Raw genomic sequence first — 115,343 nt, 5'->3', positions numbered from 1 at the left:
TCTCGCGCGACACCGACCGTGCCGGCGGCACCGAGGGCGGCATGAGCACGGGCACCGTGCTGCGCGTCCGCGCCGGCATGAAGCCCATCGCGACCGTTCCGCGGGCCCTGGCCACCGTCGACGTCACGAGCGGCGAAGAGAGCAAGGCCCACCACCAACGATCCGACGTCTGTGCGGTCCCCGCGGCGGGCGTCGTCGCCGAATCGATGGTCGCCCTCGTGCTGGCGAACTCGGTCCTCGAGAAGTTCGGTGGCGACTCGCTCGGCGAGACGGCCCGCAACCTCCGGGGCTACCTCGAGGCCATCCCCGAGAACCTGCGGACTCAGCCGGCGTCCGCCGACGCGTGACGAACGCTGGTCCGGTCGTCCTGATCGGGCCGATGGGGGCAGGCAAGACGAGCATCGGCAAGAAGCTCTCGCGTCGCCTCGGCGTCCCCTTCGTCGACAGCGACCGCCTCGTCGTCCAGAGGCACGGGCCGATCGCCGAGTTGTTCGAGCACCACGGTGAGGCGCACTTCCGCTCGCTCGAACACGCGGCCGTCGCCGACGCGCTGGCCGGTGACGGCGTGGTGTCGCTGGGCGGGGGAGCCGTGCTCGACCACCGCACCCGCGCCTCCTTGTCCGGTCTGCCGGTCGTGCTGCTGACGGTGACGGCCGAGGCCGTCGAGTCACGACTGGCCGGCGGTTCACGGCCCTTGCTGCAGCGTGGCGGCATCGACGCCTGGCGCGCCATCGCCGACGAACGCGACCCCGTGTACCGGTCGCTCGCCTCCGTCGTGTTCGACACGTCCCACCGCCCCGTCTCGACCGTCGTGGACGACATCGAGACCTGGCTCGACTCCGAGAGAGGCACCGCATGACCGACGCCGACGGCACCACCGACACCACGACCATCCACGTGGCGGGAGACGCCCCCTACGACGTCCTCGTCGGGCGAGGTCTGACCGACCGGCTGCCCGGCGTGCTGCACCCCCAGACCAAGAAGGTGCTGATCGTGCACGCCCCGACGCTCGGCCGGAAGGCCGGTGAGGTGCGAGACGCCTTGGTCGCGGCGGGCTACGAGGCCCTCATCGCCGAGGTCCCCGACGCCGAGGACGCCAAGCGCATCGAGGTCGCCGCGTTCTGCTGGCAGGTGCTCGGGCAGGCGGACTTCACCCGCACGGACGCCGTGATCGGCCTCGGTGGCGGCGCCATCACCGACCTCGCCGGCTTCGTCGCCGGCACCTGGCTGCGCGGCGTGCCGCTGATCCAGATGCCGACGAGCGTGCTCGGGCTGGTCGACGCCAGCGTCGGGGGCAAGACCGGCGTCAACACGGCAGAGGGCAAGAACCTCGTCGGCGTCTTCCACCCGCCCGTGGCGGTGCTCGCCGACCTCGACCACCTCGACACGCTGTCGAAGAACGAGATTTTGGCCGGATTCGCCGAGGTCGTCAAGGTCGGGTTCATCGCCGAGCCCGAGATCCTCGACATCGTCGAGGCCGACGTCGACCGCGCGACCGACCCGACCACACCCGAGTTCCGCCGGGTCGTCGAGCTCGCGATCGGCGTGAAGGCGCGCGTGGTGGGCGAGGACCTCACCGAGCAGGGCCTGCGCGAGATCCTCAACTACGGGCACACGCTGGGTCACGCCGTCGAGCACGCCGAGCGCTACCAGTGGCGTCACGGTGCCGCGGTGTCGGTCGGCATGGTCTTCGCCGCCGAGCTCGCCCGCCTCACCGGCCGCCTGTCCGACGAGGCGGTCGACCGCCACCGGCGCATCCTCGAATCGCTGACGCTGCCCGTGTCGTACCCCCTCGGCCGGTGGAACACCCTGCTGGCGACGATGCAACGCGACAAGAAGGCCCGGGCCGGCCTGCTGCGGTTCATCGTCCTCGACGAGATCGGACGCCCCTCGGTGCTGCAGGGGCCCGACCAGAGCCTGCTGTTCGCGGCCTACCAAGAGATCGGTTCGTAGCCTCTCGGCCCGTCAGGGCGTCCGCTACACTCGACGGTGGCCGATTCCGGCCGACCTCCCACCACCCCGAACGGATCATCCGCGCATGGCGACTACCAACGACATCAAGAACGGTGCCGTCCTCAACCTCGACGGCCAACTCTGGAACGTCATCGAGTTCCAGCACGTCAAGCCGGGCAAGGGTGGCGCGTTCGTCCGCACCAAGATGAAGAACGTCATGTCGGGCAAGGTCGTCGACAAGACCTTCAACGCCGGCACCAAGATCGACTTCGCCAACGTCGACCGCCGCGAGTACACGTACCTCTACGCCGAGGCCGACGGCTACGTGTTCATGGACACCAGCGACTACGACCAGATCAACGTGCCCGCCACGATCGTCGGCGACGCGAAGAACTTCATGCTCGAGAACCAGAACGTCCAGATGGCCCTGCACGACGGCGACCCCCTCTACATCGAGCTGCCCGCCTCGGTCATCCTCGAGGTCACCTACACCGAGCCGGGTCTCCAGGGCGATCGCTCGACCGGCGGCACCAAGCCCGCCACCGTCGAGACCGGCTACGAGATCCAGGTCCCGCTCTTCCTCGAGACGGGCACCAAGGTCAAGGTCGACACGCGCGACGGCGGCTACCTCGGCCGCGTCAACGACTAGTCGGTGAGCGCACGCACCAAGGCGCGCAAACGCGCCCTCGACGTCCTGTACGTCGCCGACATCCGCCAGATCAGCATGACCGACGCCCTCGTCGCCGAGACCCAGCGGGCCCTCGACCAGCCCGAGCGCGGCTCGAGTTGGGGTTACGCCCGAGACATCGTCCAGGGCGTCATCGACCACCGCGACGAGATCGACGAACTGATCGAGACGTACTCGCAGGGCTGGACCCTCGCGCGGATGCCGACCCTCGACCGGGGCATCATCCGCATCGGCATCTGGGAGCTCCGCCACAACGACGAGATCCCTGACGCCGTGGCGATCAGCGAGGCCGTCGACCTGGCCCAGACGCTCAGCACCGACGATTCGGCCTCGTTCGTCAACGGCCTGCTCGGCCGCATCGCGACCGGCGGCTGACCACGGCCGGCCGGTCCGCCGCTCGTCGACGAACCGGTAGGCTCGAGCCATCCACACCGACATCCTTTAAATTCCGTCCCGAGAGGCGGGGAAGGAGGTCCGATTGAGCACCCGCACCGTGCTGAGTCAGGCTGACATCGCGCGTGCCCTCACGCGCATCTCGCACGAGATCCTCGAGTCCAACAAGGGCGCCGACGACCTGGTCGTCCTGGGCATCCCGACGCGGGGCGTGGTCCTGGCCGACCGCCTCGCCGAGACCCTCTCGAGCATCTCGGGCAGTCCCGTGCCCGTCGGCTCGGTCGACGTCACGATGTACCGAGACGACCTCCGCCGCCAGCCCACGCGCTCGCCCCGACCCACCTCGGTGCCCTCCGGCGGCATCGACGGCAAGACCGTCGTCCTCGTCGACGACGTCCTCTACTCGGGTCGCACCATCCGGGCCGCCCTCGACGCCCTGAGCTCGATCGGTCGCCCTCGCGCCGTGCGTCTCGCCGTCCTGGTCGACCGCGGCCACCGCGAGCTGCCGATCCGCGCCGACTTCGTGGGCAAGAACCTGCCGACCTCGACGGTCGAGCGCATCTTCGTGCGCCTGCACGGCGTCGACGCCGACGAACTCGTCGCCATCGACGACGGCGCCGGCGCAGGAGGCGCGGGTGCCGACCCGGCGCCCGTCACCACCCCGGGGGCGAACCGATGAGGCACCTGCTCAGCACCGCCGACCTCTCGCGCGACGACGCGATCCGCGTGCTCGACGTGGCAGAGGACATGGCCGACGTCGCCACCCGCGAGGTGCGCAAGCTCCCGACCCTCCGCGGCATCACGGTCGTGAACCTCTTCTACGAGGACAGCACCCGCACCCGCATCTCGTTCGAGGCGGCCGCGAAGCGACTCAGCGCCGACGTCATCAACTTCGCCGCGAAGGGCTCGAGCGTCTCGAAGGGCGAGTCCCTGAAAGACACGGCCCAGACCCTCGCGGCCATGGGGGCCGACGGGATCGTGATCCGACACCCGTCGAGCGGTGCTCCCCGGGTGCTCGCCGACAGCGGCTGGGTCGACGCCGGCATCGTCAACGCCGGCGACGGGACGCACGAGCACCCCACCCAGGCCCTGCTCGACGCGTTCACCATCCGCCGACGCGTGCACGGGGCCGGCAGCCGGGGTCGCGACCTCGACGGCGTCGAGGTCATGATCGTCGGTGACATCCTGCACTCGCGGGTCGCCCGCTCGAACGCGTGGTTGCTGAGGACGCTCGGTGCGCACGTGACCGTGGTCGCGCCTCCCACGCTCGTCCCGGTCGACGTCAGCAGGTTCGGCGTCGCCGTCCGCTACGACCTCGACGCGGCCCTCGTCGAGATCCGGCCCGACGTCGTCATGATGCTGCGCATCCAACAGGAGCGCATGAACGACGCGTTCTTCCCGAACCCGCGCGAGTACGCCCGGTCGTGGGGGCTCGGGGCGGCACGGTTCCGGTCGTTGCCCGAGACGACCCTCGTCATGCACCCCGGCCCGATGAACCGCGGCCTCGAGATCAGCGACGAGGCCGCCGACTCGCCGCGGTCGACCGTCCGCGAGCAGGTCACGAACGGCGTCGCCGTCCGCATGGCCGTGCTCTACCTCACCCTCGCCGGCGACCGAGAGGACGCATCGTGACCACCACCCACCTCATCCGGGGCGCCGAGACCGTCGACGGGACCTCGACCGACGTCGTCGTCCGTGACGGCGTCGTCGTCGAACTCGGCTCCGGCCTCAGCGCCGTCGGCGCGACGGTCACCGACGCCGACGGCCTGCTGCTGCTGCCCGGCCTCGTCGACCTCCACACCCACCTGCGCGAGCCCGGGGGTGAGGGCAGCGAGACCGTGCTGACCGGCTCGCGGGCGGCCGCGGCCGGCGGCTACACGGCCGTCAACGCCATGGCCAACTCCTCACCCGTCGCCGACACGGCGGGAGTGGTCGAGCAGGTGCAGGCGCTGGGGGAGCGCGCCGGCTTCGTCACCGTCCGCCCCATCGGCGCCGTCAGCCAGGGGCTGAAGGGCACGCACCTCTCCGAGATCGGCGCGATGGCCCGCTCGCGCGCCGCCGTCCGGGTGTTCTCCGACGACGGTTCGTGCGTGGCCGATCCGCTCCTCATGCGCCGGGCCCTCGAGTACATCAAGGGGTTCGGGGGAGTCCTCGCCCAGCACGCCCAAGAACCGAGGCTCACCGAGGGCGCCCAGATGAACGAGGGTGCGCTGTCGGCCGAGCTGGGCCTCGGCGGCTGGCCCGCGGTCGCCGAAGAGGCGATCATCGCCCGCGACGTGCTGCTCGCCGACCACGTCGGTGCACGCCTGCACGTCTGCCACGTGTCGACGGCCGGCAGCGTCGAGGTGATCCGGTGGGCGAAGTCGCGCGGCATCGAGGTCACCGCCGAGGTCACGCCGCACCACCTCCTGCTCACCGAAGACCTCGTCTCGGGCTACGACTCGCGCTACAAGGTGAACCCGCCGCTCCGCCGTGCCGAAGACGTCGAGGCCCTCCGCGGCGCACTCGCCGACGGCACGATCGACATCGTGGCCACCGACCACGCTCCGCACACGTCCGAGGCCAAGTGCTGCGAATGGGATGCCGCTGCCAACGGCATGGTCGGTCTCGAGTCGGCCCTGTCGGTCGTGCACCACACCATGGTCGAGACGGGGGCGATCGGCTGGACCGACGTGGCCCGGGTGATGTCGATCGCACCGGCCGCCATCGGCCAGGTCGCCGGGCACGGGCGTCCCCTCGCCGTGGGCGAGCCCGCCGAGCTCACGCTCTACGATCGTGGGGTGACCCGCACGTTCTCCACCGAGCACCTCGCGGGCAAGAGCCGCAACTCGCCCTACCTCGGGCGCGTGCTGCCCGGGCAGGTGCGGGCCACCTTCCACCAGGGCTACGCGACCGTGGTCGACGGCAGCGTCGTCGACGACGACGTGGTCGCGCACGCGGCCCGACGGGTCGACAGCGCGGCGGCCCTCGCCGCCGCCGAGGGGGCGACCGCCCGGTGAGCCAGTGGATCATCGCCGCGCTCATCCTCGTCGGCGTCGGGCTGTTGATCGCACTGATGGCCCGGGCGTGGCGGGCGCGCGGTCGCCGCCAGTCCGACATCCCGGCCCCCGACCGGGCGCCCGACGACCTGTCCGACCCCTCCGTCGCGGTCGACGCCTTCTACGTCGCGACCTCGCGGGGCGGCGACCCGCTCGACCGCGTGGTCGTGCACGGTCTCGGCTTCCGCGGCCGTGCCATCGTGTCCGTCCACGCCGAGGGCGTCCGCCTCGAGATCGCGGGCGAACCGGCCGTGCTGATCCGCGCCTCCTCGTTGCGAGGCGTCGACCGCGCCACCTGGACGATCGACCGCGTCGTCGAGCGCGACGGCCTGGTGCTCGTCGGCTGGCGCCTCGGCGACGTCGACCTCGACACCTACCTGCGCATCCCCGACGACCCCGCGCCGGTCGTCGACGCGATCCGCCCCCTCGTCCCCACGGCCCCCGGGGCCGGCACCACCAAGGAGAAGACCATTGACTGACGCCTCCACCACCGACAGGGCCGTGCTGGTCCTCGCCGACGGCACCCGGTACGTCGGGCGCGCCTACGGCGCCGTCGGACGCACCCTCGGCGAGGTCGTCTTCGCGACCGGCATGACCGGCTACCAAGAGACGCTCACCGACCCCTCGTACGCCGGCCAGATCGTCGTCATGACGGCGCCGCACATCGGCAACACCGGTGTGAACGACACCGATCCCGAGTCGCGCCGCATCTGGGTCGCCGGCTACGTCGTGCGCGACGCCAGCCGCGTGGTCTCGAACCACCGGGCACAGGGCAGCCTTGACGACCAGCTCGTCACCGACGGCATCGTGGGCATCCGTGGCATCGACACGCGGGCCGTGACCCGGCGCCTGCGCGACGTCGGTTCGATGAAGGGCGGCGTGTTCAGTGGCGCCGACGCCGAGCTCGACCCCGCCGAGCAGCTCGCCCTCGTCACCGAAGGTGCCGACATGAGGGGCCTCAACCTCTCGAGCCAGGTGTCGACGGTCGAGCCGTACGTGCTGCCGGCCGAGGGCGACCGCGTCGGCTCGGTGGCCGTGCTCGACCTGGGCGTGAAGACCTCGACCCTGCGCTACCTGGCGCAGCGCGGCTTCCAGGTGCACGTGCTGCCGCAGTCGACCACCCTCGACGAGTTGCGCGCCCTCGCCCCCGACGCCCTCTTCTACTCGAACGGCCCCGGCGACCCGGCCGCGAGCGACTCGCAGGTCGAGCTGCTGCAGGGTGCCCTGCGCGACGGCCTGCCGTACTTCGGCATCTGCTTCGGCAACCAGTTGTTCGGCCGCGCCCTCGGGTTCGGCACCTACAAGCTGCCGTTCGGCCACCGCGGCATCAACCAGCCGGTGCTCGACAAGACCACGAACAAGGTCGAGATCACCAGCCAGAACCACGGCTTCGCCGTCGACGCGCCGATCGAGGGCGTGCTCGAGTCGCCGGCCGGCTTCGGCCGCGTCGAGGTCAGCCACTACAGCCTCAACGACCAGGTGGTCGAGGGCCTGCGAGCCCTCGACATCCCCGCGTTCTCGGTGCAGTACCACCCCGAGGCCGCCGCCGGTCCCCACGACAGCAACCACCTCTTCGACCGCTTCCGCGAGGCGGTCGCCGCCCGGAAGTCCGGCCGGGCCGTCGACTTCGGCTCCGACATCGAAAGCAGCAACTGATGCCCAAGCGCGCTGACATCAACTCCGTCCTCGTGATCGGCTCCGGGCCGATCGTCATCGGTCAGGCGGCCGAGTTCGACTACTCGGGCACCCAGGCCTGCCGCGTCCTCCGCGAAGAGGGGGTGCGCGTGATCCTCGTGAACCCCAACCCGGCGACGATCATGACCGACCCCGACTTCGCCGACGCCACCTACATCGAGCCCATCACGTCCGAGGTGCTCGAGGCGATCATCGTCAAGGAGCGTCCCGACGCGATCCTGCCGACCCTCGGCGGGCAGACGGCCCTCAACGCCGCCATCGCCCTCGACGAGGAAGGCATCCTCGCCAAGCACGGCGTCGAGCTGATCGGCGCCAAGGTCGAGGCCATCCAGAAGGGCGAGGACCGCCAGCTGTTCAAGAAGCTCGTCCTCGAGTCGGGTGCCGACGTCGCCAAGTCGTACATCGCCACGACCGTCGACCAGGCCGTCGAGTACGCCGAGGACCTCGGCTACCCCCTCGTCATCCGCCCCTCGTTCACCATGGGTGGGCTGGGCTCCGGCTTCGCCTACACCCGCGACGAACTCGTGCGCATGGTCACCGACGGCCTGCACCAGAGCCCGACGACCGAGGTGCTGCTCGAGGAGAGCATCCTCGGCTGGAAGGAGTACGAGCTCGAGATGATGCGCGACACGGCCGACAACACGGTCGTCGTCTGCTCGATCGAGAACGTCGACCCGGTCGGCGTGCACACCGGCGACTCGATCACCGTGGCCCCGGCCTTGACGCTGACCGACCGCGAGTACCAGAACCTGCGCGACATCAGCATCGACATCATCCGTCGCGTGGGCGTCGACACCGGCGGCTGCAACATCCAGTTCGCGGTCGACCCCGCCGACGGTCGCGTGATCGTCATCGAGATGAACCCCCGCGTCTCGCGTTCGAGCGCCCTGGCGTCCAAGGCCACGGGGTTCCCGATCGCGAAGATCGCCGCGAAGCTGGCCCTCGGGTACCGTCTCGACGAGATCCCGAACGACATCACGAAGGTGACCCCCGCCTCCTTCGAGCCCACGCTCGACTACGTCGTGGTCAAGGTGCCCCGCTTCGCGTTCGAGAAGTTTCCGGCCGCCGACACGACGCTCACGACGACCATGAAGAGCGTCGGCGAGGCCATGGCCCTCGGCCGCAACTTCACGCAGGCGCTGCAGAAGGCGCTGCGCTCGCTCGAGAAGCGCGGCTCGAGCTTCCACTGGCAGGGCGAGCCCGGCGACCAGGAGGCGCTGCTCGCGTTGGCCGCGACGCCCACCGACGGTCGCATCGTCACCGTCCAGCAGGCCCTCCGGGCCGGCGCGACCGCCGAACAGGTCTTCGACGCGACGAAGATCGACCCCTGGTTCATCGACCAGGTGGTCTTGATCAACGAGGTCGCCGAGCAGGTCGCCACGGCCGCCGAGCTGGACGCGGACACCCTCGTGCTGGCGAAGGACCACGGCTTCAGCGACGACCAGATCGGCCAGTTGCGCGGGCTCTCCGAACAGCAGGTGCGCGACCACCGTCACGCGCTCGACGTGCGTCCCGTCTTCAAGACCGTCGACACCTGCGCGGGGGAGTTCCCCGCCCTGACCCCGTACCACTACTCGAGCTACGACACCGAGACCGAGGTCGTCGCGAGCGACCGGCGCAAGGTGATCATCCTCGGCTCGGGCCCCAACCGGATCGGCCAGGGAGTCGAGTTCGACTACTCGTGCGTGCACGCCAGCTTCGCGCTGAGCGACGCAGGGTTCGAGACGATCATGATCAACTGCAACCCCGAGACCGTCTCGACCGACTACGACACGAGCGACCGGCTGTACTTCGAGCCGTTGACGCTCGAGGACGTCCTCGAGGTCGTCCACGCCGAGAGCGCCGGGGGCGAACTCGTCGGCGTCGTCGTGCAGCTCGGCGGCCAGACGGCCCTCGGCCTGTCGAAGGGGCTCGAGGCCGCGGGCGTGCCCATCCTCGGCACGACGCCGGAGGCCATCGACTCCGCCGAAGAGCGCGGGCTGTTCCAGGGCATCCTCGACGCGGCCGGCCTGCTCGCCCCGCGCAACGGCACGGCCACCGACTACGACAGCGCGGTCGCCGTGGCCGAAGAGATCGGCTACCCGGTGCTGGTGCGTCCGTCGTACGTCCTCGGCGGCCGCGGCATGGAGATCGTCTACGACAGCCCCTCGCTGGCGGACTACTTCGAGCGGGTCGCGGACCAGGCCATCATCGGCCCCGACGCCCCCCTGCTCGTGGACCGCTTCCTGGACGACGCCGTCGAGATCGACGTCGACGCGCTCTACGACGGCACCGAGCTCTACGTCGGCGGCATCATGGAGCACATCGAGGAGGCCGGCATCCACTCGGGCGACTCGAGTTGCACCCTCCCGCCCGTCACCCTCGGCAAGGGCGAGATCGACCGCGTCCGCGAGGCCACGCTCGCGATCGCGAAGGGCATCGGCGTGTCCGGCCTGCTCAACGTGCAGTTCGCGATCGCCGCCGGCGTGCTCTACGTCATCGAGGCCAACCCCCGGGCCAGCCGGACGGTTCCCTTCGTCTCGAAGGCCCTGGGCATCCCGCTGGCCAAGGCCGCCTCGCTCGTCATGGTCGGTCGCAGCGTCCGTGAGCTCGTCGACAGCGGCCTGCTGCCCGCCCAGGACGGCTCCGACGTGCCGCTCGACTCGCCGATCTCGGTGAAGGAGGCCGTGCTGCCCTTCAAGCGGTTCCGAACGAAAGAGGGGCAGGTCGTCGACAGCGTCCTCAGCCCCGAGATGCGCTCCACGGGTGAGGTCATGGGCATCGACCGCGACTTCCCGCGGGCCTTCGCCAAGAGCCAGACCGCCGCGTACGGCGGCCTGCCCACGTCGGGCACCGTCTTCGTGAGCGTGGCCGACCGCGACAAGCGCGCGATCGTCCTGCCGGTGCTGCGCCTCCAGCAGCTCGGGTTCCGCATCCTGGCGACCGAGGGGACCGCCACGGTCCTCGTCCGCAACGGCATCCACGCCGACACCGTCGAGAAGTTCAGCGCCGGGGGCCACTCGGTCGTCGACCTGATCAACGCCGACGAGGTCGACATCGTGATCAACACCCCGAGCGGGTCGTCCGCCCGGGCGGACGGCTACGAGATCCGCGCGGCGACCGTCGCGGCCGACAAGGCGCTCTTCACCACCATCGCGCAGCTCGGTGCCGCCGTGGCGTCGATCGAGGCCGTCCAGAGCGACCTCGAGGTGACGAGCCTGCAGGACTACGGTCTCGCCCGGGCGGCACGACGGTGAGCTCGTCGTTCGGCGACCGGCTCGCGGCGGCCTTCGCCGCGACCGGTCCGCTGTGCGTCGGCATCGACCCGCACCCCTACCTGCTCGAGCAATGGGGGCTTCCCGCCGGTGCGGCGGGCGTGCGCGAGTTCGGCCTGCGGGTCGTCGACGGCGTCGCCGGATCGGCGTCGATCGTCAAGCCGCAGGTGGCGTTCTTCGAACGGTGGGGCTCCGCGGGCTTCGCGGCACTCGAGGACGTCCTCGCCGCGGGACGCGATCGTGGCCTCCTGCAGATCGGCGACGCCAAGCGCGGTGACATCGGCACGACCATGGACGCCTACGGCGAGGCGTGGTTCGACCGGTCGTCGCCCTTGCGGGTGGACGCGCTCACCGTGTCGCCCTACCTGGGCTTCGGCTCCATGGCCGGGTTGGTGGGCCGCGCACGCGCCGCCGACGCCGGCGTCTTCGTCCTGGCCGCGACGTCGAACGTCGAGGCGCTGACCACGCAGACGGCCGTCCGCACCGACGACCACGGCGCGGAGGGCACCGTCGCGAGCGGTATCGTCGACGACGTGCTCCTTGACAACCAGACGGCGGGCGACGCCCCGTTCGGCAGCGTCGGCCTCGTGCTCGGCGCCACCGTCGACCTCGACGACTACGGCATCGACGCCGCCCGGCTGACGACGACGCCCGTCCTCGCCCCGGGGTTCGGGCACCAGGGAGCCTCGTACGCCGACCTGCCCCGCCTGTTCGGTGCCGCGGCGGGGGCCGTGCTCGTCTCCGCCTCGCGGGCACTCCTCTCGGCGGGTCCCGCCGGGTTCGCCGAAGCCGTCCGTCGCGACGCCGACCAGGTGCGCTCGTGCCTCGCCTGACGCCCCCGCCGGTCGACCGGGCCGCCGCGGCCCGGGCCGCCGTGGCCGCTCGGCGCGGGCGTGCGACCGTCAAGAACGCCGTCGCCTCCCGCAGCCGGAGCGCCCTCGACGTCGCCGAGACGGCCTGGGCGGGCGAGCCCACGAGCCCCGAGGGCTCGCTGCGGGTCCGCGAGCTGCTCACGAGCATCCCGGGCATCGGACCCACCCGGGTCGCCCGCATCATGACCGAGCTCGGCATCGCCGAATCGAAGCGCGTCGGTGGGCTCGGCGTCCGCCAACGGCGCATCCTCGGGGACTGGCTGGCCGCCCGCGAGGCCAAGGGGCGCCTCCGGTCCCGGCTCGTCGTGCTCGCCGGCCCCACAGCCGTGGGCAAGGGCACGGTCTCGACCTACATCCGCGAGAACTACCCGGACGTGCACCTCAGCGTCTCCGCCACGACGCGCGCCCCGCGACCGGGCGAGGTGGACGGCGTCCACTACTACTTCGTCGACGACGCCGAGTTCGACCGGATGATCCGCGACCGCGAGCTGCTCGAGTACGCGACCGTCCACAACTCGTACCGCTACGGCACCCCACGGCCCCCTCTGGACGCCGCCCTGACCGAGGGCCGCAGCGTCCTGCTCGAGATCGACCTGCAGGGCGCCCGGCTCGTCCGCGCCGCGATGCCCGAGGCGGTGCTGGTCTTCCTGCTGCCCCCGACCTGGGACGAGCTCGTCCGTCGCCTCATCGGTCGAGGCACCGAGGACGCCTCCGAGCAGCAGCGCCGTCTCGAGACCGCGAAGGTCGAGCTGGCCGCCCAGGACGAGTTCGACGCGCGTGTCGTGAACCACGACGTGGCCGAAGCGGCCCGCGAGGTCGTAGAATTGATGACTGCGCCCGAACCGGGCCGCACCCGCGCGTGACCCGCGCCCCGATCTCGGTGCCCACGCTCGTCCCGAGCGGTGCCGGCACCCACCCCCATCGACACGAGGAGCAACCAATGGCCGACAAGAACCAGGGCATCATCGATCCCCCCATCGACGAGCTGCTGTCGAAGGTCGAGTCGAAGTACGCGCTCGTCATCTTCGCCTCGAAGCGCGCCCGCCAGATCAACGACTACTACGCCGACCTGCACGAGGGCAGCCTGTTCGACAACGTCGGCCCCCTGGTCGACAGCTCGATCGACGACAAGCCGCTCTCGGTCGCCATGCACGAGATCAACGAAGACAAGCTCGAGGTGAAGCCGCTCGCCGCTCCCGCCGAGTAGCGCGACGACACGACCAGCGCCGTGACGGTGGTCGGTCCTATCATCTGACGAGGCCCCCGGGAGTCCATCCCGCGGGGCCTCATCGCGTCCGCACCCCCGCACGACACCCAGAGGAACACCGTGACCCTGACCGACACGACGACCGACCCCGCCACGACCGCACCGACCTCACTGCGACTGTTCACGTCCGAGTCGGTCACCGAGGGCCACCCCGACAAGATCTGCGACCAGATCTCGGACGGCATCCTCGACGCGTTGCTCGCCGTCGACCCCGCCAGTCGGGTCGCGGTCGAGACGATGGTCACCACGGGGCTGGTGCACGTCGCCGGCGAGGTCACCACCAAGGGTTACGTCGACATCCCCACGATCGTGCGCGACCTCATCGTGGGCATCGGCTACGACTCGTCGGCCGTCAGCTTCGACGGTCGCACCTGCGGCGTCGAGGTCTCCATCGGGTCGCAGTCTCCCGACATCGCCCAGGGCGTCGACACGGCCCTCGAGGCGCGCGGCGGTGACGACGACCTGCTGAACCGTCAGGGTGCCGGCGACCAGGGCATCATGTTCGGTTACGCCACCAACGAGACGCCCCAGTTCATGCCCCTCCCGGTCTGGCTCGCCCACCGGTTGGCCGAACGTCTCGCGGCCGTGCGCAAGTCGGGCACCCTCGACTACCTCCGGCCCGACGGCAAGACCCAGGTCACGGTGGGCTACGACGGCGTCGTCCCGAAGACCGTCGACACCGTCGTGCTGTCCACGCAGCACTCGCCCGCCGTCTCGAGCGAACAGCTCGAGTCCGACGTCGTCGAGCACGTCATCCGGCCCGTCCTCGACGAGGCGGGCCTGTCGTCGGCCGACACCCGGTTCATCATCAACCCGACGGGTCGCTTCGAGATCGGCGGCCCGCAGGGCGACGCCGGCCTCACCGGTCGCAAGATCATCGTCGACACCTACGGCGGGGCGAGCCGGCACGGCGGCGGGGCCTTCTCGGGCAAGGACCCCTCGAAGGTCGACCGCTCGGCCGCCTACGCCATGCGGTGGGTCGCGAAGAACGCCGTCGCCGCCGGCCTCGCCGACCGACTCGAACTGCAGGTGGCCTACGCGATCGGCCGCGCGGCCCCCGTCGGCCTGTACGTCGAGACCTTCGGCACCGGCCACGTGGGCGACGACGTCATCACGGCCGCCATCCGCTCGGTCTTCGACCTCCGCCCGGCCGCGATCATCCGCGACCTCGACCTGCTGCGGCCGATCTACGCCGCCACGTCGACCTACGGCCACTTCGGTCGCGACCTGCCCGACTTCACCTGGGAGGCGCTCGACCGCGTCGACGCCCTCCGGGCCGCCGCCGGGCTCTGACCGTGCCGGCGGTCGCCGACACGCCGCCCGTCGAGGGCGGCCCGCGCGTCGTCCGGGTGATGGTCGAGTCGCCCCTGCCGCAGCTCGACCGGTTGTTCGACTACGCCGTCCCCGAGCGGCTCCGTGAGCAGGTGTCGCCGGGCATCCGCGTCAGGGTGCCGCTCCGCTCGGCGGGTCGCATCGCCGACGGGTTCGTGGTCGAGGTCGCCTCGTCCTCCGAACACGCCGGCGACCTGAGCGAGATCGACGACGTCGTGTCGACCGTCTCGGTCCTGGCGCCCGAGGTGTGGCGACTCGCACGGGCCGTGGCCGACCGGGCCGGCGGTTCCGCCAGCGACGTGGTCCGACTGGCCGTGCCGCCCCGGCAGGTCCGGGTCGAGAAGGCCCACCTCGCCGCCACGGCGACGCCCCCCGAGCTGTCGACGGCGACGCCCCGACCGGCGCGGGCGCCCACCCCCTCCGCCGACGAGGCCGAGGGCGAGGTCGAGGCCGAGGCCGAGGGCGAGACCGAGACCGATGCGTCACCGGGGGTCGTCGGCTACCGGTCGACCGACCTGGTCGGTCTCGTCAGGGCCCGTGGCCGGGCCGCGGTCGACGCCGTGCCCCTGCTCGTCGAGCTGCCGGACGGCTCGTGGGTCGGGCACTGGGCCCTGACCGCGGCACAGCTCGCCGCCGTCGCACTCGACGCGGGCGACAACGCCATCGTCGCCGTCCCCGACTACCGCGACGAAGAGCACGTCCTGCAGGCCCTCGCCGCCGTCCTCCCGCCCGACCGCATCGTCCGCCTCGACTCCCGGCAGTCCAACGCCGACCGGTACCGGGCGCTGCTCCGTGCTCGAGGCCACGAGCCCGTCGTCGTGGTCGGCAACCGGTCGGTGCTGCTCGCGCCCTCGGCGCGCCTCGGGGTCGTGGTGGTGTTCGACGACGGCGACCCGTCGTTCGGCGAGCCGCTGGCGCCCTACGTGCACGCCCGCGACACGGCGCTCCTGCGGCAGGACCAGCAAGACACCGCACTGGTGTTCCTCGGTCACTCGCGAAGCACCGACGTGCAGCGCCTGGTCGAGATCGGGTTCCTCGCCGAGGTGCGCCCCGATCCGCGTTACCAGCCCCGAGTCGTGCCCACCGTCCGTCAGGCGGCGTCCGACGGTTTCGCCGCGCAGGCCCGCATCCCCTCGTCCGCGTACGCCGAGGCGAGGGCCGCCGTCGAGCACGGGCCGGTCCTCATCCAGGTCGCCTCGCCGGGCTACTCGCCGCGCCTCGCCTGCGTGGACTGCGGCGACACGGCCCGTTGCCTGCGGTGCAACGGCCCCCTCCAGCAGCGCGAGCGCGGGGCCACCCCCGCCTGTGCCTGGTGCGGCGCGTTAGCCGTCTCGTGGCACTGCCGCACCTGCGAGGGCACGCGCATGCGCGCCGTCGGGACCGGCGCCTCCCGCACGGCGGACGAGCTCGGCAAGGCGTTCCCCGGGGTGCGGATCATCGTCTCCGACGGCGCCCGGGCCCTGACCCACGTCGACGACGCCCCGGCCATCGTGGTCGCCACGCGGGGCGCCGAGCCGGTCGCACCGGGTGGCTACCGCGCCGTCCTGCTGCTCGACGGTGAACGCATGCTCGCCCGTGAGAGCCTCCGCGTCGCCGAGGACTGCCTGCGCTGGTGGGCCAACGCGACGGCCCTGGCCGCCCGTCGCGCGCCGGTCGTCCTGGTCGGCGTGGGTGGGGCCATCGCCTCGGCCCTCGCCACCTGGGAGCTCGCGCGCTTCGTCTCGGCCGAGCTCGCCGACCGTCGGATCCTGCGGTTCCCGCCCGCCGTCCGGGTGGCGACCGTGACCGGCACCGTCGAGACCGTCGCCCGGGCCCTCGACGACCTGCCCGACGAGGTCCGGGCCGAGACCCTCGGCCCCGTCGACGTCGAGGCCACGGGCGTCCGGGCCATCGTCCGCTTCGACTACTCCCGGGGCCACGACGTGGCCCTCGCCCTCCGGTCGCAGGTGATTCGTGCGGCGACCGACCGCCGCAAGGCCCTCGGTCAGAAGCGCACGAGAGCCGTCCCTACACTCAGAGTGCGGTTCGACGACGTCGAGCCGTTCGCCGACTGACCCGCCAGGAACCCCATGCGCCTCGTCTTCGCCGGCAGCCCGTCCGCTGCCGTGCCCTCGCTCACCGCCCTCGCCGCGGGCCCCCACGAGATCGTCGCGGTGCTGACCCGCGACGACACCCCGCAGGGCCGCCGACGCGTCCTCACGCCCACCCCCGTCGCCCTCGAGGCGGACCGCCTGGGCCTGCCCGTCGTCAAGGCGCGTCGTCTCACCCCCGAGGTCACGGCCGAGCTGACCGCCCTCGAACCCGACCTCGGCGTCGTGGTGGCCTACGGGGCCCTGTTGCGCGAACCCCTGCTCGGCATGCCCCGGCTCGGCTGGATCAACCTGCACTTCTCGTTGCTGCCGGCCTGGCGAGGCGCCGCCCCCGTGCAGCGGTCGCTCATGGCGGGCGACACCGTGACCGGGGCGGCGGTGTTCCGGCTCGTCCCCGAACTCGACGCCGGTGACCTCTACGGCACGCTCACGCGGCCGCTCGACGGCACCGAGACCGCCGGCGAGCTGCTCGACGAGCTCGCGCACTCGGGCGCCGACCTGCTCGGCGGGGTGGTCGACCGCCTCGCCGACGGCACGGCCCGGGCGACCCCGCAGTCCGGCGACGTCACCCTCGCCCCGAAGCTAACCCTCGCCGACGGCGACCTCGACGCCACGAGACCCGCCGCCGAGCTGATCGACCGCTTCCGCGGGGTGACCCCAGAACCCGGCGCCCGCGTCGACCTCGACGGCACGAGCCTCAAGGTCACGGAGGCGCGGGTCACGCCCGCGGACGAGGCACCCCTCGAGGCCGGTCGCCTCGAGTCCCGGGGCCGCCGTCTGCTGCTGGGCACCGCCTCCTCACCCGTCGAGCTCGTCCGCGTCCAGCCCGCCGGCAAGAAAGGGATGTCGGCGGCCGACTGGTGGCGTGGCCTGCCCGACACGGCGGACCGCCGTGTGACCCTCCCCGCCGCGCCCGGTACGACCGACATCGACACCGACACGAAGAGCACCTCATGAGCCGAGTCCAGCCCGCCCGCCAGGTCGCCCTCGACGTCCTGCGGGCCGTCGAGCACGACGACGCGTACGCCAACCTGTTGTTGCCGCAGCGCATCGTCCGGGCACGCCTCGGGGCGCAGGACGCGGGGTTGGCGACCGAGCTCACGTACGGCACCTTGCGCCTCCGGGGCTATTACGACCGCGTGATCGCCCTGGCCGCACGTCGGGCCACCGACGCCATCGACCCCGCCCTCCTCGACGTCCTGCGACTCGGCACGCACCAGCTGCTCTCGACGCGCGTGGCAGTCCACGCGGCCGTCGACGAGAGCGTCGAGCTCGCCCGCCAGGTGGGCAGCCGTTCGGGCACGGGCTTCGTCAACGGCGTCCTCCGGACCATCTCGCGATCGACGGCCGACGAGTGGCGCGAGCGCGTGCTGGCCGGCACGACCGGTGACGACGACCGTCTCGCGGCCGAGTGGTCGCACCCCGCATGGGTGGTGAGGGCCTTCCGCCGGTCCCTCGCCGCCGAGGGGCGCGAGAGCGAGCTCGTCGACCTGCTCTCGGCCGACAACGACGCCCCCAAGGTGAGCCTCGTGGCCCTGCCGGGGCTCGCCGAGGCGTCCGAGCTCGGGGCGCCGAGCGGACGCCTGTCGCCGCTCGCGGCGACGAGCGGCGGGGGAGACCCCGCCCAGCTGGCGGCGGTCCGAGAGGGCCGCGCCCGGGTGCAAGACGAAGGGTCGCAACTCGCCGCGCTGCTGCTCAGTCGCCACCGGCCCGCCGAGCCGGGCGAGCGCTGGCTCGACATGTGCGCCGGCCCCGGCGGCAAGGCCGCCCTGCTCGGTGCCGAGGCCGCCCGCGCCGGTGCCCACCTCGTGGCCAACGAACTCGTCCCCGCCCGGGCGGGTCTCGTCCGGCAGGCCCTCGAGGCGGTCCCCGGCGACGTCGAGGTGCTCGAGGGCGACGCCACGCGGTTCGGCGTCGAACGGCCCGGCGGGTTCGACCGCATCCTGCTCGACGCCCCGTGCACCGGCCTGGGGGCCCTGCGGCGGCGACCGGAGGCCCGGTGGCGCAAGCAGCCGGCCGACGTCGGTCAGCTCACGGCCCTGCAGTCGCGACTGTTCGCCAGCGCACTCGACGCGCTCGCCCCGGGGGGAGTCCTCGCCTACGTCACCTGCTCGCCGCACACCGCCGAGACGCGCGGCGTGGTCGAGACGGGCCTGCGCGGCCGCGAGGACGACCTGACGCTGCTCGACGCGACGGCCGGGGTCGAGCGCATCACCGGTCGAGGGGTCGACCTGGCGTCGGCACCGTTCGTGCAGCTCTGGCCCCACCGGCACGGCACGGACGCCATGTTCGTCGCCCTGATCGAGCGTCGCGCCGGACGCTAGGCTCGTCCCGTGTCGATCCGCATCAGCCCCAGCATCCTCTCGGCCGACTTCGCGAACCTCGAGCGCGACCTCCAGCGCATCGCCGACGCCGACCTGGTCCACGTCGACGTCATGGACGGCCACTTCGTCCCCAACCTGACCCTCGGCCTGCCGGTCGTGCAGCGCCTGGGCGAGGTCAGCCCCGTGCCGCTCGACCTGCACCTGATGATCGACGACGCCGACCGCTGGGCGCCGCGGTACGCCGAGACGGGTGCGTTCACGGTGACGTTCTCGGCCGAGGCCGCGGTCGACCCCGTCGCGACGGCCCGCGCGATCCGCAGCAACGGGGCCCGCGCCTCCGTCGCCGTCAAGCCGGGCACCGACCTCGAGCCCTACCTGCAGACGCTCGACGCGTACGACATGATCCTCGTCATGACCGTCGAGCCCGGTTTCGGCGGGCAGTCCTTCATGCCCGAGACGATGGCCAAGCTCTCCCGTGCGCGCGACGCCGTCCGCGCCTCGGGCCTCGACGTGTGGCTCGAGGTCGACGGCGGCATCACCACCGAGACGATCGTCACGGCGGTCGAGAACGGTGCCGACACGGTCGTGGCGGGGTCGGCGGTCTACGGCGGGTCGCCCGCCGAGAACATCGCTGCACTCCGGGCCGCCGCCGCGACGGTAGCCTTGACGTCGTGAAATCCTTCGACGACCTGTACTCCGAGCTCAGCGACAAGGCCCGCGACCGGCCCGAGGGTTCGGGCACCGTGGCCGAGCTCGACGCCGGCGTGCACCAGATCGGCAAGAAGATCGTCGAAGAGGCCGCCGAGGTCTGGATGGCCGCCGAGTACGAGGGCGACGTCGCGACCGCCGAAGAGATCTCCCAGCTGCTCTACCACCTGCAGGTCATGATGATCGCCAAGGGCATCACCCCGGCCGACGTCTACCGACATCTCTGAGCCGGCCTCCGTCACCCCCGTTCGTCCCGCCGCCCGCGCGGCCCCCCAGCAGACAGAGAACCTCATGCTCCGCGTCGCAGTGCCCAACAAGGGCTCGCTCAGCGAGACCGCCTCCGCCATGCTCGCCGAGGCGGGCTACACCGGTCGCCGAGACCCCAAGACCCTCCACGTCGAAGACCCCCGCAACGGCGTCGAGTTCTTCTACCTCCGCCCCCGCGACATCGCGACCTACGTCGGCTCGGGCGCGCTCGACGTCGGCATCACGGGCCGCGACCTGCTGCTCGACTCGCACTCGCCCGCCCACGAGGTCGCCCCCCTCGACTTCGGCGGCTCGACCTTCCGCTTCGCCGGCCCTCCCGGACGCTTCGCCGACCTCCGTCAGCTGCAGGGCACGCGGGTCGCGACCAGCTACGCCGGGCTCGTCGGCACGTTCCTCGAGGGCCACGGCGTCACCGCGACGCTGGTGCCCCTCGACGGCGCCGTCGAGAGCGCCGTGCAGCTGGGCGTCGCCGACGCCGTGGCCGACGTCGTGTCGACCGGCGCCACCCTGCGGGCCGCGGGGCTCGAGATCTTCGGTCCGGTCATCCTCGAGTCGACGGCCGTGCTCATCTCGTCCGACGCCGACGTCGACGGCCTCTCGGTGCTGCACCGGCGCCTCCAGGGCGTCCTCGTCGCCCGCCAGTACGTGCTGATGGACTACGACGTGCCCGTCGACAAGCTCGACGCCGCCACGGCCGTCGCGGGCGGCATGGAGTCCCCGACCGTCTCGCCGTTGCACGACCGCGACTGGGCCGCCGTCCGCGTCATGGTGCCGCGGGCCGACACGAACCAGGTGATGGACGCCCTCTACGACCTCGGCGCCCGGGCCATCCTCGTCAGCCCGATCCACGCCGCGAGGCTCTAGCCGTGCCCGCCACCGGTGCCGCCGCCGACGCGACCCTCGCCGTCCGGGTGATCCCGTGCCTCGACGTGGCGGCCGGCCGCGTGGTCAAGGGCGTCAACTTCCTCGACCTGCGCGACGCGGGCGACCCGGTCGAGCTGGCCCGCACCTACTACGAGCAGGGCGCCGACGAGATCACCTTCCTCGACGTGACGGCCACGGTCGACGAGCGATCGACCACCTACGACGTCGTCCGCGCGACGGCCGAGCAGGTGTTCATCCCCCTGACCGTGGGCGGAGGGGTGCGCACGACCGACGACGTCGCCCGCCTGCAGGCGGCCGGGGCCGACAAGATCGGCGTCAACAGCGCCGCGATCGCGCGACCCGACCTCATCGGCGAGATCGCCGACCGCTTCGGCGCCCAGGCCGTCGTGCTCTCGCTCGACGTGAAGCGCTCGGCCGGCACCGCGTCCGGCTTCGCCGTCACGACGCACGGCGGTCGCACCGAGACCTCCCTCGACGCGCTCGACTGGGCCCGCGAGGCCATCGAGCGCGGCGCCGGCGAGCTGCTGGTCAACTCGATCGACGCCGACGGCACCAAACAGGGCTTCGACCTCGAACTCGTCCGGGCGATGCGAGAGCTCAGCCGCGTGCCGGTCGTCGCGTCCGGAGGCGCGGGTCGGCTCGAGCACTTCGCCCCCGCCATCGAGGCGGGCGCCGACGCGGTGCTCGCCGCCTCGGTCTTCCACAACGGCGAGCTGACGGTCGGCCAGGTCAAGGACGAACTGGCCCGGTCGGGGGCCGTGGTCCGCTGAGCCGGGCCGACGTCCCCGCTCGACCACGTCACGGCACCGAACCACGCACCGCACCGCACCGCACCGCACCGCACCGAGGAGCACACCATGACCGACCAGCTGACGCGCGAGACGGTCGAGCCCGTCGTCGCCAGGGCCCGGTTCGACGCGTCGGGCCTGCTGCCCGCGATCATCCAGCAAGAGGGCACGAAAGACGTCCTCATGATGGGCTGGATGGACGCCGAGGCACTGCGACGCACGCTGACCGAGGGGCGGGTCACGTTCTGGTCGCGTTCCCGGCAGGAGTACTGGCGGAAGGGCGACACGTCCGGCCACGCACAGTTCGTCCGGGCCGCTGCCCTCGACTGCGACGACGACGTGCTGCTCGTCACGGTCGAGCAGATCGGCGCGGCCTGCCACACCGGTGCCCACTCGTGCTTCGAGGTCGACCCGCTCGAGCCGACCACCGCCTCCTCGTCCCCGTCGTCCGGCACCACCGACCCGACCGGAGGCCCTCGTGCCTGACGCACCGATCCGCTCCTCGACGACCCGCGCGCAGTTCGACGAACGGCTGGCCGGGCACCGGGTCGTCCCGGTCGTCCGAGACCTCTTCGCCGACGGCGAGACGCCGGTCGGCGTGTACCGCAAGCTCGCCGACGGACGCCCGGGCAGCTTCCTGCTCGAGTCGGCGGCCCAGGGCGGCATCTGGTCCCGGTGGTCGTTCGTGGGCGTCTCGTCGTTCGGCGTCCTGACGACCGACGACGGCGAGGCCCGGTGGATCGACTACGGCATCGACCGCGACCGGGCCCTCGGCGACGCGTCCGGTCGTCCCCTCGAGGTGCTCTCGGCGCTGCACCAGCGCTGGGCGACCCCGCGCATCGACGGCATGCCTCCCCTCACCGGTGGCCTGGTCGGCTTCATCGGCTGGGAGGCCGTCCGCGAGCTCGAGCACCTGCCCGACGTGCCCCCGGCCGAGTTCGCCGTCCCGTCGCAGGCGCTCAGCTTCGTGTCCGAGCTCGTGGCCATCGACCACCGGACGGGTGCCGTCCTGCTCGTCGCGACAGCCCTCAACGACGGCACCGACGAGCCCGACGTGCTGTGGGCCGACGCGCAGTCGCGGCTCGACGACCTCCAGTCCCGGCTGGCCGCGCCGAGCGAGGCGTTCCTCGCCGACGTCGACCTGACCATCGAGGCGACTCCCACCCGGCGGACCACCGACGACGAGTACTCGCACGCGATCGAGCGGTCGAAACGGTACATCCACGACGGCGACGTGTTCCAGGTCGTCGTCTCGCAGCGTTTCGACCACGAGGTGACGGCCGAACCGCTCGACGTCTACCGCGTGCTGCGGACGCTGAACCCGAGCCCGTACATGTACCTGGTGACGCTCGACGACGTCGAGGGGCGGCCGTACACGATCGTCGGCTCGTCGCCCGAGGCCCTCGTCAAGGTCGACGGACGCCGGGCCTACACGCACCCCATCGCCGGCTCGAAGCCCCGCGGGGCCACGCCCGACGAAGACCAGCACCTCGCCGACGAGCTCGCCTCCGACGAGAAAGAACGAGCCGAGCACCTGATGCTCGTCGACCTCGCCCGCAACGACCTGCTCAAGGTCTGCACCCCGGGCACCGTCGAGGTGACCGAGTTCATGCAGGTCGAACGCTTCAGCCACATCATGCACCTGGTCTCGAGCGTCGAGGGCGACCTCGCGCCCGGACGGGACGCCATCGACGCCTTCCGGGCCACCTTCCCCGCGGGCACCCTGTCGGGTGCGCCCAAGCCCCGGGCGCTCGAGATCATCGACGAGCTCGAGCCCGCCCAACGCGGCGTCTACGGGGGAGTCGTGGGCTACTTCGACTTCGCGGGCTCCGCCGACGTCGCCATCGCCATCCGCACGGTCCTGTTGCAGGACGGCGTCGCCCGGGTGCAGGCAGGCGCCGGACTCGTCGCCGACAGCGACCCCGTCGCCGAGAACCAGGAGGCGCGCAACAAGGCCGCGGCCCCGCTGCGTGCCGTCGCGGTCGCCAACGCCATGTCGAGGCTGCGCTGATGACCGCGCGCCGTCTGAAGCTGGCGACGATCCTGCTGGGCATCGTGCTGGCCGGGCTCGCCCTGTTGTCGTGGACGCAGGACTGGTTCCACGTCGTCGTCGCCTCACCCCAGGGCGGAGACCTGCCCCTCGACGTCGCGGGCGACGTGGCCGGTGCCCCGTTGTCGGCCCTGGCACTGGCCAGCCTCGCCCTGTTCGGCGCCCTCACCATCGCCGGTCGGGTGTTCCGCGTCGTGCTGGGCCTGCTGCAGGTGGCCCTGGGCGCGAGCGTGGTCGTGACGACGGCGACCGCCGTGGCCGACCCCGTGCGCGCCTCCGGCAGTGCGGTGACCACCGCGACGGGCGTCGACGGCACCGACTCGATCCGGGCCATCGTCTCGTCGGTCGAACCCACGGCCTGGCCCTGGCTCGGACTCGTGGCCGGCGTGCTGGCCGCACTGCTCGGGCTCGCCACCGTCGTGCTGTCGGGCGCGTGGCCCGAGGCGACGCGAAAGTACTCGGCGACCCGGCTCGTCGCGGCCGACCCCACGGCCGACCCCGCCGCCGCCTGGGACTCCCTGTCCGAGGGGGACGACCCGACCGACGACGAGCCCCGTTCCCACCAGGGCGGGTCGGGTCCGACCGCCGAGGGCGGCACCCGGTAGACTCGGCCCTCGTACCGACCTGATCCAAGGAGCACTGTGAGCACGAACACGACGAGCACCCCCTCCGGTGGCGACGCGCCCCTGAAGAACGCCCCGGCGAAGGTCGACTCCGGCTCGAAGGGCCACGACGCCGAGTCCGCCGACGACCTCGGTCACGGCAACTCGCCCGCGGCGTGGGCCGCCGTGGTCATCATGCTGGTCGGCTTCGCCATCGGCACCCTCGCGTTCTTCCTCGACGTCCCCTGGATCGTCTGGGCCTCGGCCGGCCTGGTCGTCGTGGGCCTGCTGGTCGGTCTCGTGCTCAAGCGTGCCGGCTACGGCGTCGGCGGTCACCGCTACGTGCCGAAGGCCCACAACTAGGTGCTCGACGACCTGTACGCGGGTGCCGTGGCCGACGCCGAGGCACGCCGCGAAGCCCTCCCGTTCGCCGCCGTCGAGGCGGCTGCCCTGTCGCGCCCGGCCGCGCTCGACGCTCGAGCCGCGCTCAGTCCGGCCGACCGGGTCAAGGTCATCGCCGAAGTCAAGCGGGCGAGTCCCTCGCGGGGCCACCTCTCGGCGATCGCCGACCCGGCCTCGCTCGCGGTCTCGTACGCCACCGGCGGGGCGAGCGCGATCAGCGTCCTCACCGAGGGTCGCAAGTTCAAGGGGTCGCTCGCCGACCTCGAGGCCGTGCGGGCCGCCGTCGACGTGCCCGTCCTCCGCAAGGACTTCATCGCCGACCCGTACCAGGTCTTCGAGGCCCGGGCGGCCGGAGCCGACCTCGTGCTGCTGATCGTCGCCGGGCTCGAACAACACGTGCTCGTCGAACTGCACGACCTGGTGCGACAACTCGGCATGACCGCCCTGATCGAGACCCACTCGGCCGACGAGGTCTCCCGCGGTCTCGACGCCGGTGCCACGGTCCTCGGCGTCAACGCCCGCGACCTGACGACCTTCGAGCTCGACCCCGACCTGTTCGGGCGACTGGCCGGGTCGATCCCGTCCGGTGTCACGCGCGTCGCCGAGTCGGCCGTGCTGTCTCCCGACGACGTCGCCCACTACCGGCGCGCCGGAGCCGACGTCGTGCTCGTGGGCGAGGCCCTCGTCACGCACGGCGACCCCGCCGACGCCATCACACGCTTCCTGGAGGTCTGACCATGGCACTACGCGACGAGACGGGCCCCTACTTCGGCTCGTTCGGAGGGCGCTTCGTGCCCGAATCCCTCGTGGCCGCCCTCGACGAGCTCGACGCCGCCTACAAGGCCGCGGCCGTCGACCCCGAGTTCGCCGCCGAGCTGTCCGCCCTGCACGCGACGTACACGGGCCGCCCCTCGATCATCACCGAGGTGCCGCGCTTCGCGCAGCACGCCGGTGGGGCTCGCATCATCCTCAAGCGTGAAGACCTGAACCACACGGGGTCCCACAAGATCAACAACGTGCTGGGTCAGGCCCTCCTGGCCCGCAAGCTCGGCAAGACGCGACTGATCGCCGAGACGGGCGCCGGCCAGCACGGCGTCGCCACGGCCACCGCGGCGGCCCTGTTCGGCATGGAGTGCGTCGTCTACATGGGCCAGGTCGACACCGAGCGTCAGGCTCTCAACGTCGCCCGCATGCGCCTGCTCGGCGCCGAGGTCGTCTCGGTCACGACCGGGTCGCGCACGCTCAAGGACGCGATCAACGACGCGATGCGCGACTGGGTGGCGAGCGTCGACACGACCCACTACGTCCTCGGCACCGTCGCCGGCCCGCACCCCTTCCCGGCCATGGTGCGCGACTTCCACAAGATCATCGGCGAAGAGGCCCGTCAGCAGGTCCTCGACCTGACGGGTTCGCTGCCCGACGCCGTCACCGCGTGCGTCGGCGGCGGGTCGAACGCCATGGGCATCTTCCACGCGTTCCTCGACGACCCCTCGGTGCGGCTCTTCGGCTTCGAGGCCGGCGGTGACGGGGTCGAGACGGGCCGCCACGCGGCCTCGATCACCCTGGGGCGCATCGGCAACCTGCAGGGCACCCGCTCGTACCTCATGCAGGACGAAGACGGTCAGACCCTCGAGAGCCACTCGATCTCGGCCGGGCTCGACTACCCGAGCGTCGGCCCCGAGCACGCGTGGTTGGCCGAGACGCACCGGGCCGAGTACCAGCCCGTGACCGACGACGAGGCGATGCAGGCGTTCCGCCTGCTCTCGCAGACCGAGGGCATCATGCCGGCGATCGAGTCGGCGCACGCCCTGGCCGGCACGATCAAGCTCGGCCGAGAGCACCCCGACTGGACGATCCTGGTCTCGCTCAGCGGCCGTGGCGACAAAGACGTCTCGACCGCCAGCCGGTACTTCGGCGTCCTCGACGAGAAAGCCCAGCAGCTGTGACGACCGACACCCCCACCGGCACCAGCAAGGTCGGCGCGGCGATCGCCGCACGACGTCAGGCCGGCACGGGGGCCGTCGTCGGCTACCTGCCGGTCGGGTTCCCCGACCTCGACACCAGCATCGACGCCGCCGTGGCGATGGCCGAGAACGGCATCGACGTCATCGAGCTGGGCATCCCGTACTCCGACCCGGTCATGGACGGCCCGGTCATCCAGGCCGCCACCCAACGCTCGCTCGCCGAGGGCTTCCGCGTCCGCGACGTCTTCACGGCCATCCGCGAGATCACGGCCAGGGTCGACGCTCCCGTCATCCCGATGACCTACTGGAACCCGGTCGCCCAGTACGGCGTCCAGCGCTTCGCCGACGACCTCGCGGCGGCGGGCGGCGCCGGTCTCATCACCCCCGACCTGATCCCCGACGAGGCCGGTGAGTGGACGGCCGCGGCCGTGGCGGCCGACCTCGACCGGGTGTTCCTGGCCGCTCCCTCGTCGAGCGAGTCGCGCCTCCGGCAGGCCGTCGCGAGCAGCCGCGGCTTCGTCTACACCGTCTCGACGATGGGCATCACCGGGGCCCGCACCGACGTCGACGCGGCGGCGAGCACCCTCGTCGCGCGCCTGCGCGAGGTGGGCGTCGAGAACGCCTGCGTCGGGCTCGGCATCTCGACCGCACAGCAGGTGCGCGAGGTCCTCGAGTACGCCGACGGCGCCATCATCGGCTCGGCCTTCGTCCGCGCCCTGGCCGACGGTGGGGTGGAGCGCCTCGCCGAGGTGTCCGCCGACCTGTCCTCGGGCGCGGCTCCGTCCGCCTCCTGACCCCTCGGGCGCGAGGGCACTCGCGCTAGAGTCGTCACCCGTCGGGTGACCGACGTCCCGAACCCCTCCGAAAGGCACACCGACCGTGTTCGTTCCCCTGAGCATCCCGAGCCCGTCGGCCGCGTGGCAGTACTTCGACGTCACCGCCTGGTTGAACTCGACCTTCGGGGCCTCGCTGCCCGGCTCGCTGCGCATCCACGCCTACGCCATCTGCATCCTCGTCGGCATCGTGGCCGCCGTCCTCATCACGAACCACCGCCTGAACCGACGCGGTGCCGAGAAGGGCATCGTCATCGACGTGGCCATCTGGGCCGTCGTCTTCGGCATCGCCGGGGGTCGGTTCTTCCACGTCGTGACGCACCCGGGGGACTACTTCGCCGGGCAGGAGTGGTGGCGGGCCTTCGCCGTCTGGGAAGGCGGCCTCGCCATCTACGGCGCCCTGCTGCTCGGAGCGGTCGGCGTCTGGCTCGGCTGCCGGTTCACCGGCCTCAGGTTCACGGTGTTCGCCGACGCCCTGGCCCCCGGCCTCCTCGTCGCCCAGGCCTTCGGGCGGCTCGGCAACTGGTTCAACCACGAGTTGTTCGGCATGCCCACCGACCTGCCCTGGGGGCTCGAGATCGAGTCGACGAACGCCGCCTACCCGACCGGCCTGCCCGAGGGCACGCTGTTCCACCCCACGTTCCTCTACGAGATCGTCTGGATGCTCGCCGGGGTCGCACTCCTGCTGCTGATCGAGAAGAAGACCTCCATGCAGTGGGGCAAGTCGCTCGCGTTCTACCTCGTCTGGTACGGCATCGGTCGCGCCTGGTTCGAGTCGATCCGCACGGACCCCAGCCTGCTCTTCTTCGGCATCCGCACGAACGTGTGGATGAGCTTCTTCGCGATCGTCCTGGGGGTGGTGATCTTCGTGATCGCCTCGCGGCGTCACACGGGGACCGTGCCCGGGCCGTACGTGCCCGGACGCGCTCCGAGCGACCGAGCCTCTGCTGTAGACTCCGATGACACGTACACGGAGAACGACGAACCCGAGTTGGTCACCGTCGGCGCATCGGACGACAACACCGATCGCTCACCGCGTCCCTAGGTCGTCCACTCCACGACGACCGCGGGCCCGGCGCCCCACCGTCGTGGCGCCTGATCCCCTCCACCCCATCCCGGTGTGAGCGATCCGCCCGCGACACGGTTCTGTCCACGCACCCGCGCCTCGTAAGATCGAGCGCAGTCGTCGTCTCGCGTCGACGTGCACGCCCACGGTCGCCACGAGCCGACCCATCCCGCCGCGTCGGGGCCGACCACAGACCCCGGCCCCGTCGAGCACCCCGGGCCGACGACGTCCCGCCCCCTGTCGGATCTCTTCGTGAGGACGGATTCCATGGCTCTCACGCCAGCACACCAGCAGTTCAGCACGGTCCCCGAGGCCAGCGGCCTCTACGACCCGCGCAACGAGAAGGACGCCTGTGGCCTCGCCATGGTGGCGACCCTGCGCGGAACCCCTGGCCACGACATCGTCGACACCGCCCTCCGGGCCCTCCGCAACCTCGAGCACCGCGGGGCCGTCGGCTCCGACGCCGGCACCGGCGACGGCGCGGGCATCCTCTGCCAGGTGCCCGACGAGTTCTTCCGGCACGAGGTCGACTTCGACCTGCCGCCCGCCGGCCAGTACGCCGTGGGCATCGCCTACCTGCCCCTCGACGACCAGGAGCGCGCCGAGCTGAAGACCGGTATCGAGCGCATCGCCGACCTGGAGCACCTCGACGTCCTCGGCTGGCGCGAGGTCCCCGTGCGACCGGAAGAGCTCGGCACGCTCGCCCGGAACGCCATGCCGGCCTTCGAGCAGCTCTTCGTCGCCAGCCGCAACCACGACGCCGACGGCGTCCCGCTCGCCGGCGTCGCTCTCGACCGCCAGGCCTTCCGGCTGCGGAAGCGTGCCGAGCGCAAGCTCTCCGCCTACTTCACGTCGCTGGGCAGCCGGACCATGGTCTACAAGGGCATGGTCACCACCCTGCAGCTCGAGCCGTTCTACCCCGACCTGAGCGACGAGCGCTTCGCGTCGAAGCTCGCCATCGTGCACTCCCGCTACTCGACGAACACGTTCCCGTCGTGGCCGCTCGCGCAGCCGTTCCGAATGATCGCGCACAACGGCGAGATCAACACGGTCCGCGGCAACCGCAACTGGATGCGCGCCCGCCAGTCGCAGCTCGAGAGCGAGCTGATCGGCGACCTCAAGCCCATCCTGCCGATCGTCAGCCCCGGGGCGAGCGACTCGGCCTCGTTCGACGAGGTCGTCGAGCTGCTGAGCCTCACCGGCCGGTCGCTTCCGCACGCCGTCATGATGATGGTGCCCGAGGCGTGGGAGAACCAGGTCGACATCGACCCGACCCTGCGCGACTTCTACGAGTACCACTCGATGCTCATGGAGGCGTGGGACGGTCCCGCCGCCATCACCTTCACGGACGGGACGCACGTCGGTGCGACCCTCGACCGCAACGGCCTGCGCCCCGGTCGCTACCTCGTGACCGACGACGGCCTCGTCGTCCTCGCGAGCGAGATCGGCGTCATCGACGTCGACCCCGCCAAGGTGGTCCGCAAGGGTCGACTGCGTCCGGGCAAGATGTTCCTGGTCGACACCGAGGCCGGCCGCATCATCGAGGACGACGAGATCAAGCGCGACCTCGCGACGGCAGCGCCCTACGGGGAGTGGCTCGCCGAGGGACGCATCCACCTGTCCGAACTGCCCGAGCGCGAGCACATCGTCCACACGCCGGCGTCGGTCACGCGTCGTCAGCGCACCTTCGGCTACACCGAAGAAGAGGTCCGCATCCTGCTGACCCCCATGGCCAAGGCGGGAGCGGAGCCCCTCGGTGCCATGGGAAGCGACACGCCGATCGCCGTCCTGTCCGAGCGCCCGCGCCTCCTGTTCGACTACTTCACGCAACAGTTCGCCCAGGTGACGAACCCCCCGCTCGACTCGATCCGCGAGTCGGTCGTCACGTCGCTCAAGCTGGGTCTCGGCCCCGAGCGCAACCTGTTGTCGGCCACGCCCGAGCACGCCCGCCAGGTGATCCTCGACTTCCCGGTCATCGACAACGACGAGCTCGCCAAGATCCAGCACATCGACCCGAGCCCCGGGTCGCGGGTGACGTCGACCATCCGCGGGCTCTACCGCGCCGACAAGGGCCCGCGGGCCCTCGAGAAGCGCATCTCGGCCATGTGCAACGAGGTGGACGACGCCATCGAGGCGGGGGCCGAGTTCATCGTCCTCTCCGACCGCGACTCGAACGCCGACTTCGCGCCGGTGCCCTCGCTGCTCATGATCGCGGCGGTCCACCACCACCTCATCCGCACCGAGAACCGCATGAAGGTCGGCCTGATCGTCGAGGCGGGCGACGTCCGCGAGGTGCACCACGTGGCCACGCTGATCGGCTACGGCGCATCCGCGGTCAACCCGTACCTGGCGATGGAGACCTGCGAGAACCTCGTCCGAGCCGGCATGATCACCGGGCTGAGCCCCGAGGACGCCGTGCACAACCTGATCAAGGCTCTCGGCAAGGGCGTGCTGAAGATCATGTCGAAGATGGGCATCTCGACGGTGTCGAGCTACGCCGCCGCCCAGGCCTTCGAGGCCGTCGGCCTGAGCCAGGAGTTCGTCGACACCTACTTCACGGGCACCTCGTCGATGCTCGGCGGCGTCGGCATCGACGTGATCGCGGCCGAGAACAAGCAGCGCCACACCAGCGCCTACCCCAGCGACGGCTCGGTCATCGCCCACGAGCGTCTCGCGACGGGCGGCGAGTACCAGTGGCGCCGTGAGGGCCCCCGGCACCTCTTCAACCCCGACACGGTGTTCCGGCTGCAGCACGCGACGCGGACGCGTCGCTACGACATCTTCCGCGAGTACACGAAGCTCGTCGACGACCAGGCCGAGCAGCTGATGACGCTCCGCGGGTTGTTCCGCCTGAAGCACGGGGCGCGACCCGCCGTGCCGCTCGACGAGGTCGAGCCGATCGCGTCGATCGTCAAGCGCTTCTCGACGGGTGCGATGAGCTACGGCTCGATCTCGCAGGAGGCGCACGAGACCCTGGCCATCGCCATGAACCGGCTGGGCGGCAAGTCGAACACCGGCGAGGGCGGCGAGGACGTCGACCGCCTGCTCGACCCCGAACGCCGCAGCGCCGTGAAGCAGGTCGCCTCGGGCCGGTTCGGCGTCACGAGCATGTACCTGACCCACGCCACCGACATCCAGCTCAAGATGGCCCAGGGCGCCAAGCCCGGCGAGGGCGGACAGCTGCCGCCGACCAAGGTCTACCCCTGGGTGGCGCGGACGCGCCACGCGACCGCGGGCGTGGGCCTCATCTCGCCGCCGCCGCACCACGACATCTACTCGATCGAGGACCTCAAGCAGCTCATCTTCGACGTGAAGCGCGCCAACCCCGCGGCCCGCGTCCACGTCAAGCTCGTGAGCCAGTCCGGCATCGGCGCGGTCGCCGCCGGAGTCACCAAGGCGCTGGCCGACGTCGTCCTGGTCTCCGGCCACGACGGGGGGACGGGCGCGAGCCCGCTGAACTCGCTGAAGCACGCCGGCACGCCCTGGGAGATCGGCCTGGCCGAGACGCAGCAGACGCTGATGCTGAACGGCATGCGCGACCGGGTGGTCGTGCAGGTCGACGGTCAGATGAAGACCGGACGCGACGTGCTCATCGCCGCCCTCTTGGGTGGAGAAGAGTTCGGCTTCGCGACGGCTCCGCTGATCGTCGAGGGCTGCATCATGATGCGCGTGTGCCACCTCGACACGTGCCCCGTCGGCGTCGCGACGCAGAACCCCGAGCTCCGGGCGCGCTTCTCGGGCAAGCCCGAGTTCGTCGTGAACTTCTTCGAGTTCCTCGCCCAAGAGGTCCGCGAGTACCTCGCCGCCCTCGGCTTCCGCAGCCTCGACGAGGCCATCGGCCGGACCGACGTGCTCGACGTCGACCGGGCCGTCGACCACTGGAAGGCCTCGGGTCTCGACCTCGCCCCCGTGCTGGTCGGCCCGTCCTTCGCGGACGACGAGCCCCGCCGCAACCTCACGACGCAGGACCACGGCCTCGAGGACCACTTCGACGTCCAGCTCATCGAACGCAGCGCCGACGTGCTCGAGAACGGCGGCCACGTCGAGATCACGCTCCCCATCCGCAACACCGAACGGGCCGTCGGCACGATGCTCGGTCACCAGGTGACCCTGCGTCACGGTGAGCACGGCCTGCCGGACGGCAGCATCGAGGTGAACCTCACGGGGTCGGCCGGGCAGTCCCTCGGCGCCTTCCTCCCCGCCGGCATCACGCTCCGGCTCGAGGGCGACAGCAACGACTACGTGGGCAAGGGACTCTCGGGCGGCAACGTCGTCGTGCGACCGCCCCGGGGCAGCGGCTTCGCGGCCGAGGAGAACGTCATCGCCGGCAACGTCATCGGCTACGGCGCCACGCAGGGCAGCATGTTCCTGCGCGGCATCGTGGGCGAGAGGTTCCTGGTCCGCAACTCGGGTGCCAGTGCCGTCGCCGAGGGCGTGGGCGACCACGCACTCGAGTACATGACCGGCGGTCTCGCGGTCATCCTCGGCGACACCGGCCGCAACCTCGGTGCGGGCATGTCGGGCGGGACGGCCTACGTGCACCGGCTGAAGCCCGAACGGGTCAACGCCGAAGCCCTGGCCTCGGGCGAGCTCGAACTGCACCCCCTCGGCAGTGCCGACGTCGAGATCCTGACCGACCTGCTGCAGCGGCACCTCGCCGAGACCGGGTCGCCCGTCGCCCGGCGGATGCTCGACGACCTCGACGCCACGGTGGCCGAGTTCGTCAAGGTGCTGCCGCGCGACTACGCCGCCGTCCTCGCCACCCGGCAGACGGCCGTCGACGAGGGTCTCGACCCCGATGGCGACGAAGCATGGAAGAGAATCCTGGAGGTGACCGGTGGCTGACCCCAAAGGCTTCCTGAAGACGCAGTCCCGCGAGCTGCCCAAGCGCCGACCCGTGTCGGTCCGGCTCATGGACTGGAAAGAGGTCTACGAGCAGCAGGAGAGCGGCGAGCTCCGACGCCAGGCCGGTCGCTGCATGGACTGCGGCGTGCCGTTCTGCCATCAGGGGTGCCCCCTCGGCAACCTGATCCCGGAGTGGAACGACCTCATGTGGCGCGGCGAGGGCCGTCAGGCCATCGAGCGACTGCACGCGACCAACAACTTCCCGGAGTTCACGGGGCGTCTCTGCCCCGCACCGTGCGAGTCGTCCTGCGTGCTGGGAATCAACCAGCCCCCGGTGACCATCAAGCAGGTCGAGGTGTCGATCATCGACCAGGCCTTCGCCAACGGCTGGGTCACCCCGCACCCGCCCGAACGGCTGACGGGCAAGACCGTCGCCGTCGTCGGGTCCGGGCCGGCCGGCCTCGCGGCCGCCCAACAGCTCACCCGCGCCGGTCACACCGTCGCGGTCTACGAGCGCGAGGACCGCATCGGCGGCCTGCTGCGCTACGGCATCCCCGACTTCAAGATGGAGAAGAAGCAGCTCGAGCAGCGCATCGCCCAGATGCAGGCCGAGGGGACCCGCTTCCGCGCCCGCGTCGAGATCGGGCGCGACATCGCGTGGGACGACCTGCGGGCGCGGTACGACGCCGTGGTCGTGGCGACGGGCGCCACGGTGCCCCGTGACCTGCCCATCCCGGGACGCGACCTCTCGGGCATCCACTTCGCCATGGACTACCTGGTGCAGCAGAACAAGGCCGGCGCCGGCGACACGGTGTCCGACCAGATCACGGCGGAGGGCAAGCACGTGGTCGTCCTGGGCGGTGGCGACACCGGAGCCGACTGCATCGGCACCGCGCACCGTCAGGGGGCCCTCTCGGTCACGAACCTCGCCATCGGGCAGCAGCCGCCGGACGAGCGGCCCGACGCCCAGCCCTGGCCGATGTTCCCCACCCTGTTCGAGGTGTCGAGCGCCCACGAAGAGGGCGGTGAGCGGGTGTACCTCGCCTCGACGGTCGAGTTCCTGACGAACGAGGTCGGCGAGGTGCGGGCGATCCGCGTCGCCGAGACCGAGTACGTCGACGGCCGCCGCGTGCCCAAGGCAGGCACCGAGCGCGAGGTCCCCGCCGACCTGGTGCTCCTCGCCCTCGGCTTCACCGGCCCCGAGCGGGAGACCATCGAAGAGCAGCTTCGGCTCACCTTCGACGGTCGCGGTTCCCTCGAACGAGGTGCGACCTACGAGACCGGCGAGCCCGGCGTGTTCGTCACGGGCGACGCCGGCCGCGGCCAGTCGCTCATCGTCTGGGCCATCGCCGAGGGCCGTGCGACGGCCTCGGCGGTCGACGCGTACCTCGAGGGCGAGACCGTGCTGCCCTTCCCGGTGAAGCCCACCGATCGGTCGCTCTCGGTCTGATCCGGCCTTCCGACGGGAATAGGGTGGACGTCGGGTCTGCAGTCGTCCCACCACCATTCCCCCCACACGAACGGAACACATGAGACGCGCAAAGATCGTCGCCACCCTCGGGCCGGCGACGTCGAGCTACGACGACATCCGGGCGATCATCGACGCCGGCGTCGACGTCGCCCGCATGAACCTCAGCCACGGCAGCTACGACGTCCACGAGGGCGTCTACGCCAACGTCCGTCAGGCCTCGGCCGACTCCGGCCGCGCCGTCGCGGTCCTCGTCGACCTCCAGGGTCCGAAGATCCGGCTCGGCAAGTTCGCCGACGGTCCGCACGACCTCGAGGTCGGCGACGTGTTCAAGATCACGACCGACGAGATCCTCGGTTCGAGAGAGATCTGTGGCACGACCTTCAAGGGCCTGCCGAACGACGTCGCCCCGGGCGACCCGCTGCTGATCGACGACGGCCGCGTCAAGCTCCGCGTCCTCGAGACCGACGGAACCGTCGTCACGACCGAGGTCGTCGTGGCGGGCACCGTCTCGAACAACAAGGGCATCAACCTGCCCGGCGTCGCGGTCAACGTGCCCGCGCTCTCCGACAAGGACGAGGCCGACCTGCGCTGGGGTCTCCGGCTGGGTGCCGACCTGATCGCCCTCTCGTTCGTGCGAGACGCCGACGACGTCGTGCGCGTCCACGAGATCATGGCCGAAGAGGGCCGCAAGGTCCCGGTCTACGCGAAGATCGAGAAACCCCAGGCGGTCGACAACCTCGAGGCCATCATCGACGCGTTCGACGGCATCATGGTGGCTCGCGGCGACCTCGGCGTCGAGCTGCCCCTCGAGGCCGTCCCCATCGTCCAGAAGCACGCCGTCGAGCTCTCACGTCGCATGGCCAAGCCCGTCATCGTGGCGACCCAGATGCTCGAGTCCATGATCTCGAGCCCCATCCCCACACGGGCCGAGACCTCCGACGTCGCGAACGCCGTGCTCGACGGCACCGACGCCGTCATGCTGTCGGGCGAGACGAGCGTCGGCGAGTACCCCGTCATCACGGTGCAGACGATGGCCCGCATCGTCGCCTCGACCGAAGAGCACGGCCTCGAGCGCATCCCCCCGCTGGGCACCCGCCCCCGCACCCAGGGCGGCGCCATCACGCTGGCCGCGGCCGACGTGGCCGACTTCGTCCAGGCGAAGTTCCTCTGTGTGTTCACGGAGTCCGGCGACTCGGTGCGCCGCATGTCGCGCCTGCGTCACTCCATCCCGATCCTGGCCTTCACCCCCAACGAGGCCATCCGTCGGCGCATGGCCATCAGCTGGGGCGTGCAGTCGTACCTGGTCGAGACCGTCACGCACACCGATGCCATGTTCGCCCAGGTGGACGACGTCCTCCTCGGCAACGACCTGGCCGAGTCCGGCGACAAGGTCATCGTGATCGCCGGTTCCCCTCCCGGAATCGCGGGGTCGACGAACGACCTGCGGGTCCACCGCGTCGGCGACGCGCACGGCGAGGCCGCCCCGGCCTACGCCGCGCAGCCCTGACGCACCACTGCGCATCCCGCGAAGCCGGGGCGACCCTCGCGGGTCGTCCCGGCTTCGTCGTGTCGACGGGGCGTACGCTCACGCCATGTCCGTGGACGCCCGTCATCCCTCGTGCTTCGAGTTCGAGGCCCGTCTCTACGTCGTGCCGTCCTGGAGCGGTCACGGCGTGGCCGAGACGCGGCGGAGCCTCGGCCCCGAGGCCGAGACGACGACCCGAGGAGGCGCGGGTTCCGCCCGGTGGGCGGGTCTCGGTGCCCTGGTGGGCGGGTCGTTCCTCGGGGGAGTCGCCGCGACGGTGTGGCGGGTCGACAGCCTCTGGGCGCTGCTGCTGATCTTCGTGCTCGGCGCGGGCGTCGGCGCGGTGCTCGCCGTCGGCACCCGGACGATCTTCCGCGACGGCGACGCCCCGGGTGACGCCATCGTGCACCACCCGTGGTCGAGCGAACCGCTGCCGAGGGTCGAGGTGCCCTGGGACGTGGCCCGCGCGGCCCCCGAGGACTCCACCGGTGACGAGCTCGTCCTCTGGTCGACCCTCACCAGTCGGTACCGCGAAGCCCGGGAGGCCTTGGTCGCCGGTGGGGGAGACGACGACCGGTTCACCGATCCGCGCGAGGCGGGAGCGCGGATCGCCGAGTGGGAGTCGGCGTACCGCACGGCGAGCCGGGACTACGAACCGGTGGCGCGCCTCCTCGGCTTTCCGCTTCCGTGAACGCGGGAGGCGCGTGCGGGAGACCGCGACGCCTCGAGGCCTCTGGAGACGGAGAAAGCCCCGACCCGCGTGAGCGGGACGGGGCTTTCGGTTCAGTGGCGGGCGGACCCGCCGACTGACGGCGTCACGAGGACGCCACCGAGTCAGATGACGCGGATGTTCTCGGCCTGGAGGCCCTTGTTGCCCTGAGCCGTGTCGAACTCGACCTTCTGGTTCTCTTCCAGGTTGCGGTAGCCGTCGCCGGCGATCGCGGAGAAGTGCGCGAAGACGTCAGTGGTTCCGTCGTCGGGGGTGATGAAGCCGAAGCCCTTTTCGGAGTTGAACCACTTAACGGTGCCTGTTGCCATTTTTCTTGTTCCTTCAATCAGAGTTGTCGATCTCGATTTCGAGATCGCTCGTCGCGGTGCCTTTTTGTCCGCTCCCTCTGAGAACGACGCCACCGTCGGAACCCCTCTCGGTGAGAGGAGGCCTTCGGCACGTCGCGAGATCCAAATGCGTAACACAACAACCAGTCACGCCAGCCTAGTGCACGGATGCTCACGGGCACACCCTCTGAGCAGAACTCGTGTCGGCGTGTTGCGGTGTGGCCCGTCGGAACCAGCAACGACAGAGGAGGGCCGGACCACCGACGCACGAGGAAAGGGGAGAAACGTCTCGTGGGCTCGATTCTCGGCGGTGCTGGTGCCGGATGTGGGACTCGAACCCACACGCCCTCACGGACAGAGCATTTTGAGTGCTCCGCGTCTGCCATTCCGCCAATCCGGCGCACAACAACCAGGTCGACAATACCGTAGGCTCATCGTCGTGAGTGACCAGGAAGCAACCCCAGCAGCACCCCGTCGCGTCGTCGTGGCCGAAGATGAGTCCCTCATCCGCCTCGACATCGTCGAGATCCTCCGCGACAACGGTTTCGAGGTGGTGGGCGAGGCCGGTGACGGCGAGACCGCCGTCGCCCTCGCCACCGAGCTGCGTCCCGACCTCGTCATCATGGACGTCAAGATGCCGCAGCTCGACGGCATCTCCGCGGCCGAGCGGCTGTCGAAGGCGCACATCGCGCCCGTCGTGCTACTGACCGCCTTCAGTCAGAAAGAACTGGTCGAGCGGGCGAGCGAGGCGGGGGCCTTGGCCTACGTCGTCAAGCCTTTCACCCCGAACGACCTGTTGCCCGCGATCGAGATCGCCCTCTCGCGGTACGCGCAGATCATCACCCTCGAGGCCGAGGTGGCCGACCTCGTCGAGCGCTTCGAGACCCGCAAGCTGGTGGACCGCGCCAAGGGCCTGCTGAACGAGAAGATGGGGCTGACAGAACCCGAGGCCTTCCGCTGGATCCAGAAGGCGTCGATGGACCGCCGTCTGACGATGCACGACGTGGCCCAGGCCATCATCGAGCAGCTCAGCGCCAAGAAGTAGCACCCCGACGCGAGAAGGCCCGCCCCGACCATCGGGGCGGGCCTTCTCTCGTGGTCAGCCCTCGTCGCGGGCGTCGGTCAAGAAGTTCGTGATGCGCACGGTCGACAGCAGGCGGCCGCGGTCGTCGGTCATGACGACCTGGTGGGTCGTCAGGGTCGAGCCGAGGTGCAGGGCGGTGCAGGTGCCCGTGACCCACCCCGAGGCGGCGGACCGGCTGTGGCTCGCGTTGAGCTCGATGCCCATGGCGACGCGTCCGGCGCCGGCGTGGACGTTCGCGGCGACCGACCCGAGGGTCTCGGCCAGGACGACGTGCGCCCCGCCGTGCAGGATGCCCACCGGCTGCGTGTTGCCCTCGACGGGCATGCGCCCCACCGCGCGCTCGGCACTCATCTCGTCGATGACGATGCCCATCTTCTCGGCCAGGGCGCCGACGCCACGACGGCGGAACAACTCGACGGCGGCCTCGCTCAGGGACGCGTCCGACGAGACGGTCCTCTCGGCGTCGTTCGGGACGGCGGACGGACGGCTCATGGATCTCCGGGGGTGCGACCGGGGCGCCCGGCGACGGTGTCGGGGGTGCCCGCTAGGCTGACGTGGTGACGGACGACACGAAGCCTACCCTCCTGGTCATCGACGGCCATTCCCTCGCTTTCCGGGCTTTCTACGCCCTGCCGGTCGACAGTTTCGTCAACCGCGAAGGCCAGCACACCAACGCCATCCACGGCTTCATCTCGATGCTGCTCAGCCTGCTCAAGGCCGAGAAGCCGACGCACCTCGCCGTCGCCTTCGACATCTCGCGGTTCTCGTTCCGCACCCGCGAGTACCCCGAGTACAAGGGCACCCGGTCCGAGACGCCGGCCGAGTTCGTCGGGCAGATCCCGCTGCTGCAAGAGGCCCTCCACGCCATGGGCATCACCACGATCACGAAAGAGGACTTCGAGGCCGACGACATCCTCGCGACCCTCGCCACGCGCGGTCGAGAAGAAGGCTTCCGCGTGCTGGTCGTCTCGGGCGACCGCGACGCCATCCAGATGGTCAACGACGACGTGACGCTGCTCTACCCCTCGGCCCGGGGCGTCAGCGAGCTCACCCGGTACGACCGCGACAAGGTCTTCGAGCGTTACGGCATCGAGCCTCACCAGTACCCCGAGGTCGCCGCCCTCGTCGGCGAGACGAGCGACAACCTGATCGGCATCGACAAGGTCGGCGAGAAGACCGCGGTCAAGTGGATCAACCTCTACGGCGGCCTCGACGAGATCATCGCGCGGGCCGACGAGATCAAGGGCGTCGTCGGTCAGAAGCTCCGCGAACAGAAAGACAACGCCGTCCGCAACCGGCGCCTGAACCGGCTCGTCACCGACGTCGAGCTGCCCGTCGGCCCCGGCGACCTCGAACGCCGGGGCATCGACGAGGACGCCGTCCGCGAGCTCTTCGACAAGTTGCAGTTCCGCACGCTCCTCGAACGGGTCCTCGCGCTCTCCGAGGTCGCCGACCAGACGGCCGGGGGCACGTCGGAGGCGCCGGTGACGGCCGCCCCGGCCGGCCTGCCGGTCGTCCGCACGCTCATCGACGAAGAGCTCGCCTTCTGGCTGAAGAAACACGCCTCCGACCCCGAGAGGCCCGTCGGCCTGACGGTCGAGTACGGCGCCGACGGGGTCGTGGGGCTCGGCATCTCGTCGTCGGACGAATCCGCCTACGTGCCCTGGGCCGCGGGTCGGGGTGACTACGTCGCCCTCGAGGCCTGGCTCGACGGCGAGACGCCCAAGGTGGTCCACGACGCGAAACGCGCCTACAAGGCGCTGTCCCGGGCCGGCCTCCGACTGACCGGGATCGTGGGCGACCCGCGGGTCGCCGCGTGGCTGCTGCGCCCGGGTCGCACCTCGTTCTCCCTCTCCGACCTCGTGTACGAGCAGCTCGGCGAGACGCTGCCGGTCGGCGACCCGAACCAGCTCGTCTCCGCCGACGACGACGTCAACGTCGCCTCCGAGGCCTGGTACGTCCTGCGGTTGAGCGAGTCGTTGGTCGACGCCCTCGACGAGGGGTCCCGTAGGGTCCTGACCGAGATCGAGCTGCCACTCGTCGCCGTCCTCGGCGACATGGAGCTCACCGGGGTGGCCGCCGACCGCGACACGCTCAAGGCGTTGTCCTTGCGTCTGGGCGAACAGGCCGGCGAGCTCGCCGCGGCGGCCTTCGCCGAGATCGGCCGCGAGGTCAACCTCGGGTCGCCCAAGCAGCTGCAAGAGGTGCTGTTCGACCAGCTCGAGATGCCCAAGACCCGGGCGACCAAGACCGGCTACTCGACCGACGCGGCGTCGTTGGCCGACCTGCAGGAGAAACACCCGCACCCCTTCCTCGACCTCCTGCTGAAACACCGTGACGCGACCAAGTTGCGGCAGATCATCGAGACGCTCGAGAAGTCGATCGCCGACGACGCCCGCATCCACACGACCTACGACCAGACGGGCACGACCACCGGGCGGATCTCGTCCGTCGACCCGAACCTGCAGAACATCCCGATCAAGGCCGCCGTGGGTCGAGAGATCCGTGCGGCGTTCGTCCACGGTCCCGACTACGAGACGCTGCTCACGGCCGACTACTCGCAGATCGAGATGCGCATCATGGCGCACCTCTCGGGTGACGCGGGGCTGATCCAGGCCTTCAACGAGGGCGAAGACCTCCACCGGTTCGTCGGTGCCCGCATCTTCGGCGTCGAACCGTCCGACGTCACCTCCGCCATGCGGACCAAGGTCAAGGCCATGTCGTACGGCCTGGCCTACGGTCTCAGCGCCTTCGGCCTGTCGAAGCAGCTGCGGATCGAGACCGCCGAGGCCCGCCAGTTGATGACGGACTACTTCGAGCGCTTCGGCGCGGTCCGCGAGTACCTCCGGAACGTCGTCGAACAGGCACGCGAAGACGGGTACACCGAGACCATCTACGGTCGCCGTCGGCCGTTCGGCGACCTCAAGTCGCCCAACCGCGTACTCCGCGAGAACGCCGAGCGAGCCGCTCTGAACGCGCCGATCCAGGGTTCGGCCGCCGACATCATGAAGATCGCCATGCTGGGCGTGCGGTCCGAGCTCGACGAGCGAGAGATGGGTTCGCGCGTCCTGCTCCAGGTGCACGACGAACTCATCGTCGAGGTAGCGCCCGGTGAGGTCGACGACGTCCGCGAGATCGTCCGGCGACGCATGAGCGGCGCAGCCGACCTCCGGGTGCCACTCGACGTCAGCGTCGGCCTCGGCGAGAGCTGGGACGCCGCCGCCCACTGATCGCTCGGCGTCCGCCTGCCGTCCGCCGCGCCTCCTCGTCCGCCGCGCCTCTCTCGTCGCAGAGCGCCCGGACGGACCCGCTCGGGCACCCATCAGGGCCTCGAGCGGGCATGAAAGTGCCCGTCGGGCAACGAAATGTCCCCCGACCCGGGCACAAACGGACACGACACGCGGCACAGACTTGACCGGGCCACACAAACGGACTTATATAAGCGCAGATCAACAGCAGTTGAACTCCTTCCGCACTTCCGCACCACCGGTCGCCCCTCGGGGCCACCGTGCAGTCCGACGACGAGGTCTCCCATGTACGCACCGGAGCGTCACCAGCAGATCCTCGACACCGCCCTGTCCCGGGGCCGTGTCGAGGTCGCCGGTCTCGCGCGCGAGCTCTCCGTGGCGCCCGAGACCGTCCGTCGCGACCTGACGGCGCTCGAGCGACGGGGCGTGCTGCGTCGGGTGCACGGGGGAGCGATCGCCGTCGAGCGCCTGGGCATCGAGCCCCCGGTGGTCGACCGCGAGGGAACGGCGGCGGCCGAGAAGGAGCGCATCGCCCGCGCCGCACTCGACGAGCTGCCCGACGGCGGGTCGATCATCGTCGACGCCGGCACCTCGACGATCCGGCTGGCCGAGCTGCTGCCCCTCGACCGCGAGCTGACGGTCGTCACGCACTCGCTCGCCGTGGCGACGATCCTGATCAGCCGGCCGAACGTCACGCTGCACCTGCTCGGCGGCCTGATCCGCACCCGCACCTACTCGGCCGTGGGGGACTGGACGCGAGCCCAGATCGCCGACGTCTTCGCCGACGTCGCCTTCATCGGCACGAACGGCGTGTCGGTCGAACGCGGCATCAGCACCCCCGACCTGGCGGAGGCGCGGGTCAAGCGCGCTCTCATCGCCGCGTCGCGACGCACCGTCGTCCTTGCCGACCACACCAAGTTCGGTCGCGAGGACTTCGCCAAGGTCGCGCCGCTCACCGACGTCGACACCGTCATCACCGACTCCGGCGTGGACGCCGAGCTGGCCGACGACGTCGAACAGGCCGGCCCCCGGGTCGTGATCGCATGACGCGAGACCGGCCGGCCACCACCGCTCCACCCCGACGCACCACAGCCCCCCGCACCACCTCCATCACCCCACATCCCTCTCGTCGCTGAGAGACAAGGAGAACCCGTCACCATGTCCGAATTCACCCCCACCGTCACCGGTACGGGAGCCCGCGCGCGCGTCCAGCGCTTCGGAGGCTTCCTGGCCGGCATGATCATGCCGAACATCGGCGCCTTCATCGCCTGGGGCCTCATCACGGCCCTGTTCATCCAGACCGGCTGGACGCCGGTGCCCCAGCTCGGCGGCTTCGGCGAGATGTCCGACGGCACCCCGTGGCCCGGGCTCGTCGGCCCGATCATCAAGTACCTGCTGCCGATCCTGATCGCCTACACGGGTGGTCGCATGGTCCACGGCCAGCGCGGTGCCGTCATCGGTGCCGTCGCGGTCATGGGCGTCATCGTCGCGACCGACGTGCCGCAGTTCCTCGGCGCGATGATCGTCGGCCCGCTGGCGGCCTGGGTGCTCAAGCAGTTCGACAAGCTCGTCGACGGCCGCATCAAGTCCGGCTTCGAGATGCTCGTCAACAACTTCTCGCTCGGCATCATCGGTGGCGCCATGGGCGTCCTGGCCTTCTTCGGCCTCGCCCCGGTCACCACCGCGATCACGAACGTCTTCGGTGGCGCCGTCGGGTTCCTCGTCGACCGTGGCCTGCTGCCCCTCGCCTCGATCATCATCGAGCCCGCCAAGGTGCTGTTCCTCAACAACGCGATCAACCAGGGCATCCTGACCCCGCTCGGTGGCACCCAGGTGCAAGAGGCCGGCAAGTCGATCCTCTTCATGCTCGAGTCGAACCCCGGCCCCGGCCTCGGCATCCTGCTGGCGTACCTGTTCTTCGGTCCCCGCGCCATCCGCCCGTCGGCCCCGGCCGCGATCATCGTCCACTTCTTCGGTGGAATCCACGAGATCTACTTCCCCTACGTGCTGATGAAGCCGATCCTGCTCGTCGCCGCCGTCCTCGGTGGTGCCACCGGCATCGCGACCTTCGCCCTGTTCAACGTCGGCCTCGTCGGCCCCGCGTCGCCCGGCAGCATCATCGCCTACACGCTCGTCGCCGCCCGTGGGGACCTTCTCCCGATCTACCTGGGTATCCTGCTCTCGGCGGCCGTCTCGTTCGTCGTCTCGACCCTCCTGATGGGCTTCGGTCGCAAGGAGAACCGCGAGGCCCGTGCCGAGGACGCGTCCGCTCAGGAGCAGGCTCTCGCCGACGCCCAGGCCGCCACCGCGGCCAACAAGGCGACCAGCAAGGGCACCGCGGCACCCACCGCCTAGCCCGGCCGCACCACCAGTCAGCACCACCACCACACAAGGAGAAGGTCATGGCAACCCTCGACGGTTCCAGCATCAAGAAACTCATCGTCGCGTGCGACGCGGGCATGGGCAGCAGCGTCATGCTGGCCTCCACGCTCAAGAAGCAGCTGAAGAAGAGCGGTGTCACCGTCGAGCACTCGCCCGTCGCGTCGATCCCGTCCGACGCCGACGTCGTCGTCACCCAGAACAACCTGGCCGAGCGTGCCCGCGGCGTCGTGCCGAACGTGCCCGTCGTGCCGTTCCAGCTGTTCATGGGAGACCCGAACGTCGCCAAGGTCGTCAAGGCGATCCAGGACGGCTCGACGGTCGAGGTCTGACGATGACCGATCAGCAGGCACCCGAGCTCTCGACGCTGCTCGCCGAGTCGTCCATCCGGCTCGACGAGGTCGCCGCCTCGCGTGACGAGGCCATCCGCAAGACGGGGCAGGCCCTCGTCGACGCGGGTGCGATCGACGAGACGTACGTCGACGCGATGTTCGAGCGCGAGAACTCGGTGTCCACCTACGTCGGCGAGGGTGTGGCGATCCCGCACGGCACCCTCGCCGGCAAGGACTCGGTCAAAGAGGACGCCCTGGTCGTCCTGAGGTTCCCGACCCCGGTCGACTGGGACGGCAACGAGGTCTCGGTCACGGTGGGCATCGCCGCCAAGGGCAACGGCCACATCGCGATCCTCAGCCAACTCGCGAGCATCCTGATGGACCCCGACAAGGCGGCCGCCCTGCGCGGCTCCACCACGTCCGCCGAGGTCTACGAGCTGCTCGCGTCGACCGACGACGACGACTGACCCCCACCCCCTCCAGAGGAGAAGACATGCCAGAACGTTCCGTCACCATCGCGTCCAGCGTCGGGCTGCACGCCCGTCCGGCCTCGCTCTTCAGCCAGGCTGCGGGCAAGACCGGTGCGAAGGTCACGTTGACCTCCGCCGCCGGCAAGAGCGTCAACGCCGCCAGCATCCTCGGCGTGCTCTCGCTCGGCATCGGCCACGGTGAAGAGGTCGTCGTCGCGACCGAGGGCGACAACGCCGAGGCCGCCCTCGACGAGCTCGTCGCGCTCCTCGCGACCGACCTCGACAAAGAGTAGGCACCGCACCACGACGCGCACGGGGCGTCCACCGACCTGGTCGGTGGACGCCCCGTCCGTCGTGAGGGGGCCGAGGAGGCGCGGTGCGGGTCGTCCGGCACCGCGCCTCCTCGGTCGTTAGGCTCGTCGCCATGACCGATCCCGCAGCGACGCCCGGCCCGCGCACACCCACCCCCGTCGACGCGGTCGCCGAACGCTGGGTCGACACCCTGTGCGAGCTCGACCCCATGACGGCCACCTGGATCGGCCGAGAGGGTCGGACCGGCGAGTACGGCGACTACTCGCCCGAGGGGCACGCCCGCCACGTGGACGCCGTCCGGGCCACGCTGACCGAGCTCGCGGCGACGGCCCCCGTCGACGACGTCGACCGCGTAACCCGTGACGACCTGACCAGCGAACTCGAGCTCGAACTCGAGTACGCCGAGCAACGGCTCGAACTGCGCGACCTCAGCGTCATCGCGTCGCCGGCGCAAGGCATCCGCGACGTGTTCGACCTCATGCCGACCGAGTCCGAGGGCGACTGGGCCGACGTCGCGTCGCGCCTCGGGCACGTCGGGACGGCCCTCGGTCAGTACGTCGAGACGCTGCGGGCGGGCATCGCCGGGGGAGTGACCCCGGCGCGACGGCAGGTCGAGAAGGTGGCCGAGCAGTGCGCGCGCATCGGCGCCGACGACGGGTTCTTCACCGAGCTCGTCGCCGGCGCCCGGCTCGGCGACGGCAGCGCGCCGGACGGCGCCCTGGCCCGCGACCTCACGGCGGGGGCCTCGTCGGCCGCCGCCGCGTACGACGGGCTGAGGCGGTTCCTGCTCGACGAGCTGCTGCCGGCCGCCACCCCGGAGGACGCCGTGGGGCGCGACGCCTACGCACTGCACTCGAGGCGCTTCCTCGGCGCGACGATCGACCTCGACGAGACGTACGAGTGGGGCATCGACGAGCTCGCCCGGATGGTGAGCGAACAAGAGGCCGTGGCCCGGCAGATCGAGCCGGGTGCCTCGGTCGCCCGGGCCATCGAGCTGCTCGACGCCGACCCCGCCCGGCAGTTGCACGGCACCGACGCGCTGCGTGACTGGATGCAGGGCCTGAGCGACCGGGCCGTCGCCGAGCTGGGGCGGGACCAGTTCGACATCCCCGAGCCCGTCCGCCGGCTGGAGTGCCGCATCGCCCCGACGAAGGACGGCGGCATCTACTACACGAGTCCGAGCGACGACTTCTCGCGCCCGGGGCGCATGTGGTGGTCCGTGCCCGAGGGAGTCACCCGCTTCGGCACCTGGCGCGAGACGACGACGGTCTTCCACGAGGGGGTGCCGGGGCACCACCTGCAGCTCGGACAGGCCGTGTACAACCGGGCGACGTTGAACACCTGGCGCCGTCAGCTCGCCGGCTCGTCCGGTCACGCCGAGGGCTGGGCCCTGTACGCCGAACGCCTGATGGACGAGCTCGGCTGGTTGGGCGACCCGGGCGACCGGCTGGGCATGCTGGACGGCCAGCGGATGCGAGCCGCCCGCGTGGTGCTCGACATCGGCGTCCACCTCGGCAAGCCGTTCCCCGGCGGCGGAGGCCGGTGGGACGCGGCGAAGGCCTTCGCGTTCATGTCGGAGAACGTCAACATGGACACCGAGTTCGTGCGCTTCGAGGTGGACCGTTACCTCGGCTGGCCCGGCCAGGCCCCCTCGTACAAGGTCGGCCAGCGCATCTGGGAGGACCTCCGCGCCGACCGCGCCCGACGTGACGGGGCCGCGTTCGACGTCAAGGCCTTCCACCACGACGCCCTGCAGCTCGGCGGGGTGGGGCTCGACACGTTGCGCCGGGCCCTGCTCGCCTGAGGCCCGCACCCGGGGCCTCCGACGGCACGGCCGGGGGCCTCGGCACGTCGTTGCCCGCACCCGGGACGCCGCGCTAAGATGACGGGACGCGTTCTGCGTCGATCTGTCCGCACGCCGCGTTCGACACCCCCACCCGAACACCGTTCGATGGACGAACACGGCCCGATTCATGCCCGTACTGGAGCACTAACTACATGACAACCGTAACGACCAAGGCACCCAAGCAGGTCGCCATCAACGACATCGGATCCGCTGATGACTTCCTGGCCGCGGTCGAGAAGACCCTGAAGTTCTTCAACGACGGCGACCTCATCGAAGGCACCGTCGTGAAGATCGACCGCGACGAGGTCCTCCTCGACGTCGGCTACAAGACCGAAGGCGTCATCCCCTCGCGCGAACTCTCGATCAAGCACGACGTCGACCCCACCGAGGTCGTCGAGGTCGGCGACACGGTCGAGGCCCTCGTCCTCCAGAAGGAAGACAAAGAAGGCCGCCTGATCCTCTCCAAGAAGCGTGCTCAGTACGAGCGTGCCTGGGGCGACGTGGAGAAGATCAAGGACGCCGACGGCGTCGTCACCGGTACGGTCATCGAGGTCGTCAAGGGTGGCCTCATCGTCGACATCGGCCTCCGCGGCTTCCTCCCCGCCTCGCTCATCGAGCTGCGTCGCGTCCGCGACCTCACGCCCTACCTGGGCCAAGAGATCGAGGCCAAGATCCTCGAGCTCGACAAGAACCGCAACAACGTGGTCCTGTCGCGCCGTGCGCTGCTCGAGCAGACGCAGTCCGAGAGCCGCACCACGTTCCTCAACAACCTCCACAAGGGCCAGGTCCGCAAGGGCGTCGTCTCGTCGATCGTCAACTTCGGTGCGTTCGTCGACCTGGGTGGCGTCGACGGTCTCGTCCACGTCTCCGAGCTCAGCTGGAAGCACATCGAGCACGCCAGCGAGGTCGTCGAGGTGGGCCAAGAGGTCACCGTCGAGATCCTCGAGGTCGACCTCGACCGTGAGCGCGTGTCGCTCTCGCTCAAGGCGACGCAGGAAGACCCGTGGCAGGTGTTCGCCCGCACGCACGCGATCGGTCAGGTCGCTCCGGGCAAGGTCACGAAGCTCGTCCCCTTCGGTGCGTTCGTCCGCGTGGCCGACGGCATCGAGGGTCTCGTGCACATCTCCGAGCTGTCGGCGAAGCACGTCGAGCTGGCCGAGCAGGTCGTCGCCGTCGGCGACGAGGTGTTCGTCAAGGTCATCGACATCGACCTCGACCGCCGTCGCATCTCGCTGAGCCTCAAGCAGGCCAACGAGGGCGTCGACCCCGAGGGCACCGAGTTCGACCCGGCGCTCTACGGCATGCTCACCGAGTACGACGACCAGGGCAACTACAAGTACCCCGAGGGCTTCGACCCCGAGACGAACGAGTGGCGCGAGGGCTTCGACTCGCAGCGCGAGAAGTGGGAGCAGGACTACGCTGCCGCCCAGGCGCGCTGGGAAGCCCACAAGAAGCAGGTCGCTGCCTCGCTCGTCGAAGAGACGACGTTCGACGCTCCCACGGGTTCGTCGTTCTCGGCCGAGTCCGCCTCGGGCGCCGGCACCCTCGCCGACGACGAGTCGCTCGCCGCTCTGCGCGAGAAGCTGTCGAACAACAACTGAGTCCGTCCGGTCTCGACCAGAAGGCGGTTCCCCCTCGGGGGAGCCGCCTTCCGGCGTTCGCGGCGTAGTCTCGTCGACGTGTTCGTCTGTGCGTTGACCGGTGGCATCGCCGCCGGCAAGTCCGTCGTGGCCCGTCGACTCGCCGAGCGGGGTGCGGCCCACGTCGACGCCGACGCCCTCGCCCGCGAGGTGGTCGAGCCGGGCTCCCCGGGGCTGGACGCGGTCGTCGAGCGGTTCGGACGCGGGGTGCTCCGCCCCGACGGCGCGCTCGACCGGGCCGCACTGGGGGCCGTCGTGTTCGCCGACCCCGACGCCCGCCGCGACCTCGAGGGCATCACGCACCCCGCCGTCCACGCCCTTTCGGCCCGTCGCATGGCCGACGCCGTCGCCGACGACCCGGGGCGCGTCGTCGTCTACGACGTTCCGCTCCTCGTCGAAGCACGGGGGACCGACGGCTTCGACGTGGTCGTCGTCGTCGACGCCCCGCGCGCGTTGCGCCTGCGGAGGCTCGTCGAGCTCCGGGGGATGAGCGACGAGGAGGCGCAGCGCCGGGTGGACGCGCAGGCGGACGACCGGTCGCGGCTCGCCGTCGCGGACCTCGTCGTCGACTCCTCGGGTTCGCTGGAGGACACGCTGCGGCAGGCCGACGACCTCTACGACGAGTTGCGTTCGCTGTCAGCGGCGAAGCAGGCCGCCTCCCGCGACGCGAGTGTCGGTGGTCCCTCGTAAGCTGGAATCCATGGAACCGACCCGCAGTGTCCGCCCGTTCGAAGTCATCAGCGAGTTCGAACCGAGCGGCGACCAGCCGGCCGCCATCGCCGAGCTGGCGGGGCGCATCAACGCCGGCGAGACCGACGTCGTCCTGCTGGGTGCCACCGGAACGGGCAAGTCGGCGACGACGGCGTGGCTCGTCGAGCAGGTGCAACGCCCGACGTTGGTGCTCGCCCACAACAAGACCCTCGCGGCCCAGCTGGCCAACGAGTTCAGGTCGCTCTTCCCGAACAACGCCGTCGAGTACTTCGTGTCGTACTACGACTACTACCAGCCCGAGGCGTACGTCCCGCAGACCGACACCTTCATCGAGAAAGACAGCTCGGTCAACGCCGAGGTCGAGCGTCTGCGGCACTCCACCACCAACTCGCTGCTCAGCCGGCGCGACGTGATCGTCGTCTCGACGGTCTCGTGCATCTACGGCCTCGGCACCCCCGAGGGCTACATGGAGGCCATGATCGCCCTCCAGGTCGGCATGCGCATCGACCGCGAGACCCTGATCCGCCGCTTCGTGTCCATGCAGTACCAGCGCAACGACATCGACTTCTCCCGAGGCAACTTCCGCGTGCGCGGCGACACCATCGAGATCATCCCGATGTACGAAGAGCTGGCCATCCGCATCGAGATGTTCGGTGACGAGGTCGAGGCGCTCTACGCCCTGCACCCGCTGACGGGCGACGTGGTCAAGACGATGGACGCCGTGTCGGTCTTCCCCGGCTCGCACTACGTGGCGGGCACCGACGTCATGCACCGGGCCATCGGCACCATCAAAGACGAACTCGCCACGCGTCTCGACGAGCTCGACAAGCAGGGCAAGCTCCTCGAATCGCAACGGCTGCGCATGCGCACGACTTTCGACCTCGAGATGATGGAGCAGATCGGCTTCTGCAACGGCATCGAGAACTACTCCGCCCACATCGACGGCCGTTCGCCGGGCGAGGCGCCGCACTGCCTGCTCGACTACTTCCCCGACGACCTGCTGGTGGTCATCGACGAGTCGCACGTGACGGTGCCGCAGATCGGCGCCATGTACGAGGGCGACGCCTCGCGCAAGCGCACCCTCGTCGACCACGGCTTCCGACTGCCGAGCGCACTCGACAACAGGCCGCTCAAGTTCGAGGAGTTCCTCGACCGGGTCGGTCAGAAGGTCTACCTCTCGGCGACTCCGGGCAAGTACGAGCTCGGCATCACCGACAGCGTGGTCGAGCAGATCATCCGTCCGACCGGCCTGATCGACCCCGAGATCGTGGTCAAGCCGTCCGCGGGCCAGATCGACGACCTGCTCGAAGAGATCCGCACCCGGGTCGAGATCGACGAACGCGTCCTCGTCACCACCCTGACGAAGAAGATGGCCGAAGAGCTCACCGACTTCCTCACCGAGGCCGGGGTGCGGGTGCGGTACCTGCACTCCGACGTCGACACGCTGCGGCGGGTCGAGCTGCTCACCGAACTGCGCCAGGGCGTCTACGACGTGCTCGTCGGCATCAACCTGCTCCGCGAGGGGCTCGACCTGCCCGAGGTGTCGCTCGTCGCGATCCTCGACGCCGACAAAGAAGGCTTCCTCCGGTCGTCCACCTCACTCATCCAGACCATCGGTCGTGCGGCTCGCAACGTCTCCGGCCAGGTCCACATGTACGCCGACGTGATGACCGACTCGATGAAGCAGGCCCTCGAAGAGACCGACCGGCGACGCGAGAAGCAGGTGGCCTACAACCTCGAACGCGGCATCGATCCCCAACCACTGCGCAAGAAGATCGCCGACATCACCGAGGTCCTGGCCCGCGAGGGCGCCGACACCGCGCGACTCCTGGCCGATCGACAGGGCGGCAAGCGCGCCCCCACGCCGAACCTCCGACGCGAAGGCAAGGCGGCCAGTGCGGCGAACGGCCTCGAGGCCATCATCGCCGACCTCAACGAGCAGATGCTGCAGGCGTCCGCCGAGCTCAAGTTCGAGCTCGCGGGTCGCCTGCGTGACGAGGTGGCCGACCTGAAGAAAGACCTCCGCCAGATGGAAGCAGCCGGTCATGCCCGCTGAGCGACGGCGTGTCGTCGTGACCGGGGCGACCGCCGGTCTCGGCTACTACGCCGCCGAACGACTCGTCGCCGACGGCCACCGGGTGGTCCTCGCCGCCCGTCACGCCGAGCGGGCCGTCCGGGCAGCCGACCTCCTGCGCGATCGGGTCCCGGGTGCCGACGTCGACACGGTAGAGCTCGATCTCGCCGATCTGGCCTCCGTCCGGTCCGGCGCGGCGGCCGTGGCGGCGGGCGGTCCGGTCGACGGCTTGCTCGCGAACGCGGGCGTCGTCGGTTCGCGTCGGCGTCAGACCACGACCGACGGATTCGAGCTGCAGTTCGGCACCAACCACCTGGGCCACTTCGCCCTGGTGTCGCACCTGCTGCCGGCCCTCGAGGCGTCGGGGCGGGCTCGCGTCGTGCACCTCGGCAGCATCAGCCACCGGTGGGTGCGACTCGACCTGGACGACCCGATGATGGTCTCCAGCTACTCCGGGGCCGTCGCCTACGCCCGATCCAAGCTCGCCGTCATGACCTTCGGGTTCGACCTCGACCGACGGCTCCGCGCCTCCGGCTCGTCGGTCTCGAGCGTCGTCGCCCACCCCGGGTTCTCGTGGGAGTCCCTCAGCGACCCCCGCCCGCCCGTCGTCGAACCGCATCGCCCTCCCGCCGTCCTCACCTCAATGATGCACACGTTCTCCCAGGGCAAAGAGGTCGGGGCAGAACCCCTGGTCCACGCGCTCGTGGGCGAAGACGTCGTCGGCGGGGAATACTGGGGTCCGGCCGGATGGTTCCAGTTGACCGGCGCCCCGGCTCGCGTACCCGCCAAGCGTCACACCCGTGACGAGTCGGTCGCGGCGCGTCTGTGGCAGGTGTCCGCCGGTTTGACGGGCGTCCGACCGGCCCTCTCGTCCCCGGCCCCCTGAGCCCTCGCCGCCGGCCGCACCACCCGCGGGCCTGCCCGCCACGACGACGAGCGTCGTCCACATCGACAGAATGGTAAGAGTGTCAATCTCACCTGTAAAAGGTTCCTCCACGCTGAGCGTCCGGGGTGCCCGTGTGCACAACCTCGACAACGTCGACCTCGAGATCCCTCGTGACTCGCTGGTCGTCTTCACCGGGTTGTCCGGCTCCGGCAAGTCGTCCCTCGCGTTCGACACGATCTTCGCCGAGGGGCAGAGAAGGTACGTCGAGTCCCTCTCCGCCTACGCCCGGCAGTTCCTGGGTCAGGTGGACCGGCCCGACGTCGACTTCATCGAGGGCCTCAGTCCGGCCGTCTCCATCGACCAGAAGTCCACGAACCGCAACCCGCGGTCCACGGTCGGCACGATCACCGAGATCTACGACTACATGCGTCTGCTCTGGGCACGCATCGGCGTGCCGCACTGCGCCGTCTGCGGCGAGAAGATCAGCAAGCAGAGCGTGCAGCAGATCGCCGACCAGCTCATGACCCTCGAGACGAGCACCCGCTACCAGGTGTTGAGCCCGGTCGTGTCACAGAAGAAGGGCGAGTTCGTCGACCTGTTCGCCGAACTCGCGTCCACCGGGTACTCCCGGGCCATCGTCGACGGCGAGCAGATCCAGCTCAGTTCGCCGCCCAAGTTGAAGAAGCAGATCAAGCACGACATCTCCGTCGTGGTCGACCGCCTCGTGGCGTCCGACCAGGCCCTGACTCGCCTCACCGACTCGCTCGAGACCGCTCTCCGACTGACGGACGGCCTCGTCACGATCGACTTCGTCGACACCGACGAGGGGGCGGCCGGCAAGTACCGGACGTTCTCCGAGAAGCTGTCGTGCCCCAACAACCACCCGGTGCAGTTGACCGAGATCGAGCCGCGCACGTTCTCGTTCAACGCCCCGTTCGGCGCCTGCCCCGAGTGCTCCGGCCTCGGCACCAAGATGTCGGTCGATTCCGACCTGCTGCTCGGCGACCCCGAGCTGAGCCTCGCCGACGGCGTCATCCTCCCGTGGACCCAGTCCGGCAAGGGCCTCTACAACTACTTCCAGAAACTCCTCGAGGGCCTGGCCGGCGACCTCGGTTTCAGCCTCAAGACTCCCTGGCACGACCTGCCCGACAAGATCCAGCAGGCCGTCCTGAAGGGCAACGACTTCGAGGTCACCGTCAAGTGGCGCAACCGCTTCGGTCGTGAGATGACGTACTCGACGGGCTTCGAGGGCGTCATGCCCTACATCGAGCGCAAGTACGCCGAGGCCGAGACCGACACGCAGCGCCAGCGCTACGCGTCCTACCTCCGTGAGATCCCGTGCGTCGTCTGCAAGGGCAAGCGACTCAAGCCCGAGGTGCTGGCCGTCCTGGTCGACGGCCACGACATCGCCGCCGTCTCCGAGTTGAGCCTGGCCGACGCGTTCGAGTTCATGAACAGCCTCACGTTGACCACGCGCGAGGCGCGGATCGCCGCGCAGGTGCTGCGTGAGATCCGGGTCCGCCTCGAGTTCCTCCTCGAGGTCGGCCTGACGTACCTGTCCCTGGCCCGGGCCGCAGGCTCCCTCTCCGGTGGCGAGGCCCAGCGCATCCGCCTCGCGACCCAGATCGGCTCCGGCCTGACGGGCGTGCTCTACGTCCTCGACGAGCCGAGCATCGGGCTCCACCAGCGCGACAACCGTCGCCTCATCGACACCCTCGTCAAGCTGAAGAACCTCGGCAACACGCTGATCGTGGTCGAGCACGACGAAGACACGATCAAGACGGCCGACTGGATCGTCGACATCGGACCGGGCGCCGGCGTCAACGGCGGCACGGTCGTGCACTCGGGCAGCTACGAGGCCCTCGTCGCGAACACCGACTCGTACACGGGCGACTACCTCGCCGGCCGTCGGTCGATCGAGACCCCGACGACCCGTCGACCGATCGACAAGAAGCGCATGATCTCCGTCGTCGGGGCGAAGGCGAACAACCTGCGTGACGTCACGGTGGACTTCCCGCTCGGCACCTTCGTCGCGGTGACCGGCGTCAGCGGCTCGGGCAAGTCCTCGCTGGTGAACGACATCCTCTACAAGGTCCTGGCGAACCAGCTCAACGGGGCGCGGCAGATTCCGGGCAAGCACACGCGGGTCACGGGCCTCGACGCCCTCGACAAGGTCGTGCACGTCGACCAGGCGCCGATCGGTCGCACCCCACGCTCGAACCCGGCGACGTACACCGGCGTCTTCGACCGCATCCGCACCCTCTTCGCCGAGACGACCGACGCCAAGGCGCGCGGTTACCTCCCGGGGCGGTTCAGCTTCAACGTCAAGGGCGGTCGGTGCGAGAACTGCGCCGGTGACGGCACGATCAAGATCGAGATGAACTTCCTGCCCGACGTCTACGTCGCCTGCGAGGTCTGCGGTGGTGCTCGCTACAACCGTGACACCCTCGCGGTGCGGTACAAGGGCAAGAACATCTCCGAGGTCCTCGAGATGCCGATCAGCGAGGCGGCCGAGTTCTTCGCCCCGATCTCGGCGATCTCTCGCTTCATGTCGACGTTGGTCGACGTCGGCCTCGGCTACGTCCGGCTGGGTCAGAGCGCCACCACCCTCAGCGGTGGCGAGGCGCAGCGCGTCAAGCTCGCCACCGAACTGCAGAAGCGTTCCAACGGGCGCAGCGTCTACGTCCTCGACGAGCCGACGACCGGGCTGCACTTCGAGGACGTCCGCAAGCTCCTGCTCGTCCTGAACGGCCTCGTCGAGAAGGGCAACACCGTGATCACGATCGAACACAACCTCGACGTCATCAAGTCGGCCGACTGGCTGATCGACATGGGCCCCGAAGGAGGCGCGGGTGGCGGTACCGTCATCGCCACCGGAACGCCCGAGCACCTCGCCTCCGTTCCCGAGAGCCACACGGGCGTCTTCCTGAAGGAGATCCTCGAGTCGGGTCACACGGTGCCCCGGGTGCAGAAGAAGAAGCCCACCACGGCGCGGCGTCGGGAGGCCGTCGAAGCACGATGAGCAACACCGTCTCCTGGCGTCCCAAGGCGGGCGAGATCCCGACCGACCCCGGCGTCTACCGGTGGCGTGACGAGCGGGGCAGGGTGCTCTACGTCGGCAAGGCCAAGAACCTCCGGGCCCGACTGAGCAACTACTTCGCCCCGCTCCCGTCCCTGCACGAGCGCACCCGCCGGATGGTCCTGACCGCCCGTTCGGTCGAGTGGACCGTGGTGGGCAGCGACATCGAGGCCCTCCAGCTCGAGTACACGTGGATCAAAGAGTTCGACCCGCCCTTCAACGTCAAGTTCCGCGACGACAAGACCTACCCGTTCATGGCGGTCACGCTGGCCGACGAGGCCCCTCGGGTGATGGTCACGCGGAACCCTCGCATCAAGGGGGCGAAGTACTTCGGTCCGTACCCCAAGATCTGGGCCGTGCACGACACCATCGACCTGATGATCAAGGTGTTCCCGATCCGCACCTGCTCGGACAGCAGCTACAAGAAGGCCATGCAGACGGGCAAGCCCTGCTTCCCGGGTCAGATCGGGCGCTGCGGTGGCCCGTGCTCGCACAGGGTCTCCATCGCCGAGCACCGGGCCATCGTCGACGAGTTCGTCAAGTTCATGGGCAGCTACGACAAGAAGGTCATCGCCGACCTGCAGCGATCGATGAAGGCGGCCGCCCTCGAGCAGCGCTTCGAGGACGCCGCCGCCTACCGCGACCAGGTGCAGGCCCTCGAGGCCGTGCTCGACAAGTCGGCGGTCGTCCTCCGCGACAACGTCGACCTCGACCTCTACGCCCTCGCCGAGGACGAGTTGGCGGCGGCCGTGCAGCTCTTCACCGTGCGTGGCGGACGAATCCGGGGGTCTCGCGGCTGGGTGGTCGACAAAGAGATCGACATCTCGACGGGCGACCTCGTCGAGCAGGTGCTGCAGGGCATCTACACGGCAGGGGCCGAGCTGCCCCGCGAGATCGTCGTGACGACCACACCGGACGACAACGACGCGCTCGAGAGCGTCTTGAGCGACATCCGCGGACGCGGACGGGTCCAGATCCACACGGCTCAGCGGGGCGAGAAGGCCAACCTCATGCAGACGGCGACGCTCAACGCGCAGCAGTCGCTCATGCTCTACAAGACGCGGCGCAGTGCCGATTTCGCCACGCGGTCGACGGCCCTCGCCGACATCCAGGAGGCACTGGGCATGGCGGACGCCCCGCTGCGCATGGAGTGCTACGACGTGTCCCACCTCTCGGGCACGAACATCGTGGCCTCGATGGTGGTCTTCGAAGACGGTCTGCCCCGCAAGGACCAGTACCGCCGGTTCAACATCCCGCAGTCCACGGACGACACCGAGTCGATCTACCAGACCCTGAGCCGGCGCCTGTCCCGTCTCGACGACGAGCTCGCGCCCGTCGAGGAGGTCGGCGAGCAACGCAAGCGCTTCGCGTACCGCCCCAACCTCCTCATCGTGGACGGCGGGCAACCCCAGGTGGCGGCGGCCCGCAGGGCCCTCGACGACGCCGGCGTGACCGACATCGCCCTCTGCGGCATCGCCAAGCGCCTCGAAGAGATCTGGCTGCCCGACGACGACTTCCCCGTGATCCTCCCTCGCAACAGCGACGCGCTGTTCCTCATCCAGCGCATCCGCGACGAGGCGCACCGCTTCGCGATCACCCACCAGCGACAGCGACGCAAGCGCGACATCTCGACCCAGCTCGCCGAGATCCCGGGGCTGGGTCCGTCGCGGGTCGCCGTGCTGCTCAAGCACTTCGGCTCCGTCAAACGCCTCAAAGAGGCCGAGGCCGCCGACATCTCGGCCATCCGCGGGATCGGCCCCACACTCGCGTCCGCGGTGGTGGACCGCCTTCGCGGAGACGAGCAGGTCGACGTCGACGACCCCGCGCCTCCCACGAGCCCTGCCTAGAATCGATGCACCGCCCGCCGACCCGGAAGACACCACCGACATGAGCGACGCCAGCGAACAGCAAGAGGTCCTGATCGTCACGGGCATGTCCGGGGCCGGTCGGTCGACCGTCGGCAACGCCCTCGAGGATCTCGACTGGTACGTCGTCGACAACCTGCCGGCGCAGATGCTCCGCCCCCTGCTCGACCTGGCCGAGCGGGCCGGTGACTCGTTGCCGAAGATCGCAGCCGTCGTCGACGTGCGAGGTGGGCGACTCTTCAGCGAGGCGCAAGAGGCCGTCCGCACCCTTCGGGCGAGCATGCCGAGCAAGGTGCGCGTGCTGTTCCTGGACGCGACGGACGCCGCTCTGGTCCGACGCTTCGAGCAGGTCCGACGACCCCACCCGCTGCAGGGTGACGGGACGCTGCTCGACGGCATCCTGGCCGAGCGGGCGCGCATGGAAGAGCTGCGTGAGACGAGCGACGTCATCATCGACACGTCCGAGCTCAACATCCACCAGCTCGCGACGACCATCTCCGAGAAGTTCGCCGAGTCCGATCGGGCCGGGGTCCAGGTCACGGTCCTGAGCTTCGGCTTCAAGTACGGACTGCCCACCGACGCCGACATGGTGGGCGACGCGAGGTTCCTCCCGAACCCCTTCTGGGTGCCCGCGCTCCGATCCCAGTCCGGGCTCGACGAGCCCGTCACGAGCTACGTGATGCAGCAGGACGGGGCGAAGGAGTTCGTCGACGCCTTCGCCGCGTCGCTCGTCCCGGTGCTGGCCGGCTACCAGCGTGAGAACAAGAGACACGCTACGATCGCCATTGGCTGCACCGGGGGCAAACATCGATCGGTCACCCTCGTGGGTGAACTGGCGGCGCGTCTGCGTGGACTCCCGGGCGTGGCCGTCAGCGTGAAACACCGCGACCTCGGCCGAGAATGACCCCACGAGGTCGTTCAGCACGCCCGTGAAGCCGACCAGAGGTCGACCCGACGAAAAGGAACAACCGGAGTGGCTCAGACTGCCGACGTCAAAGAAGAACTCGCCCGCGTCGAGGTGAGCCGGACGACGATCCGGGCTGCCGAGCTGGCGACCGTCCTGCGCTTCGCCGGGGGACTGCACCTGATCTCGGGCCGCATCGCCGTCGAGGCCGAGCTCGACTCGGCTCTCATCGCCCGTCGGGTCCGCAAAGACCTGGCCGAGTTGTACGGCGCCCGCAGCGACGTCGCGATGACCGCCCCCTCCGGTGCACGCCGCACCCCCGGCTACCTCGTCCGGGTGCACGAGGCCGGTGAGACGCTCGCGCGACAGACCGGGCTCATGGACGCTCGTCGCCGACCGGTGCGCGGGCTGCCGAACCGGCTCACGACGGGGTCCCGAGACGACCTCGCGGCGATCTGGCGCGGCGCCTTCCTCGCCCAGGGCTCCCTGACCGACCCGGGACGCTCGGCGTCGCTCGAGGTCGTCTGCCCGGGCAACGAGACGGCGATGGCGCTCGTCGGGGCTGCCGGCCGCCTCGGCATCGCGGCCAAGGCCCGCGAGGTCCGAGGCGTCCACCGGGTCATCATCCGTGACGGTGAGGCCATCGGGACGATGCTCAAGGCCATGGGTGCCGAGAAGAGCGTGACCGAGTGGGAAGAGATGCGTCAGCGCCGCGAGGTGCGCGCCACCGCGAACCGCCTGGTCAACTTCGACGACGCGAACCTGCGACGCTCGGCCCAGGCGGCCGTCGCGGCCTGTGCCCGCGTCGACCGCGCCATGGAGATCCTCGGTGACGACATCCCCGACCACCTGAAGTACGCCGGTGAGCTCCGCCTGGCCCATCGCGACGCCAGCCTGGACGAGCTGGGGCACCACGCCGATCCGCCGATGACCAAGGACGCCGTCGCGGGACGCATCCGGCGACTGCTCGCTATGGCCGACAAGAAGGCGAGCGACCTGGGCCTGCCCGGCACGGACGCGAACCTGCCGTCCGACCTCGATCTCGACTGAGTTCCCGGCGCAGTTCGGCGCGACACGGGACGACGAACACCGAAGGCCTGCTGCTACTGTCGTAAACGGTGTCCAGCCCGAGGTCATCGAGAGTTCGGGTGACGCCACGGGCCTGGTCGCCCACACCCTCCACGCGTCCCCACGACGCCTGATCATCAGGAGTTTCATTGACCGTCAAGATCGGCATCAACGGCTTCGGTCGCATCGGCCGTAACTACTTCCGCGCGGCGCTCGCCAAGGGCACCGACATCGAGATCGTCGCCGTCAACGACCTGACCGACAACGCCGCCCTCGCGCACCTGCTCAAGTTCGACTCCATCACGGGTCGTCTCGACGCCACCGTCGAGCTCGACGGCGACTCCATCGTCGTCGACGGCAAGCCGATCAAGGTCCTCGCCGAGCGCGACCCCGCCAACCTGCCCTGGGGCGAGTTGGGCGTCGACATCGTCGTCGAGTCGACCGGTTTCTTCACGAAGGCCGAGGACGCTCGCAAGCACATCACGGCCGGTGCCAAGAAGGTCCTGATCTCGGCGCCCGCCACGGGTGACGACGCGACGATCGTGCTGGGTGTCAACGAAGGCATCTACGACCCCGCGAACCACCACATCATCTCGAACGCCTCCTGCACGACGAACAGCCTCGCGCCCCTGATGAAGGTGTTCCTCGACAACTTCGGTGTCGAGCGTGGCCTCATGACGACGGTCCACGCCTACACGGCCGACCAGAACCTGCAGGACGGCCCCCACAAGGACCCCCGTCGTGCCCGCGCCGCGGCGCTCAACATCGTCCCGACCTCGACGGGCGCGGCCAAGGCCATCGGCCTCGTCATCCCCGAGCTCGCCGGCAAGCTCGACGGTTACGCCCTCCGCGTGCCCGTGCCCACCGGTTCGATCACCGACGTCACCCTCGAGACCAGCACCCCGGTGACGGTAGAACAGATCAACGCCGCCTACAAGGCCGCCGCCGAGGGCGAGCTGAAGGGCATCCTCGCCTACTCCGAGGACCCCCTCGTCTCGACCGACATCACGACCGACCCGCACTCGTCGATCTACGACTCGGGCCTGACGAAGGTCATCGGCAACCTGGTCAAGATCACCTCGTGGTACGACAACGAGTGGGGTTACTCGAACCGCCTCGTCGACCTGACGAAGTACGTGGCAGACCGCCTCTAGTCCGATCCCGGTGCCCCGGCCCCCTGGGGCCGGGGCACCGTCCTCTCGACACGAAACGAACCCATGAGCCTGCGCACCCTCGACTCCCTCGGCCACCTCGCGGGCCGACGCGTCATCGTCCGATGCGATCTGAACGTCCCCCTGAAAGACGGCGAGATCACGGACGACGGACGCGTCCGTGCCTCCCTCGAGACCCTCGACCTGCTGATCAACCAGGGGGCGCGCGTCGTCGTCGTCTCCCACCTGGGGCGCCCTGACGGAGAAGCGAAGTCCGAGTACAGCCTCCGGCCCGTGGCCCAACGACTCAGCGAGTTGCTCGGCAAGAGCGTCGCCTTCGCACCCGAGACCGTCGGTGACGAGACGACCGAGGCCGTGCGCGACCTGACGGACGGCCAGGTCATCGTCCTCGAGAACCTCCGCTTCACCGCCGCCGAGACGTCGAAGGACGAGGCCGAGCGCCGCGAGTTCGCCGGCCGCCTGGCCGAACTCGGCGACGTCTTCGTCTCGGACGGATTCGGCGTCGTGCACCGCGAGCAGGCCAGCGTGTACGAACTCGCGAACCTCCTGCCGAGTGCCGCCGGCACGCTCATCTCGCGCGAGCTCGAGGTCCTCGAGAAGCTCACCGAGTCGCCCGCCCGGCCGTACACGGTCGTGCTGGGTGGCTCCAAGGTGTCCGACAAGCTCGGTGTGATCGAGCACCTCCTCCCGCGGGTGGACAACCTCCTCGTCGGCGGCGGGATGCTCTTCACGTTCCTCGCCGCCCAGGGGCTGCCCGTCGGGGGCAGCCTGCTCGAGAAGGACCAGCTCGACCGGGTCAGGGGTTACGTCGACGAGGCCGCCCGTCGCGGCGTCAACCTGGTGTTGCCCGTCGACGTCGTGGTCGCCTCGTCGTTCAGCGCAGACGCCGAGCACACGGTGGTCGCGTCCGACGGCATCGAGTCCTCACCGCTCGGCTCCCAGGCCCTCGGGCTCGACATCGGCCCCGAGACGGCTGCTCGGTTCGCCGAGATCGTCCAGACGTCGGAGACGGTCTTCTGGAACGGCCCCATGGGCGTGTTCGAGTTCCCCGCCTTCGCACACGGTACGAAGACCGTCGCCGAGGCGCTGACCCACGTCTCGGGTCTCGGCGTCGTCGGTGGCGGCGACTCCGCGGCCGCCGTCCGGGCCCTCGGGTTCTCCGACGACCAGTTCGGCCACATCTCCACCGGTGGTGGAGCCAGCCTCGAGTTCCTCGAGGGCAAACGACTCCCCGGACTGGAGGTCCTCGGATGGTGACCACGCGCACGCCCCTCATCGCCGGCAACTGGAAGATGAACCTCGATCACCTGCAGGCGATCGCGTTCGTCCAGAAGTTGGCCTGGTCGCTCAAGGACGCCAAGCACGACTTCGAATCGGTGGAGGCTGCGGTGTTCCCGCCGTTCACCGACCTCCGTAGCGTCCAGACCCTGCTCGACGCCGACAAGCTGGAGCTCGCTCTCGGTGCGCAAGACCTCTCGGCCCACGACTCCGGTGCCTACACGGGCGAGGTGTCCGGCCAGTTCCTGTCCCGCCTCGATGTCCGGTACGTCCTGGTGGGTCACTCGGAGCGGCGCACCCTCCACGCCGAGGACGACGAGGTCGTCGCGACGAAGGTGGCCGCGGCGCACCGGTCGGGGCTCGTGCCCGTCATCTGCGTCGGCGAGACCGCCGACGACCTCGAGCAGCACGGCCCCAGCGCCGTGCCCGTCGCCCAACTGCGCGCCGCCTTGGCCCAGGTGCCCGCTTCGGCCGAGATCGTCGTGGCGTACGAGCCCGTCTGGGCGATCGGTTCCGGTCAGGCCGCCACGGCGGACCAGGCCGAGCAGGTCTGCGCCGCACTGCGCTCGGCCCTGGCCGAGATCACGGGGTCCGACGCCGCCGCCGCCACGCGCATCCTCTACGGCGGATCGGTGAAGTCGTCCAACATCGCCTCGTTCATGCGTGAGCCCAACGTCGACGGGGCGCTGGTCGGCGGGGCCAGCCTCGACGTCGACGAGTTCGCCAGCATCGTCCGCTTCCAGGCGCACGTCGGCGTCTGATCCGATGGGGTGCCATCCCGCGGCGCCCCACCGACTCCGACTCCACGGGCCACGGCCTCTCGCGGTTATACTGTTCAGCGGTCTCACCGCATCGAAAGGTCCTACGTGGAAATTCTCCAGGTCATCCTGCAGGTGTTGCTCGGCATCACGAGCCTCCTGCTGACCCTCCTCATCCTCCTCCACCGCGGACGCGGCGGGGGTCTGTCCGACATGTTCGGCGGTGGCGTCACGAGCAACCTCGGGGCTTCCGGTGTCGCCGAGCGCAACCTGAACCGCATCACGGTCTTCCTCGGGCTCGTCTGGATCACGTGCATCGTCGTCCTCGGGCTCATCACGAAGTTCGCGGCGGTCAGCTGATGGCCTCGGGCGGCAGCGCCATCCGTGGCTCGCGCGTCGGCGCGGGCCCCATGGGCGAACAAGATCGTGGTTTCCACGCCGAACGCATCACCATCTCGTACTGGGACGCCCTCGGCAACGAGGTCGTCCGTCACTTCGCGGCGAACGTGCCCGAAGAAGAGATCCCCGAGACCGTCGACTCACCCTCGAGCGGCCTCCCGGCCGGCCGAGACAAGGCCAACCCGCCGACCGTCGCCAAGCTCGAGCCGTATAAGACCCACCTCGCGTACGTGAAAGAACGTCGTACCGAAGAAGAAGCCGAGCAGCTCCTCGAAGAGGCTCTGCAGCAGCTGCGCGTCCGACGCGGCAAGGCCTGAGGCGCCGAGCGCGCCTCCCGGCATGTGACCCACCGGGCATGACGAAGGGCCCTGCAGCTCCGAGCTGCAGGGCCCTTCGTCGTGATCCCGACCGGCGGCGCCGAGCCGGAGGCCTCAGTACGTCGAGGCGATGAGGTTCTCGGGGACCTCGGCGGCGGCGTCCTGGTCGACGAAGAAGACCGTGCGCTTGCGCCCCTTGACCCCGGCGACCGGGACCTGGTCGGCCCCGGCGCCAGCCAGTGCCAACCCCAGCGACGAGGCCTTCTCGGCACCGGCGAGGATCATCCAGACGCGCTGGGAGTTGTTGATGACCGGCAGGCTCAGCGTGAGGCGGACGGGCGGCGGCTTGGGGGAGTCGTCGATGGTCAGGACCGTGGGCTCGGTCTGACGGATCTGCGCCTTGTCGGGGAACAACGACGCCACGTGGCCGTCAGGGCCTACGCCCAGCAGCGTGATGTCGAAACGCGGTGCGTCGTCGTCGGCCTGGGCGTGTTCGAGCAGCTCCGCCCGGTAGGCCACGGCTGCCGCCTCGACGTCGTCGAAGTCGCCCACGGCACCGAACCGGTGCACGTTCTCGGGCGACAGGCCGATGTGGTCGAGGAGGTCGATGCCGGCCTGGGTGTCGTTTCGGTCGGCGTCGCCCGCCGGCACCCAGCGCTCGTCGGCCCACCAGATCGAGACCTTCGACCAGTCGACGCTGTCGCGTGCCGGGGACGCGTTGATGGCCGCCAGCACCAGGGTGCTCACCGATCCACCGCTCACGACGACCGACGCGTAGTTCTGCTCTTCGAGCACGTCGATGATCTTGGTGATGAAGCGGGCTGCCACGGATGCGCCCAGCGATTCTTTGTCGGGGTGGACCAGCACCCGGCGTTCGTTCGTCACGGTTCTCTTCTGCTCTAGTTGTTCTGGACGGGTTCGCTCAGTTGGCCGACCCCGTGTCTCACGACGTCGCCGAACAGGTCGTCGGGGTCGAGTCTACGGAGTTCCTCGGCCAGGCAGTCGCGCAGCGACCGGCGTGGCAACGCGAGGTCGTGCGTGGGCTGACCCGGTTGCGTCAGGGTGGCGACGTCGTCGAGCGAACGTTCGAGCACGATGGGGCCGGAGGCGCGGACGAGTTGCACACCGTGGATGCCGCTCGACCCGGTCGCCCTCGTCGTCAGCTCACCGTCGACCGGCACCTGCAGCTGCAGCCGCAGCCAGGCAGCCAACAACAGCGTCGAGGGCGAGTCGGGCGACCCCGAGACCCCCACCTCGGTCACGGACTCGTACGGGGGCTGATCGAGGACGGCGGCGAGCTGTGCTCGCCACAGGGTCAAGCGCGTCCACGCGAAGTCGGTGTCGCCCGGTGCGTAGCTGCGCGCGAGGTCGATGATCGACTGGCGGGGGTTCGGCTGGCTCGCGGCGTCCGTGATGCGGCGTTGGGCTATGCGTCCGAGAGGCGACTCCGACACGACGGCGGGAGCGGTCTTGGGCCACCAGGCGACGACCGGAGCATCGGGCAGGAGCAACCCGGTCACGAGCCCTTCTTCGTCGCTGGCCGTCTCGCCGTAGGCGCGAAGCAGGATGACCTCGCTCGCCCCGGCGTCTCCGCCGACGCGGATCTGTGCGTCGAGCCTCCCGTCGACACGGTCGGACTCCGACGACGTGGACACGACGATGACCCGCATCGGGTGCTCACGCGAGGCGTCGTTGGCGGCTTCGATCGCCTCCTCCTCGTCACCGAGGCTGGTGGAGATGATCAGCGTGAGGACGCGACCCAACGCGACCGCGCCTCCTTCTTCCCTGATCTTGACGAGCGTCTTCTGGACGCGGCTGATGGTGCTGTCGGGCAGGTCGACGATCACGGACGCCTCCAGGTGCGGCCGTCTCGGGCCATGAGTTCATCGGCGGAGGCGGGGCCCCACGTGCCGGGTCGGTACTGTTCGGGCTGGCCCTGCGTGGCCCAGAACTCCTCGATGGGGTCGAGGATCTTCCACGAGAGCTCGACCTCCTCGTGTCGGGGGAAGAGAGGCGGGTCGCCGAGCAGCACGTCGAGGATGAGGCGCTCGTAGGCCTCGGGGCTGGCCTCGGTGAAGGCGTGCCCGTAACCGAAGTCCATCGTGACGTCGCGGACCTGGGTGCCGATTCCCGGCACCTTCGACCCGAACCGGAGGGTCACGCCCTCGTCGGGCTGCACGCGGATCACGAGGGCGTTCTGCCCGAGCGAGGTCTGCGTGCCGAAGATGTTCTCGGGCACCTGCTTGAACACGACGGCGATCTCGGTCACCCGACGTCCGAGGCGCTTGCCGGCACGGAGGTAGAACGGGACGCCCGCCCATCGCCGCGTGGCGATCTCGAGCTTGATGGCCGCGAAGGTCTCGGTGGTGCTCTCGGGGTTCATGCCCTCTTCGTCGAGGAAGCCCCTGACCTTCTCACCGCCCTGCCAGCCACCGGAGTACTGACCACGGGCCGTCCCCGCGGCGAGGTCGGCGGGCAGGCGCACGGCCGACAGGATCTTCTCCTTCTCGGCCCGGAGGTCGCGCGCGGCGAAGGTCACGGGCTCTTCCATGGCCGTGAGTGCGAGCAACTGCAGGAGGTGGTTCTGGATCACGTCACGAGCCGCGCCGATGCCGTCGTAGTACCCGGCACGACCACCGACCCCGATGTCTTCGGCCATGGTGATCTGGACGTGGTCGACGTGGTTGGCGTTCCACAGGGGCTCGTACATCTGGTTGGCGAACCGGAGGGTCAGCAGGTTCTGGACGGTCTCCTTGCCGAGGTAGTGGTCGATGCGGAAGACGCTGTCGGGCTCGAAGACGGTCTCGACGACGGCGTTCAGCTCGCGGGCGGTCGTGAGATCGCTGCCGAAGGGCTTCTCGATGACGACGCGTCGCCAGGCGCCGTCCTTCTCCTCGGCGAGGCCCGAGTTGCGCAGCTGCTCGGTCACCATCGGGAAGGCCTTGGGCGGGATCGAGAGGTAGAAGGCGTGGTTGCCCATGGTGCCGCGCTCACGGTCGAGTTCTTCGATGGTGTCCTTGAGGCGGGCGAAGGCGTCGGCGTCGTCGAAGACCCCCTGCACGAAGCGGAAACCCTCTTTGAGCTGGCGCCAGACGTCCTCGTCGAAGGGTGTGCGGGCGTGTTCCTTCACGGCCTGGTACACGACCTGCTCGAAGTCCTGGCCTTCGAACTCACGGCGGGCGAAGCCGACGAGTGCGAAGCCCGGCGGGAGCAGACCGCGGTTGGCCAGGTCGTACACGGCAGGCATGAGCTTCTTGCGTGAGAGGTCACCCGTCACACCGAAGATGATGAGGCCACTCGGGCCCGCGATACGGTTGAGGCGGCGGTCGGAGGGCAACCGCAGGGGGTTGGACTCCGGCGTGATCGGCACCGGTGACATGGGCTTCCGTTCTGTGGTTCGAGGGGCACCGACGATCCGGCACGGACGGCCGGGACGAGGACGTCCGGGGGCAAGGCGAAAGGGCCGGCGTCCCTCAGGACGCCGGCCCTCTCGGCTCAGCGGAGTGCGGCGGTGATGACGGGCAGCGCGGCGGCCACGTCGGTCACGGTCAGCGTGAGCACGGGGCGCCCGTGCTCGGCCAGGACCTTCGCGTCACCCGCGGCCTGCGCCTGGACGAGCTGCCCGAACGTGAACGGGCTCTCCGGGATCTCGAGGTCGGTCTCGGGCACCTGCGTGATCTGCAGGAAGACGCCGTTGGCCGGGCCGCCCTTGTGGTACTGACCGGTCGAGTGCAGGAAGCGCGGACCCCACCCGAAGGTGACGGGACGCTGCGTGCGCGCGGCCAGGAGGTCGCGCACCTGGTCGAGCTGCGGGTTCGCCACGCGGTCCACGTAGGCCTGGATCGAGACGTAGCCGTCGTCGCTCAGGTGCGTGAGCAGGGCGGCCACCGCGGACTCGAGCGAGTCGCCCAACTCGACGCCACCGACCTCGCGGACCTCGACGCCCTCGGCCGTGAAGGCCGGGGGAGTGGGCTCGGGCCGGTCGTCGAGCAACGCGCGCGTGGCGACCTTGGCCGACTCGACGTCGGGCTGGTCGAACGGGTTGATGTCGAGCAGGCGCCCGGCCACCGCGACGGCGTACTCCCAGACCATGATCTGACCACCGAGCGAACCCGAGATCTCGACCTCGCCGGGTGCGACCTCGCGGGTCTCGTCGGCGTTCGCCACGAGTCGGACGATCTGCACGTCGTGCAGGCCGGCCGTGATCTCGGGGGCGGAGCCGTCGATCACGACGGGGAGCAGACCACGGCCCTGCTTGCCGGTCGACTCGGCGATGAGCTGTTCGGCCCAGTCCGGGAACCCGACGATGTGGGTGCCGTCGGCGACGATCGCGATCTTGTCGCGCAGCGGCTTCGTCCCGGCGAGGACGGCGCCGAGCACCAGACCGGGGTTGTCGGCGCGGTCCTGGGCGAGCTCGACCGTGACGGCGTCCGCCTCGGCGAGGAGCTCACGGATGTCGGCCCCGGCGAGGCCCGACGGCACGAGACCGAAGGCCGACAGGGCCGAGTAGCGCCCGCCGATGTTGGGGTCGGCGTTGAAGACCCGGTAGCCGGCCTCGCGCGCCTGACCGTCGAGGGGCGAACCCGGGTCGGTGACGACGACGATGCGGTCGACGGGGTCGATGCCGGCGTCGGTGAACGCCTTCTCGAACGTCTTGCGCTGGCTCGCGGTCTCGACGGTCGAGCCCGACTTCGACGACACCACGAGCACGGTGCGCTCGAGGCGGTCGGCGAGGGCGGTGAGCACCTGGCCGGGCTCGGTGGCGTCGAGCACGGTGAGCTCGACGCCGTAGGTGCGCGTGATGACCTCGGGCGCGAGCGACGATCCGCCCATGCCCGCGAGCACCACGTGGTCGACGCCCTTGGCGGCGAGCTCGTCGCGCAGGGCGTCGATCTCGTCGAGCAGGGGGGTCGAGACCACGACGGCCTCGGTCCAGCCGAGTCGCTTGGCGGACTCGTCCTCGGCGTCCGGGCCCCACAGGGTGGGGTTCTGGGCCGTGATGCCCGAGGCGACGAGGTCGCTGACGAGCTGGGGGACGACCGTCTCGACCGCCTGAGCGGCGTCGCCGCTGGCTGCGATGGTGATGGTCACTTGGCGACCTCGGCGGGCTTGGCGGCCTCGAGCGCAGCGGTCACGGTGTCGAGCAGCTCGTTCCACGAGACGATGAACTTCTCGACGCCCTCTTTCTCGAGGGTCTCGGTCACGTCGTCGTACGACACGCCCTGCGCGGCGATGGAGTCCATGACCTCGTTGGCCGAGGCGTAGGAGGCGCTGATGGTGTCGCCACGGACCTCACCGTGGTCGAAGGTCGCCTCGAGGGTCTTCTCGGGCATCGTGTTGACGACGTCCTGGGCGACCAGCTCGACGACGTAGGTCGTGTCGAGGACGGCGGGGTCCTTGACGCCGGTGGAGGCCCAGAGCGGACGCTGCTTGTTGGCACCCGCGGCGAGCAGGCCCTTCGCGCGCTCGGTGTCGAACGCCTGCTGGTAGACCTCGTAGGCGAGCTGGGCGTTGGCGACGCCGGCCTTGCCCTTGAGGGCCTTGGCCTCGTCCGTGCCGACGGCGTCGAGTCGCTTGTCGATCTCGGTGTCGACGCGCGACACGAAGAAGGACGCCACCGAGTGGATCTGCGTGATGTCGATGCCCGCGGCCTTGGCCTGCTCGAGCCCCGTCAGGTACGCGTTGATGACCGCGCGGTAGCGCTCGAGGCTGAAGATCAGGGTGACGTTGACGCTGATGCCCTGGGCGATGACGGCGGTGATGGCTTCGAGGCCCTCGACGGTCGCCGGGATCTTGATGAGCGCGTTGGGGCGGCCGACCTTGGCGGCGAGCTTCACGGCCTGGTCGATGGTGCCTTGGGCGTCGTGGGCGAGACCCGGCTCGACCTCGATCGACACGCGGCCGTCGAAGCCACCCGTCGTGTCGTAGATCTCACGGAAGATGTCGCTGGCGCGGGTCACGTCGTCGGTGGTGATCTCGAAGACGGCGTCGGTGACGCTGACGCCGGTCTTGGCGAGCAGGGCCACCTGGTCGTCGTAGGCCTCGCCCTTGGCGAGGGCCGAGGCGAAGATCGTGGGGTTGGTGGTGACCCCGACGACGTTGCGCTCGGCGATCAGCTTCTGCAGGCCGCCGGCGTTGATGCGCTCACGCGAGAGGTCGTCGAGCCAGATGCTCACGCCCGCGGCGGAGAGCTGTGCGGTGTTGGTGTCTGTCATGGTGTCTTCTCTTCTTCCTGTCGACGCTCAGAGAGCGGCGATCGAGTCTTTCGCGGCGGCGACGGCGGCTTCGGTCGTCATGCCGAACTGCTTGAACAGCGTCTTGTAGTCGGCCGACGCACCGAAGTGCTCGATCGACACGCTGCGACCGGCGTCACCGACGATGCCGCGCCACGGCATGGCCACGCCGGCCTCGATCGAGACGCGAGCCTTGACGGCGGACGGGAGGACCGCCTCCTTGTACTCGTCGCTCTGCTCGTCGAACCACTCGATGCTCGGCGCCGAGACGACGCGGGCGTTGATGCCCTCGCCTCGCAGGACCTCGCGGGCCTCGACGGCGATCTGTACCTCGGAGCCGGTGGCGACGAAGATCACGTCGGGCGTGCCGCCCGGCGCCTCGGCCAGGACGTAGGCACCCTTGGCGACGTTCTTCGCCGACGCGAACGTGTCGCCCTCGGCGTCGCCCGTGCCACGCTCGAAGACGGGCAGGTTCTGGCGGCTGAGCGCGATGCCGGCGGGGCCGTGGTGGCGCTCGAGGATGGTCGCCCAGGCCCAGGCGGTCTCGTTGGCGTCCGCGGGACGGACGACGTCGAGGTCGGGGATGGCGCGGAGCGACGCGAGCTGCTCGATCGGCTGGTGGGTCGGGCCGTCCTCGCCGAGGGCCACGGAGTCGTGGGTCCAGACGTAGATCGCCGGCGACTTCATCAGCGCCGCGAGGCGGACCGCGGGGCGCATGTAGTCGCTGAAGATCAGGAACGTGCCACCGAAGGGACGCGTGTTGCCGTGCAGCGTGATGCCGTTGAGGATGGCGCCCATCGCGTGCTCGCGGATGCCGAAGTGCAGCACGCGGCCGTAGGGGTCGCCGCTCCACTCGTCGGTCGACCACTCGGTCGGCACGAACGACTTCGAGCCCGTGATGGTCGTGAGGTTCGACTCGGCGAGGTCGGCCGAACCGCCCCAGAGCTCGGGGACGACGCCGGCGAGGGCGTTGATGACCTTGCCCGAGGCGGCACGCGTCGAGACGTCCTTGCCGGCCTCGAAGACGGGCAACGCCTCTTCGACGCCCTCGGGGAGCTCGTTCGCGAGGATGCGGTCGAGGAGGACCTTCTTGTCGGGGTTGGCCGACGCCCAGGCGGCGAGCTTCTCGTCCCACTCGGCGTGCTGGGCCTGGCCGCGCTCGACGGCCTTGCGGGTGTGCTCGAGGACGGCGGGGTCGACGTCGAAGGACTTCTCGGGGTCGAACCCGAGGACGGACTTGAGGCCGGCGACCTCGTCGGCGCCGAGCGCCGAACCGTGGATCTTGCCGGAGTTCTGCTTCTTCGGCGACGGCCAGCCGATGATCGTCTTGAGGATGATCAGCGAGGGCTTGTCGGTGACGGCCTTGGCCTTCTCGATGGCGTCGTTCAGCTCGGCGACGTCTTCGACGTACTCGCCGGTCTTCTTCCAGTCGACGACCTGGACGTCCCAGTCGTAGGACTCGAAGCGCTTGTGGACGTCCTCGGTGAAGGCGATGTTCGTGTCGTCCTCGATCGAGATCTGGTTCGAGTCGTAGATCGCGACGAGGTTTCCGAGCTTCTGGTGGCCGGCCAGCGAGGCGGCCTCGCTCGTGACGCCCTCTTGCATGTCGCCGTCGCCCGCGATGACGTAGACGAAGTGGTCGAAGGGGCTCGTGCCGGGGGCGGCCTCGGGGTCGAACAGGCCGCGCTCGAAGCGGGCGGCGTAGGCGAACCCGACGGAGCTGGCGAAGCCCTGGCCCAGGGGGCCGGTCGTGATCTCGATGCCGTCGGTGTGGCCGTACTCGGGGTGGCCGGGGGTCTTGGAGCCCCAGGTGCGCAGCGCCTCGAGGTCGTCGAGCTCGAGACCGTAGCCACCCAGGTAGAACTGGATGTACTGCGTCAACGAGCTGTGGCCGACGGACAGGATGAACCGGTCGCGACCGATCCAGGTGCTGTCGCTCGGGTCACGACGCATGACCTTCTGGAAGAGCAGGTAGGCGGCGGGCGCCAGGCTCATCGCGGTGCCGGGGTGGCCGTTGCCGACCTTCTCGACCGCGTCGGCCGCGAGGACGCGGACCGTGTCTACTGCTTTGTTGTCGATGGATTCCCATTGCAGATCTGCCACTGGAAGTTGACCCTTCTTGATGCGAACTGCGCGGGGTCGATTCGCTCCCGCGCTGACGTGCGCCTGCCGAGACGTCGTCGGCTGGGTCGCACACACGCTGGGGGGGCGGGGATCAGGACGGTTCGTCCGGTGATTCGGGCACCGAGGGGGCGTGCGACTGGCAAGCACCTGCAAGTATAGGGACGAACCCCCCGCGGCCGTCCGCATCCGGGCGGGGTTCGCCGTCAGCGTCGACGTTCATCGCCTAGACTTCTCGGGCAAACCGTTCGTCTCGTTAGAGGACTCATGACCGCAGCCGTAGACATCCGCCCCGACACGTCACCCCGGGGCTTCCGTCGCAAGGCTCGGGCGTACGTCGCCCTCACGAAGCCCCGCGTGATGGAGCTCCTGCTCGTCACGACGGCACCGACGATGTTCCTGGCCCAGGGCGGTGTCCCCAACCTCTGGCTGGTGGCGGCGACGCTGATCGGCGGGGCCCTGAGCGCCGGGTCCGCCTCGGCCTTCAACTGCTACATCGATCGCGACATCGACCGCATCATGAAGCGGACGCAGGGCCGCCCCCTGGTGACGGGAGACGTCACCGACCGCGAGGCACTCGTCTTCTCGTACGTGGTGGGCGTCGCGTCGATCGTCTGGCTGGCCCTGACGGTCAACCTGCTCTCGGCGGCCCTCTCGCTCGGCGCGATCCTCTTCTACGTCGTCGTCTACACGCTCTGGCTCAAGCGCCGCACGCCGCAGAACATCGTCTGGGGCGGCATCGCGGGCTGCATGCCCGTGCTCATCGGATGGGCCGCCGTCACGGGCGACCTGTCGTGGTCCGCCGTCATCCTGTTCATGGTGATCTTCCTCTGGACGCCCCCGCACTACTGGCCGCTCTCGATGAAGTACCGCGACGACTACGCCGCCGCCGACGTGCCCATGCTCGCCGTGGTGCGTGGACGCTCCATCGTCGGACTGCAGGTCGTCCTCTACGCCTGGGCCACCGTGGCGTGCTCGCTCATCCTCGTGCCCGTCGCCGGCATGGGCGCCCTCTACACGGTGGTCGCCCTCGCCAGTGGTGCCTGGTTCGTCTGGGAGTCCCACCGCCTGTACAGCCGTGCCATCCAGCACGTCTCCGAGGTCCGCCCGATGCGGGTCTTCCACAGCTCGATCACGTACCTCACGCTGCTCTTCGTCGCCGTCGGCGTCGACCCGTTGCTGCCCTTCTGACCCGTGGGCACGGTCGAGTGGTCGGTCCGTCCGGCGCGCCCTGACGACCTCGAGCCGCTCTCCGACCTCAAGCTCGAGGTGTTGCGTCCCGAGTTCGAACGGCTCGGCATCTGGAACCCACCCCGCCACCGGGCGCGCTTCGAACGCGAGTTCACGGCCCACGAGACGCGCGTCGTCGAAGGCGACCAGCGCCTCCTGGGGTGCATCGCCCTGCACCCCGAGGCCGACACGACCTGGCTGCGGCACTTCTACCTGGTCGAGGAGGCGCGAGGTCGCGGCATCGGGACGGCCCTGCTCTCCGAGGCGATCGCGTCGGTCGCCCCGGGGTCGATGACGCTCGACGTGCTGACGGGCAGCCGTGCCGTGTCGCTCTACGAACGCGCCGGCTTCGTCGAGATCGGACGAGATCCCGTCGACACGGTCATGCGCCGCGCGTAGTCGACCCGGGGACCGACCGGCGCCGACGATGCGGGGCGATCGGGCGAACCACCGGGCTCGGACCGTCGGTCTCGGACGATCAGGCCCGGACCGCCGCGGCCTCGACGACCGGCTCGACCTCGTCGAGTGCCTGGTCGTCGTGCAAGGACAGCACGACGGCGGTCGTCGCCGCGACGAGGAGCGCGGCGAACACCATGTGCGTCCCCACCAGGAGGGGCGGCAGCCCCGTGCGGGCCTGCGTGATGCCCACGGCGATCTGCACGAGCTCGACGGCCAGGAGGGCGAACGGGAAGCGGCGGGGGAGGCCCGCTCGGATCGTCCAGGCGACGACGGCGACGGTCAGCGCCAGGGTGGCGTAGGCCGGCCAGCTGTGGACGTGGTCCATGATCGCGGGGTCGAGGCCGTTGCGCGGGGTGGCCGCGTCGCCGGCGTGCGGACCGGAGCCGGTCGTGAGGACGCCCACGACGACGGTGACGGCCACGACGGCGGCGAGGACGTGGACCAGGCGCGCGTAACCGGGCGGCGTCGCGGCGTGGTGGCCCCGCGGCCCGCGGTGCACCCGCCAGAGGAGCGTCGTCGTGAGGCCGACGAGCACGATCGAGACGACGAAGTGTGCCCCCACGATGTAGGGGTTGAGGCCGGTCAGGACCGTGATGCCGCCGAGGACGGCCTGGAACGGGATGCTGAGGCCCTGCAACAGGGTGAGCCAGAAGAAGTCGCGCCGGACCTTGCGCTGGCGCAGCACGAACAGGAAGGCGAGGATCACCACCAGGGTCAGCACGAACGTCAGCAGGCGGTTGCCGAACTCGATGGCGCCGTGGATGCCCATCTCGGGCGTGCTGACGAACGAGTCGGTCGTGCACCGGGGCCAGGTGGGGCAACCGAGGCCCGAACCGGTGAGCCGCACCGCGCCTCCCGTGCCGATCAGCAGCACCTGGCAGACGAACGAGGCCCAGGCGATGAAGCGCACCCGACGGTCGACCGTCGTGGGCAACCACGACCAGGCTCGGGTCAGGACTCCGGTGGTGCCCACCTGTGCGTTGCTCACGACTTGCTGCCTTTCGTCACTTTCGGCGGTCTGCCCTGTAGAATCGACGGGTTCAGGAACACGACCCGGCAGGGTGTCGACGGAGACATCCGAAGACCGCGAGATCCGCAGAAGCGGTACGCGGCCCTCACCACCAGTCTAAGCAGCGCGACCTGACGACTCGATCACCTCGAGCGTCGGCGAACGAGGCGGAGGCGACCGACGTGTTCGACTCGCACCGCGAGCAGCTGGGCCGCTCCACCACCCGGGGAATGCCGTTCGGCCCACCCGTGTTCGGTCCGGCAGAGAAAGAGGTAGTCATGTCAGACGTGTTGATCGATCGACCCGAGCTCGAGAGCCTGGGGCAGTACGAGTTCGGCTGGTCCGACTCCGACACCGCGGGTGCTTCGGCGCGCCGCGGGGTGTCACCCGAGGTCGTCACCGACATCTCGAACCTGAAGAGCGAGCCCGAGTGGATGCTCAAGAACCGGCTCAAGGGCCTGGCCCTCTTCGAGCGCAAGCCGATGCCGACGTGGGGTGCCGACCTCTCGGGCATCGACTTCGACAACATCAAGTACTTCGTCCGGTCGACCGAGAAGCAGGCGACGACCTGGGACGAGCTGCCGGACGACATCAAGAACACGTACGAGAAGCTCGGCATCCCCGAGGCCGAGCGCAACCGCCTCGTCGCCGGCGTCGCGGCCCAGTACGAGTCCGAGGTGGTCTACCACCAGATCCGCGAGGACCTCGAGCAGCAGGGTGTCATCTTCATGGACACCGACACCGCGCTGCGCGAGCACCCCGAGATCTTCCAGGAGTACTTCGGCACGGTCATCCCGGCCGGCGACAACAAGTTCGCCGCCCTCAACACGGCCGTCTGGTCCGGGGGCTCGTTCGTCTACGTGCCCAAGGGCGTCCACGTCGAGATCCCCCTGCAGGCCTACTTCCGGATCAACACCGAAAACATGGGCCAGTTCGAGCGCACGCTGATCATCGCCGACGAGGACAGCTACGTGCACTACATCGAGGGCTGCACGGCCCCGATCTACAAGTCCGACTCGCTCCACTCGGCCGTCGTCGAGATCATCGTGAAGAAGAACGCGCGCGTCCGCTACACGACGATCCAGAACTGGTCGAACAACGTCTACAACCTCGTCACGAAGCGGGCCATCGCCCACGAGGGCGCCACCATGGAGTGGATCGACGGCAACATCGGCTCGAAGGTGACGATGAAGTACCCGTCGATCTACCTCGTGGGCGAGCACGCCAAGGGTGAGACCCTGTCGGTCGCCTTCGCGGGCCCCGGTCAGCACCAGGACGCGGGCGCGAAGATGGTCCACATGGCGCCGTACACGACGTCGTCGATCGTCTCGAAGTCCATCGCCCGCGGCGGCGGTCGTGCGGGCTACCGTGGCGAGGTCCGCGTCGACGAGGCCGCCCACCACGCGGCCAACACGGTCCGCTGTGACGCGCTGCTCGTCGACACGATCTCGCGCTCCGACACGTACCCCGCGATCGACATCCGCGTCGACGACGTGCAGCTAGGTCACGAGGCCACGGTGTCCCGGGTCAGCGAAGAGCAGCTCTTCTACCTCATGTCGCGCGGCATGGCCGAAGACGAGGCCATGGCCATGATCGTCCGTGGCTTCATCGAGCCCATCGCCCGCGAGCTCCCGATGGAGTACGCGCTCGAACTCAACAAGCTCATCGAGATGAGCATGGAAGGATCAGTCGGCTAGATGTCCGCCGCAGCACCCACCACCACACCAGAGTCCACCACCACCCCCGGCGTGCAGCACGGAGCCGGAGCGCACACCGACGGCGGCTGGGGCCTCGTGCCCGTGCAGACGCGGTCCGAGCGGTTCACCTCCGTCGACCCCGGGGCCTTCCCCGAGGTCACCGGTCGTGAAGTCGACTGGAAGCTCAGCCCCGTGGCGCGCCTCCGTGCCCTCATCGACGGCGACCTCGACGGTTCGCCCTACGCCTACCTGGCTCGCGAGACCCCCGGCGCGACCGTCGAGTGGATCGACCGTGCCGACCCCCGGGTCGGCACGGCGGGCACGCCGGAAGACAAGGCCGCCGCCAACGCGTGGGCGAGTGCCGAGAAGGTGCTCTCCGTCACCCTGGCGGGCGACGAGCCCTCGGCGATCACGATCGGCCGATCGGGCCTCGACCGCGAACCCCGGGCGGGTCACACGCTGATCCACGCCAAGGCGAACAGCCAGGCCATGGTGGTACTCCGCAACACGGGGGCGGCGCACCTCGTCGAGAACGTCGAGATCGTCGTCGACGAGGGGGCCCACCTCACCGTCGTGACCCTGCAAGAGTGGGACGACGACGCCGTCCACCTCGCGAGCCACCACGCACGCATCGGGCGCGACGCCCAGCTCAAGCACTTCGTCGTCAGCCTCGGAGGCTCGGTCGTCCGGGTCAACCCGTCGGCCCACCTGGCCGAGCAAGGCGCCGACGCCGAGCTCTACGGCGTGTACTTCGCCGACGCCGGCCAGCACCTCGAACAGCAGGTGTACGTCCACCACGACGCGCCGAAGACCCGCAGCCGCGTCAACTACAAGGGCGCCCTGCAGGGCACCGGTGCTCGCACCGTGTGGATCGGCGACGTCCTGATCGCTCGCAGCGCCCCCGGTACGGACAGCTACGAGCAGAACCGCAACCTCGTGCTCAGCGAGGGGACGCGCGCGGACTCGATCCCGAACCTCGAGATCGAGACCGGCGACATCGAAGGCGCCGGTCACGCCAGCGCCACCGGTCGCTTCGACGACGAGCACCTCTTCTACCTGCAGTCCCGGGGCATCTCCGAGCACGAGGCACGCCGTCTCGTGGTGCTCGGCTTCTTGGTCGAAGTCATCCAGAAGATCGGGGACGCCGACCTGCAGACCCGTCTGGTGGACGCCATCGAGGCCGAACTGGCCGCGGGCGAGGCCACGTCGACCGAGACGGTCGCCTGATGGCGACGAAGGTCTGCGGCGTCGACGACGTCAGCCCGGCACAGGCCCTGCGGGTCGTCGTCGACGGCGTCGCCGTCGCCGTCGTGAAAGACAGTGCCGGCACCATCCACGCGATCGGCGACACCTGCACCCACGGCGACATCTCGCTCTCCGAAGGCTTCGTCGAGGACGACACGCTCGAGTGCTGGGCCCACGGCTCGAAGTTCGAGCTCACCACCGGCAAGCCGCTCACGCTGCCCGCCTACGAACCCGTACCGGTCTTCTCGGTCTCCGTCATCGACGGCGAGGTGTACGTCGACACCGCCTCGACCGTCACCGGCGCCGCACAGTAAAGGAACAGAAACGCATGTCCACTCTCGAGATCCGCGACCTCAAGGTCAGCATCGACACCGACCAGGGCCCGAAGCCCATCCTCAAGGGCGTCGACCTCACCATCAACGAGGGCGAGATCCACGCCGTCATGGGCCCCAACGGCTCGGGCAAGTCGACCCTCGCCTACACGATCGCCGGCCACCCGCGCTACAACGTCGACGGCGGCTCCATCTTGCTCGACGGCCGCGAGGTCCTCGAGATGAGCGTCGACGAGCGCGCCAAGGCCGGCCTCTTCCTCGCCATGCAGTACCCGGTCGAGATCCCGGGCGTCACCGTCTCGAACTTCCTGCGGACCGCCAAGACGGCCCTAGACGGCGAAGCCCCCGCCATCCGCGGCTGGATCAAAGACCTCCGCGAGTCGATGACTGCCCTAAAGATGGACTCGGCCTTCGCCGAGCGCAACGTCAACGAGGGCTTCTCGGGTGGCGAGAAGAAGCGTCACGAGATCATGCAGCTCGAGCTGCTCAAGCCGAAGTTCGCCGTCCTCGACGAGACCGACTCCGGTCTCGACGTCGACGCGCTCAAGATCGTGTCCGAGGGCGTCAACCGAGCCAAGGCCAACACGGGCCTCGGGCTGCTGCTGATCACGCACTACACGCGCATCCTGCGCTACATCAAGCCCGACTTCGTGCACGTCTTCGTCGACGGCCACGTCGCCGACGAGGGTGGGCCCGAGCTGGCCGACCGCCTCGAGAACGAGGGCTACGACCGGTACGTCACGGCGGCCGCCGCCGAGGCCGCAGCGACCACGGCGGTCTGACCGTGGCCGTCGCGCTGAGCCCCGAGAAGTTCGACGAGACGATCGAGGCGCTCAAAGAGGTCGTCGACCCCGAGCTGGGCGTCAACATCGTCGACCTGGGCCTGATCTACGACCTGGCCATGGACGAAGAGCACGAGAACGCGCTCATCATCAGCATGACGCTCACGAGTGCGGGCTGCCCGCTGACGGACGTCATCGAGGGCGACACGGCCAACGCCCTCGACGGCGTGGTCGACGCGTTCCGCATCAACTGGGTGTGGATGCCGCCGTGGGGCCCCGACCGCATCACGGACGACGGCCGCGACATGATGCGGGCCATCGGGTTCTCCATCTGACCTCGTCCATCTGACCTCGGTCGAGAGTCCAGACGACGAAGCCCCGTCCCTCGCGAGAGGGACGGGGCTTCGTCGTGTCGACGGCGGGAGGCGCTAGTCGCCGAGGCGCTTCAGCGCACGCCAGGCGAGGGGCAGGGCCGCCGCGGCGATGAGCCATTTGGCGACGCCGCCCACGACGAACGGGTAGAGGCCCGCCGCGAGGACGCTCGGCAGGTCGTTCGGCAGGCCGAGCGAGCCCAGGACGACGGCCAGGTAGGGCAGCCCGACGGCGAACGGGATGAGACTGGCGAGGAAGAACGCGGCGGCAGAGCGGCCCCATCTCTTGTCCCAGTCGCGCTCGGACAGCCACCCGATGACGGCGGCCGTGATGACGAAGCCGATGACGAAGCCGAAGCTCGGCTTGAGGACGCTGAGCGGACCGCCCGAGAACTCGGCGAAGATCGGCAGGCCCGCGACCCCGAGGACGAGGTAGGCGGCGAGCGAGAGGGCGCCACGCCGGGCGCCGAGGGACGCGCCGACGAGCATCACGCCGAGGGTCTGACCCGTGACGGGCACCGGCCAGAGCGGGATCTGCACCTGGGCGAGGGCCGAGACGACGGCCACGCCGCCGAGCACGAGGGCGACGTCGGTGGCGGCGCCCCGGGCCACCAGACGGTCGGCGAGGACCGGCCGTGAGGTCGGTGCGGCGGTGTTCGTCATGGGGACTCCTAGAATGGGTAGGTTGATCGGCCGAGCGGCTGGTCGGCAGCGCAGTGCTGCGACCCTTTCCACACGACGTCCCCATCCTATGGGCGGCCCTCCTCCGGGCCCCGTTGTGGACTCCTCACCAATCGATTGGACATCTGCTGTGCTCTCCGTGCACGATCTCGAGATCCGCGTCGGCGCGCGCCTCCTCATGGCCGACGTCTCGTTCCGGGTCGACCGGGGCGACAAGATCGGCCTCGTCGGCCGCAACGGCGCCGGCAAGACGACCATGACCAAGACGCTGGCGGGCGAGACCATGCCGACCGGCGGCAAGATCGAACGGTCCGGCGAGATCGGCTACCTCCCGCAGGACCCCCGCAGCGGCAACCCCGAGGACCTCGCCCGCACGCGCATCCTCGACGCCAGGGGGCTCGGCCAGCTGCTGCTCGGCATCCAGGAGGCCACCCTCGCGATGGGCGACCCCGACGCCGACGTCGCCGCGCGCGCCATGAAGCGCTACGGCGACCTCGACGACCGTTTCAACGCCCTCGGGGGGTACGCGGCCGAGGCCGAGGCCGCGTCGATCGCCAGCAACCTCAGCCTGCCCGACCGCATCCTCGACCAGCCCCTCTCGACCCTCTCGGGTGGTCAGCGCCGACGCATCGAACTCGCGCGCATCCTGTTCTCGGCGGCCGACACGATGATCCTCGACGAGCCCACGAACCACCTCGACGCCGACTCGGTCGTCTGGCTGCGCGAGTACCTGAAGACCTACCAGGGTGGCGTCATCGTGATCAGCCACGACATCGAGCTCGTCGAGGAGGTGGTGAACCGGGTCTTCTACCTGGACGCGAACCGCCAGGCGATCGACGTCTACAACATGGGCTGGCGCAACTACCAGCGCCAGCGGGCGGCCGACGAGGAGCGCCGCAAGAAAGAGCGCTCGAACGCCGAGAAGCAGGCCTCGGCCCTGCAGAAGCAGGCCGCCCGCTTCGGTGCCAAGGCCTCGAAGGCCGCGGCCGCGCACCAGATGGTGGCCCGCGCCGAGAAGCTGCTCTCCGGCCTCGACGAGGTCCGCGCCGTCGACCGCGTGGCGAAGCTGCGCTTCCCCACGCCGGTCGCCTGCGGCAAGACGCCGCTCATGGCATCCAACCTCTCGAAGAGCTACGGCTCGCTCGAGATCTTCACGGCCGTCGACCTCGCCATCGACCGGGGGTCGAAGGTCGTCATCCTGGGCCTGAACGGCGCCGGCAAGACGACCCTGTTGCGCATCCTCGCCGGTGTCGACGCCCCCGACACGGGTCAGCTCGAGCCGGGCCACGGCCTCCGGGTCGGCTACTACGCGCAAGAGCACGAGACGATCGACGTCAAGCGCAGCGTGCTCGAGAACATGGTGTCGTCCTCGCCGAACATCACCGAGATGGAGGCGCGGCGCGTGTTGGGCTCGTTCCTCTTCACGGGTGACGATTCGGCGAAACCGGCCGGCGTGCTGTCCGGCGGTGAGAAGACCCGACTGGCCCTGGCGATGATCGTGGTCTCGGGCGCCAACGTGTTGCTGCTCGACGAGCCCACCAACAACCTCGACCCGGCCAGCCGCCTCGAGATCCTCGACGCCCTGAGCAACTACGAGGGTGCCGTCGTCCTCGTGAGCCACGACGAGGGAGCGGTCGAGGCGCTGAACCCCGAGCGCGTCCTGATCATGCCCGAGGGCACCGAGGATCACTGGACGCCGGACTACTCCGACCTGATCAACCTGGCCTGAGGCTGCTTCAGCGGCGGACGCCGTCGAGGATCTCGTCCTCGACGTCGTTGTCGTGACGCGGTCGCGCATCGCGACGGCGCTGCCGTTCGGCCTCGCGCTCGACGAGTTCTTCGTCGTCGGCGTTCTGGTTGCGGTACTCCTGCCGGAAGACGTAGAACAAGAACCCGAACGCCCCGACGGCGAACATCAGCCACTGCACGAAGTACGACAGGTTGAGTCCGGTGTCGACCTCGGGCTTCGTCGACGGTACCGGGGCCGTCGCCGTCGCAGGGCTCTCGCTGACGATGAGGCCGTAGGCAGCCGAATAGATCGGCTGCCCGACCCGTGACTCGACCTCGCTCAGCTGGATCGTGGCGATCTGGTTCGTGCCCGGCACGCCGGTGCGGTCGCCCACGGTCGGCTCACCGGGCTTGAGGCGCGCCACGACGGTGACGTCACCCGACGGAGGCGCGGGCACGACGTCGGGGGAGTCCTGGGCGTTGCCGGTCGGCACCCAGCCGCGATCGACGACGAAGACGTCGCCCTGCGTGGTGCGGAACGGCACGAGGACCTCGAAGCCCGGTTGACCGTTGAGCGGCCTGTTGCGCACCAGGAGTTCGTCGTCGGCGAGGTAGCGGCCGGTCATCTCGACGGGTTGCCACTCTTGAGCGGCGTCGTACGACGACAGGTCGGGCAGTGCCTGAGCGAGCGGGACGGGGTCGGCGTCGTAGGTCTGCTCGATCTGGTGGACGACCGCGAGCTTCTCGTCGTGCCGGGACCACTGCCAGTGGGCGAGGAACACGCAGACGATCGCGAAGACGACGGCGACGGCGAAGTAGCCCAGCCACCTCCGCGAGAGGGCGAAGCGGATGTTCGTCACCGCGCCTCCGTTCCGACCTGTTCGACGACCTCTGACACCCCCGTCACGACGACCGGGAAGTCACGTGCCTCGAGGAACTCGCGCAGGAAGTCCACGTGCTCGTCGCACGCCGACCACACCTTGACCCGGTCGATGCCGTGGATCTTCGGGTTGCGCCAGTGCACATTATGCCGTGCCTCGGCTCGACACGAGGCGCGAGAGCACTGCACGCCGGCGGGGTCGAGGCCGAGCATCAGGCGCTCTTCCGATCGGAGCCCGCCTGGCCGGGAGCCTCACCGGGGGACCCGTCGGGCACGTCGTCACCGGCAGGAGCCGGGCCCGCGGGCCCCGCGTCGCCGTCGACGACGGTGGGCCGGAACGGGGCCTGCGGCTCGCGGTACACCTCGATGCCGCCCGGACTCTCGACGGCGTCGCCGGACTCGTGGCCCACGTTGGCGAACACGACGGCGACGTAGGGGATGACGACCGCACCGACGATCGGCAACAGCGTCCACCACCCGAGGGGGAAGACGAAGCAGAGGGCGATGCAGACCAACCGGATGCCCATCGCCACCAGGTACTTGACCATGCGGGAGTGCCGGTCGTCGGTGGGGGAGGGCGGGAGGGACGTGATCGTGTTCGAGGCCTTCACGGGGCACACCTCGATGTCGGGAGGGGGTGGACGCACCACGGACGGGTGCCGGATCGATCTCGGGGACCAGACGTCCGAGGGACCGTCCCGATCCTAAGACCCGGGTCCGACAGTAGGCTGGTCGGCGGCCTGCCGATCACAGGTTCGCCGTCCCCGCCGCCGTCCCGGACGGCGACCGTCGAGATCGCACACGAGGAGACCACCATGACCACGCCCCGCACCGTCCTCGTCACGGGTGGCAACCGAGGCATCGGCTTCGCCATCGCCGAGGAGTTCGTCGCCCAGGGCCACCGCGTCGCCGTCACGGCCCGCAGCGGCCAGGGCCCCGAGGGCACCCTGACGGTCGTCGCCGACGTGACCGACGCCGCGTCGATCGACGCGGCCTTCAGCACCGTCGAGGCCGAGCTCGGCCCGGTCGAGGTCGTGGTCGCGAACGCCGGCATCACCAAGGACGGCCTGCTCATGCGCATGACCGAGGACGACTTCACCTCGGTCGTCGACACCAACCTCGGCGGGGCCTTCCGCATCGTCAAGCGTGCCTCGAAGGGCATGCTCAAGGCCCGGTTCGGCCGCATCGTCCTCGTCTCGAGCGTCGTCGGCCTCTACGGCGGCCCTGGTCAGGCGAACTACGCCGCGTCGAAGGCCGGCCTCGTCGGCTTCGCGCGCTCGCTCACCCGCGAGCTCGGCGGCCGGGGCATCACCGCCAACGTCGTCGCCCCCGGGTTCGTCGAGACCGACATGACGGCGGTCCTGCCCGAGGCCCAGCAGGCCGAGTACAAGAAGAGCATCCCCGCCGGCCGGTACGGCACGGCGGCCGAGGTCGCGAAGGCCATCGCGTGGCTCGCCGGCGACGACGCCGGTTACGTCTCGGGCGCCGTGATCCCCGTCGACGGCGGCCTCGGCATGGGCCACTAGGGACGCCGACCGCAGGAGGCGCGGGTCGTCCCACGACGCCGGCCCGGCCGACGGGCGGCTCAGCCCCGCAGCCCGAGCAGGGGCAGCACCTGCGACAGGTCGTTCGTCCCGACCACCACGTCGGCCCGTCGACGGACCGTCGGCTTGGCGTTGAACGCCACGGAGAGCGCGGCGACGGCCATCATCTCGAGGTCGTTCGCCCCGTCACCGACCGCGACGGTGTGCGCGAGGTCGACCCGCGCCTCCTCGGCCCACTCCCGGAGGGCGTCGGCCTTCGCGTGGGCGTCGACCACCGGGCCGGTGACGCGTCCGGTCAACCGGCCGTCGAGCAGTTCGAGCCGGTTCGCCCGGTGGAAGTCCAGCCCGAGGTCGTCGGCCAGGGGGTCGAGGGTCTCGTGGAACCCGCCCGACACGACGCCGACGAGGCCGCCGGCGGCGTGGACGCCGTCGACCAGCGCGCTGGCCCCGCGGGTCGGGGTCAGACGCTGCCGCACGTCGGCGAAGACCGACTCGGGGAGACCTTCGAGGGTGGCGACGCGCTCGGCGAGGCTCGCCGCGAAGTCGAGTTCACCGGCCATCGCCCTCGAGGTGATGTCGGAGACACGTTCGCGAGAGCCCGCGGCGTCGGCCAGCAGCTCGATCACCTCGTCCTCGATCAGGGTGGAGTCGACGTCGAGGACGATGAGGAAACGCGGCACGCCGACAGCCTAGGGCCGCCGACGCACCGCGTCGCTCGTGTGACTCCGGACTGCTACTGGTCGACCCGGACTCCCTTGCCGACCACCGTGATGCCGGACGGCGTGACCGTGAAACCGCGAGCCCTGTCGGCCTCGGGATCGACGCCGACCGAGGCGCCGGCCGCGATGACGACGTCCTTGTCGAGGATGGCGCGGTTCACGACGGCGTTCGGACCGACGTGGGCCCGCTCGAAGACGACCGAGTCGACGACGCGCGAACCGCTGTCGAGGGTGCACCAGGGGCCCAGCACGCTGCGCTCGACGTGCGCACCCGACAGGAGCGAACCGAGCGAGACGATCGAGTCGATCGTCGTGCCGAGGTTGCCGTGCCCGTCGCGGACGAACTTCGCCGGCGGCGAGTTGAGCTGCTGGCTGAAGATCGGCCAGTCGGTGTTGTAGAGGTTGAAGATCGGCAGCGCCGAGATCAGGTCGCGGTGCGCGTCGTAGAACGAGTCGATGGTGCCGACGTCACGCCAGTAGTACCGGTCGCGCTCGGTCGAGCCGGGGACCTCGTTGCGGTTGAGGTCGTAGACCGCCGCATCGCCACGGGAGACGAAGTCGGGGACGATGTCGCCGCCCATGTCGTGGTCGGAGTCCGGCTTCTCGCCGTCTCGCAGCACGGCGTCGATGAGGACGTCGGCGTCGAAGACGTAGTTGCCCATCGAGGCGAGGATCTCGTCGGGGGAGTCGGGCAGGCCCGTCGCGTCCTTGGGCTTCTCGAGGAACCGCCCGATGCGGGTCGGGTCGTCGGAGTCGACCTCGATGACGCCGAACTGGTCGGCGAGCGAGATGGGCTGACGGATCGCGGCCACGGTGACCCCCGCGCCCGAGGCGATGTGCGCCTCGATCATCTGGGAGAAGTCCATGCGGTAGACGTGGTCGGCTCCCACGACCACGACGATGTCGGGCTTCTCGTCACGCAGCAGGTTCAGGCTCTGCAGGATGGCGTCGGCGCTGCCGGCGAACCATCGCTTGCCGAGCCGCTGCTGAGCCGGGACCGAGGCCACGTAGGCGCCCAGGAGGCCCTCGATGCTCCAGGTCTGCGACACGTGGCGGTCGAGGCTGTGCGACTTGTACTGGGTCAGGACGACGATCTGCCGGAGACCCGAGTTGATCAGGTTCGACAGGGCGAAGTCGATGAGACGGTAGTTGCCACCGAACGGGACTGCGGGCTTCGCGCGGTCCGCGGTCAGGGGCATCAGGCGCTTGCCCTCGCCACCAGCCAGGACGATGCCGAAGATCTTCTTTGATGCCATGGGGCCAGAATGGCACGATTCGGGCCCGCACGACTACGGTGAACGACGTGCGAGTCGATGTCATCACCAAGGAATACCCGCCCAACGTCTACGGAGGCGCGGGCGTCCACGTCGTCGAGCTCGTCAAGGCCCTGCGGCAGGGCGTCGAGGTGCAGGTGCGCGCCTTCGGTGAGGTCGACCCCGAGCCCGACACGACCGGCTACCCCGACCTGCCCCAGCTCGACCAGGCCAACGCCACCCTGCGGACCCTCGGCGTCGACGTCACGATGGCGCAGGACGTCGCCGGAGCCGACGTCGTCCACAGCCACACCTGGTACGCCAACGCGGCGGGCCAGCTCGCCCAGATGCTGCACGGCGTGCCGCACGTGCTGACGGCCCACAGCCTCGAGCCGCTCCGCCCCTGGAAGGCCGAACAGCTCGGAGGCGGCTACCGCGTCTCGAGCTGGATCGAACGTCAGGCGTACGAGACGGCCGACCGCGTCATCGCGGTGAGCGACGGCATGCGCCGCGACATCCTGCGCTCGTACCCCTCGATCGACGAGTCCAAGGTCGAGGTCGTCTACAACGGCATCGACCTCGACGGCTGGCAGCGCGTCGAGGACGCCGAACTGGTGCGCGGCCTGGGCATCGACCCCGACCGGCCCTCCGTCGTCTTCGTCGGCCGGATCACCCGTCAGAAGGGCCTGCCGTACCTGTTGCGGGCGGCGAAGCTCCTGCCCGCCGACGTGCAGCTCGTGCTCTGCGCCGGCGCACCGGACACCCCCGAGATCATGGCCGAGGTAACCGGTCTCGTCCGCGAGCTGCAAGAAGAGCGCACCGGGGTCGTGTGGATCGACACCGTGCTGCCCCGCCACCAGCTCAGCGCCGTGCTCAGCCAGGCCACCACGTTCGTCTGCCCCTCGGTCTACGAGCCCCTCGGCATCGTCAACCTCGAGGCCATGGCGTGCGGGGTGCCCGTCGTGGGCTCCGACACCGGCGGAATCCCCGAGGTCGTGGCCGACGGCCTCACCGGCCGCATCGTCCCCCTCGAGCAGGTGCAGGACGGCACCGGCACCCCCGTCGACCCCGACCGTTTCGTCGCCGACCTGGCGGCCACGCTGACCGAGGTCGTCTCCGACCCGGCCCTCGCCCGCCTGATGGGTCGGGCCGGTCGCATGCGTGCCGAAGAGGAGTTCTCGTGGGGACGGATCGCCGAACAGACCCTGCGGATCTACCAGGGTCTGCTCAACTAGGCTGAGCGGCATGCCTACCGTCCTGCAGCTCACCGATGTCTCGATCGTCCGAGGCGGCACTCCCGTCGTCGACAAGCTGACCTGGACGGTCGACTCCGACGAGCGCTGGGTCGTCCTCGGCCCGAACGGCGCCGGCAAGACGAGCCTGCTGCAGGTGGCCGCGGCACAGAGCCACCCGTCCAGCGGGCAGGCGAGCATCCTGGGCAGCGACCTGGGTTCCGTCGACCTCTTCGAGTTGCGCACCCGCATCGGGTTCGCCTCGACCGCGATCGCTCGACGCATCCCCGCTAAGGAGAAGGTCGTCGACGTCGTCCTGACGGCGGCGTACTCGGTCACCGGTCGCTGGAACGAAGAGTACGAGGGCGTCGACGTGCGCCGGGCCCACCGGGTGCTCGAAGAATGGCAGCTCGACCACCTGTCCGACCGGGCCTTCGGCGAGCTGAGCGACGGCGAGCAGAAGCGCGTGCAGATCGCCCGGTCGGTCATGACCGACCCCGAGCTGCTGCTGCTCGACGAGCCCGCTGCCAGCCTCGACCTCGGTGCTCGCGAAGAGCTGCTCCGCATGCTCTCGGGCTACGCGTCGTCCGAGGGGGCGCCGGCCATCGTCATGGTCACCCACCACGTCGAAGAGATCCCGCGGGGTTTCACGCACGCCCTGCTGCTCGACCGCGGGTCGGTCGTCGCCGCCGGCCCGCTCGACGAGGTCGTCACGGCCGAGACGCTCGGGGCCACGTTCGGCCTCGAGTTGCACGTCGAGTCCGACGGCGGCCGGTACTCGGCGCGCGCGGCCGACTGAGCCGCACCTCCTACGATCCGGGCCCTCGGTCTGGTATCGTTGACAGCTGGTCCGCAGCGATGCTGCGCGTGCCTCCTGAACTCACCATCATCACTCGTTCGCTAGACCTAGGACAATCATGAAGACCGACATCCACCCCGAGTACAAGCCGATCGTCTTCCGGGACCTCGCGTCGGGCGCCACGTTCCTCACGCGCTCCACGACGAGCAGCGACAAGACCATCGAGCTCGACGGTGAGACCTACCCGGTCATCGACGTCGAGATCTCGTCCGAGTCGCACCCGTTCTACACGGGCAAGCAGCGCATCCTCGACTCGGCCGGTCGCGTCGAGAAGTTCAACTCGCGCTACAAGAACTTCGGCAAGTAAGCACCAGCTCACGCGCCAGAACGGGGCGGTCCACTTCGGTGGGTCGCCCCGTTCGCATGCCCGGCACCGGTGAGGTAGCGCATCGGCAGGGGCCCATGAACGACTGCCGTCGGCAACCGTGCCGACGGCACGCCACGCCTCGGCAGGCCTGACCGGCAGCCCGGGAGGCGCGGTGCGGCACTCGGTTCAGGCGAACGGCAGCGGGCGGTGCGGCCAGTCGCCGTGGGCCGTGAACGTGGGGTCTTTCGCCCGACGCATGTACTGCTGGAAGCTCTCGGCCTGGGTCGAGCACCACCCCACCTGGAGGTCGTGCAGCTCGGTCACGGGGACGTCGAGCCGGTCGGGGTACCGCTTGGCCATGGCCTGGGCGACCCGCCCCGCGGCGACGGCGTCGGCCCCCGCGTCGTGGGCGTCGTCGAGGGAGACGCCGTAGACGGCGGCCGCCGCCTCGAGGGTGCGCTTGCCCTTGCGGTAGGTGTCGACCGCCTTGTCGATGACGAGCGGGTCGACGACGCAGCCGATGTCGCCCACCTCGCCGAGGGGCTCGACGCCGTGGCGCCGGGCCTCGCGGTCGAGCAAGGTGAGGTCGTAGGGGGCGTTGTAGACGACGAGCGGCACGCCCCGGGCGAAGACGGCCCGGATGGCCGCGACGATCTCGGCGACGACCTCGGCCGCCGGTCGCCCCTCGGCGCGGGCCTGCTCGGTCGAGATGCCGTGCACGGCGCTCGCCTGCTCGGGGATCTCGACCCCCGGGTCGGCCAGCCACTCACCGTGCGCGACGGTCGCCCCCGTGGCGTCGATGAGACCCACGTGCGCCGTGACGATGCGGGCCGTCTCGACGTCGATGCCCGTGGTCTCGAGGTCGAAGACGCCAAGGGCCTGCCACCACGAGGCCGGCGGTTCGCTCACGGCCGTGAGGTCGGGAGCGGTGCCGGTCGTCTCGGTGTCAGTCACGCCACGAGTTTAGGAGGCGCCACCGACAGCGGGCGCCGCCGCGACGGGCACGTCGCCGACGTGCAGCCAGAAGAACGCCTGTGTGCCGAGCGTGAGCGTGACCTTGCCCTCGTCGTCGAACGACGGGAACTGCGCCCCGCCGAACAGGTCGAACAGCGTGCGCCCGGCGAACTGCGGAGCCACGATGTCGACCGAGGTCGGGTTGTGACCGAACGAGAAGACGCAGAGGATGTCTTCTGCGGAGTCGCCGAACTGCGTGCCGGCCCCCTCGTACGAGCGGACGAACGACAGCACCGACTCCTGATTCGTCTCGAGCACCTCGAGGGTGCCGAGGCCGAAGGTCGGGTGGGCCTTGCGCACGTGGATGACGTTGCGCACCCAGTGCAACAGCGACCGGGACTGCGCCAGCTGGCTCTCGACGTTGACCAGGTTGTAGTTGTAGACGAGCGACTGCACGACCGGCAGGAACAGCTTGCCCGGGTCGGCCGTCGAGAAGCCGGCGTTGCGGTCGGGCGTCCACTGCATGGGCGTGCGAGACGAGTCGCGGTCGGGCAACCAGATGTTGTCGCCCATGCCGATCTCGTCGCCGTAGTAGAGGAACGGGCTGCCCGGCAGGGAGAACAGCAACGCGTGCACCAGCTCGAGCTCGGCGCGCGAGTTGTCGAGCAGAGGGGCGAGGCGACGTCGGATGCCGATGTTGGAGCGCATGCGCGGGTCGTAGGCGTACCAGCCGTACATGGCCTGGCGGTACTCCTCGCTCACCATCTCGAGGGTGAGCTCGTCGTGGTTGCGGAGGAAGACGGCCCAGGCGGCCCCCGGCGGCACCTCGGTGGTCTCGGACAGGATGCGCTTCAGCTCGTCGGCGCTCTGGGCGCGCAGCGAGTAGAAGATGCGCGGCATGACCGGGAAGTCGAACGCCATGTGGCACTCGGGCTCGTCCTCGGTGCCGAAGAAGGCCGCCGTCTCGGCGGGCCACTGGTTCGCCTCGGCGATGAGCACGCGACCGGGGAACTCCTCGTCGACCATCGTGCGCAGCCGCTTGATGAAGTCGTGGGTCGCGGGTTCGCCCTCGCCGTTGCCCTCTTCGGTCTCGAAGAGGTACGGGATCGCGTCGAGCCGGAGCCCGTCGACGCCCATCGCCAGCCAGTGGCGGACGACGTCGAACACGGCCTCTTGCACGGCGGGGTTCTCGAAGTTGAGGTCGGGCTGGTGCGAGAAGAAGCGGTGGAAGAAGAACTGACGTCGCACCGGGTCGAAGGTCCAGTTGCTCTCTTCGGTGTCGACGAAGATGACGCGGATGTTCGAGTACTCGTCGTCGGTGTCGCGCCAGACGTAGAAGTCGCCGTACGGGCCGTCGGGGTCTTCTCGACTCTGCTGGAACCACTCGTGCTGATCGCTCGTGTGGTTCAGCACCATGTCGATGACGATGCGCATGTTGCGCTCGTGCGACTTGGTCACCAGGTCGCGGAACTCGTCGAGCGTGCCGAACTCGGGCAGGATCGCCTTGTAGTCCTGGATGTCGTAGCCACCGTCACGCAGGGGCGACTGGAAGAACGGCGGAAGCCAGAGGGCGTCGACGCCGAGCCACTGCAGGTAGTCGAGCCGGGTGAGCAGCCCCTGGAGGTCACCCGCCCCGTCGCCGTTGCTGTCGACGAACGACCGCACCATCACCTCGTAGAACACCGCGCGGCGGTGCCAGTTGGGGTCGAGGGTCAGTCCGGGCTGCTGGATCGGGGCAGTGAAGCTCACGCGCCCACCCTACGGGCGGACGCCGTGGGGCGCGCACTCCGATCAGCGCGTCGCTCGTAGACTCGGGCGCGTGATCGTCCGACCCCCGCGCGTGAAGTCGCCGTACCGTGCCCGCCTCGACGCCCGACCGGTGCGCGACGACGTCGTCGAGGTCGCCGGCAGCACCACCCGGTACTGGACCTACGAGCCCCCCGAGGGCCAGGAGGCGCGGGTGACGATCGTCGCGGTCCACGGCTTCCGCGGCGACCACCACGGCCTCGAACCGGTCGTGGCGCACCTCGAGCACGCCCGGGTGGTGATGCCCGACCTGCCGGGCTTCGGCGAGTCCACCCCACTCGACGGCGAGCACAGCGTCGCGGCCTACGCCCGCTGGCTGACCGCCTTCGTGGCGGCCCTCTCGCTCGGTGACGACGTCGTGGTGCTGGGGCACTCGTTCGGCTCGATCGTCACGTCGGCCGCGGTGGCCGACGGGCTCCGCGCCTCCCGGCTGGTGCTGGTCAACCCGATCGCCGCGCCTGCCCTGCAGGGGCCTCGCGGCGTGGTGACGCGCCTGGCCGTCTTCTACTACTGGGCCGGAGCGGCCCTGCCCGAGCGCGCCGGCCAGCAGGTGCTTCAGAACGCCGCCGTGACGCGGATCACCAGCCTCGCGATGGTCAAGACGCACGACCGGTCGCTGCGTCGGTGGATCCACGACCAGCACGACAGCTACTTCTCGCGCTTCTCGGACCGTCGCGTCGTGCTCGACGCCTTCCGAGCCTCCGTGTCGAGCGACGTGAGCACGTACGCGGCGCGCGTCACCGTGCCCACGCTGCTGGTCGCCGCCGACCGCGACGACATCACGGCCCTGCCCGCGCAGCACCGGCTGCGGGCGGTCTTCCCCGACGCGACCCTCGACGTCATCGAGGGGGTCGGCCACCTGATCCACTACGAGAAGCCCCGCCAGGCGGCCGCGGCGATCGAGGCGTTCGTCCGATGAGGATCGTCGTCGACTGCCGGTACGTGCGGGTCGGACGCCACGACGGCATCAGCCGGTTCAGCGCCGGGGTCGTCCGGGCGGTGGCCGAGCGTCACGAGGTGACGATGCTCGTCAGCGACCCGCGGCAGCTCGACAAGCTGCCCGACCAGCCGCACCTGCTCGTCAGTTCGCCGACGAGCGTCCGTGAGCCGCTCGTGGCGCTCCAGGTGAACCGGCTGCGGCCCGACGTGGTCTGGTCGCCGATGCAGACGATGGGCTCGTTCGGGCGTCGCTACCCGCTCGTGCTCACCCTGCACGACCTGATCTACTACACGAACCGCACGCCCCCACCCGAGTTCGCGCTGCCGATCAGGCTGCTCTGGCGGCTCTACCACCTGGCGTGGTGGCCGCAGCGGGTGCTGCTCGACCGGGCCGACGCGATCGTGACCGTGAGCCGCACCACGCGCGACGAGATGCGACGCCACCGGCTGACCCGGCGACCCGTGACGGTCGTGTACAACGCCGCCGACCCGGTCGACGGCGCGACGCCCCGCCGGGCACCCGAACACCGGGACCTCGTCTACATGGGCTCGTTCATGCCGTACAAGAACGTGGCCACGCTGGCCAGGGCACTGCCGTTGCTCGACGGCTACCGACTGCACCTGATGAGCCGGGTGTCCGAGGCCGAGCGCGCCTCCTTGGAGGCCGTGACGCCCGCCGGCTCGCTGGTGTTCCACGACGGGGCGAGCGACGACGAGTACCGCGAGGCGCTGCTCGGTGCGACGGCCGTCGTGACGGCGTCGCGCGCCGAAGGGTTCGGCATCCCGCTCGTCGAGGGCATGGCGCTCGGCACGCCCGCGGTCGTCAGCGACATCCCGATCTTCCGCGAGATCGGAGGCACGGCCGCCCTGTACTTCGACCCGTCGTCGCCCGCGTCGATCGCCGGGGCGGTCCGCCGCCTCGAGCGCGAGTGGGAGGCGCGCTCGGCCGCGTCGATCGAGCAGGCCGCCCGCTTCAGCTGGCGCGATTCGGCCGACGTGCTGCTGCGCACGCTGGCGGACGTCGCGGCGGCAGGCAGCCACCGGCACCGGTCGAGCGGACGGTAGCGCGCGGCAGGCCTGCCACGACGGCGGGCCTGCCGCGCCGGTCGCCGCCCGGACGGTCACGCCGGGACGGTCACGCCTGGTCGGAGCCGTCGCGCTCGAGCGCGTTCTGGTAGTCGAAGTCGAAGGTGCCGGGGCGCTCGGACTCGACCTCGATCGGGTCGTCGAACTCGCGCAGGACGAGGGCGTCGCCGGCGAACTCGAACGAGTGCACCGACCCGTTGCGGATCGGCACGCCGAGGTGCGCGTCGGTGTCGGGGGAGACGTGGTTGACCACCGCACGGATGACGGCGCCGTGCGTGGCGACCACGACGGACGCGTCGGCACCGTGCCGGGCGGCGATCGCGGCCAGCGCGGGCAGCACCCGGGCGACCAGGGCACCGCGACTCTCGCGTCCGGGCACCGGCGTGCCGTGCGGGAACCTCGCCTCGACCTGCTCGCCGGTCAGGCCCTCGGCGTCGCCGTAGCGTCGCTCGGCCACCTCGCGGACGAGCTCGGGTGCGGCGAGGCCCAGGCGCCCGGCGATGATCGAACCGGTCTCGGCGGCCCGCGACAGGGGGCTCGCGACGACGGCGTCGAAGCGGCGACGCGCGAGGAGGTCACCGGCCTCGCGGGCCTGGGATCGCCCGAGGTCGTTCAACGGGATGTCGGTGGAGCCCTGGATGCGACGGGCGCGGTTCCAGTCGGTCTCGCCGTGGCGGACCAGGTACAAGAGCGTCATCGTTCCTCCGGTGGGGCGGCCCCGGAGGCTACGCGCCCAGGTGCTCGGCCAGGGCAGCCAGGGTCTCCGACGTGCCGGCGTCCAGCTTAACCGTGGCGCGCGAGTCACCCTTGGTCGCACCGCGGTTGAGCACCACGACGGGCAGCTTGCGACGCGTCGCCTGGTCGAGCAGCCGGATGCCGCTGTTGACCACCAGCGACGACCCGGCGACGAGCAGGGCCTCGGCTCCGACCACCATCGACCGCGCCTCGGCGAAGCGCTCGGTGGGCACGAACTCGCCGAAGAAGACGACGTCGGGCTTCAGCAGCCCGCCGCAGACCGTGCAGGTCGGCACGACGAAGGCGTCGATGTCGTGCACCTCGACGTCGCCGTCGGGCGCGAGCCGCACCTGGTCGGGCTCGTCGATCCAGGGGTTCTCGGCGGCGAGGCGCGCCGCGACCATGTCGCGGGCGAAGGCCTGCCCGCAGGTGAGGCACACCACCCGGTCGACGGTGCCGTGCAGGTCGACGACGCGACGCGAGCCGGCACGCACGTGCAGGTTGTCGACGTTCTGGGTGATCACGCCGTTCGTCACGCCCGCGGCCTCGAGCCGGGCCAGGGCCCGGTGCCCCTCGTTGGGCCCGGCGGCGCGGAAGGACTTCCAGCCGAGGTGGCTGCCGGCCCAGTAGCGCTTGCGGTAGGTCTCGCTCGAGAGGAACTGCTGGAACGTCATGGGGTTGCGCGGGGGAGCCCCGGCGCCCCGGTAGTCGGGGATGCCCGAGTCGGTGCTGACGCCGGCCCCGGTGAGCACGGCCACGCGGCGCCCGCGGAGGGCCTCGACCGCGGCCTCGAGGGCCTGCTCGTCGGTGGGGGCCGCGGGGGCGTTCGACACGGGTGGGACTCCTTCGGGTGCGGTGACGCTAGCCTAAACGCGTCCCCCTCCGATTCGATTCCGCCGGCCGCCCGCGGTCCGCCGGGGCCGTCCCCCGTGGAGCACCGTGCACGTCACCCGCATCACCGACCTCGACCACGAGGCCCTGGCCGACTACAACCGGCTCACCGACGTCGCGCTCCGACGCGTGTCCGAGCCCGAGGGCGGGCTGTACATCGCCGAGTCGACGAAGGTCATCGAGCGGGCGCTCCGGGCGGGCCACGTGCCCCGGTCGGTGCTGATGACCGACCGCTGGCTGGCCGACATCGAGCCGCTGGTCGCCGACCACGACGGCGAGATCTTCGTCGGCGAGGCCGCCCTGCTCGAGACGTTGACCGGCTACCACCTCCACCGCGGCGCCCTCGCCGCGATGCACCGACCCGAGCTGCCGTCGGTCGCGTCGGTCCTGCAGGGCGCCCGCCGGGTCGTCGTGCTCGAGGACATCGTCGACCACACCAACGTCGGGGCGATCTTCCGGGCCGTCGCGGGCCTGGGGGCCGACGCCGTCCTGATCACCCCGCGGTGCGCCGACCCGCTGTACCGCCGCAGCGTGCGCGTGAGCATGGGCACCGTCCTGCAGGTGCCGTGGACGCGCCTGCCCGAGTGGCCGTCCGGTGCCGCGCTGCTGCGCGAGGCGGGCTTCGAGGTGGCGGCCCTGGCGCTGAGCGACGACGCGGTGACCCTCGACGCCTACGCGGCCGCGCCTCCTGAACGGGTCGCCCTGCTGCTCGGCACCGAGGGCGACGGCCTCAGCCGGGCGGCGCTGCAGGCCGCCGACACGGTCGTCACCATCCCGATGCTGCACGGCGTCGACAGCCTCAACGTGGCCGCGGCCTCGGCGGTGGCCCTGTGGGCCCTGCGGGTGCCGACCGACGGGGCGGCGGTGGCCTCGTGACCCGCGTCGGACGTCGGCGCCCGGGGGCCGTCCGGAGGCGCGTGGGCGTGATCGCGCTGCTCGCGCTCGTCGTCGCGGTCGGCGGGTACGTCCCCTTGACGCTGCTCAGCCCGCTGGCCCCGGCCGCGGCGGACGTGGCCGCGTACACCGCGCCGGCCGAGCGGAGCACCGACCTGAGCTTCCCCGGTTACGGCGCCACCGCCGTGGAGGCGGTCGGCTGGGACGACAGCCTCACGACGAGCGGCGACGAACTCCCTCGTCCGATCGCGAGCATCAGCAAGGTGGTGACGGCCCTCGTCGTGCTCGACGAGAAGCCCCTCGACGGGGGCGACGGCCCGACGCTGACCTTCGGCCCGGCCGAGGCCGCACTGGTCGACTCGTACCGGGCCCGGAACGGCAAGGTGGCGCCCATGGCGGCCGGGCAGTCCCTCACCGAGCGTCAGGTGCTCGAGGTGATGCTGATCGAGTCGGCCAACAACTACGCCGAGGTGTTGGCGCGGTGGGCCTTCGGCAGCGACCAGGCGTTCGTCGAGGCAGCGCGCGCGTGGCTGGCCGAGCACGACCTCGGCTCGACCACCCTCGTCGAACCCACCGGGCTCTCACCGCAGAACACGAGCACCTCGACCGACCTCGTCGCCCTCGGGCGACTCGCTCTGGCCGACCCCGACGTCGCCCGCACCGTCGCCACCACGACGGCCACGGTGCCGGGCATCGGCGAGATCAGCAACAGCAACGAACTGCTCGGCCTCGACGGCGTGGTCGGCATCAAGACCGGCACGCTCGACGAGGCGGGCGCCTGCCTGCTCTTCGCCGCGGACTACACCGTCGGCGGACAGCAGGTCACCGTCGTCGGCGCCATGCTCGGCGGGGTCGACCACGACTCGCTCGACCGCGACGTGCAGGCGCTGCTCGCCAGCGTCGCCGACCGGTTCCAGACCGTCACGCTGGCCAGCCGCGGCGACGCCTTCGCCGGCTACGAGCTGCCCTGGGGCGACGGCGCCCGGGCGGTCGCCGCCGAGGACGCGAGCGTGCTGGTCTGGGGCGACGAGACCGTCGAGGCCTCGGTCGAGACGGACGACGTGGGAGCGGCCGCGGCCGGCAGCCGGGTGGGTCAGGTGACCTTCACGGTCGACGGCGAACGACACGTCGTGCCGCTCGAACTCGACGCGACGATCGCCGAACCGGGGGCCTGGTGGCGGCTGACGCACCCGGACGAGGTGTTCTGAGGTCCGTCGTGGGCGACTCGACCCTCGCGGCGTGACGACTCAGGGCGCGTCGCGGTGCAGCATCGTGACGGCGTCGGGTCGCTTGGCCCGGATGAGGTCGCCCGACGACTGGTGGCGGATGCGACGGACCACCCACGGCACCAGGTACTCGCGAGCCCACCCCATGTCGTCGGCCCGGGCCATCCGCCAGGGGCGCCGCTCGAGCGGCTCGGGGTCGTAGGGCTCGAGGTCGTTCTCGACGGCCAGCGCCTGCAGCACCATGCGGGCGATCGTGTGGTGGCCGAGGGGACTGAAGTGCAACCGGTCGGGCGCCCACATGCGCGGGTCGACCAGCTGACGCAAGGCCCACATGTCGGCGACGACGGCGTCGTGTCGCAGGGCGATGGCGTGGACGTGCTCGTTGTAGATCGCGACCTTGCCCCGCAGGCGGCCGAGCACGGGCGTGAGACCGATGTCGGGCCCCGTGAAGACCACGACGGTCGCGCCGTCGGAGCGCAGGCGTGCCACGAGACCCTCGAAGCCCGCGGCGACCTCGTCCGGGTCGGTGCCCGGGCGGATGATGTCGTTGCCCCCGGCCGAGACCGTGACGAGGTCGGGGCGCAGGGCGAGGGCGGCCTCGGACTGCTCGTCGATGATCTGCTGCAGCAGCCGGCCCCGCACGGCGAGGTTGGCGTACGCGAAGTCGTCGGTCGAGGCGCCGAGCACCTCGGCCGTGCGGTCGGCCCAGCCCCGGTGGCCCCCGGGCGAGCGCTCTTCGGGGTCGCCGATCCCCTCGGTGAACGAGTCGCCGATGGCGACGTAACGGGACCACGGGTGTTGCTGACTCATGCGACCAAACTACTCTCGACGCGTGCCCGCACCGAAGCCCGCCCCCGCGTCCGACCCGACCCGCGCCTCCTGGTCGCCGGTCGACCTGCTGCCCGACGACCTGCTCGGGCGGTTCCGCGACCGGGCCGCGGGCCACGACCGCGACAACACGTTCCCGCACGCCGACCTGGCCGAGCTGCGCGAGCGCGGCTACCTGCGGGCCTTCGTCCCGACCGACCGGGGAGGCGCGGGTCTCGGACTCGAACAGGTCGCGTCCCTGCAGTCCCGGCTCGCCACCGCGGCCCCGGCGACGGCGCTGGCGGTGAACATGCACCTGGTCTGGACCGGCTGCGCCGCGGTGCTGCACGCCCGGGGTGACGACTCGCTCGACCTCGTGGTCGAGGACGCCGCCCACGACGAGGTCTTCGCCTTCGGGGTCAGCGAGCCCGGCAACGACCTCGTGCTGTTCGACTCGGTGACCTCCGCCGTGCCCACGGGGGACGGCGGGTACCGGTTCACCGGCACGAAGGTGTCCACGTCGCTCTCGCCGGTCTGGACGCGCCTCGGCGTGTTCGGCCGCGACGACTCCGACCCGACCTCGCCGGCCCTCGTCCACGGCTTCGTCCACCGCGACCAACCCGGCCACGCCTCGCTCGACGACTGGGACACGATCGGCATGCGGGCCACCCAGAGCCACACCACCCGGCTGACGGGCGTCGAGGTGCCCGCCTCACGGATCGTCCGTCGCCTGCCCGTCGGGCCGAGCGCCGACCCCCTCGTGTTCGCCGTCTTCGCGGTGTTCGAGACGACGATCGCCGCGGTCTACCGGGGGATCGCGCGCCGGGCACTCGAGCTCGCGGTCGAGTCGGCGCAGGCGTCGACCTCGCGGCGGGCCGGGGGAGCGGCCCGGGCTCTCGACCCGGTCGTCCGCTGGCGCGTCGCCGACGCGGGGCTGGCCGTCGACGGGCTCGAGCCCCAAATCGACCGCATCGCCCGCGACGTGGACGACCTGGTCGACCACGGGACGGACTGGCCACGGCTCGTGGTCGGGCTGAAGACCCGCTCCACCGAGACGGCCCGCGCCGTGGTCGAGCAGGCCGTGACCGTGGCCGGGGGCGGGTCGTACCGGTCGTCGTCCGAGCTCGGTCGCCTGCAGCGGGACGTCCTGGCCGGGCGGTTCCACCCCTCGAGCACCGACTCGGCGCACGCGACGATCGCCGCCGCGCTGCTGGGGCCGGCGTCGTCCTGACGCCCGCGTCGACGCGGGTGAGACGGCCGGCACGCGACGGCCGGGCCCGGACGGCGCCGATGTCGGCGGCGCGTGTGAAGATGCTCCGGTGAGCAAACAAGACGGCAGCGGGCGGCTCGTCACCACGGTGCCGACCGACGACGCGACCGCGCCGATCTTCCACGTCGACATGGACGCCTTCTTCGCCTCCGTCGAACTGCTCGACCACCCCGAGCTGCGGGGTCGACCCGTGGTCATCGGGCACCGATCCGACCGGTCGGTCGTCACGGCCGCGACGTACGAGGCCCGCAAGTACGGCGTCAACTCGGCGATGCCGATGGCGATCGCCCTGCGGCGCTGCCCGCAGGCCGTCGTGCTCGAACCGCACTTCGAGAAGTACCAGCACTGGTCCTCGCGCGTCATGTCGATGTTCGACGACGTCACGCCCCTGGTCGAACGCCTCGGCATCGACGAGGCGTTCCTCGACGTCAGCGGCTCGATCCGCCTGATGGGCTCCCCGTACGAGATCGCGACCGCCCTGCGGCGCCGGGTGCACGCCGAGACCGGCCTGCACTGCAGCATCGGCGCGGCGTCGACGAAGTTCGTGGCGAAGCTGGCGTCGAGCGTCGCCAAGCCCGACGGGCTGCTGCTCGTCCCGCACCGCCACACGCTCGCGTTCTTGCACCCGCGTCCGATCAGCGCCCTCTGGGGCGTCGGCGGCAAGACCGAACAGGTCCTGCTCGACCGGGGCCTCAGGACGGTCGGCGACGTCGCCTCGGCTCCGCTCGACATGCTCGTGCACGCCGTGGGGCCGGCGGCCGGCGCCAAGCTGCACGACCTGGCCTGGGGCCGCGACCCCCGCAGTGTGCACACCGAGTCGGTCGAGAAGAGCGTCGGCAACGAGAACACCTTCGCCAGCGACGTCGTCGACCCCGACGTGGTCCGGCGTGAACTGCTGCGGCTGAGCGACAAGGTCGCCGTGCGCCTGCGCGCCGCCGGGGTCAGCGGTCGGACGGTCGTGCTCAAGCTGCGCACCACGGACTTCGTCACCATCACGCGCTCCCGCACGCTCGCCGACCCGACCGACCTCGGGCGGCGCATCTACGACGAGGTGCGCTCGCTCTACGAGGCCACCGGCAAGCAACACGAGCGCATCCGGCTCGTCGGCGTGCGGGTCGAGCAGCTCAGCGAGGGGGCCGGTGGTGACTCGCTCGGCCTCTGGGACGACGACGCCGACTGGCGTGAGGCCGAGTCGACCATGGACGCCCTCCGCGCGCGGTTCGGGTCGTCGATGCTGACGCCCGCCTCGTTGCTCGGCGCGACCCGTCGTCGACCCGGTGCCGACGGCCGCGGCCCCGCCGAGGCGTCCGGCGGCGACGCCGGTCGAGGGTAAACTCGGTTCGAGTGAGCACCGCCAACGCATCCGACCCCACCGGGGGTGACCAGCACCTCGGGGGCATCCCGACCGACCCGCTCGACGTGGGCGTCTCCGCGGGCAACTCGGCGGCCGAGCACCTCTCGCCGGCGTTCCCCGAACGCGCTGCCTGGGGCACCGCGAGCAAGCTGCGGGCCTGGCAGGCCGAGGCCCTCGAGCTGTACTTCTCGACCTCGCCGAAGGACTTCCTCGCGGCGGCCACGCCCGGCGCCGGCAAGACCACCTTCGCCCTGCGGCTCGCGACCGAACTGCTGTCCCGGGGCGAGATCGACCGGGTCGTCGTCGTGGCGCCGACCGAGCACCTCAAACGCCAGTGGGCGGATGCCGCCGACCGGGTCAACCTCCGTCTCGACCCGATGTTCAAGAACGCCGACGGCACCTTCGGTCGGCACTATCACGGCATCGCCGTCACGTACGCGCAGGTCGGCATGAAGCCCGAGGTCCACAAGGCGATCACGACGGCCGGACGCACGCTCGTCATCCTCGACGAGGTGCACCACGGCGGCGACGCACTCAGCTGGGGCGACGGCATCCGCGAGGCCTACTCGGGGGCGACGCGACGACTGTCGCTGACGGGTACGCCGTTCCGATCCGACACCGCACCCATCCCGTTCGTCCAGTACGCGCCCGACGAGCACGGCATCCGCACCTCCCGGGCCGACTACGCCTACGGCTACGGTCGTGCCCTCGCCGACGGCGTCGTGCGACCCGTCCTGTTCATGGCGTACGCAGGGCAGATGCGCTGGCGCACCCGCATGGGCGACGAGATGAGCGCCTCCCTCGGCGAGGCCGTCACGAAAGACATCACGGCGCAGGCCTGGCGGACGGCCCTGTCTCCGCAGGGCGACTGGATCCCCGCCGTGCTGTCGGCCGCCGACAAGCGCCTGACCGAGGTACGACGGGGCGTTCCCGACGCCGGGGGACTCGTCATCGCCACCGACCACACCGCGGCGCGTCAGTACGCGGCCGTCCTGCAGAAGATCACGGGCGAGCGCCCCACGGTCGTCCTCAGTGACGAGAAGGCGGCCTCCGACCGCATCCAGGCGTTCTCGGACGGCGACAGCCGCTGGATGGTCGCGGTGCGCATGGTCTCCGAGGGCGTGGACGTGCCCCGACTGGCGGTCGGGGTGTACGCCACGTCCGCGTCGACGCCCCTCTTCTTCGCCCAGGTGGTCGGGCGCTTCGTGCGGGCCCGCCGTCGGGGTGAGACCGCCTCGATCTTCTTGCCGAGCGTGCCCAGCCTGATGGCCCTCGCCAACCAGCTCGAGCTGCAGCGAGACCACGCCCTCGATCGTCCCACCGACGCCGACGACGGCCTGTTCGCTCCTGAAGAAGACATGATGGCGGCGGCCAACCGCGACGAGAAGGCGTCGAGCCTGCTCGAGCAGCAGCCCTTCGAGGCCCTCGACTCGCAGGCGTCGTTCGACCGGGTGCTCTACGACGGCGGCGAGTTCGGCACGGGCGGCGAGATCGGCAGCCTCGAAGAACTCGACTTCATCGGCATCCCGGGGCTGCTCGAGCCGGACCAGGTGCGAGACCTGCTGCGGCAACGCCAGGCCACGCAGGCTCGGCGTGCTCCGAAGACCGGCCTGCCGACGACCGCTCCCCGCGACGAGGACCGCCCGCTCTACCAGACGATCAAAGAACAACGTCAAGAGCTCAGCCGGCTCGTGTCGATCTGGTCGCGCCACTCGAACGAACCACACGGGTTGATCCACGCCGAACTGCGGCGGGTGAGCGGCGGCCCGTCGGTCGCGCAGGCCAGCACCGAGCAGATCCAGAAGCGCATCGACGTCCTGCGCGGTCGTCTCGGTCAACGCGCCTGACGCGGGTACGATCGACCGATGCTCGACGAGACCGCCCCCGGCCGGTGGACCGTGCGTGTCGACGCCGAGGGGGCACCCGAAGCCGTGATCGAACGATTCGGCGGGGGTTACCGCCTCAGCAGGTGGAGTCCGACCGACGCCGAACCGGTCCGGCTCGGCGTCTACACGTCCGTCGACCTCGCCGAGACCGCCTGGTGGCGCTCGGCCGATCGTGAGCGCGGTCAGGGCAGGCGCACGATGTCGGCCAGGCGGACCGGGCTCGAGGACGCCTGAGGGCGCTCGCCACGGGGCGGTCGGGCCGACGTCTGGCCGAGCACAGACACCCCGGCGTCGGCGCACAGCAGCACGGGGCGCACCTCGAAGGCCCGGTGCCGACCGAGGCCGGACAGAGCGTCCGCCCACCGGTCGTCGGACGGGGACGACGCCGACGGCCCCGGACGCTCGAGGACGAACGCCACCGAGGCCGCCCCGAACTCGGAGGCCACCGCGTCGAGGGCGTCGGCGTAGTGCTCGACGGCGGCGACGTCCGGCGTGACGGGCACCCCCTCGAGGGGCACCATGAGCGGGAGTGCGACGTCGTCCGAGTCGAAGAACAGCGTCCAGAGCTGCCGACGGACCGCCGCGGGGACGATCGCCCCGACGTGTCGGACGAGGTCGGCGACGCCGCGCACCGGGCGGTGGGGATCGGCGACCGACGCCGCGTCGGCGACGCCGGGTGCCCCGGGCGTGACGACGGAGGCGCGGAAGGGGACGTCGAGGACGGAGGAGGTTGTCATGGCTCGATCGTCGTGGCCGGGGCCCCCCTCGACGGGGTTGTCCCCAGGGCGACCTCCGCACCGCCCGGCGCGTCGGGGGTGGGGAGGACCGGTCAGCCCTGGAGGCGGACCGACTCGGCGGCGGGAGCCTGCTCGGCTCCCTGCCCGCCGGCACCCGAGAGTGCCCGGAGGGCCCGGCGCAGGACCGTGCTCGAGGTGCTCATCGTGTACGGGAAGTACACGACCTCGACGCCGACCGCGCCGAACTCCCGCTCGAGCCGCAAGCCCTTCTCGGTGCCGCGCCAGTCGTCACCCTTGAAGAAGACGTCGAACCGCAGCTCGCGCCAGACGTCCATCTTGTCGGGGACCATCTCGGCGTGCACGTCGTCGACGACGTCGATGTGCCGGACGATCTCGAGCCGCTCGGCGAGCGGCACGACGGGCGAGATGCCCTTCGTGACCTGCAGCATCTCGTCGGACACGACACCCGCGATCAGGTGGTCGCACTGCGCGGACGCGTGCCTCAGCAGGTTGAGGTGCCCGATGTGGAACAGGTCGAAGGCGCCGGCGGCGTAACCGACGCGACCGGCGCCTCCTCGGGTGGTCGACGCCTCGACGGGATCGGTGCCGGGGGTGGGGGAGGTGATGACGTCCACGGGTGTGGTCCTCTCGTCGGGGTGGGGGGTGAACGGGGTCACGATCGGGTGCCGGGCCGTCGACGCTGCCGAGGCAGGTCCGGGAACGGCCGGCCGGGCGCGGGCGCTCCGGCGTGGTCGACCAGGTCGGCGATGCTGAACGACGGCGGGGACTGCTCGGGCACGGCCCGGACGTCGCCGTCGAGCCAGGTGGCCCGCACGAGGACGCGCCGCCAGGGGGGCACGCCCGTCATCACCACCCCGACGGGCTCGACGTCGAGGCTGAGCAACTCGGCGCTGAGGCTGCGCAGCGACTCGACGGTCGTGACGCCCGAGCGCACCACGAGCAGGACGCCGTCGGCCTCCGCCGTGACGCTGCGGAGCGACAGGGGGTGGGACTCGCTCGAGGCCTGGACGACGGCGACGTCGTAGTCCTCGCGGAGCGCCGTGAAGAAGGCTTGCGTCCCGGTGCGGACGTGGTGCCGCGACGACGCCACGACGCCGTCCGGCACGGGGACGCGGTCGTACCCGTGTCGGTCGCCTTCGACCTCCTCGGGGACGGCCCCGTCGGGCACCGTGGACGGACGCGCGAGGGTGCGGGCGTCGAAGTCCGACTGGACCAGGGCGCAGGTGGCACCGAGTTCGACGACCGCGCGGGCGAGACCGCCGTCGACGCCCACCGCCTCGCGGACGGAGTCGGTCCGAGCCAGGAGGAGCGTCGAGGGCGACGATCCACCGCAGAGGGCGCGCGTGTTCTGCACGACCTCGCGGAGGGCCGTGCGGGTGCGTGCCGACGAGGCGCCCCTGCCCGAGTCGTCGTCGTGACGGAGCGTCCCGGGCAGCTGACCGACGACCGGGAGGCCGGTGAGGCGGCGGACGTCGTCGACGGTGTCGACGGTCGGTCGCGCCCTGGCCAGGACGAGGGCGGCGGCCAGTCCCACGGCGAGACCCGCCAGCAGACCCGACAGGACGGTGAGGACGAGACCGGGCTCGTCCGGGGTCGTGGGGACGCTCGCGGGGGACGAGAGGTCGAGGGCGACGGTCTGGCCGCCGGCACCGGACCGGGACTCGACGCGGTCCACGACCGCCGACAGGCTCTCCGCCACGTCGTCGGCCAGCGCCGAGGCCGCCTCGGGGGTCGCTGCGGTCGCGTGGACGCGCAGGACCGCCGTGTCGTCGGGGTTGACGACCGAGACCCGCTCCGCGAGGGCGTCGACCGGGACGCCCAGGTCGGCCGCCACCGGGGCGAGCACCTCGGTGCTGGTCCCGAGCTCGGCGTACGACGACACCCGCTGCTGGGCGAACTGGCTCCTGGCGGCGAGGCCGGAGCCGGGGGACTCGACCCGGACGAGCAGCGTGGCGTCGGCGCTCCAGCCGGTCGGTGCGAGCTGTGCCGCGCCGGTGCCGGCCGCCACGCCGAGGAGTGCCGCCACGCCGACGAGGGCCGCGTGACGGGAGATCGCCCGGCCGAGGCCGCCGACGACGGCGCGCGGTCCTGGACCCGACGTCACGGCCTCGTCCCGGACGGCGAGGGCGTCACGGCCCGCAGTTCGCGGAACCACTTGGGCAGCGCCAGCACGAGGTACGCGGCGTTCGCGACGAGCAGGGCGACGTAGACCACGGTGAAGGCCGGCGGCCACGCCAGCAGGACGAACGCCAGGCACATGAGGCCGTAGTCGGTCGGCACCACGGCGAGCGAGTACAGGAGTCCGGTCCGACGGCCCACGGGCGCGGCGACGCCCGTCTTGGCCGCCTCGGCACGGCGCAGCTGGTCGGTGAGCACGATGGCGAAGAACGCCACCGTCGCGACGACCTGGTAGACGAGCGGGACGGCGAGGAGCGCCTCCCGACCCTCGGGTTCGCGCAGCCACGACGCGAACACCGCGAGGTGGAGCACCGCGATCTTGGTGGCGTCGATGACGTGGTCGAGCCATTCGCCGGCCGGGCTGCCACCGCCGCGGAGTCGGGCGAGCTGTCCGTCCGCGGAGTCGAGCGCGTAGCCCACGACCAGCAGCAGGACGACGGCCAGGGCCGTGCCGATGCCGGACGGCACGAGGGCGATCACCGCGATGCCGGCGAAGGTGCACGCGGCGCTGAGGGCGGTGACCTGGTTGGGCGTCGCCCCCAGGGTGTAGGCGACCGCGGCCGCCCAGCGCCCGAGGCGACGGTTGACGAAGCGCGAGTAGGCGGGGGCGCCCGTGGACGGCTTCTGCGCGGACGCCAGCGCGGCCATGGCGGGGCGCACGGCCCGCGGCACGGTGCTCCGGACGGGCGTGCCGAGGGACGACTCGGCCGTCGACGACGGGCCGGTCACGAGGCCACCGCCAACGAGTCGACGTCGGCCGTGTGCAGCTCGCGGGTGACGACCGCCCCGATGCGACGACGCATGCGCTCCGGCGTGAACCGTTGGACGTAGGCCTCACGGGCGTGGCGGCCCGCCTCGGCGAGGGTCTCGACGTCCAGGGACGCGAGGATGGCACTGAGGCCGTCGACGTCGCGGCGATCGAACAGCCAGCCGGTCCGCCCCTCGTCGACGACCTCCTCAGGCCCACCCGATCGGCTCGCGATCACGGGCCGGCCCTGGCTGAACGCCTCGAGCGTGACGAGTCCGAACCCCTCGAGGGTGTCGGTCGGGAGGATGACCGCGTCGGCGTCACGGAGGTACGGTGACGCGTCGGCGACCTCGCCCACGACGGTCACGGTCTCGGGCCGCGAGACGATCGCGGCCACGAGCCCGGGCACGTCGACGGCGGAGCCCACCGCGGGCGGACCACCGAGCACGACGAGCTGGCCGGGGCACCCGGCGGCGTTCCACGCCGTCAGCAGGGTCGCGTGACCCTTGTGCCCGTTCCAGCGACTGGCGACGACGTAGTGGGGAGCGCGATCCGCCACCCGCTCGATCGCGTCGACCGAGCGGTCGGACACGCCGTTGTGCACGACCACGGCACGGGGGTCGTCCGACAGGCCTGAGGAGTCGAGCACCGACCGGGAGACGGCCACGAGCGAGGTGCAGGCCCGGGCGAGCGGGCGGAGTCCGCGCCGGTCGCCGTCGCTCCACGGCTCCTGGAGGTGGCCGACGATGCGCCGGACGCCCATCGCTCGCGCGACGGGGGCGACGACGAGGCAGGCGCTCGTCGCGCAGTAGACCAGGTCGAAGTGCCGACCCGACAGGCGCAGTGCCGTGCGCACCGCGTCGCGAGCCAGGCGGACGAGCCCGAGCGGCCCGAGGCGCGTGCGGCGCAGGATCGGCAACGGCGTCCGTTCGACGCGGGCTCCCAGCTCGCGCAGCCTCGGACCCAGCGGGCCCACGGCGACGTCGGAGGGCAGCCACACGGTCACGTCGAGATCGTCGCGGGCGGCCAGTTCGCCGACCACCTCGACGACGATCCGGTCGGAGCCGTACATCTCGTCGGACGAGTGGACGAGCAACACCTTGCTGCGACGCGAGCCCCGCCGGCGGCGGGGCAACTCGGGCAGGTCGGCACCCGGGCGGACGGCCTCGTGCGTGGTCTCGGTGGCGGACGGCGTCGCGGGTGACGCCTCGCGGTCCTGGTAGTGCCTGATGTCGATCGACATGCTCTCTCCCCTGTCGTCGTGAGCGTGGTCGGGGCCGGCGGACGGCCCGAGATGGTTGCGGGTGCGGTCGGTGCTCGGGGTCAATAGGCCCCGCGGTGCTCGAACAGCACCCGGACGGTGCGCCACATGATGACGAAGTCGACCGTCAGCGACCAGTTCTCGACGTAGTAGAGGTCGAGCCGGACGCTCTCCTCCCAGCTGAGGTCGCTGCGCCCGTTCACCTGCCACATGCCCGTGAGGCCCGGCTTGATGTAGAGACGACGGTGGACGTGGTCCTCGTAGCCCTCGACCTCGCGCGGCAGCGGGGGACGGGGTCCGACGACGCTCATGTCGCCCCGCAGGATGTTGAGCAGCTGGGGCAGCTCGTCGAGCGACCAGCGTCGGAGCACCGCACCGACGCGGGTGACCCGGGGGTCCGCCTTCATCTTGAAGAGCAGACCGGCTCCTTCGTCGGCCTGGGCCAGGTCGGAGAGCCGACTCTCGGCGTCCACGACCATCGAGCGGAACTTGAGCATCTCGAAGGTGCGGCCGTCGCGGCCCACCCGCCGCTGACGGAAGAGGACCGGACCCGGACCGTCCAGGCGCACCGCGAGGGCGACCAGGGCGAAGACCGGCCAGAGGACCACCAGGGCGGCAGACGCCAGCACCAGGTCGGACAGACGCTTCAGGGCGTGACGGGGTCCGTCGAACTGGGGCAGCTCGACGTGCATCAAGGGGAGCCCCTCGACCGGCCGGTAGTGGATGCGGGGGCCGGCCACGTTCGTCAGACGGGAGGCGATCACGAGCTCGGTGGCCCGGCCTTCGAGGGACCAGCCGAGGTCACGGAGGTACTCCCGACCTCGTCCCGGCTCGCCGGCGACGATGACGCTCTCGGCGCCGAGCCGCCAGACCGCTCGGGGCACCCCGTCGAGGTCGGCCACCACGGGGACGACGCGCCCGCCGACGACGATGCCGCGCGGGTCGGAGTCGGGGACGGCAGCCCCGACGATGTCGTACACGGCGCCGCTGGTTTTGTCGATGCGCCGCACGACGTCGGCGATGTCGTCGCGAGACCCCACGACGACCGCGCGGGACAGGTAGTGCCCCTTCGAGCGCTGACGCTCGAGCCAGCGTCGCATGGTCCAGCGGCCGGTCACGAGGCCGGCGCCGCCGACCGGGAGAGCCACCAGGAAGTAGCCCTCGCCGCCGATGTGTCCGACCGAGGCGAATCCGATCGCCACCACCGCGAAGGCCCAGACGCTCGCGGTGAGCAGGCGCTTGTACTCGACGACACCGCTGCCGACGACCGCGAGGTCGCGGGTGCGGTGCAGGGTCAGGCAGGCGGTCCAGACCAGCCCGACCACGACGGGCAGCCAGGGCGAGCCCACCGACTCGGCGAGCGTGGACGCGTCCGTGCCTCGTCCGGCGGCGATCGCCCGGGTCGCGTCGACCGCGACGGCACCGACGATGCTCGCGGCGAGGACGGCGGTGTCGACCAGACGCAGGCGGCGACGGTAACGGCGCGCCCAGGCCGCGCCGGACTCGGCGTCGACGGCCGGACGACCCGGAGCGGCGTCCAGGCTCGGGACGTGGGCGTCGTCTGCCGTGGGCAGGTCGTACGGGGGGTCGATCCGTCGGGGTGACGGTCCGACGAGGGCTGAGCGGAGTTCGCTCTGCGTGCTGGACATCGAGGCTCGGGTTCGGGTAGGCGACGGCGCGCCCACGTCGGTGGTGACGACGGGGCGGTGGAGGGCGGTCGATCGAGATTCGGGTTCGATCGACCGCCCGGGCGTCGCGCCAGGACTCGGGACCCCGAGGGTGCGGGGGCGTCGGTTCGGGCGACGACGGGCGCGGCGGGCAGCGGGTCTGCTCGACGCACGGTTCGGGTCGGTGCGGGTGGGGGAGCCGTGGCTCCACCCTGGTTCGGGTTTCTCGTCCCTCGTGGTGATTTCGGGTCGACCAGGAGGATGCTGTGACTCTAGTTCGGGGGGCACCCGTCAGAAGAGTCTAGCCGGACCCCCCGTTCGGGGGCGTCCGTGTCCCCCCTGTTGCCGACACCCGAACGGGTGACCCCCGACCCCCACGGTGTCACCCGTGCGGGGGTGACAAAGTCCCGTGAATCTCGCGTGAGGGGCGCTCGCACGACCGTCTCGATCGAGGACCCCGCGAGCGGGCTGACAAAAGACCTGGCCACGGCCCTCTTGCCAGATTCCCGCATCAGCACGGTCACCCCGACGGGCGAGTGTTCACCCCCGCTACAGGTGTCGTTCATCGTCACTCGAACCGTCCGGTTCGCCCGGGTGCGGGGTACAGACGGACAGCGCCCCCCGGCCCACCGGCCGAGGGGCGCATCACCCGTCACAATCACCCTCGCCCGCGTGTCACGGGCGGGTGACGAACCCCTGCTCCACCATCCAGTCGAAAGCCACGTCGGCGGGCTCCTGACCCTCGACGTCGACGGCCAGGTTGAGGCGACGCATCTCGGTGTCGGTCAACGCCGGAGAGATCTCGTCGTAGACGTCGGCGAGCTGGGGGTACTCCTCGAGGGTGGCCGTCGAGAGCACCGGCGCGGCGTTGTACGCCGGGAAGAACCCGCGGTCGTCCTCGAGCACGCTGAGATCGAGCGAGTCGATGCGGCCGTCCGTGGTGAAGACCTCGCCGAAGTTGCACCGGCCCCGGTCGGTGGCCGTGTAGACCGTGCCCGTGTCGAGGATGCTCACGTTGCCGGTCGGCACACCGTCGGCGGCGCCGAGCTCGAGGCCGTAGGCGGCCAGCATGGGCGCGAAGCCGTCGGCCCTCGAGTTGAACTCGGCCTCGACGCAGAACGTCCGCTGGTCGACGGGCAGCGCGGCGATCTGCGAGAGCGACGTGATGTCGCCGAGCTCGGGCACGGCTTCCGACCGCACGGCCATGGCGTACGTGTTGTTGAGCGGAGCCGGGTCGAGCCAGGTCAGCCCGTTCTCGGCGTCCGCGTCGCGCACGGCCTCGTACTGCTCGCGCTGGTCCGGGATGCCTTCCGGCTGGGCGAGGTAGGTGAGCCAGGCGGTGCCGGTGTACTCGTACGTCATGTCGGCCGTGCCGTCGAGCATGAGCTGACGCACCGCCACCGAGCCCGGGACGTTCGTCATGTCGGTGACCTCGAATCCGGCCGCCTGGGCCGCGAGCACGGCGATCTTGCCGAGGATCAGCTGCTCGGTGAAGTTCTTCGCCGTGACCGTGATGGCCGCGTCCTCGGGCAGTCCCTCGATCGCCTCGATCGAGCCCGGCGCCACCGCCGGCACGAAGGCCGTGGCCGGTTGCAGACCGCACCCGGTCAGGGCGATCGTCGCCGCCGCGACGACGGCGAGGGACGAGGAGGCGCGGCGCAGCCGGCGAGGAAGGCGAGAGGGGGTCATGCGCGGAGTCCCTTCGGACGGGCGACGTGCTCGACGACGCGACCGAGCCAGTCGATCAGCAGGGCGAGCAGGGCGATGAGCAGGGCCCCCGACACGAGGACCCGGGGCAGGAACAGGTTGACCCCGGTCGTGATGAGCAACCCGAGGCCTCCGGCGCCGATGAACGTGGCCAGCGCGGCCGAACCGACGAGCAGCACCAGGGCCGTCCGGATGCCCGAGAGCATCACGGGCACGGCGAGCGGCAGTTCGACCTTGAGCAGCACCGACGACGCACTCATGCCCATGCCCCGGCCTGCCTCGACGAGGCGCGGGTCGACGCTCTGCAACCCGATCATGGTGTTCCGCAGGACCGGCAGCGCCGCGTAGAGCACGAGGGCCACGACGGCGGCCCAGAAGGTGAAGCCGAGCCAGAACGCGAGCAGCACGATCAGCCCGATGGCCGGGGCGGCCTGCCCGAAGTTCGCGACGACGAGGATCGGACCGCTGACGCGGACGAACGGCCGGCGCGTGAGGAGCACCCCGAGCGGGATCGCGATCACCAGGACGATGGCGGCGGACACGAAGGTCAGGGCGAGGTGCTCGCCGGTGTAGGCCACCAGCTCGGAGGGGTTCAGGGTGGTGCGCTCGGCCGCACTGAGGTCGGCCGTCGTGAGCCACACCGCGAACGCCGCGAACACGGCCAGCACGGCGACGGGCTGGACGAGCAGACCGAGCCACGCGGGTCGGGCCCGGCGTGGGCCGGTCGACCGACCGTCGGCGGGGGACGATGCGACCGTGGCGCTCACGCCGCGTCCCCGTCGGCCGCGGGGGCGCCGGGCACGACGTCGAACGACCCGGTGTTGGTGCCGACGGGCGCGTCGTGCTGGGCCTCGGCGGCCGAGGCGCGCGCCCGGGTGATGGCCTCCATGACGACCTCGACGGTGATGACGCCGATGAACGCGTCCCGGCGGCCGGTGACGAGGGCGGCGCCCGCGCTCGAGACGAGCATGGTGTCGAGCGCGTCGTTGAGGGTCGCGCCGCTGCCGATGACGGGCAGGTCGGCCTCGGCCGTCGAGGCCAGCGTCCCGAGACGGCCGAGCTGACGCCGCGAGGGCCACGACACGGGCCGGTCGCGGTCGTCAACGACGACGGCGTGGCCGTGGCCGGCCGCCTCGACGCGGGTCAGGACGTCGGCGGCGGACTCGCCGGCGCGGGCCACGACCGCCTCGGCGAGGTCGACGTCGCGCACGCGGGTGAGGGTGAGCTGCTTGAGCCCGGCCCCCGAGCCGATGAAGTTCTCGACGAACTCGTTCGCCGGTTCGGCGAGGATGCGCTCGGGGGTGTCGTACTGCACGATGTGCGCCCCCTCCGAGAAGATGACGATCCAGTCGCCCAGCTTCACGGCCTCGTCGAAGTCGTGGGTGACGATCACGATGGTCTTCTGCAACTCGTGCTGGATGTTGATCAGCTCGTCCTGCAGGCGCTGGCGGGTGATCGGGTCCACGGCGCCGAACGGCTCGTCCATCAGCAGGACGGGCGGGTCGGCGGCGAGGGCGCGGGCGACGCCGACCCGCTGCTGCTGGCCGCCCGACAACTCGCGGGGGTACCGGTCGCGGTAGGTGGCGGGGTCGAGCGAGACGAGCTCGAGCAGCTCGTCCACGCGGGCGGCGATGCGCTCCTTCGACCAACCGAGCATCTTCGGCACGATGGCGATGTTCGCCCCGACGGTCATGTGCGGGAACAACCCGCCGGCCTGGATCACGTAGCCGATGCGGCGGCGCAGCTCGTCGCCGTCGATCGAGGTGACGTCGTCGCCGTCGAGGACGATCCGCCCCTCGGTGGGCTCGATCAACCGGTTGATCATCTTGAGCGTCGTGGTCTTGCCGCACCCCGACGGTCCGACGAGCATGACGATCTTGCCGGCCGGGATCTCGAGCGTGATGCCGTCGACGGCCGGCTTGGCCTGGCCGGGGTACCGCTTGGTCACCTGGTCGAGCGTGATGCTGCGGCCCGAGACCTCGTCCGAGGGGGACGAGGAGGCGCGGGTGGGGTCAGTTCTGGACACGGATGCCTCTCGAGATGGTCAGGCGGCCGAGGCCGACGAGGAGGAGGTCGAGGACGAGGGCGAGGAGGACCACGCCCACCACGCCCGTGACCACGGAGGCGAGCGCGTTGGCGCCGCCCAGTCGGGACAGGCCCGAGAAGATGAAGCCGCCGAGGCCCGGGCCGAGGGCGTACGCCGCGACCGCGGCGATGCCCATCACCATCTGCGCGCTGACGCGCACGCCGGTGAGGATGATCGGCCAGGCGAGGGGCATCTGGACGGTCGCCAGGGTCCGGAAGCGCCCCATGCCGATGCCGCGAGCCGACTCGACGAGCGAACCGTCGACCTCGTGCAGGCCGACGACGGCGTTCCGCAGGATCGGCAGCGCGGCGAAGAACGTGACGACGATGACCGACGGGGCGACGCCGAACCCCGCGAACGGGATGAGCAGGCCGACGAGCGCGAACGACGGAAGCGTCAGCCCCACGGCCGACACCCCGTTGGCCAGTGCGTAGAGCGTCGGGTTGCGGTGCACCAGGGCGGCGAGGCCGACCGAGATGACGACGGCCAGCACGAGGCACTGGACCACGAGCGAGAGGTGTTGCCAGGAGGCGAACCAGATCTGGCTCCACCGGTCGACCACGAAATCCCACGCCAAGCAGACCATCTCCTCTGAGCAACGACCATCAGTCCGAATCGTCGCTTCCCCGAGAGGCGACCGGCGTCCACACTAACCACGGCCCCCACGCCGCGTCATGTCGCCGACCACCCTCCCGGGGGCCCGAGAGTCACCTGCCGTTATCGAATCCGACTAACGAAAGCCCAGATGGAGACGGCGTGTCGACCTTCGCCGACACGCCGTTGTAACGATCCTCAGATCCTCGCCCCGCAGGGCCTCCGTCAGCCGACGCGGGCCTCGGTCGAGACCTTGAACCGGGCCCCGTGGTGCTCGTCCGGCAGGCGGTCGCCCCGGCCGAACAGCTTCTGCCGCAGCGTGCCGGGCTCGTACCCGGTCGGGTAGACGCCCCGGGCCTGAAGCACGGGCACGACGTGTTCGACGATGTCCTCGAACGTGCCCGGCGTGATGGCGTAGGCGAGGTTGAAGCCGTCGACGTCGGTCTCGTCGACCCACTCCTGCAGCTGGTCGGCGATCTCCTCACCGGAGCCGACGATGCGCGGCCCGAGCCCGCCGATGCCGGCCGCCTCCGCGATGTCCCGGATCGTCCACTCCTTGCCCGAGTCGCCCTCCTGCGCCTGGAAGTTGGCCAGCGCCGACTGGATCGCGTTGCTCTCGACGTCGCCCACCGGGTCGTCGAGCGAGTAGGTCGAGAGGTCGACGCCCATCCAGCCGGACATCAGCGTGAGGGCACCCTCGTGCGAGGCGTAGCGCCGGTACTCCTCGTGCTTCGCCCGGGCGGCCTCGGGGGTGGCGTCGGTGATGATCGTCAGCAACGTGTAGATGCGCGCCGAGTACCGGTCGCGACCGGCGGCCTCGAGGGCGTCCCGGATCTTGGCGACGGTCGCGGCGAGGCGCTCCTTCGTCGGGGCGGCCACGAAGATCGACTCGGCGTTGCCGGCGGCGAAGCGGATGCCCCGCGGTGAGGCGCCGGCCTGGTAGATCACCGGCGTGCGCTGAGGGCTGGGCTCGGCGATGTGGATGCCGGGCACCTTGTAGTAGGTGCCCTCGTGACCGATCTCGTGGACCTTGGCCGGGTCGGTGAAGACCCCCGTCTCGCGGTCGCGGACCACGGCGTCGTCCTCCCACGAGCCCTCCCACAGCTTGTAGAGCACCTCGAGGTACTCGTCCGCCTGGTCGTACCGCGCGTCGTGGTCGAGCTGGTCGTCGGCCCCCATGTTGCGTGCCGCACTCGGCAGGTAGCCCGTCACGACGTTCCACCCCACGCGGCCCTCGGTGAGGTGGTCGAGGGTCGACATGCGACGCGCGAACGGGTACGGGTGCTCGTAGGCGGTGCCGGCCGTGATGCCGAAGCCGAGGTGCTCGGTCGCGGCGGCCATCGCCGAGACGAGCAGCACGGGGTCGCCGACCGGGGTCTGCGTGCCGTTCCGCAGAGCGGCGTCGTGGTTGCCGCCGTACACGTCGTACGTGCCCAGCACGTCGGCGATGAAGAGGCCGTCGAAGACGCCCTTCTCGAGGAGGCGCGCGAGGGAGGTCCAGTAGCTCAGCTTCGTGTAGTCGGCCGAGCGGTCGTCGGGGTGACGCCAGAGACCGGGGGACTGGTGCCCCACGCAGTTCATGTCGAAGGCGTTGAACCGGATTCGTCGAGTCATGGGGACATCCTCGCGACCCGGGCACGCGCTGTCGCCGGACCCGACACACGGCGTCACACTCGGGGACCCGTAACCTGTGTCGGTGAACCCGTTCCGCCCTCGCGTCGTCGACGTCGACCGCCCCCGCCTCACCCGCGACGTCTACGTCCTCGGCGTCATCGCGTTCTTCGTGATGGTCGGGTTCGGCGTCGTCGTGCCCGTGCTGCCGGTGTACGCCCGCAGCTTCGGCGTCGACCACGCCCTCGTGGGCGCCGTCCTCTCGGCGTTCGCCCTGATGCGCCTCGTCGCGAGCCCGTTCGTCGGGCGGCTGATCGACCTGATGGGCGAACGCGTCGTGCTCTCGGTCGGCATCGGCATCGTGGCGCTGTCGAGCGGGTTCGCGGGCCTCGCCCAGACGTACCCCCAACTGCTGCTGCTCCGGGGAGTCGGGGGCATCGGCTCGGCCATGTTCAGCATCGCGGCCATGACCCTGCTGCTCGGGGCGACGGACCCCTCGCTGCGGGCCCGAGCGGTCGGCTTCTACCAGGGCGGGTTCCTCGTGGGCGGCATGGCCGGCCCGGCGCTCGGAGGGCTGCTCGCGACGATCTCGCTCACGGCCCCCTTCTTCTTCTACGCGGGCACGCTCGCGGTGGCCGGGCTCGTGGGCGTGGTGCTGCTGCGCCGGGCACCGCAGCACGCCTCGACGACCGCGGTGGCGCCTCCGGTGCCGATGGGGGTCGTCCTACGCGACGTGAGGTTCCGGGCCGCGTGCGTGGCCAACTTCGCCCAGGGCTGGTCGTCGCTCGGGGTGCGCAGCGCGCTCGTCCCGGTGCTCGTGGTCGAGGTGCTGCGGGGCCCCACCGCCTGGACGGGCCTGCTCTTCGCCGCCTCCGCCGTGGCGCAGACGCTGGCCCTCGCCCCGGCCGCCCGGTTCGTCGACACGGTGGGTCGACGACCGGCCGTGATCGGCTCCTTCGGCGTCGCCGCCGTGGCCCTGTTCGCCGTCGCGTTCGCGGGTGACGTCTGGACCC

107 protein-coding genes and 1 tRNA gene (2 of these 108 running past the window's edge) are annotated in these 115,343 nt (G+C 70.6%); 76 read left to right on the top strand and 32 right to left on the bottom strand.

The window, feature by feature from the left end:
* The 34 genes from aroC to ITJ55_RS01815 all read left to right on the top strand — a co-directional run.
* Positions 1-347 carry the end of a chorismate synthase gene (aroC, locus tag ITJ55_RS01980; RefSeq protein ID WP_194593862.1) on the top strand. 859 nt of this gene lie to the left of the window's left edge, so 347 of the gene's 1,206 nt are visible here — the last part of the coding sequence; the start codon falls outside the window, past its left edge; the stop codon is at positions 345-347.
* 32 nt (positions 348-379) lie between these two features.
* The gene (locus tag ITJ55_RS01975) at positions 380-859 is read left to right on the top strand and encodes a shikimate kinase (RefSeq protein ID WP_194594697.1); all 480 of its coding nucleotides are present in this window, start codon (positions 380-382) and stop codon (positions 857-859) included.
* The gene (aroB, locus tag ITJ55_RS01970; protein ID WP_194593861.1) at positions 856-1,953 is read left to right on the top strand and encodes a 3-dehydroquinate synthase; all 1,098 of its coding nucleotides are present in this window, start codon (positions 856-858) and stop codon (positions 1,951-1,953) included. The genes ITJ55_RS01975 and aroB overlap by 4 nt, the downstream gene beginning before the upstream one ends.
* Positions 1,954-2,038: 85 nt before the next feature.
* The gene (gene efp / locus ITJ55_RS01965) at positions 2,039-2,602 is read left to right on the top strand and encodes an elongation factor P (RefSeq protein WP_043592746.1); all 564 of its coding nucleotides are present in this window, start codon (positions 2,039-2,041) and stop codon (positions 2,600-2,602) included.
* 3 nt (positions 2,603-2,605) lie between these two features.
* Positions 2,606-3,016, top strand: coding sequence for a transcription antitermination factor NusB (gene nusB / locus ITJ55_RS01960; protein WP_194593860.1), 411 nt, complete (start codon positions 2,606-2,608; stop codon positions 3,014-3,016).
* Between the two features lie 103 nt (positions 3,017-3,119).
* The gene (pyrR, locus tag ITJ55_RS01955) at positions 3,120-3,713 is read left to right on the top strand and encodes a bifunctional pyr operon transcriptional regulator/uracil phosphoribosyltransferase PyrR (RefSeq protein WP_194593859.1); all 594 of its coding nucleotides are present in this window, start codon (positions 3,120-3,122) and stop codon (positions 3,711-3,713) included.
* Positions 3,710-4,666, top strand: a complete 957-nt coding sequence (locus ITJ55_RS01950) for an aspartate carbamoyltransferase catalytic subunit (RefSeq protein ID WP_194593858.1) — start codon at positions 3,710-3,712, stop codon at positions 4,664-4,666. Before pyrR ends, ITJ55_RS01950 begins: the two co-directional genes overlap by 4 nt.
* Positions 4,660-6,033, top strand: a complete 1,374-nt coding sequence (locus ITJ55_RS01945; RefSeq protein WP_370544062.1) for a dihydroorotase — start codon at positions 4,660-4,662, stop codon at positions 6,031-6,033. Before ITJ55_RS01950 ends, ITJ55_RS01945 begins: the two co-directional genes overlap by 7 nt.
* Positions 6,030-6,551 (top strand): hypothetical protein, encoded by a 522-nt coding sequence (locus ITJ55_RS01940; RefSeq protein ID WP_194593856.1) that lies wholly within the window; start codon positions 6,030-6,032, stop codon positions 6,549-6,551. The genes ITJ55_RS01945 and ITJ55_RS01940 overlap by 4 nt, the downstream gene beginning before the upstream one ends.
* Positions 6,544-7,728, top strand: a complete 1,185-nt coding sequence (carA, locus tag ITJ55_RS01935) for a glutamine-hydrolyzing carbamoyl-phosphate synthase small subunit (protein ID WP_194593855.1) — start codon at positions 6,544-6,546, stop codon at positions 7,726-7,728. The genes ITJ55_RS01940 and carA overlap by 8 nt, the downstream gene beginning before the upstream one ends.
* Positions 7,728-11,003, top strand: a complete 3,276-nt coding sequence (carB, locus tag ITJ55_RS01930; protein ID WP_194593854.1) for a carbamoyl-phosphate synthase large subunit — start codon at positions 7,728-7,730, stop codon at positions 11,001-11,003. The genes carA and carB overlap by 1 nt, the downstream gene beginning before the upstream one ends.
* Positions 11,000-11,854, top strand: a complete 855-nt coding sequence (pyrF, locus tag ITJ55_RS01925) for an orotidine-5'-phosphate decarboxylase (protein WP_194593853.1) — start codon at positions 11,000-11,002, stop codon at positions 11,852-11,854. The genes carB and pyrF overlap by 4 nt, the downstream gene beginning before the upstream one ends.
* Positions 11,842-12,756, top strand: a complete 915-nt coding sequence (gene gmk / locus ITJ55_RS01920) for a guanylate kinase (RefSeq protein WP_194593852.1) — start codon at positions 11,842-11,844, stop codon at positions 12,754-12,756. Before pyrF ends, gmk begins: the two co-directional genes overlap by 13 nt.
* A gap of 77 nt (positions 12,757-12,833) precedes the next feature.
* Positions 12,834-13,100, top strand: coding sequence for a DNA-directed RNA polymerase subunit omega (gene rpoZ, locus ITJ55_RS01915; RefSeq protein WP_043592764.1), 267 nt, complete (start codon positions 12,834-12,836; stop codon positions 13,098-13,100).
* A gap of 126 nt (positions 13,101-13,226) precedes the next feature.
* A complete protein-coding gene (gene metK / locus ITJ55_RS01910) occupies positions 13,227-14,453 on the top strand; it encodes a methionine adenosyltransferase (protein WP_370544061.1) in 1,227 nt (408 codons plus the stop codon).
* A 2-nt stretch (positions 14,454-14,455) separates the two neighbouring features.
* The gene (locus tag ITJ55_RS01905; protein ID WP_370543963.1) at positions 14,456-16,546 is read left to right on the top strand and encodes a primosomal protein N'; all 2,091 of its coding nucleotides are present in this window, start codon (positions 14,456-14,458) and stop codon (positions 16,544-16,546) included.
* A gap of 15 nt (positions 16,547-16,561) precedes the next feature.
* On the top strand, positions 16,562-17,539 hold the full coding sequence (fmt, locus tag ITJ55_RS01900; RefSeq protein WP_194593851.1) for a methionyl-tRNA formyltransferase: 978 nt from the start codon (positions 16,562-16,564) through the stop codon (positions 17,537-17,539).
* Entirely contained in the window at positions 17,536-18,906 is a 1,371-nt protein-coding gene (locus ITJ55_RS01895; RefSeq protein ID WP_194593850.1) for an RsmB/NOP family class I SAM-dependent RNA methyltransferase, read from the top strand. Before fmt ends, ITJ55_RS01895 begins: the two co-directional genes overlap by 4 nt.
* 9 nt (positions 18,907-18,915) lie before the next feature.
* Entirely contained in the window at positions 18,916-19,581 is a 666-nt protein-coding gene (gene rpe, locus ITJ55_RS01890) for a ribulose-phosphate 3-epimerase (protein WP_194593849.1), read from the top strand.
* Positions 19,578-19,841 carry a phosphoribosyl-ATP diphosphatase gene (locus ITJ55_RS01885; RefSeq protein WP_056256365.1) on the top strand — a complete coding sequence of 88 codons (264 nt, stop codon included), beginning with the start codon at positions 19,578-19,580 and terminating at the stop codon, positions 19,839-19,841. Before rpe ends, ITJ55_RS01885 begins: the two co-directional genes overlap by 4 nt.
* A 64-nt stretch (positions 19,842-19,905) precedes the next feature.
* Positions 19,906-20,745 carry an ATP phosphoribosyltransferase gene (hisG, locus tag ITJ55_RS01880; protein WP_056256362.1) on the top strand — a complete coding sequence of 280 codons (840 nt, stop codon included), beginning with the start codon at positions 19,906-19,908 and terminating at the stop codon, positions 20,743-20,745.
* Positions 20,746-20,747: 2 nt separating this feature from the next.
* Positions 20,748-21,536: an imidazole glycerol phosphate synthase subunit HisF gene (gene hisF / locus ITJ55_RS01875; RefSeq protein ID WP_194593848.1), complete on the top strand. Its 789-nt coding sequence runs from the start codon at positions 20,748-20,750 to the stop codon at positions 21,534-21,536.
* Between the two features lie 87 nt (positions 21,537-21,623).
* Positions 21,624-22,040, top strand: a complete 417-nt coding sequence (hisI, locus tag ITJ55_RS01870) for a phosphoribosyl-AMP cyclohydrolase (protein WP_194593847.1) — start codon at positions 21,624-21,626, stop codon at positions 22,038-22,040.
* Positions 22,033-23,565 (top strand): anthranilate synthase component I, encoded by a 1,533-nt coding sequence (locus ITJ55_RS01865; protein ID WP_370543962.1) that lies wholly within the window; start codon positions 22,033-22,035, stop codon positions 23,563-23,565. The genes hisI and ITJ55_RS01865 overlap by 8 nt, the downstream gene beginning before the upstream one ends.
* Entirely contained in the window at positions 23,565-24,209 is a 645-nt protein-coding gene (locus ITJ55_RS01860; protein WP_194593846.1) for a Trp biosynthesis-associated membrane protein, read from the top strand. The genes ITJ55_RS01865 and ITJ55_RS01860 overlap by 1 nt, the downstream gene beginning before the upstream one ends.
* Positions 24,210-24,290: 81 nt before the next feature.
* Positions 24,291-24,569 (top strand): DUF6704 family protein, encoded by a 279-nt coding sequence (locus tag ITJ55_RS01855; RefSeq protein ID WP_228497648.1) that lies wholly within the window; start codon positions 24,291-24,293, stop codon positions 24,567-24,569.
* Positions 24,570-25,343: an indole-3-glycerol phosphate synthase TrpC gene (gene trpC / locus ITJ55_RS01850; protein WP_194593845.1), complete on the top strand. Its 774-nt coding sequence runs from the start codon at positions 24,570-24,572 to the stop codon at positions 25,341-25,343.
* A 2-nt stretch (positions 25,344-25,345) separates the two neighbouring features.
* Entirely contained in the window at positions 25,346-26,554 is a 1,209-nt protein-coding gene (gene trpB, locus ITJ55_RS01845) for a tryptophan synthase subunit beta (protein ID WP_194593844.1), read from the top strand.
* The gene (gene trpA / locus ITJ55_RS01840) at positions 26,551-27,366 is read left to right on the top strand and encodes a tryptophan synthase subunit alpha (RefSeq protein WP_194593843.1); all 816 of its coding nucleotides are present in this window, start codon (positions 26,551-26,553) and stop codon (positions 27,364-27,366) included. The genes trpB and trpA overlap by 4 nt, the downstream gene beginning before the upstream one ends.
* A gap of 85 nt (positions 27,367-27,451) precedes the next feature.
* Positions 27,452-28,450 (top strand): prolipoprotein diacylglyceryl transferase, encoded by a 999-nt coding sequence (gene lgt, locus ITJ55_RS01835; protein ID WP_370543961.1) that lies wholly within the window; start codon positions 27,452-27,454, stop codon positions 28,448-28,450.
* A gap of 288 nt (positions 28,451-28,738) precedes the next feature.
* Positions 28,739-33,316, top strand: a complete 4,578-nt coding sequence (gene gltB, locus ITJ55_RS01830) for a glutamate synthase large subunit (protein ID WP_194593842.1) — start codon at positions 28,739-28,741, stop codon at positions 33,314-33,316.
* Positions 33,309-34,766 carry a glutamate synthase subunit beta gene (locus ITJ55_RS01825; RefSeq protein WP_194593841.1) on the top strand — a complete coding sequence of 486 codons (1,458 nt, stop codon included), beginning with the start codon at positions 33,309-33,311 and terminating at the stop codon, positions 34,764-34,766. Before gltB ends, ITJ55_RS01825 begins: the two co-directional genes overlap by 8 nt.
* A gap of 79 nt (positions 34,767-34,845) precedes the next feature.
* Complete coding sequence (pyk, locus tag ITJ55_RS01820) at positions 34,846-36,294, top strand: pyruvate kinase (protein WP_194593840.1); 1,449 nt, start codon at positions 34,846-34,848, stop codon at positions 36,292-36,294.
* Positions 36,295-36,379: 85 nt separating this feature from the next.
* The gene (locus ITJ55_RS01815; protein ID WP_194593839.1) at positions 36,380-37,003 is read left to right on the top strand and encodes a hypothetical protein; all 624 of its coding nucleotides are present in this window, start codon (positions 36,380-36,382) and stop codon (positions 37,001-37,003) included.
* A 143-nt stretch (positions 37,004-37,146) separates the two neighbouring features.
* Here the strand turns inward: ITJ55_RS01815 and ITJ55_RS01810 are convergent, their stop codons facing one another.
* Positions 37,147-37,350: a cold-shock protein gene (locus ITJ55_RS01810; RefSeq protein ID WP_043592793.1), complete on the bottom strand. Its 204-nt coding sequence runs from the start codon at positions 37,348-37,350 to the stop codon at positions 37,147-37,149.
* A gap of 332 nt (positions 37,351-37,682) precedes the next feature.
* Positions 37,683-37,768 (bottom strand) — tRNA-Leu (locus ITJ55_RS01805).
* A 39-nt stretch (positions 37,769-37,807) separates the two neighbouring features.
* Between ITJ55_RS01805 and ITJ55_RS01800 the strand changes: the two genes are divergently transcribed.
* The gene (locus tag ITJ55_RS01800) at positions 37,808-38,413 is read left to right on the top strand and encodes an ANTAR domain-containing response regulator (protein WP_043592796.1); all 606 of its coding nucleotides are present in this window, start codon (positions 37,808-37,810) and stop codon (positions 38,411-38,413) included.
* Between the two features lie 54 nt (positions 38,414-38,467).
* Here the strand turns inward: ITJ55_RS01800 and ITJ55_RS01795 are convergent, their stop codons facing one another.
* A complete protein-coding gene (locus ITJ55_RS01795) occupies positions 38,468-38,824 on the bottom strand; it encodes a PaaI family thioesterase (RefSeq protein ID WP_228497644.1) in 357 nt (118 codons plus the stop codon).
* Between the two features lie 185 nt (positions 38,825-39,009).
* On the opposite strand from ITJ55_RS01795, the gene polA reads away from it, so the two are divergent.
* From polA to ITJ55_RS01695, 20 genes are all read left to right on the top strand, one after another.
* Complete coding sequence (gene polA, locus ITJ55_RS01790; RefSeq protein ID WP_194593837.1) at positions 39,010-41,682, top strand: DNA polymerase I; 2,673 nt, start codon at positions 39,010-39,012, stop codon at positions 41,680-41,682.
* A 303-nt stretch (positions 41,683-41,985) separates the two neighbouring features.
* Positions 41,986-42,747 carry a DeoR/GlpR family DNA-binding transcription regulator gene (locus tag ITJ55_RS01785; RefSeq protein WP_056256334.1) on the top strand — a complete coding sequence of 254 codons (762 nt, stop codon included), beginning with the start codon at positions 41,986-41,988 and terminating at the stop codon, positions 42,745-42,747.
* 111 nt (positions 42,748-42,858) lie between these two features.
* Positions 42,859-44,055: a PTS mannitol transporter subunit IICB gene (locus ITJ55_RS01780; RefSeq protein ID WP_194593836.1), complete on the top strand. Its 1,197-nt coding sequence runs from the start codon at positions 42,859-42,861 to the stop codon at positions 44,053-44,055.
* 47 nt (positions 44,056-44,102) lie between these two features.
* Positions 44,103-44,411 carry a PTS lactose transporter subunit IIB gene (locus tag ITJ55_RS01775; protein ID WP_054146078.1) on the top strand — a complete coding sequence of 103 codons (309 nt, stop codon included), beginning with the start codon at positions 44,103-44,105 and terminating at the stop codon, positions 44,409-44,411.
* 2 nt (positions 44,412-44,413) lie between these two features.
* Entirely contained in the window at positions 44,414-44,878 is a 465-nt protein-coding gene (locus tag ITJ55_RS01770) for a PTS sugar transporter subunit IIA (RefSeq protein WP_056256329.1), read from the top strand.
* A 26-nt stretch (positions 44,879-44,904) separates the two neighbouring features.
* Positions 44,905-45,174: an HPr family phosphocarrier protein gene (locus tag ITJ55_RS01765; protein WP_043592801.1), complete on the top strand. Its 270-nt coding sequence runs from the start codon at positions 44,905-44,907 to the stop codon at positions 45,172-45,174.
* A gap of 131 nt (positions 45,175-45,305) precedes the next feature.
* Positions 45,306-46,997, top strand: coding sequence for a DUF885 domain-containing protein (locus ITJ55_RS01760; protein ID WP_194593835.1), 1,692 nt, complete (start codon positions 45,306-45,308; stop codon positions 46,995-46,997).
* Positions 46,998-47,191: 194 nt separating this feature from the next.
* Positions 47,192-48,640, top strand: a complete 1,449-nt coding sequence (gene rpsA / locus ITJ55_RS01755) for a 30S ribosomal protein S1 (protein WP_043592805.1) — start codon at positions 47,192-47,194, stop codon at positions 48,638-48,640.
* 78 nt (positions 48,641-48,718) lie between these two features.
* Complete coding sequence (coaE, locus tag ITJ55_RS01750) at positions 48,719-49,369, top strand: dephospho-CoA kinase (protein ID WP_194593834.1); 651 nt, start codon at positions 48,719-48,721, stop codon at positions 49,367-49,369.
* A 10-nt stretch (positions 49,370-49,379) separates the two neighbouring features.
* Positions 49,380-51,446 carry an excinuclease ABC subunit UvrB gene (gene uvrB / locus ITJ55_RS01745; RefSeq protein ID WP_043592809.1) on the top strand — a complete coding sequence of 689 codons (2,067 nt, stop codon included), beginning with the start codon at positions 49,380-49,382 and terminating at the stop codon, positions 51,444-51,446.
* Positions 51,436-52,350, top strand: a complete 915-nt coding sequence (locus tag ITJ55_RS01740; protein ID WP_194593833.1) for an SDR family NAD(P)-dependent oxidoreductase — start codon at positions 51,436-51,438, stop codon at positions 52,348-52,350. The genes uvrB and ITJ55_RS01740 overlap by 11 nt, the downstream gene beginning before the upstream one ends.
* Positions 52,351-52,420: 70 nt before the next feature.
* On the top strand, positions 52,421-55,372 hold the full coding sequence (gene uvrA, locus ITJ55_RS01735) for an excinuclease ABC subunit UvrA (RefSeq protein WP_194593832.1): 2,952 nt from the start codon (positions 52,421-52,423) through the stop codon (positions 55,370-55,372).
* Positions 55,369-57,276: an excinuclease ABC subunit UvrC gene (uvrC, locus tag ITJ55_RS01730; protein WP_194593831.1), complete on the top strand. Its 1,908-nt coding sequence runs from the start codon at positions 55,369-55,371 to the stop codon at positions 57,274-57,276. Before uvrA ends, uvrC begins: the two co-directional genes overlap by 4 nt.
* A gap of 40 nt (positions 57,277-57,316) precedes the next feature.
* The gene (gene rapZ / locus ITJ55_RS01725; protein ID WP_194593830.1) at positions 57,317-58,198 is read left to right on the top strand and encodes an RNase adapter RapZ; all 882 of its coding nucleotides are present in this window, start codon (positions 57,317-57,319) and stop codon (positions 58,196-58,198) included.
* A gap of 69 nt (positions 58,199-58,267) precedes the next feature.
* Entirely contained in the window at positions 58,268-59,248 is a 981-nt protein-coding gene (whiA, locus tag ITJ55_RS01720; protein WP_194593829.1) for a DNA-binding protein WhiA, read from the top strand.
* A gap of 167 nt (positions 59,249-59,415) precedes the next feature.
* Positions 59,416-60,420, top strand: coding sequence for a type I glyceraldehyde-3-phosphate dehydrogenase (gap, locus tag ITJ55_RS01715; RefSeq protein WP_043595015.1), 1,005 nt, complete (start codon positions 59,416-59,418; stop codon positions 60,418-60,420).
* 63 nt (positions 60,421-60,483) lie between these two features.
* Positions 60,484-61,695 (top strand): phosphoglycerate kinase, encoded by a 1,212-nt coding sequence (gene pgk, locus ITJ55_RS01710; RefSeq protein ID WP_194593828.1) that lies wholly within the window; start codon positions 60,484-60,486, stop codon positions 61,693-61,695.
* Positions 61,689-62,477 carry a triose-phosphate isomerase gene (gene tpiA, locus ITJ55_RS01705; RefSeq protein ID WP_194593827.1) on the top strand — a complete coding sequence of 263 codons (789 nt, stop codon included), beginning with the start codon at positions 61,689-61,691 and terminating at the stop codon, positions 62,475-62,477. The genes pgk and tpiA overlap by 7 nt, the downstream gene beginning before the upstream one ends.
* Positions 62,478-62,582: 105 nt before the next feature.
* The gene (secG, locus tag ITJ55_RS01700) at positions 62,583-62,834 is read left to right on the top strand and encodes a preprotein translocase subunit SecG (protein WP_043595012.1); all 252 of its coding nucleotides are present in this window, start codon (positions 62,583-62,585) and stop codon (positions 62,832-62,834) included.
* On the top strand, positions 62,834-63,190 hold the full coding sequence (locus ITJ55_RS01695; protein ID WP_056256305.1) for an RNA polymerase-binding protein RbpA: 357 nt from the start codon (positions 62,834-62,836) through the stop codon (positions 63,188-63,190). The genes secG and ITJ55_RS01695 overlap by 1 nt, the downstream gene beginning before the upstream one ends.
* Before the next feature lie 114 nt (positions 63,191-63,304).
* On the opposite strand, the gene pgl is transcribed toward ITJ55_RS01695, so the two are convergent.
* The 6 genes from pgl to tkt all read right to left on the bottom strand — a co-directional run bounded on the left by pgl (position 63,305) and on the right by tkt (position 71,526).
* The gene (gene pgl, locus ITJ55_RS01690; protein WP_194593826.1) at positions 63,305-64,075 is read right to left on the bottom strand and encodes a 6-phosphogluconolactonase; all 771 of its coding nucleotides are present in this window, start codon (positions 64,073-64,075) and stop codon (positions 63,305-63,307) included.
* A gap of 14 nt (positions 64,076-64,089) precedes the next feature.
* Positions 64,090-65,037, bottom strand: a complete 948-nt coding sequence (locus ITJ55_RS01685) for a glucose-6-phosphate dehydrogenase assembly protein OpcA (RefSeq protein ID WP_194593825.1) — start codon at positions 65,035-65,037, stop codon at positions 64,090-64,092.
* Complete coding sequence (zwf, locus tag ITJ55_RS01680) at positions 65,034-66,569, bottom strand: glucose-6-phosphate dehydrogenase (RefSeq protein WP_194593824.1); 1,536 nt, start codon at positions 66,567-66,569, stop codon at positions 65,034-65,036. The genes ITJ55_RS01685 and zwf overlap by 4 nt, the downstream gene beginning before the upstream one ends.
* A gap of 116 nt (positions 66,570-66,685) precedes the next feature.
* Positions 66,686-68,281, bottom strand: a complete 1,596-nt coding sequence (locus tag ITJ55_RS01675) for a glucose-6-phosphate isomerase (protein WP_194593823.1) — start codon at positions 68,279-68,281, stop codon at positions 66,686-66,688.
* Positions 68,278-69,405 (bottom strand): transaldolase, encoded by a 1,128-nt coding sequence (gene tal, locus ITJ55_RS01670; protein WP_194593822.1) that lies wholly within the window; start codon positions 69,403-69,405, stop codon positions 68,278-68,280. The genes ITJ55_RS01675 and tal overlap by 4 nt, the downstream gene beginning before the upstream one ends.
* A gap of 27 nt (positions 69,406-69,432) precedes the next feature.
* Positions 69,433-71,526 carry a transketolase gene (tkt, locus tag ITJ55_RS01665; RefSeq protein ID WP_194593821.1) on the bottom strand — a complete coding sequence of 698 codons (2,094 nt, stop codon included), beginning with the start codon at positions 71,524-71,526 and terminating at the stop codon, positions 69,433-69,435.
* Positions 71,527-71,811: 285 nt separating this feature from the next.
* Between tkt and ITJ55_RS01660 the strand changes: the two genes are divergently transcribed.
* Entirely contained in the window at positions 71,812-72,735 is a 924-nt protein-coding gene (locus ITJ55_RS01660; RefSeq protein WP_056256286.1) for a heme o synthase, read from the top strand.
* Between the two features lie 3 nt (positions 72,736-72,738).
* Positions 72,739-73,173 (top strand): GNAT family N-acetyltransferase, encoded by a 435-nt coding sequence (locus tag ITJ55_RS01655; RefSeq protein WP_194593820.1) that lies wholly within the window; start codon positions 72,739-72,741, stop codon positions 73,171-73,173.
* 79 nt (positions 73,174-73,252) lie between these two features.
* On the opposite strand, the gene ITJ55_RS01650 is transcribed toward ITJ55_RS01655, so the two are convergent.
* Positions 73,253-74,221, bottom strand: a complete 969-nt coding sequence (locus tag ITJ55_RS01650; RefSeq protein WP_370543960.1) for a heme A synthase — start codon at positions 74,219-74,221, stop codon at positions 73,253-73,255.
* Between the two features lie 299 nt (positions 74,222-74,520).
* Here ITJ55_RS01650 and sufB point away from each other — a divergent pair, with 299 nt between their 5' ends.
* The 5 genes from sufB to ITJ55_RS01625 are packed head-to-tail and all read left to right on the top strand — an operon-like array spanning position 74,521 to position 78,633.
* Entirely contained in the window at positions 74,521-75,939 is a 1,419-nt protein-coding gene (sufB, locus tag ITJ55_RS01645; RefSeq protein WP_056258167.1) for a Fe-S cluster assembly protein SufB, read from the top strand.
* Positions 75,940-77,166 (top strand): Fe-S cluster assembly protein SufD, encoded by a 1,227-nt coding sequence (gene sufD, locus ITJ55_RS01640; protein WP_194593819.1) that lies wholly within the window; start codon positions 75,940-75,942, stop codon positions 77,164-77,166.
* A complete protein-coding gene (locus tag ITJ55_RS01635; protein WP_082486197.1) occupies positions 77,166-77,498 on the top strand; it encodes a non-heme iron oxygenase ferredoxin subunit in 333 nt (110 codons plus the stop codon). The genes sufD and ITJ55_RS01635 overlap by 1 nt, the downstream gene beginning before the upstream one ends.
* A gap of 14 nt (positions 77,499-77,512) precedes the next feature.
* Positions 77,513-78,298, top strand: a complete 786-nt coding sequence (gene sufC / locus ITJ55_RS01630) for a Fe-S cluster assembly ATPase SufC (protein WP_194593818.1) — start codon at positions 77,513-77,515, stop codon at positions 78,296-78,298.
* Between the two features lie 2 nt (positions 78,299-78,300).
* Positions 78,301-78,633 (top strand): metal-sulfur cluster assembly factor, encoded by a 333-nt coding sequence (locus ITJ55_RS01625; protein WP_056256281.1) that lies wholly within the window; start codon positions 78,301-78,303, stop codon positions 78,631-78,633.
* 93 nt (positions 78,634-78,726) lie between these two features.
* Here ITJ55_RS01625 and ITJ55_RS01620 read toward each other — a convergent pair whose 3' ends face one another.
* On the bottom strand, positions 78,727-79,332 hold the full coding sequence (locus ITJ55_RS01620; RefSeq protein ID WP_194593817.1) for a biotin transporter BioY: 606 nt from the start codon (positions 79,330-79,332) through the stop codon (positions 78,727-78,729).
* 148 nt (positions 79,333-79,480) lie between these two features.
* Here ITJ55_RS01620 and ITJ55_RS01615 point away from each other — a divergent pair, with 148 nt between their 5' ends.
* Positions 79,481-81,079 carry an ABC-F family ATP-binding cassette domain-containing protein gene (locus ITJ55_RS01615; protein WP_056256278.1) on the top strand — a complete coding sequence of 533 codons (1,599 nt, stop codon included), beginning with the start codon at positions 79,481-79,483 and terminating at the stop codon, positions 81,077-81,079.
* Between the two features lie 7 nt (positions 81,080-81,086).
* On the opposite strand, the gene ITJ55_RS01610 is transcribed toward ITJ55_RS01615, so the two are convergent.
* The 3 genes from ITJ55_RS01610 to ITJ55_RS15845 are packed head-to-tail and all read right to left on the bottom strand — an operon-like array spanning position 81,087 to position 82,569.
* A complete protein-coding gene (locus tag ITJ55_RS01610) occupies positions 81,087-81,938 on the bottom strand; it encodes an SURF1 family protein (RefSeq protein WP_194593816.1) in 852 nt (283 codons plus the stop codon).
* Positions 81,935-82,171, bottom strand: a complete 237-nt coding sequence (locus ITJ55_RS01605; protein WP_194593815.1) for a hypothetical protein — start codon at positions 82,169-82,171, stop codon at positions 81,935-81,937. The genes ITJ55_RS01610 and ITJ55_RS01605 overlap by 4 nt, the downstream gene beginning before the upstream one ends.
* Complete coding sequence (locus tag ITJ55_RS15845) at positions 82,171-82,569, bottom strand: DUF3099 domain-containing protein (RefSeq protein WP_370543959.1); 399 nt, start codon at positions 82,567-82,569, stop codon at positions 82,171-82,173. The genes ITJ55_RS01605 and ITJ55_RS15845 overlap by 1 nt, the downstream gene beginning before the upstream one ends.
* A gap of 204 nt (positions 82,570-82,773) precedes the next feature.
* On the opposite strand from ITJ55_RS15845, the gene fabG reads away from it, so the two are divergent.
* A complete protein-coding gene (gene fabG, locus ITJ55_RS01595; protein ID WP_194593814.1) occupies positions 82,774-83,484 on the top strand; it encodes a 3-oxoacyl-ACP reductase FabG in 711 nt (236 codons plus the stop codon).
* Positions 83,485-83,543: 59 nt separating this feature from the next.
* Here fabG and serB read toward each other — a convergent pair whose 3' ends face one another.
* Positions 83,544-84,182 (bottom strand): phosphoserine phosphatase SerB, encoded by a 639-nt coding sequence (gene serB / locus ITJ55_RS01590; RefSeq protein WP_194593813.1) that lies wholly within the window; start codon positions 84,180-84,182, stop codon positions 83,544-83,546.
* Between the two features lie 53 nt (positions 84,183-84,235).
* Positions 84,236-85,477: a glucose-1-phosphate adenylyltransferase gene (locus tag ITJ55_RS01585; protein WP_056256261.1), complete on the bottom strand. Its 1,242-nt coding sequence runs from the start codon at positions 85,475-85,477 to the stop codon at positions 84,236-84,238.
* 47 nt (positions 85,478-85,524) lie between these two features.
* Here ITJ55_RS01585 and glgA point away from each other — a divergent pair, with 47 nt between their 5' ends.
* The 3 genes from glgA to ITJ55_RS01570 all read left to right on the top strand — a co-directional run bounded on the left by glgA (position 85,525) and on the right by ITJ55_RS01570 (position 87,872).
* Positions 85,525-86,709 (top strand): glycogen synthase, encoded by a 1,185-nt coding sequence (glgA, locus tag ITJ55_RS01580; RefSeq protein WP_056258158.1) that lies wholly within the window; start codon positions 85,525-85,527, stop codon positions 86,707-86,709.
* Positions 86,710-86,719: 10 nt separating this feature from the next.
* Positions 86,720-87,505 (top strand): ABC transporter ATP-binding protein, encoded by a 786-nt coding sequence (locus ITJ55_RS01575; protein WP_194593812.1) that lies wholly within the window; start codon positions 86,720-86,722, stop codon positions 87,503-87,505.
* Positions 87,506-87,623: 118 nt separating this feature from the next.
* Positions 87,624-87,872: a type B 50S ribosomal protein L31 gene (locus ITJ55_RS01570; protein ID WP_194593811.1), complete on the top strand. Its 249-nt coding sequence runs from the start codon at positions 87,624-87,626 to the stop codon at positions 87,870-87,872.
* 186 nt (positions 87,873-88,058) lie between these two features.
* On the opposite strand, the gene ITJ55_RS01565 is transcribed toward ITJ55_RS01570, so the two are convergent.
* Both ITJ55_RS01565 and treS read right to left on the bottom strand, forming a co-directional pair.
* Positions 88,059-88,781: a 3'-5' exonuclease gene (locus tag ITJ55_RS01565; protein ID WP_194594691.1), complete on the bottom strand. Its 723-nt coding sequence runs from the start codon at positions 88,779-88,781 to the stop codon at positions 88,059-88,061.
* 54 nt (positions 88,782-88,835) lie between these two features.
* The gene (gene treS, locus ITJ55_RS01560) at positions 88,836-90,575 is read right to left on the bottom strand and encodes a maltose alpha-D-glucosyltransferase (protein WP_194593810.1); all 1,740 of its coding nucleotides are present in this window, start codon (positions 90,573-90,575) and stop codon (positions 88,836-88,838) included.
* 70 nt (positions 90,576-90,645) lie between these two features.
* Between treS and ITJ55_RS01555 the strand changes: the two genes are divergently transcribed.
* Together ITJ55_RS01555 and ITJ55_RS01550 are read left to right on the top strand one after the other, a co-directional pair.
* A complete protein-coding gene (locus ITJ55_RS01555) occupies positions 90,646-91,551 on the top strand; it encodes an alpha/beta fold hydrolase (RefSeq protein WP_370543958.1) in 906 nt (301 codons plus the stop codon).
* On the top strand, positions 91,548-92,636 hold the full coding sequence (locus tag ITJ55_RS01550; protein WP_194593809.1) for a glycosyltransferase family 1 protein: 1,089 nt from the start codon (positions 91,548-91,550) through the stop codon (positions 92,634-92,636). The genes ITJ55_RS01555 and ITJ55_RS01550 overlap by 4 nt, the downstream gene beginning before the upstream one ends.
* Positions 92,637-92,706: 70 nt before the next feature.
* Here ITJ55_RS01550 and ITJ55_RS01545 read toward each other — a convergent pair whose 3' ends face one another.
* On the bottom strand, positions 92,707-93,354 hold the full coding sequence (locus tag ITJ55_RS01545) for a histidine phosphatase family protein (protein WP_194593808.1): 648 nt from the start codon (positions 93,352-93,354) through the stop codon (positions 92,707-92,709).
* A gap of 28 nt (positions 93,355-93,382) precedes the next feature.
* On the bottom strand, positions 93,383-94,225 hold the full coding sequence (locus ITJ55_RS01540; protein ID WP_056256237.1) for an NAD-dependent protein deacetylase: 843 nt from the start codon (positions 94,223-94,225) through the stop codon (positions 93,383-93,385).
* 106 nt (positions 94,226-94,331) lie between these two features.
* Here ITJ55_RS01540 and ITJ55_RS01535 point away from each other — a divergent pair, with 106 nt between their 5' ends.
* Both ITJ55_RS01535 and ITJ55_RS01530 read left to right on the top strand, forming a co-directional pair.
* Entirely contained in the window at positions 94,332-95,159 is an 828-nt protein-coding gene (locus ITJ55_RS01535) for an RNA methyltransferase (RefSeq protein WP_194593807.1), read from the top strand.
* Between the two features lie 47 nt (positions 95,160-95,206).
* Entirely contained in the window at positions 95,207-96,385 is a 1,179-nt protein-coding gene (locus ITJ55_RS01530; RefSeq protein ID WP_194593806.1) for a D-alanyl-D-alanine carboxypeptidase, read from the top strand.
* Between the two features lie 39 nt (positions 96,386-96,424).
* Here ITJ55_RS01530 and ITJ55_RS01525 read toward each other — a convergent pair whose 3' ends face one another.
* Complete coding sequence (locus ITJ55_RS01525) at positions 96,425-97,213, bottom strand: SGNH/GDSL hydrolase family protein (protein ID WP_194593805.1); 789 nt, start codon at positions 97,211-97,213, stop codon at positions 96,425-96,427.
* Positions 97,214-97,235: 22 nt separating this feature from the next.
* On the opposite strand from ITJ55_RS01525, the gene ITJ55_RS01520 reads away from it, so the two are divergent.
* The 4 genes from ITJ55_RS01520 to ITJ55_RS01505 all read left to right on the top strand — a co-directional run bounded on the left by ITJ55_RS01520 (position 97,236) and on the right by ITJ55_RS01505 (position 101,954).
* Complete coding sequence (locus tag ITJ55_RS01520; protein WP_370543957.1) at positions 97,236-98,441, top strand: acyl-CoA dehydrogenase family protein; 1,206 nt, start codon at positions 97,236-97,238, stop codon at positions 98,439-98,441.
* 88 nt (positions 98,442-98,529) lie between these two features.
* Entirely contained in the window at positions 98,530-99,813 is a 1,284-nt protein-coding gene (locus ITJ55_RS01515) for a DNA polymerase IV (RefSeq protein WP_194593803.1), read from the top strand.
* Positions 99,814-99,899: 86 nt separating this feature from the next.
* Positions 99,900-101,681: a DEAD/DEAH box helicase gene (locus ITJ55_RS01510; protein ID WP_194594689.1), complete on the top strand. Its 1,782-nt coding sequence runs from the start codon at positions 99,900-99,902 to the stop codon at positions 101,679-101,681.
* Between the two features lie 18 nt (positions 101,682-101,699).
* Positions 101,700-101,954 (top strand): hypothetical protein, encoded by a 255-nt coding sequence (locus ITJ55_RS01505; protein WP_194593802.1) that lies wholly within the window; start codon positions 101,700-101,702, stop codon positions 101,952-101,954.
* Here ITJ55_RS01505 and ITJ55_RS01500 read toward each other — a convergent pair.
* The 11 genes from ITJ55_RS01500 to ITJ55_RS01450 all read right to left on the bottom strand — a co-directional run bounded on the left by ITJ55_RS01500 (position 101,903) and on the right by ITJ55_RS01450 (position 114,333).
* The gene (locus ITJ55_RS01500) at positions 101,903-102,457 is read right to left on the bottom strand and encodes a hypothetical protein (RefSeq protein WP_194593801.1); all 555 of its coding nucleotides are present in this window, start codon (positions 102,455-102,457) and stop codon (positions 101,903-101,905) included. The two genes, ITJ55_RS01505 and ITJ55_RS01500, sit on opposite strands and share 52 nt — an antisense overlap.
* Positions 102,458-102,549: 92 nt before the next feature.
* Entirely contained in the window at positions 102,550-103,083 is a 534-nt protein-coding gene (locus ITJ55_RS01495) for an adenylyltransferase/cytidyltransferase family protein (RefSeq protein WP_194594688.1), read from the bottom strand.
* A gap of 47 nt (positions 103,084-103,130) precedes the next feature.
* The gene (locus ITJ55_RS01490; RefSeq protein WP_194593800.1) at positions 103,131-104,582 is read right to left on the bottom strand and encodes a hypothetical protein; all 1,452 of its coding nucleotides are present in this window, start codon (positions 104,580-104,582) and stop codon (positions 103,131-103,133) included.
* On the bottom strand, positions 104,579-105,385 hold the full coding sequence (locus tag ITJ55_RS01485) for a CDP-alcohol phosphatidyltransferase family protein (protein WP_370543956.1): 807 nt from the start codon (positions 105,383-105,385) through the stop codon (positions 104,579-104,581). Before ITJ55_RS01485 ends, ITJ55_RS01490 begins: the two co-directional genes overlap by 4 nt.
* A complete protein-coding gene (locus ITJ55_RS01480; RefSeq protein WP_194593799.1) occupies positions 105,382-106,647 on the bottom strand; it encodes a glycosyltransferase family 4 protein in 1,266 nt (421 codons plus the stop codon). Before ITJ55_RS01480 ends, ITJ55_RS01485 begins: the two co-directional genes overlap by 4 nt.
* A gap of 80 nt (positions 106,648-106,727) precedes the next feature.
* Positions 106,728-108,314 (bottom strand): sugar transferase, encoded by a 1,587-nt coding sequence (locus ITJ55_RS01475; protein WP_194593798.1) that lies wholly within the window; start codon positions 108,312-108,314, stop codon positions 106,728-106,730.
* Positions 108,315-109,007: 693 nt separating this feature from the next.
* Positions 109,008-110,021, bottom strand: a complete 1,014-nt coding sequence (locus tag ITJ55_RS01470) for a glycine betaine ABC transporter substrate-binding protein (protein WP_194593797.1) — start codon at positions 110,019-110,021, stop codon at positions 109,008-109,010.
* On the bottom strand, positions 110,018-110,806 hold the full coding sequence (locus ITJ55_RS01465) for an ABC transporter permease (RefSeq protein ID WP_194593796.1): 789 nt from the start codon (positions 110,804-110,806) through the stop codon (positions 110,018-110,020). The genes ITJ55_RS01470 and ITJ55_RS01465 overlap by 4 nt, the downstream gene beginning before the upstream one ends.
* A complete protein-coding gene (locus ITJ55_RS01460; protein WP_194593795.1) occupies positions 110,803-112,065 on the bottom strand; it encodes an ATP-binding cassette domain-containing protein in 1,263 nt (420 codons plus the stop codon). The genes ITJ55_RS01465 and ITJ55_RS01460 overlap by 4 nt, the downstream gene beginning before the upstream one ends.
* Complete coding sequence (locus tag ITJ55_RS01455) at positions 112,052-112,702, bottom strand: ABC transporter permease (protein ID WP_228497541.1); 651 nt, start codon at positions 112,700-112,702, stop codon at positions 112,052-112,054. The genes ITJ55_RS01460 and ITJ55_RS01455 overlap by 14 nt, the downstream gene beginning before the upstream one ends.
* Before the next feature lie 242 nt (positions 112,703-112,944).
* Positions 112,945-114,333, bottom strand: a complete 1,389-nt coding sequence (locus ITJ55_RS01450) for an LLM class flavin-dependent oxidoreductase (protein WP_194593793.1) — start codon at positions 114,331-114,333, stop codon at positions 112,945-112,947.
* An 82-nt stretch (positions 114,334-114,415) separates the two neighbouring features.
* Between ITJ55_RS01450 and ITJ55_RS16405 the strand changes: the two genes are divergently transcribed.
* Positions 114,416-115,343: the 5' portion of an MFS transporter gene (locus tag ITJ55_RS16405; RefSeq protein WP_370543955.1), read on the top strand. It continues 284 nt past the right edge of the window; 928 of the gene's 1,212 nt are visible here — the first part of the coding sequence; it begins with the start codon at positions 114,416-114,418; the stop codon falls past the right edge of the window.

This window comes from Frigoribacterium sp. VKM Ac-1396 (assembly GCF_015350895.1).
Taxonomy (GTDB): Bacteria; Actinomycetota; Actinomycetes; order Actinomycetales; family Microbacteriaceae; genus Frigoribacterium.
Note: the sequence above shows the minus strand (reverse complement) of the source record. Positions and strands in the feature narration are given on the sequence as shown.

Coding starts and splice junctions, on each gene's coding strand:
- tpiA (WP_194593827.1), top strand. CDS start 61,689: ATGGTGACCACGCGCACGCCCCTCATCGCCGGCAACTGGAAGATGAAC.
- ITJ55_RS01780 (WP_194593836.1), top strand. CDS start 42,859: ATGTCCGAATTCACCCCCACCGTCACCGGTACGGGAGCCCGCGCGCGC.
- ITJ55_RS01810 (WP_043592793.1), bottom strand. CDS start 37,350: ATGGCAACAGGCACCGTTAAGTGGTTCAACTCCGAAAAGGGCTTCGGC.
- pyk (WP_194593840.1), top strand. CDS start 34,846: ATGAGACGCGCAAAGATCGTCGCCACCCTCGGGCCGGCGACGTCGAGC.
- ITJ55_RS01480 (WP_194593799.1), bottom strand. CDS start 106,647: ATGTCGATCGACATCAGGCACTACCAGGACCGCGAGGCGTCACCCGCG.
- ITJ55_RS01775 (WP_054146078.1), top strand. CDS start 44,103: ATGGCAACCCTCGACGGTTCCAGCATCAAGAAACTCATCGTCGCGTGC.
- trpB (WP_194593844.1), top strand. CDS start 25,346: ATGGCACTACGCGACGAGACGGGCCCCTACTTCGGCTCGTTCGGAGGG.
- ITJ55_RS01760 (WP_194593835.1), top strand. CDS start 45,306: ATGACCGATCCCGCAGCGACGCCCGGCCCGCGCACACCCACCCCCGTC.
- uvrA (WP_194593832.1), top strand. CDS start 52,421: ATGGTAAGAGTGTCAATCTCACCTGTAAAAGGTTCCTCCACGCTGAGC.
- ITJ55_RS01635 (WP_082486197.1), top strand. CDS start 77,166: ATGGCGACGAAGGTCTGCGGCGTCGACGACGTCAGCCCGGCACAGGCC.
- ITJ55_RS01765 (WP_043592801.1), top strand. CDS start 44,905: ATGCCAGAACGTTCCGTCACCATCGCGTCCAGCGTCGGGCTGCACGCC.
- hisI (WP_194593847.1), top strand. CDS start 21,624: ATGACCGACCAGCTGACGCGCGAGACGGTCGAGCCCGTCGTCGCCAGG.
- ITJ55_RS01795 (WP_228497644.1), bottom strand. CDS start 38,824: ATGGGCATCGTCATCGACGAGATGAGTGCCGAGCGCGCGGTGGGGCGC.
- sufD (WP_194593819.1), top strand. CDS start 75,940: ATGTCCGCCGCAGCACCCACCACCACACCAGAGTCCACCACCACCCCC.
- efp (WP_043592746.1), top strand. CDS start 2,039: ATGGCGACTACCAACGACATCAAGAACGGTGCCGTCCTCAACCTCGAC.
- ITJ55_RS01545 (WP_194593808.1), bottom strand. CDS start 93,354: ATGACGCTCTTGTACCTGGTCCGCCACGGCGAGACCGACTGGAACCGC.
- ITJ55_RS01695 (WP_056256305.1), top strand. CDS start 62,834: ATGGCCTCGGGCGGCAGCGCCATCCGTGGCTCGCGCGTCGGCGCGGGC.
- ITJ55_RS01815 (WP_194593839.1), top strand. CDS start 36,380: ATGTCCGTGGACGCCCGTCATCCCTCGTGCTTCGAGTTCGAGGCCCGT.
- ITJ55_RS01500 (WP_194593801.1), bottom strand. CDS start 102,457: ATGACAACCTCCTCCGTCCTCGACGTCCCCTTCCGCGCCTCCGTCGTC.
- tal (WP_194593822.1), bottom strand. CDS start 69,405: ATGACAGACACCAACACCGCACAGCTCTCCGCCGCGGGCGTGAGCATC.
- ITJ55_RS01620 (WP_194593817.1), bottom strand. CDS start 79,332: ATGACGAACACCGCCGCACCGACCTCACGGCCGGTCCTCGCCGACCGT.
- zwf (WP_194593824.1), bottom strand. CDS start 66,569: ATGTCACCGGTGCCGATCACGCCGGAGTCCAACCCCCTGCGGTTGCCC.
- ITJ55_RS01605 (WP_194593815.1), bottom strand. CDS start 82,171: ATGCTCGGCCTCGACCCCGCCGGCGTGCAGTGCTCTCGCGCCTCGTGT.
- ITJ55_RS01860 (WP_194593846.1), top strand. CDS start 23,565: ATGACCGCGCGCCGTCTGAAGCTGGCGACGATCCTGCTGGGCATCGTG.
- uvrB (WP_043592809.1), top strand. CDS start 49,380: ATGGAACCGACCCGCAGTGTCCGCCCGTTCGAAGTCATCAGCGAGTTC.
- rapZ (WP_194593830.1), top strand. CDS start 57,317: ATGAGCGACGCCAGCGAACAGCAAGAGGTCCTGATCGTCACGGGCATG.
- carB (WP_194593854.1), top strand. CDS start 7,728: ATGCCCAAGCGCGCTGACATCAACTCCGTCCTCGTGATCGGCTCCGGG.
- ITJ55_RS01450 (WP_194593793.1), bottom strand. CDS start 114,333: ATGACTCGACGAATCCGGTTCAACGCCTTCGACATGAACTGCGTGGGG.
- ITJ55_RS01950 (WP_194593858.1), top strand. CDS start 3,710: ATGAGGCACCTGCTCAGCACCGCCGACCTCTCGCGCGACGACGCGATC.
- ITJ55_RS01585 (WP_056256261.1), bottom strand. CDS start 85,477: ATGGCATCAAAGAAGATCTTCGGCATCGTCCTGGCTGGTGGCGAGGGC.
- ITJ55_RS01895 (WP_194593850.1), top strand. CDS start 17,536: ATGAGCCGAGTCCAGCCCGCCCGCCAGGTCGCCCTCGACGTCCTGCGG.
- fabG (WP_194593814.1), top strand. CDS start 82,774: ATGACCACGCCCCGCACCGTCCTCGTCACGGGTGGCAACCGAGGCATC.
- sufC (WP_194593818.1), top strand. CDS start 77,513: ATGTCCACTCTCGAGATCCGCGACCTCAAGGTCAGCATCGACACCGAC.
- fmt (WP_194593851.1), top strand. CDS start 16,562: ATGCGCCTCGTCTTCGCCGGCAGCCCGTCCGCTGCCGTGCCCTCGCTC.
- ITJ55_RS01505 (WP_194593802.1), top strand. CDS start 101,700: ATGCTCGACGAGACCGCCCCCGGCCGGTGGACCGTGCGTGTCGACGCC.
- ITJ55_RS01770 (WP_056256329.1), top strand. CDS start 44,414: ATGACCGATCAGCAGGCACCCGAGCTCTCGACGCTGCTCGCCGAGTCG.
- gltB (WP_194593842.1), top strand. CDS start 28,739: ATGGCTCTCACGCCAGCACACCAGCAGTTCAGCACGGTCCCCGAGGCC.
- ITJ55_RS01570 (WP_194593811.1), top strand. CDS start 87,624: ATGAAGACCGACATCCACCCCGAGTACAAGCCGATCGTCTTCCGGGAC.
- ITJ55_RS01975 (WP_194594697.1), top strand. CDS start 380: ATGGGGGCAGGCAAGACGAGCATCGGCAAGAAGCTCTCGCGTCGCCTC.
- ITJ55_RS01740 (WP_194593833.1), top strand. CDS start 51,436: ATGCCCGCTGAGCGACGGCGTGTCGTCGTGACCGGGGCGACCGCCGGT.
- pgk (WP_194593828.1), top strand. CDS start 60,484: ATGAGCCTGCGCACCCTCGACTCCCTCGGCCACCTCGCGGGCCGACGC.
- ITJ55_RS01660 (WP_056256286.1), top strand. CDS start 71,812: ATGACCGCAGCCGTAGACATCCGCCCCGACACGTCACCCCGGGGCTTC.
- ITJ55_RS01550 (WP_194593809.1), top strand. CDS start 91,548: ATGAGGATCGTCGTCGACTGCCGGTACGTGCGGGTCGGACGCCACGAC.
- uvrC (WP_194593831.1), top strand. CDS start 55,369: ATGAGCAACACCGTCTCCTGGCGTCCCAAGGCGGGCGAGATCCCGACC.
- ITJ55_RS01475 (WP_194593798.1), bottom strand. CDS start 108,314: ATGTCCAGCACGCAGAGCGAACTCCGCTCAGCCCTCGTCGGACCGTCA.
- aroB (WP_194593861.1), top strand. CDS start 856: ATGACCGACGCCGACGGCACCACCGACACCACGACCATCCACGTGGCG.
- ITJ55_RS01525 (WP_194593805.1), bottom strand. CDS start 97,213: ATGAGTCAGCAACACCCGTGGTCCCGTTACGTCGCCATCGGCGACTCG.
- ITJ55_RS01785 (WP_056256334.1), top strand. CDS start 41,986: ATGTACGCACCGGAGCGTCACCAGCAGATCCTCGACACCGCCCTGTCC.
- rpsA (WP_043592805.1), top strand. CDS start 47,192: ATGACAACCGTAACGACCAAGGCACCCAAGCAGGTCGCCATCAACGAC.
- sufB (WP_056258167.1), top strand. CDS start 74,521: ATGTCAGACGTGTTGATCGATCGACCCGAGCTCGAGAGCCTGGGGCAG.
- ITJ55_RS01575 (WP_194593812.1), top strand. CDS start 86,720: ATGCCTACCGTCCTGCAGCTCACCGATGTCTCGATCGTCCGAGGCGGC.
- ITJ55_RS01470 (WP_194593797.1), bottom strand. CDS start 110,021: ATGACCCCCTCTCGCCTTCCTCGCCGGCTGCGCCGCGCCTCCTCGTCC.
- rpoZ (WP_043592764.1), top strand. CDS start 12,834: ATGGCCGACAAGAACCAGGGCATCATCGATCCCCCCATCGACGAGCTG.
- hisG (WP_056256362.1), top strand. CDS start 19,906: ATGCTCCGCGTCGCAGTGCCCAACAAGGGCTCGCTCAGCGAGACCGCC.